This is a genomic window from Rhizobium sp. BK275, assembly GCF_014193555.1.
GTDB lineage: Bacteria > Pseudomonadota > Alphaproteobacteria > Rhizobiales > Rhizobiaceae > Rhizobium.
In genome coordinates, this window is record NZ_JACHZL010000007.1 from 337,344 (window position 1) to 449,205 (window position 111,862).

Annotated in this window: 116 protein-coding genes, 1 tRNA gene, 2 pseudogenes and 1 riboswitch (2 of these 120 only partly in view); of the genes and pseudogenes, 53 read left to right on the forward strand and 66 right to left on the reverse strand. The window is 61.0% G+C overall.

Annotated elements, in window-relative coordinates; translation table 11 throughout:
• The 5 genes from FHT82_RS22845 to FHT82_RS22865 all read right to left on the reverse strand — a co-directional run.
• Window positions 1–209, reverse strand: the 5' portion of a protein-coding gene (locus tag FHT82_RS22845; RefSeq protein ID WP_183734951.1) for a hypothetical protein. It extends 49 nt beyond the left edge of the window; 209 of the gene's 258 nt are visible here — the first part of the coding sequence; the start codon lies at window positions 207–209; the stop codon falls past the left edge of the window.
• Window positions 210–227: 18 nt separating this feature from the next.
• Window positions 228–470 carry a phosphoribosylformylglycinamidine synthase subunit PurS gene (purS, locus tag FHT82_RS22850; protein ID WP_183734952.1) on the reverse strand — a complete coding sequence of 81 codons (243 nt, stop codon included), beginning with the start codon at window positions 468–470 and terminating at the stop codon, window positions 228–230.
• Between the two features lie 16 nt (window positions 471–486).
• On the reverse strand, window positions 487–1,251 hold the full coding sequence (gene purC / locus FHT82_RS22855; RefSeq protein WP_183734953.1) for a phosphoribosylaminoimidazolesuccinocarboxamide synthase: 765 nt from the start codon (window positions 1,249–1,251) through the stop codon (window positions 487–489).
• Window positions 1,252–1,481: 230 nt separating this feature from the next.
• Window positions 1,482–3,737, reverse strand: coding sequence for an EAL domain-containing protein (locus FHT82_RS22860; RefSeq protein WP_348647654.1), 2,256 nt, complete (start codon window positions 3,735–3,737; stop codon window positions 1,482–1,484).
• Between the two features lie 128 nt (window positions 3,738–3,865).
• A complete protein-coding gene (locus tag FHT82_RS22865) occupies window positions 3,866–4,420 on the reverse strand; it encodes an alpha/beta hydrolase (RefSeq protein ID WP_183734955.1) in 555 nt (184 codons plus the stop codon).
• Between the two features lie 163 nt (window positions 4,421–4,583).
• On the opposite strand from FHT82_RS22865, the gene FHT82_RS22870 reads away from it, so the two are divergent.
• Both FHT82_RS22870 and FHT82_RS22875 read left to right on the forward strand, forming a co-directional pair.
• A complete protein-coding gene (locus tag FHT82_RS22870) occupies window positions 4,584–5,387 on the forward strand; it encodes a DUF2189 domain-containing protein (protein WP_183734956.1) in 804 nt (267 codons plus the stop codon).
• 115 nt (window positions 5,388–5,502) lie between these two features.
• The gene (locus FHT82_RS22875) at window positions 5,503–5,973 is read left to right on the forward strand and encodes a low affinity iron permease family protein (protein WP_183734957.1); all 471 of its coding nucleotides are present in this window, start codon (window positions 5,503–5,505) and stop codon (window positions 5,971–5,973) included.
• Window positions 5,974–6,018: 45 nt separating this feature from the next.
• On the opposite strand, the gene purB is transcribed toward FHT82_RS22875, so the two are convergent.
• The 5 genes from purB to FHT82_RS22900 form a co-directional block, all read right to left on the reverse strand.
• Window positions 6,019–7,326, reverse strand: a complete 1,308-nt coding sequence (purB, locus tag FHT82_RS22880; protein ID WP_183734958.1) for an adenylosuccinate lyase — start codon at window positions 7,324–7,326, stop codon at window positions 6,019–6,021.
• A 62-nt stretch (window positions 7,327–7,388) separates the two neighbouring features.
• The gene (locus FHT82_RS22885; protein WP_183734959.1) at window positions 7,389–7,874 is read right to left on the reverse strand and encodes a hypothetical protein; all 486 of its coding nucleotides are present in this window, start codon (window positions 7,872–7,874) and stop codon (window positions 7,389–7,391) included.
• A 2-nt stretch (window positions 7,875–7,876) separates the two neighbouring features.
• The gene (locus tag FHT82_RS22890) at window positions 7,877–8,605 is read right to left on the reverse strand and encodes a DUF2259 domain-containing protein (RefSeq protein ID WP_183734960.1); all 729 of its coding nucleotides are present in this window, start codon (window positions 8,603–8,605) and stop codon (window positions 7,877–7,879) included.
• A complete protein-coding gene (gene rpe / locus FHT82_RS22895) occupies window positions 8,605–9,282 on the reverse strand; it encodes a ribulose-phosphate 3-epimerase (RefSeq protein WP_183734961.1) in 678 nt (225 codons plus the stop codon). The genes FHT82_RS22890 and rpe overlap by 1 nt, the downstream gene beginning before the upstream one ends.
• A 57-nt stretch (window positions 9,283–9,339) precedes the next feature.
• Window positions 9,340–10,422, reverse strand: coding sequence for an ABC transporter substrate-binding protein (locus tag FHT82_RS22900; RefSeq protein WP_183734962.1), 1,083 nt, complete (start codon window positions 10,420–10,422; stop codon window positions 9,340–9,342).
• A 172-nt stretch (window positions 10,423–10,594) separates the two neighbouring features.
• Between FHT82_RS22900 and FHT82_RS22905 the strand changes: the two genes are divergently transcribed.
• Together FHT82_RS22905 and FHT82_RS22910 are read left to right on the forward strand one after the other, a co-directional pair.
• Window positions 10,595–11,089 carry a flavin reductase gene (locus tag FHT82_RS22905; protein WP_183734963.1) on the forward strand — a complete coding sequence of 165 codons (495 nt, stop codon included), beginning with the start codon at window positions 10,595–10,597 and terminating at the stop codon, window positions 11,087–11,089.
• A gap of 10 nt (window positions 11,090–11,099) precedes the next feature.
• Window positions 11,100–11,417 (forward strand): TfoX/Sxy family protein, encoded by a 318-nt coding sequence (locus FHT82_RS22910; protein WP_132651605.1) that lies wholly within the window; start codon window positions 11,100–11,102, stop codon window positions 11,415–11,417.
• Between the two features lie 2 nt (window positions 11,418–11,419).
• Here the strand turns inward: FHT82_RS22910 and FHT82_RS22915 are convergent, their stop codons facing one another.
• The 5 genes from FHT82_RS22915 to FHT82_RS22935 all read right to left on the reverse strand — a co-directional run bounded on the left by FHT82_RS22915 (window position 11,420) and on the right by FHT82_RS22935 (window position 16,214).
• Window positions 11,420–11,842 (reverse strand): NUDIX domain-containing protein, encoded by a 423-nt coding sequence (locus tag FHT82_RS22915; RefSeq protein WP_183734964.1) that lies wholly within the window; start codon window positions 11,840–11,842, stop codon window positions 11,420–11,422.
• Between the two features lie 8 nt (window positions 11,843–11,850).
• The gene (locus FHT82_RS22920; protein ID WP_183734965.1) at window positions 11,851–13,341 is read right to left on the reverse strand and encodes a DEAD/DEAH box helicase; all 1,491 of its coding nucleotides are present in this window, start codon (window positions 13,339–13,341) and stop codon (window positions 11,851–11,853) included.
• A 155-nt stretch (window positions 13,342–13,496) separates the two neighbouring features.
• Entirely contained in the window at window positions 13,497–14,819 is a 1,323-nt protein-coding gene (locus tag FHT82_RS22925) for a M23 family metallopeptidase (protein WP_183734966.1), read from the reverse strand.
• Window positions 14,820–14,925: 106 nt separating this feature from the next.
• Window positions 14,926–15,741, reverse strand: coding sequence for a ferritin-like domain-containing protein (locus FHT82_RS22930; RefSeq protein ID WP_183734967.1), 816 nt, complete (start codon window positions 15,739–15,741; stop codon window positions 14,926–14,928).
• The gene (locus FHT82_RS22935) at window positions 15,741–16,214 is read right to left on the reverse strand and encodes a peroxiredoxin (RefSeq protein ID WP_183734968.1); all 474 of its coding nucleotides are present in this window, start codon (window positions 16,212–16,214) and stop codon (window positions 15,741–15,743) included. The genes FHT82_RS22930 and FHT82_RS22935 overlap by 1 nt, the downstream gene beginning before the upstream one ends.
• Window positions 16,215–16,333: 119 nt before the next feature.
• On the opposite strand from FHT82_RS22935, the gene FHT82_RS22940 reads away from it, so the two are divergent.
• Complete coding sequence (locus FHT82_RS22940) at window positions 16,334–19,726, forward strand: AsmA-like C-terminal region-containing protein (protein ID WP_183734969.1); 3,393 nt, start codon at window positions 16,334–16,336, stop codon at window positions 19,724–19,726.
• 108 nt (window positions 19,727–19,834) lie between these two features.
• Here FHT82_RS22940 and tyrS read toward each other — a convergent pair whose 3' ends face one another.
• Complete coding sequence (gene tyrS, locus FHT82_RS22945; RefSeq protein WP_183734970.1) at window positions 19,835–21,091, reverse strand: tyrosine--tRNA ligase; 1,257 nt, start codon at window positions 21,089–21,091, stop codon at window positions 19,835–19,837.
• A gap of 121 nt (window positions 21,092–21,212) precedes the next feature.
• Here tyrS and FHT82_RS22950 point away from each other — a divergent pair, with 121 nt between their 5' ends.
• Both FHT82_RS22950 and FHT82_RS22955 read left to right on the forward strand, forming a co-directional pair.
• Window positions 21,213–22,337, forward strand: a complete 1,125-nt coding sequence (locus tag FHT82_RS22950) for an anhydro-N-acetylmuramic acid kinase (protein WP_183734971.1) — start codon at window positions 21,213–21,215, stop codon at window positions 22,335–22,337.
• Window positions 22,334–22,861 carry a GNAT family N-acetyltransferase gene (locus tag FHT82_RS22955; RefSeq protein ID WP_183734972.1) on the forward strand — a complete coding sequence of 176 codons (528 nt, stop codon included), beginning with the start codon at window positions 22,334–22,336 and terminating at the stop codon, window positions 22,859–22,861. Before FHT82_RS22950 ends, FHT82_RS22955 begins: the two co-directional genes overlap by 4 nt.
• Here the strand turns inward: FHT82_RS22955 and FHT82_RS22960 are convergent.
• Window positions 22,854–23,531: an alpha/beta hydrolase gene (locus FHT82_RS22960; protein WP_025668882.1), complete on the reverse strand. Its 678-nt coding sequence runs from the start codon at window positions 23,529–23,531 to the stop codon at window positions 22,854–22,856. The two genes, FHT82_RS22955 and FHT82_RS22960, sit on opposite strands and share 8 nt — an antisense overlap.
• Before the next feature lie 216 nt (window positions 23,532–23,747).
• Here FHT82_RS22960 and FHT82_RS22965 point away from each other — a divergent pair, with 216 nt between their 5' ends.
• The 9 genes from FHT82_RS22965 to FHT82_RS23005 all read left to right on the forward strand — a co-directional run bounded on the left by FHT82_RS22965 (window position 23,748) and on the right by FHT82_RS23005 (window position 31,757).
• Window positions 23,748–24,914, forward strand: coding sequence for a cysteine desulfurase family protein (locus FHT82_RS22965; protein ID WP_183734973.1), 1,167 nt, complete (start codon window positions 23,748–23,750; stop codon window positions 24,912–24,914).
• Window positions 24,915–25,058: 144 nt separating this feature from the next.
• Complete coding sequence (gene sufB / locus FHT82_RS22970; protein WP_183734974.1) at window positions 25,059–26,528, forward strand: Fe-S cluster assembly protein SufB; 1,470 nt, start codon at window positions 25,059–25,061, stop codon at window positions 26,526–26,528.
• 1 nt (window position 26,529) lies between these two features.
• Complete coding sequence (locus FHT82_RS22975; RefSeq protein ID WP_183734975.1) at window positions 26,530–26,772, forward strand: hypothetical protein; 243 nt, start codon at window positions 26,530–26,532, stop codon at window positions 26,770–26,772.
• 79 nt (window positions 26,773–26,851) lie between these two features.
• Window positions 26,852–27,607 (forward strand): Fe-S cluster assembly ATPase SufC, encoded by a 756-nt coding sequence (gene sufC / locus FHT82_RS22980; RefSeq protein ID WP_183734976.1) that lies wholly within the window; start codon window positions 26,852–26,854, stop codon window positions 27,605–27,607.
• Between the two features lie 23 nt (window positions 27,608–27,630).
• Window positions 27,631–28,905, forward strand: a complete 1,275-nt coding sequence (gene sufD, locus FHT82_RS22985; protein ID WP_183734977.1) for a Fe-S cluster assembly protein SufD — start codon at window positions 27,631–27,633, stop codon at window positions 28,903–28,905.
• 12 nt (window positions 28,906–28,917) lie between these two features.
• The gene (locus tag FHT82_RS22990; protein WP_183734978.1) at window positions 28,918–30,159 is read left to right on the forward strand and encodes a cysteine desulfurase; all 1,242 of its coding nucleotides are present in this window, start codon (window positions 28,918–28,920) and stop codon (window positions 30,157–30,159) included.
• Window positions 30,160–30,169: 10 nt separating this feature from the next.
• Window positions 30,170–30,544, forward strand: coding sequence for an SUF system Fe-S cluster assembly protein (locus FHT82_RS22995; RefSeq protein ID WP_183734979.1), 375 nt, complete (start codon window positions 30,170–30,172; stop codon window positions 30,542–30,544).
• Between the two features lie 91 nt (window positions 30,545–30,635).
• Complete coding sequence (sufA, locus tag FHT82_RS23000) at window positions 30,636–31,031, forward strand: Fe-S cluster assembly scaffold SufA (RefSeq protein WP_183734980.1); 396 nt, start codon at window positions 30,636–30,638, stop codon at window positions 31,029–31,031.
• A gap of 105 nt (window positions 31,032–31,136) precedes the next feature.
• Window positions 31,137–31,757, forward strand: a complete 621-nt coding sequence (locus FHT82_RS23005) for a LysE family transporter (RefSeq protein WP_183735104.1) — start codon at window positions 31,137–31,139, stop codon at window positions 31,755–31,757.
• Between the two features lie 33 nt (window positions 31,758–31,790).
• Here FHT82_RS23005 and FHT82_RS23010 read toward each other — a convergent pair whose 3' ends face one another.
• The 6 genes and pseudogenes from FHT82_RS23010 to gcvT all read right to left on the reverse strand — a co-directional run bounded on the left by FHT82_RS23010 (window position 31,791) and on the right by gcvT (window position 37,360).
• Complete coding sequence (locus FHT82_RS23010; protein WP_183734981.1) at window positions 31,791–32,096, reverse strand: flagellar basal body protein; 306 nt, start codon at window positions 32,094–32,096, stop codon at window positions 31,791–31,793.
• Window positions 32,097–32,220: 124 nt separating this feature from the next.
• Window positions 32,221–32,370: pseudogene (locus FHT82_RS30710) on the reverse strand (TetR family transcriptional regulator); the annotation flags it as partial.
• Window positions 32,371–32,585: 215 nt separating this feature from the next.
• Window positions 32,586–32,831, reverse strand: a complete 246-nt coding sequence (locus FHT82_RS23020; RefSeq protein ID WP_183735105.1) for a DUF982 domain-containing protein — start codon at window positions 32,829–32,831, stop codon at window positions 32,586–32,588.
• Window positions 32,832–32,972: 141 nt separating this feature from the next.
• The gene (gene gcvP, locus FHT82_RS23025; protein WP_183734982.1) at window positions 32,973–35,837 is read right to left on the reverse strand and encodes an aminomethyl-transferring glycine dehydrogenase; all 2,865 of its coding nucleotides are present in this window, start codon (window positions 35,835–35,837) and stop codon (window positions 32,973–32,975) included.
• Window positions 35,837–36,199 (reverse strand): glycine cleavage system protein GcvH, encoded by a 363-nt coding sequence (gene gcvH, locus FHT82_RS23030; protein WP_183734983.1) that lies wholly within the window; start codon window positions 36,197–36,199, stop codon window positions 35,837–35,839. The genes gcvP and gcvH overlap by 1 nt, the downstream gene beginning before the upstream one ends.
• Window positions 36,200–36,223: 24 nt before the next feature.
• A complete protein-coding gene (gene gcvT, locus FHT82_RS23035) occupies window positions 36,224–37,360 on the reverse strand; it encodes a glycine cleavage system aminomethyltransferase GcvT (protein WP_183734984.1) in 1,137 nt (378 codons plus the stop codon).
• A gap of 155 nt (window positions 37,361–37,515) precedes the next feature.
• Window positions 37,516–37,607: riboswitch (glycine riboswitch) on the reverse strand.
• A gap of 231 nt (window positions 37,608–37,838) precedes the next feature.
• On the opposite strand from gcvT, the pseudogene FHT82_RS23040 reads away from it, so the two are divergent.
• A pseudogene (locus FHT82_RS23040) lies at window positions 37,839–38,294 on the forward strand (copper chaperone PCu(A)C); the annotation flags it as partial.
• A 65-nt stretch (window positions 38,295–38,359) separates the two neighbouring features.
• Here FHT82_RS23040 and FHT82_RS23045 read toward each other — a convergent pair.
• Window positions 38,360–38,623, reverse strand: coding sequence for a hypothetical protein (locus FHT82_RS23045; RefSeq protein ID WP_183734986.1), 264 nt, complete (start codon window positions 38,621–38,623; stop codon window positions 38,360–38,362).
• A gap of 310 nt (window positions 38,624–38,933) precedes the next feature.
• On the opposite strand from FHT82_RS23045, the gene FHT82_RS23050 reads away from it, so the two are divergent.
• The 6 genes from FHT82_RS23050 (at window position 38,934) to FHT82_RS23075 (ending at window position 44,043) form a co-directional block, all read left to right on the forward strand.
• Window positions 38,934–39,926 (forward strand): RluA family pseudouridine synthase, encoded by a 993-nt coding sequence (locus FHT82_RS23050; protein ID WP_183734987.1) that lies wholly within the window; start codon window positions 38,934–38,936, stop codon window positions 39,924–39,926.
• Entirely contained in the window at window positions 39,923–40,576 is a 654-nt protein-coding gene (locus FHT82_RS23055; RefSeq protein ID WP_183734988.1) for an HAD-IA family hydrolase, read from the forward strand. The genes FHT82_RS23050 and FHT82_RS23055 overlap by 4 nt, the downstream gene beginning before the upstream one ends.
• A 9-nt stretch (window positions 40,577–40,585) precedes the next feature.
• Window positions 40,586–41,371: an ATP12 family chaperone protein gene (locus FHT82_RS23060; protein ID WP_183734989.1), complete on the forward strand. Its 786-nt coding sequence runs from the start codon at window positions 40,586–40,588 to the stop codon at window positions 41,369–41,371.
• A gap of 69 nt (window positions 41,372–41,440) precedes the next feature.
• Window positions 41,441–41,893 (forward strand): hypothetical protein, encoded by a 453-nt coding sequence (locus FHT82_RS23065; protein ID WP_183734990.1) that lies wholly within the window; start codon window positions 41,441–41,443, stop codon window positions 41,891–41,893.
• 93 nt (window positions 41,894–41,986) lie between these two features.
• Window positions 41,987–43,519 carry an acyl-CoA carboxylase subunit beta gene (locus FHT82_RS23070; RefSeq protein WP_183734991.1) on the forward strand — a complete coding sequence of 511 codons (1,533 nt, stop codon included), beginning with the start codon at window positions 41,987–41,989 and terminating at the stop codon, window positions 43,517–43,519.
• 128 nt (window positions 43,520–43,647) lie between these two features.
• Window positions 43,648–44,043 carry a DoxX family protein gene (locus tag FHT82_RS23075; RefSeq protein ID WP_183734992.1) on the forward strand — a complete coding sequence of 132 codons (396 nt, stop codon included), beginning with the start codon at window positions 43,648–43,650 and terminating at the stop codon, window positions 44,041–44,043.
• A 111-nt stretch (window positions 44,044–44,154) separates the two neighbouring features.
• On the opposite strand, the gene sugE is transcribed toward FHT82_RS23075, so the two are convergent.
• The 7 genes from sugE to FHT82_RS23110 form a co-directional block, all read right to left on the reverse strand.
• Window positions 44,155–44,469 (reverse strand): quaternary ammonium compound efflux SMR transporter SugE, encoded by a 315-nt coding sequence (gene sugE / locus FHT82_RS23080; protein WP_183735106.1) that lies wholly within the window; start codon window positions 44,467–44,469, stop codon window positions 44,155–44,157.
• A gap of 162 nt (window positions 44,470–44,631) precedes the next feature.
• Window positions 44,632–45,078 (reverse strand): YaiI/YqxD family protein, encoded by a 447-nt coding sequence (locus tag FHT82_RS23085; protein WP_183734993.1) that lies wholly within the window; start codon window positions 45,076–45,078, stop codon window positions 44,632–44,634.
• Window positions 45,079–45,088: 10 nt separating this feature from the next.
• Window positions 45,089–45,562: a GNAT family N-acetyltransferase gene (locus tag FHT82_RS23090; RefSeq protein ID WP_183734994.1), complete on the reverse strand. Its 474-nt coding sequence runs from the start codon at window positions 45,560–45,562 to the stop codon at window positions 45,089–45,091.
• Window positions 45,562–46,689, reverse strand: coding sequence for an S-(hydroxymethyl)glutathione dehydrogenase/class III alcohol dehydrogenase (locus FHT82_RS23095; RefSeq protein WP_183734995.1), 1,128 nt, complete (start codon window positions 46,687–46,689; stop codon window positions 45,562–45,564). Before FHT82_RS23095 ends, FHT82_RS23090 begins: the two co-directional genes overlap by 1 nt.
• A 128-nt stretch (window positions 46,690–46,817) precedes the next feature.
• On the reverse strand, window positions 46,818–48,827 hold the full coding sequence (locus FHT82_RS23100) for an acetyl/propionyl/methylcrotonyl-CoA carboxylase subunit alpha (RefSeq protein WP_183734996.1): 2,010 nt from the start codon (window positions 48,825–48,827) through the stop codon (window positions 46,818–46,820).
• 81 nt (window positions 48,828–48,908) lie between these two features.
• Entirely contained in the window at window positions 48,909–49,613 is a 705-nt protein-coding gene (locus tag FHT82_RS23105; RefSeq protein WP_183734997.1) for a hypothetical protein, read from the reverse strand.
• Window positions 49,614–49,710: 97 nt separating this feature from the next.
• Window positions 49,711–50,637 (reverse strand): DMT family transporter, encoded by a 927-nt coding sequence (locus tag FHT82_RS23110; protein ID WP_183734998.1) that lies wholly within the window; start codon window positions 50,635–50,637, stop codon window positions 49,711–49,713.
• Between the two features lie 150 nt (window positions 50,638–50,787).
• On the opposite strand from FHT82_RS23110, the gene FHT82_RS23115 reads away from it, so the two are divergent.
• Complete coding sequence (locus tag FHT82_RS23115; protein ID WP_183734999.1) at window positions 50,788–51,075, forward strand: transposase family protein; 288 nt, start codon at window positions 50,788–50,790, stop codon at window positions 51,073–51,075.
• Between the two features lie 21 nt (window positions 51,076–51,096).
• Entirely contained in the window at window positions 51,097–51,627 is a 531-nt protein-coding gene (locus tag FHT82_RS23120; RefSeq protein ID WP_183735000.1) for an ISAs1 family transposase, read from the forward strand.
• A 77-nt stretch (window positions 51,628–51,704) separates the two neighbouring features.
• On the opposite strand, the gene FHT82_RS23125 is transcribed toward FHT82_RS23120, so the two are convergent.
• The 3 genes from FHT82_RS23125 to FHT82_RS23135 all read right to left on the reverse strand — a co-directional run bounded on the left by FHT82_RS23125 (window position 51,705) and on the right by FHT82_RS23135 (window position 54,691).
• On the reverse strand, window positions 51,705–52,076 hold the full coding sequence (locus tag FHT82_RS23125; RefSeq protein WP_183735001.1) for a response regulator: 372 nt from the start codon (window positions 52,074–52,076) through the stop codon (window positions 51,705–51,707).
• 81 nt (window positions 52,077–52,157) lie between these two features.
• Complete coding sequence (locus tag FHT82_RS23130; protein ID WP_183735002.1) at window positions 52,158–52,802, reverse strand: response regulator transcription factor; 645 nt, start codon at window positions 52,800–52,802, stop codon at window positions 52,158–52,160.
• On the reverse strand, window positions 52,799–54,691 hold the full coding sequence (locus tag FHT82_RS23135; RefSeq protein WP_183735003.1) for a sensor histidine kinase: 1,893 nt from the start codon (window positions 54,689–54,691) through the stop codon (window positions 52,799–52,801). Before FHT82_RS23135 ends, FHT82_RS23130 begins: the two co-directional genes overlap by 4 nt.
• A 199-nt stretch (window positions 54,692–54,890) precedes the next feature.
• Between FHT82_RS23135 and FHT82_RS23140 the strand changes: the two genes are divergently transcribed.
• The 3 genes from FHT82_RS23140 to FHT82_RS23150 all read left to right on the forward strand — a co-directional run bounded on the left by FHT82_RS23140 (window position 54,891) and on the right by FHT82_RS23150 (window position 57,862).
• Window positions 54,891–55,901, forward strand: coding sequence for an HAD family hydrolase (locus FHT82_RS23140; RefSeq protein WP_183735004.1), 1,011 nt, complete (start codon window positions 54,891–54,893; stop codon window positions 55,899–55,901).
• 102 nt (window positions 55,902–56,003) lie between these two features.
• The gene (locus FHT82_RS23145; RefSeq protein WP_183735005.1) at window positions 56,004–56,846 is read left to right on the forward strand and encodes a hypothetical protein; all 843 of its coding nucleotides are present in this window, start codon (window positions 56,004–56,006) and stop codon (window positions 56,844–56,846) included.
• A gap of 227 nt (window positions 56,847–57,073) precedes the next feature.
• On the forward strand, window positions 57,074–57,862 hold the full coding sequence (locus FHT82_RS23150) for a hypothetical protein (RefSeq protein ID WP_183735006.1): 789 nt from the start codon (window positions 57,074–57,076) through the stop codon (window positions 57,860–57,862).
• A gap of 33 nt (window positions 57,863–57,895) precedes the next feature.
• On the opposite strand, the gene FHT82_RS23155 is transcribed toward FHT82_RS23150, so the two are convergent.
• From FHT82_RS23155 to FHT82_RS23190, 8 genes are all read right to left on the reverse strand, one after another.
• The gene (locus FHT82_RS23155; protein WP_183735007.1) at window positions 57,896–58,324 is read right to left on the reverse strand and encodes a DUF2721 domain-containing protein; all 429 of its coding nucleotides are present in this window, start codon (window positions 58,322–58,324) and stop codon (window positions 57,896–57,898) included.
• A 55-nt stretch (window positions 58,325–58,379) separates the two neighbouring features.
• The gene (locus tag FHT82_RS23160; RefSeq protein WP_183735008.1) at window positions 58,380–59,039 is read right to left on the reverse strand and encodes a hypothetical protein; all 660 of its coding nucleotides are present in this window, start codon (window positions 59,037–59,039) and stop codon (window positions 58,380–58,382) included.
• Window positions 59,040–59,139: 100 nt separating this feature from the next.
• Window positions 59,140–60,813, reverse strand: a complete 1,674-nt coding sequence (locus tag FHT82_RS23165) for an arylsulfatase (protein WP_183735107.1) — start codon at window positions 60,811–60,813, stop codon at window positions 59,140–59,142.
• 516 nt (window positions 60,814–61,329) lie between these two features.
• Window positions 61,330–62,067, reverse strand: a complete 738-nt coding sequence (gene lipB / locus FHT82_RS23170; protein ID WP_183735009.1) for a lipoyl(octanoyl) transferase LipB — start codon at window positions 62,065–62,067, stop codon at window positions 61,330–61,332.
• 263 nt (window positions 62,068–62,330) lie between these two features.
• Window positions 62,331–62,415 (reverse strand) — tRNA-Leu (locus tag FHT82_RS23175).
• Between the two features lie 173 nt (window positions 62,416–62,588).
• Window positions 62,589–62,960: a hypothetical protein gene (locus FHT82_RS23180; RefSeq protein WP_183735010.1), complete on the reverse strand. Its 372-nt coding sequence runs from the start codon at window positions 62,958–62,960 to the stop codon at window positions 62,589–62,591.
• A gap of 330 nt (window positions 62,961–63,290) precedes the next feature.
• Window positions 63,291–63,788 (reverse strand): BON domain-containing protein, encoded by a 498-nt coding sequence (locus FHT82_RS23185; RefSeq protein ID WP_183735011.1) that lies wholly within the window; start codon window positions 63,786–63,788, stop codon window positions 63,291–63,293.
• Window positions 63,789–63,867: 79 nt separating this feature from the next.
• Window positions 63,868–64,362, reverse strand: coding sequence for a peptide deformylase (locus FHT82_RS23190; RefSeq protein WP_183735012.1), 495 nt, complete (start codon window positions 64,360–64,362; stop codon window positions 63,868–63,870).
• 443 nt (window positions 64,363–64,805) lie between these two features.
• On the opposite strand from FHT82_RS23190, the gene mgtE reads away from it, so the two are divergent.
• On the forward strand, window positions 64,806–66,221 hold the full coding sequence (mgtE, locus tag FHT82_RS23195; protein WP_183735013.1) for a magnesium transporter: 1,416 nt from the start codon (window positions 64,806–64,808) through the stop codon (window positions 66,219–66,221).
• Between the two features lie 60 nt (window positions 66,222–66,281).
• Window positions 66,282–66,674, forward strand: coding sequence for a MerR family DNA-binding transcriptional regulator (locus FHT82_RS23200; protein WP_183735014.1), 393 nt, complete (start codon window positions 66,282–66,284; stop codon window positions 66,672–66,674).
• A gap of 22 nt (window positions 66,675–66,696) precedes the next feature.
• Here FHT82_RS23200 and FHT82_RS23205 read toward each other — a convergent pair whose 3' ends face one another.
• Complete coding sequence (locus FHT82_RS23205; RefSeq protein WP_183735015.1) at window positions 66,697–67,698, reverse strand: heparan-alpha-glucosaminide N-acetyltransferase; 1,002 nt, start codon at window positions 67,696–67,698, stop codon at window positions 66,697–66,699.
• Window positions 67,699–68,466, reverse strand: a complete 768-nt coding sequence (locus FHT82_RS23210) for a DUF599 domain-containing protein (RefSeq protein WP_183735108.1) — start codon at window positions 68,464–68,466, stop codon at window positions 67,699–67,701. It lies immediately after the preceding gene.
• Window positions 68,467–68,678: 212 nt separating this feature from the next.
• On the opposite strand from FHT82_RS23210, the gene FHT82_RS23215 reads away from it, so the two are divergent.
• A complete protein-coding gene (locus FHT82_RS23215; RefSeq protein WP_183735016.1) occupies window positions 68,679–70,085 on the forward strand; it encodes an L-serine ammonia-lyase in 1,407 nt (468 codons plus the stop codon).
• A 61-nt stretch (window positions 70,086–70,146) separates the two neighbouring features.
• The gene (locus tag FHT82_RS23220) at window positions 70,147–70,584 is read left to right on the forward strand and encodes a DUF1489 family protein (RefSeq protein ID WP_183735017.1); all 438 of its coding nucleotides are present in this window, start codon (window positions 70,147–70,149) and stop codon (window positions 70,582–70,584) included.
• Between the two features lie 6 nt (window positions 70,585–70,590).
• On the opposite strand, the gene FHT82_RS23225 is transcribed toward FHT82_RS23220, so the two are convergent.
• The 7 genes from FHT82_RS23225 to FHT82_RS23255 all read right to left on the reverse strand — a co-directional run bounded on the left by FHT82_RS23225 (window position 70,591) and on the right by FHT82_RS23255 (window position 77,073).
• A complete protein-coding gene (locus tag FHT82_RS23225; protein ID WP_183735109.1) occupies window positions 70,591–70,866 on the reverse strand; it encodes a hypothetical protein in 276 nt (91 codons plus the stop codon).
• Window positions 70,867–70,978: 112 nt separating this feature from the next.
• Window positions 70,979–72,559, reverse strand: coding sequence for a serine hydrolase (locus FHT82_RS23230; protein WP_183735018.1), 1,581 nt, complete (start codon window positions 72,557–72,559; stop codon window positions 70,979–70,981).
• A 119-nt stretch (window positions 72,560–72,678) separates the two neighbouring features.
• Entirely contained in the window at window positions 72,679–73,425 is a 747-nt protein-coding gene (locus tag FHT82_RS23235; protein WP_183735019.1) for a hypothetical protein, read from the reverse strand.
• 218 nt (window positions 73,426–73,643) lie between these two features.
• Window positions 73,644–74,249: a transglutaminase-like cysteine peptidase gene (locus FHT82_RS23240; RefSeq protein WP_183735020.1), complete on the reverse strand. Its 606-nt coding sequence runs from the start codon at window positions 74,247–74,249 to the stop codon at window positions 73,644–73,646.
• 382 nt (window positions 74,250–74,631) lie between these two features.
• On the reverse strand, window positions 74,632–75,591 hold the full coding sequence (pip, locus tag FHT82_RS23245; protein WP_183735021.1) for a prolyl aminopeptidase: 960 nt from the start codon (window positions 75,589–75,591) through the stop codon (window positions 74,632–74,634).
• A 130-nt stretch (window positions 75,592–75,721) separates the two neighbouring features.
• Window positions 75,722–76,333, reverse strand: coding sequence for a PilZ domain-containing protein (locus tag FHT82_RS23250; RefSeq protein ID WP_183735022.1), 612 nt, complete (start codon window positions 76,331–76,333; stop codon window positions 75,722–75,724).
• Between the two features lie 122 nt (window positions 76,334–76,455).
• Window positions 76,456–77,073: a PAS domain-containing protein gene (locus FHT82_RS23255; RefSeq protein WP_183735023.1), complete on the reverse strand. Its 618-nt coding sequence runs from the start codon at window positions 77,071–77,073 to the stop codon at window positions 76,456–76,458.
• Between the two features lie 392 nt (window positions 77,074–77,465).
• On the opposite strand from FHT82_RS23255, the gene FHT82_RS23260 reads away from it, so the two are divergent.
• Together FHT82_RS23260 and FHT82_RS23265 are read left to right on the forward strand one after the other, a co-directional pair.
• Complete coding sequence (locus tag FHT82_RS23260) at window positions 77,466–78,245, forward strand: rhomboid family intramembrane serine protease (protein ID WP_183735024.1); 780 nt, start codon at window positions 77,466–77,468, stop codon at window positions 78,243–78,245.
• Window positions 78,246–78,344: 99 nt separating this feature from the next.
• A complete protein-coding gene (locus FHT82_RS23265; protein ID WP_183735025.1) occupies window positions 78,345–78,779 on the forward strand; it encodes a CBS domain-containing protein in 435 nt (144 codons plus the stop codon).
• Window positions 78,780–78,794: 15 nt separating this feature from the next.
• On the opposite strand, the gene FHT82_RS23270 is transcribed toward FHT82_RS23265, so the two are convergent.
• From FHT82_RS23270 to folE, 3 genes are all read right to left on the reverse strand, one after another.
• Entirely contained in the window at window positions 78,795–79,763 is a 969-nt protein-coding gene (locus FHT82_RS23270) for a patatin-like phospholipase family protein (RefSeq protein ID WP_183735026.1), read from the reverse strand.
• Window positions 79,764–79,880: 117 nt separating this feature from the next.
• Entirely contained in the window at window positions 79,881–80,333 is a 453-nt protein-coding gene (hisI, locus tag FHT82_RS23275) for a phosphoribosyl-AMP cyclohydrolase (RefSeq protein ID WP_183735027.1), read from the reverse strand.
• Window positions 80,334–80,358: 25 nt separating this feature from the next.
• A complete protein-coding gene (gene folE / locus FHT82_RS23280) occupies window positions 80,359–80,973 on the reverse strand; it encodes a GTP cyclohydrolase I FolE (protein ID WP_183735028.1) in 615 nt (204 codons plus the stop codon).
• Window positions 80,974–81,280: 307 nt separating this feature from the next.
• Here folE and FHT82_RS23285 point away from each other — a divergent pair, with 307 nt between their 5' ends.
• The 5 genes from FHT82_RS23285 to FHT82_RS23305 all read left to right on the forward strand — a co-directional run bounded on the left by FHT82_RS23285 (window position 81,281) and on the right by FHT82_RS23305 (window position 85,752).
• Entirely contained in the window at window positions 81,281–81,727 is a 447-nt protein-coding gene (locus FHT82_RS23285; RefSeq protein ID WP_183735029.1) for an iron-sulfur cluster assembly scaffold protein, read from the forward strand.
• Between the two features lie 3 nt (window positions 81,728–81,730).
• Window positions 81,731–82,132 carry a membrane protein insertion efficiency factor YidD gene (yidD, locus tag FHT82_RS23290; RefSeq protein ID WP_183735030.1) on the forward strand — a complete coding sequence of 134 codons (402 nt, stop codon included), beginning with the start codon at window positions 81,731–81,733 and terminating at the stop codon, window positions 82,130–82,132.
• Window position 82,133: 1 nt separating this feature from the next.
• Window positions 82,134–82,661: a DUF1697 domain-containing protein gene (locus FHT82_RS23295; RefSeq protein ID WP_183735031.1), complete on the forward strand. Its 528-nt coding sequence runs from the start codon at window positions 82,134–82,136 to the stop codon at window positions 82,659–82,661.
• 121 nt (window positions 82,662–82,782) lie between these two features.
• Window positions 82,783–84,789, forward strand: a complete 2,007-nt coding sequence (gene thrS, locus FHT82_RS23300; RefSeq protein ID WP_183735032.1) for a threonine--tRNA ligase — start codon at window positions 82,783–82,785, stop codon at window positions 84,787–84,789.
• 123 nt (window positions 84,790–84,912) lie between these two features.
• Window positions 84,913–85,752, forward strand: coding sequence for a lysophospholipid acyltransferase family protein (locus FHT82_RS23305; protein ID WP_183735033.1), 840 nt, complete (start codon window positions 84,913–84,915; stop codon window positions 85,750–85,752).
• Between the two features lie 27 nt (window positions 85,753–85,779).
• On the opposite strand, the gene FHT82_RS23310 is transcribed toward FHT82_RS23305, so the two are convergent.
• Window positions 85,780–86,889 carry a hypothetical protein gene (locus FHT82_RS23310; RefSeq protein WP_183735034.1) on the reverse strand — a complete coding sequence of 370 codons (1,110 nt, stop codon included), beginning with the start codon at window positions 86,887–86,889 and terminating at the stop codon, window positions 85,780–85,782.
• Between the two features lie 113 nt (window positions 86,890–87,002).
• Here FHT82_RS23310 and FHT82_RS23315 point away from each other — a divergent pair, with 113 nt between their 5' ends.
• The 3 genes from FHT82_RS23315 (at window position 87,003) to FHT82_RS23325 (ending at window position 89,444) form a co-directional block, all read left to right on the forward strand.
• Window positions 87,003–87,587, forward strand: a complete 585-nt coding sequence (locus tag FHT82_RS23315; RefSeq protein ID WP_183735035.1) for a nitroreductase — start codon at window positions 87,003–87,005, stop codon at window positions 87,585–87,587.
• Entirely contained in the window at window positions 87,587–88,189 is a 603-nt protein-coding gene (locus tag FHT82_RS23320; protein ID WP_183735036.1) for a flavin reductase family protein, read from the forward strand. The genes FHT82_RS23315 and FHT82_RS23320 overlap by 1 nt, the downstream gene beginning before the upstream one ends.
• A 124-nt stretch (window positions 88,190–88,313) precedes the next feature.
• The gene (locus FHT82_RS23325; RefSeq protein ID WP_183735037.1) at window positions 88,314–89,444 is read left to right on the forward strand and encodes a DUF2336 domain-containing protein; all 1,131 of its coding nucleotides are present in this window, start codon (window positions 88,314–88,316) and stop codon (window positions 89,442–89,444) included.
• Here FHT82_RS23325 and FHT82_RS23330 read toward each other — a convergent pair.
• Window positions 89,441–89,845: a hypothetical protein gene (locus FHT82_RS23330; RefSeq protein ID WP_183735038.1), complete on the reverse strand. Its 405-nt coding sequence runs from the start codon at window positions 89,843–89,845 to the stop codon at window positions 89,441–89,443. The genes FHT82_RS23325 and FHT82_RS23330 overlap by 4 nt on opposite strands.
• A gap of 127 nt (window positions 89,846–89,972) precedes the next feature.
• Between FHT82_RS23330 and FHT82_RS23335 the strand changes: the two genes are divergently transcribed.
• Window positions 89,973–90,431 (forward strand): GNAT family N-acetyltransferase, encoded by a 459-nt coding sequence (locus tag FHT82_RS23335; protein ID WP_183735039.1) that lies wholly within the window; start codon window positions 89,973–89,975, stop codon window positions 90,429–90,431.
• A gap of 24 nt (window positions 90,432–90,455) precedes the next feature.
• On the opposite strand, the gene FHT82_RS23340 is transcribed toward FHT82_RS23335, so the two are convergent.
• From FHT82_RS23340 to parE, 3 genes are all read right to left on the reverse strand, one after another.
• Window positions 90,456–91,640, reverse strand: a complete 1,185-nt coding sequence (locus FHT82_RS23340; protein WP_183735040.1) for an AI-2E family transporter — start codon at window positions 91,638–91,640, stop codon at window positions 90,456–90,458.
• Between the two features lie 116 nt (window positions 91,641–91,756).
• Entirely contained in the window at window positions 91,757–92,893 is a 1,137-nt protein-coding gene (locus FHT82_RS23345; protein WP_183735041.1) for an esterase-like activity of phytase family protein, read from the reverse strand.
• Window positions 92,894–93,036: 143 nt separating this feature from the next.
• A complete protein-coding gene (parE, locus tag FHT82_RS23350; RefSeq protein WP_183735042.1) occupies window positions 93,037–95,124 on the reverse strand; it encodes a DNA topoisomerase IV subunit B in 2,088 nt (695 codons plus the stop codon).
• 204 nt (window positions 95,125–95,328) lie between these two features.
• On the opposite strand from parE, the gene FHT82_RS23355 reads away from it, so the two are divergent.
• From FHT82_RS23355 to FHT82_RS23370, 4 genes are all read left to right on the forward strand, one after another.
• Window positions 95,329–96,213 (forward strand): alpha/beta hydrolase, encoded by an 885-nt coding sequence (locus FHT82_RS23355; RefSeq protein WP_183735043.1) that lies wholly within the window; start codon window positions 95,329–95,331, stop codon window positions 96,211–96,213.
• Between the two features lie 116 nt (window positions 96,214–96,329).
• A complete protein-coding gene (gene tpiA / locus FHT82_RS23360) occupies window positions 96,330–97,100 on the forward strand; it encodes a triose-phosphate isomerase (RefSeq protein WP_183735044.1) in 771 nt (256 codons plus the stop codon).
• A gap of 108 nt (window positions 97,101–97,208) precedes the next feature.
• On the forward strand, window positions 97,209–97,751 hold the full coding sequence (gene secG / locus FHT82_RS23365) for a preprotein translocase subunit SecG (RefSeq protein WP_183735045.1): 543 nt from the start codon (window positions 97,209–97,211) through the stop codon (window positions 97,749–97,751).
• A gap of 143 nt (window positions 97,752–97,894) precedes the next feature.
• Window positions 97,895–99,523, forward strand: a complete 1,629-nt coding sequence (locus FHT82_RS23370) for a CTP synthase (protein ID WP_183735046.1) — start codon at window positions 97,895–97,897, stop codon at window positions 99,521–99,523.
• A gap of 46 nt (window positions 99,524–99,569) precedes the next feature.
• On the opposite strand, the gene FHT82_RS23375 is transcribed toward FHT82_RS23370, so the two are convergent.
• A complete protein-coding gene (locus FHT82_RS23375) occupies window positions 99,570–100,658 on the reverse strand; it encodes a citrate synthase/methylcitrate synthase (protein WP_183735047.1) in 1,089 nt (362 codons plus the stop codon).
• Window positions 100,659–100,742: 84 nt separating this feature from the next.
• On the opposite strand from FHT82_RS23375, the gene FHT82_RS23380 reads away from it, so the two are divergent.
• From FHT82_RS23380 to FHT82_RS23395, 4 genes are all read left to right on the forward strand, one after another.
• Entirely contained in the window at window positions 100,743–101,882 is a 1,140-nt protein-coding gene (locus FHT82_RS23380) for a citrate synthase (RefSeq protein ID WP_183735048.1), read from the forward strand.
• 126 nt (window positions 101,883–102,008) lie between these two features.
• On the forward strand, window positions 102,009–102,527 hold the full coding sequence (locus tag FHT82_RS23385; RefSeq protein ID WP_183735110.1) for a FecR domain-containing protein: 519 nt from the start codon (window positions 102,009–102,011) through the stop codon (window positions 102,525–102,527).
• Between the two features lie 8 nt (window positions 102,528–102,535).
• Window positions 102,536–104,392, forward strand: a complete 1,857-nt coding sequence (locus FHT82_RS23390) for an adenylate/guanylate cyclase domain-containing protein (RefSeq protein ID WP_183735049.1) — start codon at window positions 102,536–102,538, stop codon at window positions 104,390–104,392.
• A gap of 98 nt (window positions 104,393–104,490) precedes the next feature.
• A complete protein-coding gene (locus tag FHT82_RS23395) occupies window positions 104,491–106,368 on the forward strand; it encodes a DEAD/DEAH box helicase (protein ID WP_183735050.1) in 1,878 nt (625 codons plus the stop codon).
• Between the two features lie 53 nt (window positions 106,369–106,421).
• Here the strand turns inward: FHT82_RS23395 and FHT82_RS23400 are convergent, their stop codons facing one another.
• On the reverse strand, window positions 106,422–107,204 hold the full coding sequence (locus FHT82_RS23400) for an alpha/beta hydrolase (protein ID WP_183735051.1): 783 nt from the start codon (window positions 107,202–107,204) through the stop codon (window positions 106,422–106,424).
• 166 nt (window positions 107,205–107,370) lie between these two features.
• Between FHT82_RS23400 and FHT82_RS23405 the strand changes: the two genes are divergently transcribed.
• Both FHT82_RS23405 and FHT82_RS23410 read left to right on the forward strand, forming a co-directional pair.
• Window positions 107,371–108,033, forward strand: coding sequence for a 50S ribosomal protein L11 methyltransferase (locus FHT82_RS23405; RefSeq protein ID WP_183735052.1), 663 nt, complete (start codon window positions 107,371–107,373; stop codon window positions 108,031–108,033).
• A 6-nt stretch (window positions 108,034–108,039) separates the two neighbouring features.
• Window positions 108,040–108,189: a hypothetical protein gene (locus tag FHT82_RS23410; protein ID WP_183735053.1), complete on the forward strand. Its 150-nt coding sequence runs from the start codon at window positions 108,040–108,042 to the stop codon at window positions 108,187–108,189.
• On the opposite strand, the gene glp is transcribed toward FHT82_RS23410, so the two are convergent.
• The 5 genes in view from glp to FHT82_RS23435 are tightly spaced (at most 13 nt apart) and all read right to left on the reverse strand, a layout consistent with a single transcriptional unit that may run on beyond the window.
• Window positions 108,158–109,381: a gephyrin-like molybdotransferase Glp gene (gene glp / locus FHT82_RS23415; RefSeq protein WP_183735054.1), complete on the reverse strand. Its 1,224-nt coding sequence runs from the start codon at window positions 109,379–109,381 to the stop codon at window positions 108,158–108,160. The genes FHT82_RS23410 and glp overlap by 32 nt on opposite strands.
• Window positions 109,378–109,875 carry a cyclic pyranopterin monophosphate synthase MoaC gene (gene moaC / locus FHT82_RS23420; protein ID WP_183735055.1) on the reverse strand — a complete coding sequence of 166 codons (498 nt, stop codon included), beginning with the start codon at window positions 109,873–109,875 and terminating at the stop codon, window positions 109,378–109,380. Before moaC ends, glp begins: the two co-directional genes overlap by 4 nt.
• A 1-nt stretch (window position 109,876) precedes the next feature.
• The gene (gene trpC, locus FHT82_RS23425) at window positions 109,877–110,689 is read right to left on the reverse strand and encodes an indole-3-glycerol phosphate synthase TrpC (protein ID WP_183735056.1); all 813 of its coding nucleotides are present in this window, start codon (window positions 110,687–110,689) and stop codon (window positions 109,877–109,879) included.
• 9 nt (window positions 110,690–110,698) lie between these two features.
• Entirely contained in the window at window positions 110,699–111,715 is a 1,017-nt protein-coding gene (gene trpD, locus FHT82_RS23430; protein ID WP_183735057.1) for an anthranilate phosphoribosyltransferase, read from the reverse strand.
• Window positions 111,716–111,728: 13 nt separating this feature from the next.
• A protein-coding gene (locus FHT82_RS23435; protein WP_183735058.1) for a SurA N-terminal domain-containing protein crosses the window boundary here: on the reverse strand, window positions 111,729–111,862 show its 3' portion. It continues 1,759 nt past the right edge of the window; only the last 134 of its 1,893 coding nucleotides appear in the window; its start codon lies beyond the right edge, outside the window — the gene reads right to left on this strand; its stop codon occupies window positions 111,729–111,731.

Below are 111,862 nucleotides of genomic sequence, written 5' to 3' on the forward strand. Positions count from 1 at the left end.
TCGAGACGATTTTCAATACGATCGAGGCGTTGCTCATGACGTGCCAGGACAGCGTAGATATTTTGGATGTCTTGCTGCATCGAAATCATTGTGCCGCGCATTGCGTTGAGCTCGGATTTGATCTCGTTCTGACCGTCCTTAATGCCTGAAATATCCGGATGCATGCGCTTCAGCAGCGCATACATCAACTCCTGGGTTACTTCAGTCATCGACCTCCTCCACAACCTTTAGTCGAGAGAGATAGTATAGTTCTCAATCACCGTATTGGCGAGCAGCTTTTCGCACATGGCTTTGAGATCCGTCTCTGCCTTAGCCTTGTCCGTGCCTTCCAATTCCAGATCGAAGACCTTGCCCTGGCGGACATGGCCGACGCCGCCGAAGCCGAGGGCTCCGAGCGCGCCTTCGATGGCCTTGCCCTGAGGATCGAGAACGCCGTTTTTCAGCGTGACGGTGACGCGAGCCTTGATCACTTGTTCTTCCCTGCCTTTACTTGACCAAAACGGGGCCGGTGCCGCGCACGGGCTCGTTTTCATTGATGATGCCGAGACGGCGCGCAACTTCGGAATAGGCTTCCAGCAGCCCGCCCATATCGCGGCGGAACAGGTCCTTGTCCATCTTCTTGTGGGTCTCGATATCCCAGAGCCGGCAGCTGTCCGGCGAGATTTCATCGGCCAGAATGATGCGCATCATGTCGCCTTCGAAGAGGCGGCCGCACTCGATCTTGAAATCGACGAGCTGAATGCCGACACCGAGGAAAAGGCCGGTCATGAAGTCGTTGACGCGGATGGCGAGTGCCATGATGTCGTCGAGTTCAGCCGGATTGGCCCAGCCGAAGGCGGTAATGTGCTCTTCGGAGACCATCGGGTCCTCGAGCGCGTCGGACTTGTAATAGAATTCGATGATCGAGCGCGGCAGGACCACGCCTTCCTCGATGCCGAGGCGCTTGGCGAGCGAGCCGGCGGCGACGTTGCGCACGACGATCTCGAGCGGAATCATCTCCACTTCCCGGATCAGCTGCTCACGCATGTTGAGCCGACGGATGAAGTGGGTGGGAATGCCGATCTTGTTCAGATGGCTGAAGATATATTCAGAAATACGGTTGTTGAGGACGCCCTTGCCATCAATGACTTCGTGTTTCTTCTTGTTGAAAGCGGTAGCATCGTCCTTGAAGAACTGGATCAGTGTACCCGGTTCAGGCCCTTCGTACAGAATCTTTGCCTTGCCCTCGTAGATACGGCGGCGACGGTTCATTGTAGTTATTCTCTGCTGTTGGCGCTCTTGGGATAGCGCGCGTGGATCGATCTCGTGGCGTCCCCTTAAAGGAAAAGAGAGAGTTTCACAATCCGCCTGTCACTCCTTCCCCGGTTTCCGGCTGTAGCGGGAAAACCGCAAAGAGAATCGAATGTCTTAGCAAGAGGAGACTACCGCCTTTTTCTTTACGGTGAAATGAAGGCAAAATCTCGGAGGGGTTATACAGGTCTTTATCTGGAAGCCGTTTTGGAGATGGAACGGCGCAGATCCGCCTGCAGCGCGCGGGCCGCACCCTCCGGCTGCCGCCAGCTTTCGCTGCGGATGAAGGCGGGGATCTGCATGGCAGGCATCGGCCGGGCAAGCGCATAGCCCTGCAGCATGTCGCAGCCAAGCTCCTGCAGGATGCGGACGTGATCGGCGGTCTCCACACCTTCGGCAGTGACGAGAACGTTCAGCGAGCTGCCGATCTCGATGATCGAGCGCACCAGCTTGCGCTGCTCTGCCGATTGCGGCAGGTGGCTGATCAGCTCGCGGTCGATCTTCAGCGTCTTCGGGCTCAGCCGCAGCAAGCTGACGATCGAGGCGTGGCCGGTGCCGAAATCATCGACCTCGATGTCGATGCCGAGCTTCTTCAGCTTCTTGAGATTGGCGGTGACCGCCTCGTCGCAATCGTCGAGCGAGATCGATTCCAGCAGCTCGAAAGAGACTGTGCCGGGCTCGATCTTCAGCGACCGCAGCTTCTTGCCAAGCTGCGGATCGGACAGTCTTCGGCCGGAGACATTGACGGAAATGCGGGGAATGGCGAAGCCTTCGCGAACCCAGGCTTTCCGGTCGGCAATCGCCCGCTCCAGGATCAGGGCATCGATAGTCGAGACGACGTCGAGGTCTTCACCGATGTCGAGGAAGCGATCTGGGGAAAGCAGCCCGTGTTCCGGATGCTGCCAGCGGGCGAGCGTCTCGATGCCGGCGATATCGAGCGTGCGGGCATCGAATTGCGGCTGGTAGAAGGGCACGAACTCGTTGCGTTCCAGGCCGATCAGGATCTCATCGGCAAGGCGCTTGGCCGTCAGGATCGTGCGTCGTACGGCATTGGAGAAGAATTCGTGGCGGTTGCGGCCGGAGGCCTTGGCGCGGTAGAGCGCGATATCGGCATTGAGGAGAAGCTGCTTTTCGTCGAGATTCGGACCGCTGTCGATAGCGATGCCGATGCTGGCGCCGAAGCGGCAGTCGTGCCCCTCATATTTGATGGGCTTCCTCAGCTCGCGGATAATGCGCTCGGCGACGGTGGCGATCTTCTTCGAGGCGGTGTCGACGATGCAGAGGACGACGAATTCATCGCCGCCGATGCGCGCGACGAAATCAGTGCTGCGAATGGAGTCGCGCAACACTCGAGCGGCATGTTTCAGCATGTGGTCGCCGGCGCGGTGACCAAGCGTATCATTGATCTGCTTGAAGCGGTCGAGGTCGATATGAAGGATCGCGAGCGCCAGGCCTTCCTCACGGCAATGGGCGGAGCGCTCCTCCAGCGTCTTGTCGAGATAGCGGCGGTTCGGCAGGCCGGTCAGATAATCATGGAACGCCAGATGCTCGATGCTTTCCTTGGCGGCCTCGAGTTCGCGGTTACGGGCTTCGGCGAGATCCTTGGCGCGCTGCAGCTCGTTGCGCAGCGCCACGTCATTGGTCACGTCCCAGTTGGCTCCGATCAACCGCCGGCAGCCGTTACCATCGACGAAGAAAGCGGCGCGGGCGCGAATGATACGCTCGGCGCCGTCGCCCCGGATGATGCGAAATTCCTGGCTAAACCCCGTCTCCTCGCGGAGGTTGCGTTCGACAGTGCCGATTACGCGCTCGCGATCGTCAGGATGGATCGCATCCGGCCAGGCGGCGGCAGCCGTGCGGTGATCCAGGCCCTTCATACCGTATATGGCAATAAGGCGATCGTCCCATTCGACGGTCCCGTGGTCGATATCGGCTTCGAAAACGCCGATGTCGCTGATCTGCAAAGCAAGGTCGAGGCGGCGGGAGAGCTGCGCCAGCATCTCCTCGGCTTCCTTGCGCGCGGTGATGTCGGTATCCGTGCCGACGACGCGCTGGGCCGCGCCATTTTCATCCCATTCGACGGGCGCGCCGCGGCACTCGACCCATACCCAGTGGCCATCCTTGTGGCGCTCGCGATACTGGAAGACATGATAGTCAGGGTCGCCGGCATTCTGGCGTTCGATGGCGTTGACGACGAAATCGCGATCGTCGGGATGAACGAGCTGCAGCCAGGCCTCATAGTCGCCATCGGCTTCCTCATCGGGCGCCATGCCACGGATGGCCTTCCAAGTCTGCGAGTAGTATTTTTTGTTGAGGCGGTAATTGTGATCCCACACCCCAAGGCCGGAGCCGACGAGCGCGTAGTTCCAGCGGCTTTCGCGCTCGGCAATGTCGGAATCGTCGGTGTAGCTTGCAAAACCATCGGCCGCCGGTTCGTCGCGACTGATATCGGCGGCGGCTCTTGGCGGATAGCTTTGCTTCACGGGCGCGCTCTCGCTTTTCTGGCGTGAGCGCAGTCTGCGGTCTTTCCATTAAGAAATGCTTAGAAAGCGATTGCTTAATTCTCCGGACGTGCTCAGCCGGGCAGGCGGCTCAGGAACTGGGCAAAGACCATCGTGCCCTCGGGCCAGGGTCCGTGGCCGGATTCGGCATTGATGTGGCCGGACTCGCCGGCATCCACCAGGAAGGAACCCCAGCTGTTGGCGATATCGTCGGCATGCTCATAGGTGCCGAAGGGATCGTTGCGGCTGGCGACCGTAATCGACGGGAAGGGCAGCGGGTCGCGTGGGTAGGGGCCGAAGGTCATGAGGTGCTTCGGGCGGATACCCGGATTGGCGACGTCAGGCGGCGCCACGAAGAAGGCACCGGCAACCCGCTTCTGAAACAGCGGGATCGCATGGATGACCGAGGGCACCCCGAGGGAATGGGCGACGAGGACGATGGGGCGCGTCGAGGCATTCACCTCTTCGGCGATGCGGGCGATCCAGTCTTCGCGCACGGGCTTGGACCATTCCGCCTGTTCGACGCGCCGCGCGGTGCTGAGCTTTGCTTCCCAGCGGCTCTGCCAATGGTCGGGGCCGGAATTGGTGTAGCCGGGAATGATGAGGATATCTGCGTCTGAAGCTTTCATAGTTTCGCCGATGTGAGAAAGCTTGACCGCGATGTCAAGGGAAAGAGCGACTTAGCTCAAGAAATTTGCTATGGTGGCTGCATGCCGGTTGCGTTCTCGTGTCGGCCCGCTTTGTTGCCGCCACATTCGCCTCCGGCTCATCTTGGCTGAGGAGGAGAAAGCCATGGCGACATTTCATGTCATGACGGGTGCCAGCGAGAACTTCGAGCGGCCCGCGGTTAACAGCATCAGCATAGCCGACGTCTTCGACGCGCTCAGGCTCGGTTTCGAGGATTTCCGCGAGAAGCCTTCGCATTACGTTTTTCTGTGTCTCATGTATCCGATCGCCGGCATCTTCCTGACGATGCTGACCTCGGGCGCCAATCTCGCGCCGATGGCCTTTCCGCTGATGTCGGGTTTCGTGCTGATCGGCCCGCTTGCCGCAATCGGCCTCTATGAAATCAGCCGCCGGCGGGAAGCCGGGCTCGACACCTCTTGGAAACATGCGCTCGACGTGCGCCGTTCGCCGGCTCTGCCGTCGATCATCGCCGTCGGCCTCCTGTTGTTTGGGATCTTCACTGTCTGGCTGGTCACAGCGCAGACCATTTATACAAGCCTTCTCGGCGAAGTTTTCCCGCGCTCCATGTCGCTCTTCCTGCAGCAGGTATTCGGCACGCCCGAAGGCATGCAGCTCATCCTGTGGGGCAATCTGGTCGGCCTCGGCTTTGCGTTCGTCGTTCTGGCGATCACAGTCGTGACCTTTCCGATGCTGCTCGACAGGGACTGCGGAGCGGTGGCCGCGATGGTCGCCTCGATCCGGGCAACCTTCGCCAATCCGGTACCGGTACTGCTCTGGGGCCTGATCGTTGCCGCGCTGCTGGTCATCGGCACGATCCCGCTCTTTGCCGGCCTTGCACTCGTCATCCCGATCCTCGGCCATGCGACCTGGCATCTCTACCGGAAGCTGATTGCCCGCGAAGCCGCGTGAAGGCAATATTCCAGGGGTGTCGCGAATTTGCACGATACCCCGGAATTTCACCGTACTCGGGAACCTCGGAACCTTCCTTGGAGTTTGTCTTGCGCCGACTTCTGCGGAGGATAAGGTGACTTTACGCCATTTGTTTGCGCGTTTCGCGACCAAGATATCGGAGTTGGCGGGCAAGCCGGTGACCTTCATACTGGCGCTTGTCGCCGTCATTATCTGGGCCGCTCTCGGTCCTGTCTTCGACTACTCCGAAACCTGGCAGCTCGTGATCAATACCGGCACGACGATCATCACCTTCCTGATGGTTTTCCTGCTTCAGAACGCACAAACGCGCGATACACGGGCCATTCAGGCCAAGCTCAATGAGATCATCCTGACGAGCCATGCCGAAAACCGCTTCATCGGCATCGAAAATCTGGACGAAGAGGATCTCAAACATCTCGACCGGCTGGTAGCCAAGGCGGCTAAAGGGCGGGGAGAGACCGAGGCTTGCAGGATATCGGATGAGCAAGCCGATACATCACCTGCAAAAAGCGGGTCAAGAAAACGCAAGACGTCGGCGGCTGCCACGCCACGCAAGCGGAAATGAAAACGGCGCCTCGTGGGCGCCGTCCGATGACATATTTTGTGCCGATCAAGCTTCGCCGAAGACGCGGCGGAAGATCGTATCCACATGCTTCGTATGATAACCGAGATCGAACTTCTCGCGAAGATCCGCCTCGGAGAGCGCGGCGCGCACTTCGGCATCGGCCAGCAGTTCTTCGAGGAAGTCCTTGCCCTGTTCCCAGACCTTCATCGCATTGCGCTGGACGAGGCGATAGGCATCCTCGCGCGACGTGCCGGCCTGGGTAAGCGCCAGGAGAACGCGCTGCGAATGGACGAGTCCGCGGAACTTGTCGAGGTTCTTCATCATGTTCTCGGGATAGACCACGAGCTTTTCGATGACGCCGGCCAGGCGGTTCAGCGCGAAATCGAGGGTAATCGTCGTATCCGGGCCGATGGCACGCTCGACGCTCGAATGGCTGATGTCACGCTCATGCCAGAGCGCCACGTTTTCCATTGATGGTACGACCGACATGCGCACGAGGCGGGCAAGGCCGGTCAGGTTTTCGGTCAGAACCGGGTTGCGCTTGTGCGGCATGGCCGAGGAGCCCTTCTGGCCCGGCGAGAAGAATTCTTCCGCTTCCAGCACCTCGGTGCGCTGCATGTGGCGGATTTCGATCGCGACGTTTTCGATCGACGAGCCGATGACGCCGAGCGTGGCGAAGAACATGGCGTGACGGTCGCGCGGGATGACCTGCGTGGAGACGGGCTCCGGCACGAGGCCGAGGGCGGCGCAGACGTGCTCTTCGACAACGGGATCGATATTGGCGAAAGTGCCGACGGCACCGGAAATGGCACCCGTGGCGATTTCGGCGCGGGCGGCCACGAGGCGAGCGCGGTTGCGACTCATCTCCGCATAGAAACGGGCGAAGGTTAGACCCATCGTCGTCGGCTCGGCATGGATGCCGTGGCTGCGGCCGATGCGGATCGTATCCTTGTGCTCGAAGGCGCGCGTCTTCAGCGCTGTCAGAACGCGGTCCATGTCGGCGAGCAGGATATCGGCAGCGCGCACGAGCTGGATGTTGAACGTGGTGTCGAGCACGTCGGAGGAGGTCATGCCCTGATGGACGAAGCGGGCATCGGGGCCGACAATTTCTGCGAGATGCGTCAGGAAGGCGATGACGTCATGCTTGGTGACGGCCTCGATCTCATCGATGCGAGCAACGTCGAAGGTCGCCTTGCCGCCCTTTTCCCAGATGGTGGCGGCGGCCGACTTCGGGATCACGCCGAGGTCTGCGAGCGCGTCACAGGCATGGGCCTCAATCTCGAACCAGATGCGGAACTTGGTTTCGGGAGACCAGATGGCGACCATATCGGGTCGGGAATAACGAGGGATCATGGGCGAGCGCCTTCATTTCGTGACAGTAGCTGCCGCCCCTGTAGCAAAGACGGCCGGCAATCTCAACGCATGCGTTTGGCAAGAGCCAGGCTGGTGGCGAGCAGACAGACGAGTCCGATGGGCAAAAACAGCCCCAGACCGATAACGAGAAACTGATAAACGGCGCTCGCGCCGGTAAAGACCAACTGGAACATCCAGATGACCGATCCGAACGGCGCGTGCCAGCGGGAATAGAAAATCCGATAATCCATGGCGAAGAGAAAGGCCGTCATCAGAACCGTGCCCGCCGTCAGCGCCAGGAAGAAGGCGGCGAAACGCGTCTCGACCCGATGGCCGAGCGCAAGGTATCGTCCGGCAAGCAGGTTGAAGGGCCAGGAAAGCATCCCGCCGCCGAAATAGAGGAGGGCGAGATCGAGCACATGGCTCGTCTCCATGCCATTGCGCAGATAGAGCCCGGCCATCGCCGAGATCAGCATCTGGACGCCCCATAGCGGGGCGCCGATGAAAAGTTCTGGTAAGGACGGCCATGCCGCCCGCAGACGGTTCATTCTCAGGGATGAACCGGAACGGCGATCCAGCGGCCGTTGCGACCGTCAGGAGAAGCGCTCAGCGCAAGGACGAGGGCGATATGGACAGGCTTGCCCGATTCCGGCTGATAGACGAGGGCGCCGCCCATGCGATATTCCACCGGGCAGCCGCGGTCATCAGAAATTGCCTTGTCCTCATGGACGAGCTGGCGGTTCGGTGCGCCGTCCTTTTCGATGAGCTGCAGGGTGAAGCCGATGACGCGCTTGACGTCCTTGCAGCTTTCCGGCTTGGCAACCTCGGCATCGCCGAGCAGCAGCGAATAGGCGCCGCGCGGCGGGCCGTCGCTTGCAATCGTCGTGTAGCGGATCGTCTTCATCGGCGAGCCGAGTTCGGTCGGCGGGTTGAAGGCGGCGATCAGGCCCGGATTGGTCAAAAGGTCATATTTGTCCATCTGCTGGCGGGCTGCCGTCAGGTTCTGGCGGCGCGCCTTGGACAGATTGGCGTCCTTGTCCGTCAGTTCCAGGTGAAAGGGCGTGCCCTCGAGATCGGCCCCGGTATCCGTATCGATGAAATAAGTATCCGAATAGGGAACCTTGCCATCCTTCAGGCCGAATTCCTGGAAGGCGAAGACCTTGCCGTCGGCAGAAAAGCCGACAGGCTGCATATTGGCGATATCGCCGGCATAGGCCGTGGCGGCCATGCCGGTCAGCAGGGCGGCGAAAAATCCGCCCATGAACATGCGCTTGGTCATCAGCGAGCTCCCTCAGCCGCGTTGCGAAGGGCTGATATCGCCTGGCGATAGGCCTCGACCGAGCCGCCCTTGAAAATTGCCGATCCGGCGACGAGCACATTGCCGCCGGCCTTCGCTACGACGGGCGCGGTATCGACCGTCACGCCGCCGTCCACCTCAAGCTCGATCGGGCGGTCACCGATAAGTGACTTCGCCGCGGCGATCTTGTCTGCCATTGCCGGAATGAATTTCTGGCCGCCGAAACCGGGATTGACGGACATAATGAGAATGAGATCGACATCGTCAAGCACGTTCTCGACCACCGAGAGTGGCGTTGCCGGATTGAGCGTGACGCCGACCTTCTTGCCGAGATGGCGGATCGTCTGCAGCGAGCGGTGCAGGTGGGGTCCTGCCTCCGCATGCACGGTGATGCGGTCGCAGCCGGCCTTGGCGAAGGCCTCAAGATAGGGATCGGCCGGCGAGATCATCAGATGGCAGTCGAAGGTGGCATCCGTATAGGAACGCAACGACTTAATGACATCGGGACCGAAGGAGATGTTCGGCACGAAATGCCCATCCATGACGTCGAGATGGATCCAGTCGGCGCCGGCCGCAGTGACGTTGCGCACTTCCTCGCCGAGCTTTGCAAAATCTGCCGCCAGGATCGATGGAGCGATGCGGATGGGCAGTGTCGTCATGGTCTCGGTCTCCTCTCAACCGGTAGCGGCGGGCCGCCTTACAGCATCGTCAACAGGTCAGTCCGTCCCATCGGCTGGCGGGACGAAAGCATCGCCGTGCCATTCGAGAAGACGATAGGGATTTTGCGAAAGCTCATGGGCCGGCGTGAAGGTAACCGGGCCGATCGGCGTATCGAATTGCGTTCCGACCAGCTTTTCTGCGACTGGCTTACCTTCGCTCAACGCCGCCTGCACGGCCTGACTCGCGATGAGTGCTGCAGCTGCCGCAGGCAGGACGTAGCCTTGAGGCTCAACGCCTGCTGCCCGCATCGCGTGGACGGTTGAATCTGCCTCCGGCAGACGAGCGTATTCCGGAATCGCGACGGCGCGTACACCGTCCGCAAGCGCAAGCGGCTGGTTGGCAGCCCGCATCGCATCGCCGCTCAGGATATCCAACGGAATGTTTTCAGCCTTGGCGTCACGCGCGATAACGGCGACATCGTTCCTATCGCCGCCGATAAAGACCTTGGTGGCGCCCGCCCGTTTCAGGCGGCGCACGAGGCCGATCTGCTGTTCCTGTCCCGGCCTGTATGTGTCGGTAAAGACCGCCTTCAGGCCGTTTTCCTCCAGAGCGTTGCGCACGGCTTCCGTCAGTTCACGGCCGTGGATCGTGCCATCCTCGACAAGGGCGATCGGAGACGCCGCCCATTGCTGTAAGATGACCTGGATGATCTTGGCGGCTTCGTCGCCGTCCTGAGGGCCGAGGCGGAAGAAAGGCCAGCCGTTCTTCAGCGAATCCTCCATCAGGATACGCGAGCGCACCGACACGGTAATGGCAGGGATATTGGCATCCTTGAGCTTCGGCAGCGCGCCTTCCAGCGTTTCGCTGCAGAGGAAACCGATGGCGATCTGAACCTTGGCGGCAATCAGCGCATCGGCGATCGCCTGGCCGCTATTGTCCTGACAGGTCTCACTGATCGGAACGATCGTATCGCCAGCCTGCCCAATCTGGAAAACCGCGCCAGCGCGGACCTGGGCGCCGAGCGAGGCAAAGGTGCCGTCCTGCGGCGCCACGACGCCGATCGTCACGCCGGCCGCGCGGCTTTCGGCCGTCAACGCCAGAAGCGACAGAAGGGCGGCTATGACACGCAGGGTCATCATGAAAGGTGCAGGTCTCTCGTCTTGTCCATGCCCTTTTATCCGCACGGCGGCAATCGTCAAAGAAAAACAAGCGTGTTCTGCAGCTTTTAGCGGGTGCCATTGTAGAAAAGGTAACCGATGCCCGCCATATTGGTGAAATAACAAGAACAAGACACGGATTGTGGAGAAGCAAGTGTTGAACAGGCAGCATATCGATCCCGGCCTCTATCGCGATGCCATGAGCCGTTATGCCGGCCATGTACAGCTCGTGACGACGGCCATGGGTGAGGCGCGGCGTGGCGTCACCATCACGGCCGCCTGCTCGGTATCCGACAATCCGGCTTCCGTTCTTGTCTGCCTCAACAACACCAATGAGAAGAACGAGATCTTCTGGCGCAGCGGCATCTTTGCGCTGAACTCGCTCGGCGCGCACCATCAGGGTGTTGCCGATGCTTTTTCAGGCCGCACGCATCTGGAAAACGGGGATCGTTTCTTGAGCGCCCGCTTCGAAACGCTGGCAACGGGCGCGCCGGTCCTTGCCGATGCACTCGCCGTCTTCGACTGCCGGGTGACCGATATCAAGGAAATGCCGACCCATAACGTCATCTTCGGTGAGGTCGCTGCCGTTCGTTTCACCGAAATGCATCCGGCGCTTCTCTATTTTAACCGCGGCTACCATACGATATAGGCTCAGCAGCATGGACAATGCAGGCATCGAGGAAATGTTTCAGTCGCTTGGACCCGTCACCATCAAACGCATGTTCGGCGGTAAGGGCATCTATCATCTCGGCCGCATCCTGGCACTCGAAGTGCGCGACGAAATTCTGCTGAAGGCCGATGAAAAAAGCGCACCGGAATTTGCCGCGGCAGGTGCCAGCCAATGGTTCTATGAGGGCAAGAAGGGCGCTCCGGTGAAGATGCCTTACTGGAGCATCCCCGAAGAGGCCTATGACGACCCCGATATCATGGCGCGCTGGGTGCGGCTTGCCTATGAGGCAGCGTTGCGCGCGGAATGAGATCAGCGCAATTGCCCGGCCGGAAGAGCTGATATCGCGACCCTGGTGAAAGCCGACAGCGGCTCGGGCAGGTCGGCAAGGCCGAACCAGCCGAAATCCGAGAGCTTGTCCGGTTCCGTGAGTTGTGGCTCGCCCGTCACTTCACGGGCGATATAGAGAAGGGAAATCCAGTGCTGGCGGTCGGCTTCGATGATCTGTTCGGTAGAGCCGATCTGCTCGATGCGACCGATTGTCAGTCCCGTTTCTTCTTCGGCCTCGCGGCGCGCGGCTTGCTCAGCTGGCTCCATATGGTCGACCTTGCCGCCGACGATATTCCAGTAGCCGGCTTCAGGCGGGCGCATGCGCTTGTAGAGAAGGATTTTGCCGTCGCGTAAAATCACCAGGCCCACTCCGAGGCCTGGGAAATCAATGCCGGGCTTGCCCACCGAGGGTCTCAGATCTTGGCGTTTGCAGCGATCAGCATGAAGGCAGGGATGTCGTCGCCGAATCCGACCGGTGTCGGGCCATCGTCGTGATCACGGTGACGGCGACGTTCGCGATTGTCGTCGTTTGCCGGATAGGGCCGATTGCCGCGCGCATTGTTCTGCGGCTTCTGTTCTGCTTTGCGCTCGTTCTTCACGCTGTCGGCCTTTGCTGCTGCTTCCACGACTTCGCCGCCATTATCTTCGGCGTTGATATCAGATTTATGACTCGAAGACCGGCGGTCGCGGCCACGATCCTTGTCCCGCTCACGACCCTTGCCGCGGCGGGGAGAACGCTCGCTGTCGCGGCTTTCTTCGGCCGGCGGCAGGGCGGAGAGATCGCCGTTCAGCCATTCGACCTTCTCGCCGATCAGCTTTTCGATCGCGTCGGCATATTTCTGATCGTGACGGGTGACGATGGTGAAGGAAGCGCCGGAACGACCGGCACGGCCGGTGCGGCCGATGCGGTGGACATAGTCTTCCGAATGGATCGGCACGTCAAAATTGAAGACGTGGCTGACATCGGGAATATCGAGGCCGCGGGCAGCGACATCGGAGGCAACGAGCAGCTTGATGTTGCCGTCCTTGAAATTGGCAAGCATGGTCATGCGCGAACGCTGGTCCATGTCGCCGTGCAGGGCGCCGACGGAGAAACCGTGACGGTCCAGCGAACGGAAGAGTTCAGCGACGTCCTTCTTGCGGTTGCAGAAGATGATCGCGTTCTTGAGATCTTCCTGGGCGCGGATGAGGTCGCGCAGGACCGCGCGCTTCTCGTAATCCTTGCCATGCGAGGCGACGAAACGCTGCGTGATGGTCTTGGAAGCCGATGCGGGCTTGGCAACCTCGATGCGCTCCGGGTTCTGCAGGAAGCGATCCGCGAGCTTCTGGATTTCCGGCGGCATGGTGGCCGAGAAGAACAGCGTCTGGCGGGTGAAGGGGATCAACTTGGCAATGCGCTCGATATCGGGAATGAAGCCCATGTCGAGCATGCGGTCGGCTTCGTCGATAACGAGGATCTCGACACCGCTCATCAGGAGCTTGCCGCGCTCGAAATGGTCGAGAAGGCGGCCGGGGGTGCAGATCAGTACGTCCGCGCCGCGCTCCAGCTTGCGATCCTGATCTTCAAAGGAAACGCCGCCAATGAGGAGGGCGACGTTGAGCCGGTGGTTCTTGCCGTATTTTTCGAAATTTTCGGCAACCTGGGCGGCCAGTTCGCGGGTCGGCTCCAGGATCAGCGTGCGGGGCATGCGGGCGCGGGCGCGGCCCTTTTCCAGAAGCGACAGCATGGGAAGAACGAAGGATGCCGTCTTGCCGGTGCCGGTCTGCGCGATGCCGCAGATGTCACGGCGTTCAAGCGCGAAGGGGATTGCCCCGGCCTGAATGGGAGTGGGGATCGTGTAGCCCGCATCGGTCACAGCGGAGAGCACTTTGGGGCTCAAACCAAGTTCAGCAAATGTCGTCAAAGGGAAAACTGTTTCCGTTTCGTTCGGCCGGTCTCTGGCGAGTCGGCAGGATTGCATGCCGCAATGCTGGGCGACATAATCCGAAACGGCCGGCAAGTCAAGGAAGAGCGCCTCCACCTCAGGTAGCGGGGTGAAGCATTCGTTACCGCGACCGGCTATTTTATATAAGTGGCAAGTTTAAGGCCGGCATTCATAAAATAGATCGGGTCGACGGCATGTCCATCCTGACGCACCTCATAATGCAGGTGCGTGCCGGTAGAGCGGCCCGTGCTGCCGGCCAGGCCGATGACATCATTGCGGTCGACCGTGTCGCCGACCTTGACCAGAATTTCCGACATATGGCCGTAGCGCGTCGAAATCCCATTGCCGTGATCGACCTCGACCATGTTGCCGTAGCCGCCGGTCCAGCCGGCCGCGATCACCTTACCGGGCGCGGTGGGTCGGATCCTTTCGCCGGGCGAGAAGCGGAAATCGATGCCGGAATGAAGAGCAAGCCGGCCGAGGAAGGGATCGCGCCGGTTACCGAAGGGGCTGGTGACTTCCTTGCCGATGGCCGGATTGCGGAAGGGCAGGGCTTCGGCGGTGCTGCGCACGGCCTCCAGACGCGTCAGCGCGCCGTCGAGCTGGATCAGCGAATTGTTGAAGTCGTCGTTGCCTTCAGGCTCCACATAAGGACCGCCGACGGCGTCGTCCTCATCTTCCTTGGCGGCAACAGCCTCAGCCGGGACCGTAATATGGAAGCGGTCGAGTACGCCTTGGATCGTATCGGCGGCATTGCCGGCGTCGCTCGTCAGCAGCTCGATACGGCTCTTCTGATCCTGCTCGACGCTCTTCAGCGAAAGCGTGACCTTGGAAAAGATGCGGTCAGCGCGGTCGCCAACGGTTTCCTGTGATGGAACATAGGCGAGGGTGGAATTATCGGGCGTTTCGGCGTCGGCCGGCTTGCTATCGCCTGCCAGCATATTTTCAATCGCCTGCGCACCGCCGGTCAGCGAAGCGCGCTTGTCCTTGATGTCGGGCGCGTAGGATTGCGCCGAACCATTCGCGGCAGGCGCATCCTTGCCCGTCAGGCCAGAGCTTTGGGCGCGGTCGAGCAGGTTATCGAGCTTGCCGTGGCGCGAGGTCAACGCCATCTGCTGCTCCATCAGCTTGTCGACCTTGTCCTCGACGACCTGCTGATCGAGAAGCTGGCGGGAGGTGATGCGGTCAACCTGGGCGCGCAGTGCCGCGATGCGATCCTCATAGTCATGCTGCATACGGGCCTGGCGGGCCATGGTCGCACCGATCAGATCGTCGCGCAGCACGAGGTAAGAGGTGGCGAGCAGATAGCCGATGGAAAAGACGCCGACGAAGCAGAAGGCCAGCGCCGCCATCCAGGGCTTCACCGTCATGTGACGCACCTTGTCGCCACTGGCGAGGATGAGGACATGTTCCTGTACCCTCTTGCCGAATACCCGACTGTGATGTCCGTTCGTCACGGAGGGTCTCCCAAAGATTCGCCGTTTCAGCGCCGCCTCATTGGGAAATGATTACATACTTTTATGGTTAATAGTCGGTTTACGTCAGCAAGCCGGAGCTTACCAATCAGCTCTGGCTGGTCGAGGTCAGTGCCCTGTAGAAGGAGGGCGTCAGCCCGGCTTCGGCGCGGGCCACATCGTTGAACGGTGCCTTCAGCGGACCGCGGAAATTGGCCCGCACCAATTCCTGAAATGTCCTTGCAGGATCACGCTTTTCGCGTGCGCAGAGGAAGCGGAACCATTTAGCGCCGACGGCGACATGGCCCTTCTCGTCATTGTAGATGACGTCGAGAACCGCGGCACTTTCGAGGTCACCGGTCTCGCGCATCTTGGCCTGCAGCGCAGGTGTAACATCGAGACCGCGCGCTTCGAGAATGAGCGGCACGACGGCTAGGCGCGCCGTCAGGTCGTTGCGGGTCGAATGCGCCGCCTGCCAGAGGCCATCATGGGCGGGCAAATCACCATAGTCGGCGCCGAGATCGTTGAGCCGCTTGCGCACCATGCGGAAGTGCTTGGCCTCTTCGAAGGCAACCTGCATCCAGCCGTCGAAGAAGGAGTTCGGCACATGAGCGGAAGCGAATCGCGCCACGATATCGAGCGCCAGGTCGACGGCATTGAGCTCGATATGGGCAATAGCATGCAACAGGGCGATGCGGCCAGGCACGGTATGCAGTGAGCGCTTCTCAACCTGGGTCGGCGGCACCAGCAGCGGCTTTTCCGGCCGGCCGGGACGCTCCGGCAGGGGCGCGTCCAGCGGCGAGCGCAGCGAGATGCGCCGCGCAAACCATCTTGTGGCACTTTCCTGCGCGAGTTCCGTCTTGCGGTCGAGATCGGCGGAACGGATCGCATCGATCGCGCCGCCGCGCAGCGAGGTGATGCTCATCACGCAGCAAGGTTCCTGACGGCTGCCAGTACCGTTTCGGCATGGCCTGCGACCTTTACCTTCTGCCAGATGGTGGCAATGGTACCGTCCTGGCGGATCAGGAAGGTGGTGCGCTCGACGCCCATGAAGGTGCGGCCATACATCTTTTTTTCCTTCCACACGCCATAGGCCTGCAGCACCGTCTTCTCTTCGTCGGAGGCAAGCGCCACCGTCAGCTTGTGTTTCTTGATGAAACGATCGTGGCAGGTCGCCGAATCGGGCGACATGCCGACGACGGCGGCCCCGGCGGCTGCGAACTCACCAGCAAGTGCCGTGAAATCCAGCGATTCGGTCGTGCAGCCCGTCGTGTCATCCTTGGGATAGAAGAACAGAACCACTGGCTTTCCATGGAAATCCGAGAGTGAAATGCGCCCGCCGCCATCGCGCGGGAGGCTGAAATCGGGAGCAAGAGAGCCGATACCGGGTGCGGACATTCTCAAAACTTTCTTTTGCCGGGTTTAGGAGGGATACTATATCAGACGGGTTATATAGTGGATGAGACGGCGTCCCGCCCAGAGCCGTTCAAATCAGATTCAGGAGTTTCCCAAGGCGCATGTCAGCCATCCGCGGCGAAAAAGTCACGTTTCGCAAGAAGGATATCGTCGCGTTGCACAACCTGCCTTCCGCGCAAGTGGAAGATCCCCTCATTGTGCATTGCCCGCCACCACGCTCGCGCATGCGCGGCACCGCAAAGGCCACCGGCGGCTTCTGCGCGGTCATCCTGTTCATCCTGGCGGCGATCGTCTTCACCATCGAAAGCGGGATTATCGACGCACCGTTGTCGCAGCAGGCGCAATCGGCACTGAACAGTGCACTCGGACCACGCTACCGGGCCGAAGTCGGGTCCACCGTCATCCGTTTCACGTCCGGCCTGGGGCTGGCGCTCGAAGCGCGCGACGTCAACATGATCGACCAGCAGAGCGGCCAGCATCTTTCTACCACATCATCGATGCGCATGGCGCTCGATCCGCTGCAGCTCTTCCGCGGCCGCATTGCCGTGACGTCGGTCGAAGCTGACGATATCGCCCTCGACACGTCGCTGCTTCCGTCAGGCGCTCCCGTCAAGCTTGACGATCTACGCGTCGATGCCATTCCGGCGGCAATGGAGACGATCTTCTCGCATCTCGATCTGTTCGAAAACTTCGTCGAACGCGGCGCTACCGACTCCGTGCGCATCTCCGGTATCGACATCAAGCTTGCGGATACGGCAAACGGGCCGCTTTCGCTCGTCGTCGACAATCTCGCCTTCGAGCATGCCGGGCCGAACTCGCTGCAACTGAGCGGCCAGATTTCCATCAACGGCGAAGCGGCTGATCTCAATGTGATCACCGAGCAGACGGGCGGGCGGGCATCCCGGCTCGTCGCCACATTGTCGCACGCCGACCTGACGCCCTTTGCGCTGAAGCGCAACGAACAGGGGGAAATCCGCCAGGGCCTCAACACATTCGGCAATCTAACCCTATCTGCAGTCCGGGCTGCAGATGGCGTCAAGCCGGCGCTCAATGCAGCGCTCAATCTCGATCCCGGCATGATTTATGTCGATGGGGATTCGCAGGAGCTGACGGACGGGCAGCTCAATCTTGCCTATGATTTCGACAAGCAGACGCTGGAAATCGCCAAGTCGCAACTGCATCTCGGATCGACCGTGCTGCCGATCAGCGGCGCTGTGATCGACCTCGACAAGCTCGATCCGAATGCGGGCAAGGGGTTCGGCATCGACGCGCTGATCAGCGGCGGCACGGCGGCGCCCAATTCCGGCGAGCAGCCGCTGTCCTTCGATCTGCAGGCAACCGGGCGCTATCTCGTCGCCGGCCGCGAATTCCAGTTCACCAATATGGTGGCTTCCTCGCCGCTCGGCTCGCTCTACGGGGCTCTTCACATCCGACTGAATGAGGAATCACCGGAGATCAGTTTTGCCGGTCAGTCGCAGCAGATGCAGACGACGGCGGTCAAGCAGCTCTGGCCCTTCTGGATGGCCTCCAAGGCACGGGTCTGGGTGCTTGCAAACCTGTTCGGCGGCACGGTGAGCAATGCTTCCATTTCCGTCTTCATTCCGGCAGGCCGGCTGGACCAGGCGGCGGGAGGACGCGGCCTGCGGCTCGATGAGAACCAGCTCCGCATCGCCTTCGACATCGCCGGTACGCGCCTGAATGTCGCCGGCGAGATCCCACCGGTGCGCGATACCGCGGCGCATTTCGACCTGACGGGCGGAAAGGCGACGATCTCGCTCAAGAGCGGCACCTCCTATTTCCCATCCGGGCGTTCAGTGACGGTGCAGCCGGGCACCTTCGTGATGCCGGCAGTTTATGACAAACCGCTGATGGCAGATGCCGACATTTCCGTTTCGGGCGCAGCCGATGCGGTGGGCGAGCTTCTGACCTACAAGCCGATCAAGGTGCTGCAGCGCGCAGGCTTTGTGCCCGACGACCTCAAGGGCACTATCGACGCGCATGTGCAGGCGCATTTCGGACTTCTGTCCTCGCAGAACCCGCCGCCACCCGAATGGGAGGCGCAGATGAAGCTTACCGATGTCGCGCTTGCCAAGCCGTTCTCCGGGCGCGTCATCACCAATCTCGACGGCATGCTCGATGCCGATCCACAGCAGGTGAAGGTCAAGGGCAAGGCCGACATCGACGGCGTATCCGCCGATATCGATATGCTGGAACCCGTCGACAAATCTTCCGGCATCGAGCCGCAGCGCGTAATCACGGCAACACTGAACGGCGACCAGCGTGACAGGTTGCTGCCTGGCCTTTCCGGCATCCTCGGCGGGAGTATCAAGCTGGTACTGACACGCCTCGACGACGACCGGCAGGACGTGCAGCTCGATCTCGGCAAGGCGTCGCTCGATCTGCCCTGGATCGGCTGGTCGAAGGGCAGCGGCATTCCCGCCAATGCCGAATTCGAGGTTTCCGGCCCGCCTGACAATACGCAGGTCAGGAATTTCCGCCTGAAGGGCGATGGCTTTGGTGCGACGGGTGCGCTCGTCATCGGCAAAAGCGGCCTTATATCGGCTGATTTCGATAGCGTGAAACTGTCTTCGGCCGATGATTTCGGGTTGTCGCTGAAACGCAGCAAAGGCGGCTTCGATATTTCCGTATCCGGCGCCAGCGCCGACGCGCGACCGATCATCGCCCGGCTGAAATCGGATTCGGACAGCGATGGCGACGGCAGCGACAGCAGCAGCGTGACCGTGCGGGCGAAACTGCAGAACATCATCGGCTTCAATGACGAGAAGATCGGCAATTTCCAGGCACAGATCGCCATGAGCGGCAGCCGGCTGCAATCGCTGAATTTCTCCGGCATCACCGATAGCGGCGAGGCGGTCGTCAGCCAGATGCAGGGCGGCGGCGTCATCAATATCACCAGCGGCGATGCCGGCTCCGTCTCACGTTTCGCCGATCTTTACCAGCATATGCAGGGCGGGCTTCTCAACCTGTCGATCCGCCTCAATGCGGGCAACGGCTGGGACGGCTCGCTCGACGTGCGTCGCTTCTCGATCGTCAACGAGCAACGCCTGCGCTCGATCGTTTCCACACCTGTCGGTTCGGACCAGCGCACGCTGAACGAAGCCGTCAAACGCGATATCGATACCTCCTCGCAGCGCTTCCAGCGCGGCTTTGCCCGTATCGTTTCGCGCGGCGGGGCAATCTCCATCGAAAACGGCGTGCTGCGCGGCGACCAGATCGGCGCCACCTTTCAGGGCGTGGTGCGCAATGCGAAGGGCAACATGGACATGACCGGCACCTTCATGCCGGCCTATGGCCTCAACCGGCTGTTTGCCGAACTGCCGCTGATCGGCGTCATCCTCGGCAATGGTTCGGACCGGGGTTTGATCGGCATTACCTTCAAGCTCACCGGCAAGTTCGACCAGCCGAACCTGCAGATCAATCCGCTCTCGGTGATCGCGCCCGGCGTCTTCCGCCAGATCTTCGAGTTTCAGTGATCGCCAGATTCGAAGCGCTACTGGCTTCAATCCTGAGCTTCACTTTACCGCAGACAAACAAAAGCCGGCGCAAGGGCCGGCTTTTGTCTTGGTTATCTGCGGCGCTGCTTACGCTGCGCGGCGGATCAGGATGTGCTTCTTCTTGCCGAGCGACAGCTTGATGACGCCATCGGCGGTGATTTCGCCACTGCCGATCATCTTGCGCTCGTCGCTGACGGCCTGGTCATTGATGCGCACGGCGCCGCCTTGGACGTGACGGCGGGCTTCGCCATTCGAGGCGGCAAGACCGGCGCGGACGATCAGCGACAGGAGGCCGATGCCTGCGTCGAGTTCGGAGGCCGGGACCTCGACCGACGGCAGGTTCTCGGACAGGCCGCCTTCCTCGAAGGTCTTGCGCGCCGTCTCCGCTGCCTGTTCGGCGGGCTCGCGGCCGTGCAGGATCGCGGTGACTTCGGTTGCGAGGATCTTCTTGACTTCGTTGATCTCGGAACCGGCAAGTGCCGAAAGGCGGGCGATCTCGTCCATCGGCAGCGTCGTGTAGAGCTTCAGAAAGCGCGAGACATCGGCGTCTTCCGTATTGCGCCAGTACTGCCAGAAGTCATAGGCCGAGAGCATGTCGGCATTCAGCCACACCGCACCGGTCGCCGACTTGCCCATCTTGGCGCCGGAAGATGTGGTCAAGAGCGGCGAGGTCAGCGCGTAGAGCTGCTTCGTCCCCATGCGGTGACCGAGGTCGATGCCGTTGACGATATTGCCCCACTGGTCCGAACCACCCATCTGCAGGCGGCAGTCGTAGCGCTTGGCAAGCTCGACGAAATCGTAAGCCTGGAGGATCATGTAGTTGAATTCCAGGAAGGACAGCGACTGCTCGCGATCAAGGCGCGTCTTGACGCTGTCGAAGGACAGCATGCGGTTGACCGAGAAATGCTTGCCGACGTCGCGCAGGAACTCGAGATAGTTCAGCGAGCGCAGCCATTCGGCATTGTTGATCATCAGCGCGTCCTTCGGGCCGTCGCCGTAGTTCAGGTAGTTGGAGAAGACGCGCTTGATGGAGGCAATGTTGCCTTCGATCGTATCGACGGTCATCAGCTGGCGGGCCTCCTCCTTGAAGGAGGGGTCGCCGACCATGCCGGTGCCGCCGCCCATCAGCGAGATGGCGCGATGGCCGGTCTTCTGCATCCAGTGCAGCATCATGATCTGGATGAGCGATCCGGCGTGCAGGCTGGGTGCGGTCGGATCGAAGCCGATATAGGCCGTCACGGTTTCCTTGGCGAAGAGATCGTCGAGGCCGCTTTCATCGGAAATCTGATGAATGAAGCCGCGCTCTTGCAGCGTGCGGAGGAAATCGGACTTGAACTCAGGCATGGGCTTCGTCTCTTGAACGTCGAACGTGAATTGGGATTGACGCTTGTTGAACCGTCGCGGCGCGTTTAGCACTGTTTTTCCAAAAGTGCATCCGGGAATCGCATGAAAGGCTCGCGGCGCAATGGATATTGTCAGGACTGCGATCGGCTTGATGAGCGGCACCTCGATGGATGGCATCGATGTGGCGTTGCTGCGAACAGACGGGCGAGGCTTCATCGAACGCGGCCCGTTTCTGGGCGTTGCCTATGCCGGCGGTTTCCGCGAGCGGCTGAAGCGGGCGCTCGATCTGGCCCGGCCTCTGACCGATCGCAATGCACGACCGGACGAATTGCGCGAAATCGAGATTGAACTCACTGAACGTCATGCAGATGCCGTTACGGCATTTCTCGATAAATTCGGCCTGAGCAGGGACGAAATCGACGTGCTCGGCTTTCACGGCCAGACCGTGCTGCACCGACCGGACGATGCGTTGACGATCCAGATCGGTGACGGGCAGCTTCTGGCCGAACGCACAGGCATTCCCGTGGTCTATGATATGCGCGCCAACGACATGGTGCATGGCGGGCAGGGTGCGCCGCTGGTACCTGCATACCATGCTGCCCTTGCCAGCCGGTTCAAGACGGACGGGCAAAGTGTCTGCTTCGTCAATATCGGCGGCATTTCGAACCTCACCTATATCGGCGCGGAAGGCCGCATCACCGCCTTCGACAGCGGCCCCGGCAATACGCTGATCGACCAGTGGGTGGAAATGCAGACCGGCAAGACCTATGATCCGGGCGGCGAGATCGCCGGGCGCGGGCAGGTGGTGCCTGATATTGCCGCCCGCTACCTCGGCAGCCCGTTCTTCCAAGGCAATATCCGCCGCTCGCTCGACCGCGGCGATTTCAAGCCGCTGGCGAATGGTGAAGCGAGCCTTGAGGATGGCGCGCGCACGCTTGCGCATGTCGCTGCGGCCTCGATCATCAAATCGACCGGCTATCTGCCCGAGAGCCCCTCAGTCTACATCGTCTGCGGTGGCGGGCGGCTGAACGGGGCGATCATGGCGGAGTTTGCCGATATGGCCGGCAAGAGCGCTTCCAGCGTGATGAGTGCCGAACAGGCGGGCTTCGATGGCGATGCGATGGAGGCGGAGGCCTGGGCTTATCTCGCCGTACGTTCGCTGGAGGGACTGCCGCTCACCTATCCCGGCACGACGGGCGTCAGTCAGCCGGTAAGCGGTGGTGTACTGGCGGAGCCGGCCATATGAGCGGGGAAATCATTTTCGAAACGCCGCGCCTTGTCGCTCGGATGTGGGAAGACGGCGATGCCGACCTGATCCAGGACCTGCATTCGACGATCGAGACGACACGCTACATGTCTGGCGGAGCGCCCTGGCCACGCGAAAAGTGCGAGGAGCGGCTGCGAACATATCTTGCCGAGCAGGCGCGCGACGGCACGACGAAATACAAGATCGTTGGCCGCGAGGACGGCCGATTCATCGGACGTGCCGGAATCTCGATCTACCACACCGGCGAGTATGAGATGGGCTATGCTTTCTACGCCCGGGAATGGGGCAAAGGCTATGCAACGGAAATCGCGGCAAGCCTTGCCGACTGGTTCTTCGCGAGAAGCCTTGCGCCGCATTTCATCGCCTTCACGCACCCGGACAATCTTGCCTCTCAGCACATACTAAAAAAGATCGGCATGCAGGAGCGCGGGCCGATCTTTATCGAAAATGTTCAGGGTGTGGAATTCGAGATGACGGCCGCCATGCGGCGGGCCGTTACCTGATGCGCTTTGCCGCCGGTTCCGGCACGAGTTCGCCATTCAGGCGGCGGTCGAGATAATCCTCGCACTCGGCCATCAGTGTGTCGACCTGGCCGTTGAAGAAGTGGTTGGCGCCCGGCACCGTGCGATGGGTGATGAGGATGCCCTTCTGGGTCTTCAGCTTCTCGACGAGGCCGTTGACGTCCTTTTCAGGTGCCACCTTATCCGCCTCGCCATTGATGATCAGGCCGGAGGAGGGGCAGGGCGCCAGGAACGAGAAGTCATAGGTGTTCGGCTGCGGGGCAATCGACATGAAACCTTCTATTTCCGGGCGGCGCATCAGAAGCTGCATGCCGATCCAGGAGCCGAAGGAGTAACCGGCGACCCAACAGGTCTTCGAATCGGGATGCAGGCTCTGCACCCAGTCGAGCGCGGAGGCGGCATCCGAAAGCTCGCCCGCACCATGGTCGAATTCGCCCTGGCTGCGACCGATGCCCCGGAAATTGAAGCGCAGTGTCGTAAAACCGCGCTTCTGGAACATGTAGAAGAGCTGGTAGACGATCTGGTTGTTCATCGTGCCACCAAACTGCGGATGCGGGTGCAGAATGACAGCGATCGGTGCGCTTTTTTCCTTGGAGGGCTGGTAGCGGCCTTCAAGACGGCCGGCTGGGCCGTTGAAAATGACTTCGGGCATCGGTACTCCGGGTTTTATTTCGCGTTCACGCCACGTTTGGCGACAACATGACTTGACGACGGTTGTCAGCTTTTCTAAAACGCAGTTTAGAACAATTCGAAACTTGCATGGCAATCCACGCAGCGTGGAACGTGTCATAAGGCAAGCCCGGCGGAAATTTCAAGAAAAATGCGCCGCCACGCCAAAGCAAGCTCGTCAAGCGCAGGACCGAAGACAATGGCGCCGCCACGCCTTTATCTCGATTGGAACGCAACCTCGCCGATGCACCCTGCAGCGCGTGACGCGGTCATGCGCGCCGTGGATGTCTTCGGCAATCCCAATTCCGTGCACGGCGAGGGCCGTGCTGCCCGGGCCGCCATCGAGGGTGCGCGCCGCAAGGTCGCGTTGCTGACGGGTACCGACCCGGCCAATGTGATCTTTACGAGCGGTGCGACCGAAGCGGCCAATATGGTGCTGACGCCTGATTTCAGCATGGGCCGCACGCCGCTGAAACTCGGCCGTCTCTATCATTCCGCCGTCGAGCATCTGGCAGTTCGCGAGGGCGGCCGTTTCCTGAAGGACAAGACGACCGAAATCCCGGTGACCGAGGCCGGTATTGTCGACCTGACCGCGCTCGCAGCACTTCTCGACACCCATGACAAGTCGACGGGCCTGCCGATGGTGGCGATCATGTTCGTCAACAACGAGACCGGCATCGTCCAGCCGGTCGAAGAGGCGGGCAGGATCGTGCGTGCTCATGGCGGGCTCTTCGTGGTCGATGCCGTGCAGGCGGCCGGCCGGCTGCCGATCGAGATCGGGCGGATCGGTGCCGATTTCATGATCATTTCCTCCCACAAGATCGGTGGACCGAAAGGAGCGGGCGCGTTGATCGCCCGAGGTGAGGCTTTGATGCCGAAAGCGCTGATCCGCGGTGGCGGGCAGGAGAAGGGTCACCGCTCGGGGACGCAGAATTCGCTGGCGCTGATCGGCTTCGGGGCAGCTGCGGAAGCCGTGCTGCAGAACCTTGAGGAGCGCAATGCTGCGATTGCGGTCCTGCGCGACCGGCTGGAAGCCGGCATGCGCGCTGCGGCACCCGATGTCATCATCCACGGTGCCGACGGCCCGCGCGTCGCCAACACCATCTTCTTCACGCTTCCCTGCCTGAAGGCGGAGACCGGGCAGATCGCCTTCGATCTCGAAGGCGTGGCCCTTTCGGCGGGTTCGGCCTGCTCCTCCGGCAGGGTCGGCGAAAGCCATGTACTGACTGCGATGGGTCGCGATCCGAAGCTCGGGGCGCTACGCATGTCGATCGGCTTTTCGACGACGGAAGAAGACGTGGATCGGGCGATTGCCGCCTTTACGAAAATCGCCGCCCGGCGAAAGCCGGCGGGCGAGGCGGCCTGAACGCTTCACAAACTTGCGGAAACGCAAATTTCCACTTGCCATCAGGGCTGAAAAGTCCCTTTTGGCCACTTATATCAAGGGCAAAAGAAAATCGCCCGCACGACAAGCTGCCGGACCTTTTCTCCGGCGAGATTGGAGAACGACATGGCTGCAGTCCAGGAAACAGTCGATCGCGTCCGTCAGATCGACGTGGACCAGTATAAATACGGTTTCGAAACCGTCATCGAAATGGACAAGGCACCCAAAGGCCTTTCCGAAGACATCATCCGCCTGATCTCTGCCAAGAAGCAGGAGCCGGAATGGATGCTCGAATGGCGCCTGGAAGCCTACAAGCGCTGGCTGACGTTGGAAGAGCCCACATGGGCGCGCGTCGACTATCCGAAGATCGATTTCAACGCGATCCACTATTACGCGGCGCCGAAGAGCACGCCGGGTCCGAAGTCGCTTGATGAGGTCGACCCTGAAATCCTCAAGGTCTATGAGAAGCTCGGCATTCCGCTGAAAGAACAGGAAATCCTGGCCGGCGTCGAGAAGCCGAAGATCGCCGTCGATGCGGTGTTCGATTCGGTTTCCGTCGTGACGACCTTCAAGGAAGAGCTGAAGAGGGCCGGCGTGATTTTCATGTCGATCTCGGAAGCTATCCGCGAACATCCTGAACTGGTACGCAAGTACCTCGGCTCCGTCGTTCCGACGACCGACAACTATTATGCGACGCTGAACTCGGCCGTCTTCACCGACGGCTCCTTCGTCTTCGTGCCGAAGGGCGTGCGGTGCCCGATGGAGCTTTCCACCTATTTCCGCATCAACGAGAAGAATACCGGTCAGTTCGAGCGCACGCTGATCATCGCCGAGGAAGGCGCTTACGTCTCCTATCTCGAAGGCTGCACCGCGCCGCAGCGCGATGAAAACCAGCTGCACGCGGCCGTGGTCGAGCTGATCGCGCTCGACGATGCCGAGATCAAGTATTCGACGGTCCAGAACTGGTATCCGGGCGACAAGGACGGCAAGGGCGGCATCTACAACTTCGTCACCAAGCGTGGCGATTGCCGTGGTGATCGCTCGAAGATCTCCTGGACGCAGGTCGAGACCGGTTCGGCCATCACCTGGAAGTATCCGTCCTGCATCCTGCGCGGCGATGACTCCAGAGGCGAGTTCTACTCGATCGCTGTTTCCAACGGCCATCAGCAGATCGACAGCGGCACCAAGATGATCCATCTCGGCAAGAACACGTCGAGCCGCATCGTTTCCAAGGGTATTGCTGCCGGCGTTTCGCAGAATACCTATCGCGGCCAGGTTTCAGCCCACCGCAAGGCTTCGAACGCCCGCAACTTTACCCAGTGCGACTCGCTCTTGATCGGCGACAAGTGCGGCGCCCATACGGTGCCCTACATCGAGGCAAAGAACTCGACGGCGCAGTTCGAGCACGAGGCAACCACCTCGAAGATCTCCGAAGACCAGCTGTTCTACTGCCTGCAGCGCGGCATTCCGACCGAGGCAGCGATCGCGCTGATCGTCAACGGCTTCGTCAAGGAAGTTCTGCAGGAACTGCCGATGGAATTCGCCGTCGAGGCGCAGAAGCTGATCAGCATCTCGCTGGAAGGCTCGGTCGGCTGATATGAGCGAGGCGGACAAGAAGCGAATTCTTGAACGTCTGGCCGATATGCGCGGGGAGGTATTGGCGAAAATTCGCCCCCGCGAACAGGAATACAAGACAGAAAAGCCGCCGGAGCAGCCCTATGTGTTTCTCCGGCAGCGCGTGGAAAAACCGGGAGAGGCCGTTTTGGCAATCCCGGCATATGTCGAATGCCTTCGGCTCGCAGCGAGCGCGGTTTTCGCCGCAATCTGCTTCTGGCGATAGCGCCGAGCGCCACAGGTAACGCCCTTACGAATTACGCGAGGCTCTGAGTGAGCTGCGCAGACAAACGCAGGAACCAAAGATGCTTGAAATCAAAAACCTTCATGCCCGCATCGCCGAGGATGGCACCGAGATCATCCGTGGCCTGAACCTGACCGTCAAGGCCGGCGAAGTGGCCGCCATCATGGGTCCGAACGGCTCCGGCAAGTCGACGCTCTCCTATGTGCTGTCCGGTCGTGAAGACTATGAAGTGACCGAGGGCGACATCCTTTACAATGGCGAGAGCATTCTCGAGCTCGATCCGGCCGAGCGCGCCGCCAAGGGGGTCTTCCTCGCTTTCCAATATCCGGTCGAAATCCCGGGTGTCGCCACCATGCAGTTCCTGAAGGTGGCGATGAACGAGCAGCGCAAGGCGCGCGGCGAGGACGAGCTGACGACGCCGGATTTCATGCGCCGCGTCAAGGATGCTGCCGCCAAGCTGCAGATCAATACCGAGATGCTGAAGCGCCCGTTGAACGTCGGTTTCTCCGGTGGTGAGAAGAAGCGCGCCGAGATCCTGCAGATGGCGCTGCTCGAGCCGAAACTTTGCGTGCTCGACGAAACCGACTCCGGCCTCGACATCGATGCGCTGAAGGTCGTTGCCGACGGCGTCAACGCGCTGCGTTCGCCTGACCGTGCCGTCATCGTCATCACTCACTACCAGCGCCTGCTCGATTACATCGTGCCGGACACCGTCCACGTTCTCTACAAGGGTCAGGTGATCAAGTCCGGCGACAAGACGCTGGCCCATGAGCTGGAAGCCAACGGTTACGCCGACATTATCGGCGCCGCAGCCTGAGCGTGGCGGAAAGGACGACGTCCATGAACATGCAAACGACGAGCCGCCTGACTGCGGCCGAATCGGCGCTGATCGAAGCCTTCAACGAGAAGATCGGCGAACTGCCGGGCAATGGTGCGGTCACAGCGCTGCGCGACCGGCTGCTCGACGACCTGAAGAAGGAAGGCCTGCCGACGCGCCGCATCGAGGCCTGGCACTATACGGACCTCAAGAACCTGCTGCGCAGCGTTCCGGCTCAGGCAGGCGATGCCGGCTCTGAAGCGCTGGAGCCGCTGGTCGAGGATTCTCCGGTTCTGTCCGTGATCCAGGGCAAGGCCGCCGGTAAGTCTTCGGCCGGTGACCTCTCTGTTACTCTTTATTCCGAAAAGCTGACCGATGGTTCGGCTGTCGAAGGCCTCGACGCACTTGGCCGTGACGATGCAGTCGGCCGCATCAATGGCAGCTTCGTCAAGGACGGCTATGTGATCGACGTGCCGGATGGTACCGAGCTCGAAGAGCCGCTGGAAATCCAGTTCGTGCATGCCGGCGGCGACATTCATACCCGCCTGCCGGTCAGCTTCGGCGCAAACGTGAAGGGCGTCGTGATCGAGCGTCACCGCTCGGTGACCGGCGATGCCGCACTCGTGTCGCATGTCAGCGACATCACGGTCGGACAGGGCACGGAGCTGACCTGGATCATCGTGCAGCAGCAGGGCGCAGAGGATACGCATCTCGGCCAGATCCGCGTCGATCTTGGCGCTGACGCTAAACTGAAGCTCTTCGTCATCAATGCCGGCGGCAAGCTGGTGCGCCAGGAGCTGAATATCAAAGTGACGGGCGAGGGCGCCTATCTGACGCTGCGCGGCATCAATCTGCTCGGCGCCGACACGCACACCGACGTGACGATGGTACTCGGCCACGACGTACCGAGCACCGGCTCGACGGAAGTGATCCGCAATGTCGTCTTCGATCGCGCCAAGGGCGTCTTCCAGGGCATGATCCGGGTCGCGCCCGATGCCCAGAAGACCGATGCCAAGATGGCCTGCAACACGCTGCTGATGTCCGACGATGCCGAGTTCTCGGTGAAGCCCGAGCTCGAAATCTTTGCCGACGACGTACAGTGCGGCCATGGCGCGACGGTTGCCGATATCGACCACAACCATCTCTACTACATGATGGCTCGCGGTATTCCGGAGAACAAGGCACGCGCCATGCTCGTCAACGCCTTCGTTGCCGAGATCGTCGAGGAACTGGAAGACGAATCCCTGGTCGAGGCGCTGGAAGGCGTCATCTCGGCCTGGCTGGAAAAGCACGCCTGATCGGAAAGCGCCATGGACAAGATCGTACCGGCAACCGCCTATGATGTCGAAGCCATCCGCAGGGATTTCCCGATCCTTGCGGAGAAGGTGCATGGCAAGCCGCTGGTCTATCTGGACAACGGCGCTTCCGCCCAGAAGCCGCAGGCGGTGATCGACGCGATCTCGCATGCCTACAGCCATGAATATGCCAATGTGCATCGCGGCCTTCACTACCTCTCTAATGCGGCGACGGAAGCCTATGAGGCCTCGCGCGAAAAGGTGCGCCGCTTCCTGAATGCGCCTTCGGTAAACGACATCGTCTTCACCAAGAACTCGACCGAAGCGATCAACACCGTCGCCTACGGCTGGGGCATGCCGAACATCGGCGAGGGCGACGAGATCGTGCTGACGATCATGGAGCACCACTCCAACATCGTGCCATGGCATTTCATTCGGGAGAGGCAGGGCGCGAAGCTCGTCTGGGTGCCTGTCGATGACGAGGGCGCCTTCCATATCGAGGACTTCGAAAAGAGCCTGACCGACAAGACCAAGCTCGTCGCGATCACCCATATGTCGAATGCGCTCGGCACCATCGTTCCGGTCAAGGAAGTCTGCCGCATTGCCCATGAGCGTGGCATTCCGGTCCTGATCGACGGTTCGCAGGGTGCGGTGCATCTGCCGGTCGACGTGCAGGATATCGATTGCGACTGGTACGTGATGACCGGCCACAAGCTCTATGGCCCTTCGGGCATCGGCATACTCTACGGCAAGAAAGACCGGCTGAAGGAGATGCGGCCGTTCCAGGGCGGCGGCGAGATGATCTTCGAGGTGAGTGAGGACATCGTCACCTACAACGATCCGCCGCACCGTTTCGAGGCCGGTACGCCGCCGATCGTGCAGGCGATCGGGCTCGGCTATGCGCTCGACTATATGGAGAAGATCGGCCGCGAGAAAATCGCAGCCCATGAGGCCGATCTGACGGCCTATGCCGAAGAGCGGCTCAAGGCGGTCAATTCGCTGCGCGTGTTCGGCAATGCGCCGGGCAAGGGTGCCATCTTCTCCTTCGAGCTTGCGGGCATTCACGCCCACGACGTCTCGATGGTGATCGACCGCCAGGGTGTCGCCGTTCGCGCCGGCACGCATTGCGCCATGCCGCTCTTGAAACGCTTCGGCGTGACCTCCACATGCCGGGCATCCTTCGGCATGTATAATACCCGCGCCGAGGTGGATGCGCTGGCCGATGCGCTCGACTATGCGCGCAAGTTCTTTGCTTGAGGAAGAAGCCATGAGCCTGGATGAAGAGAAGATCGACGTGCGCGAGGGCATCGTGCATTCCAGCATTCCCGAAGCGGAGCTGGCGCGTCTCAGCGAAGACGTGATCGGCGCTCTCAAGACTGTCTACGACCCGGAAATTCCGGCTGATATCTTCGAGCTCGGTCTCGTTTACAAGATCGATATCGAAGACGACCGCATGGTCAAGATCGTCATGACGCTGACCGCGCCCGGCTGCCCGGTTGCCGGCGAGATGCCGGGCTGGGTGGAAAACGCCGTCGGCGCCGTCGAAGGCGTTTCGGGCGTCGAGGTTTCCATGACCTTCGATCCGCCGTGGACGCCGGACCGCATGTCGGAAGAGGCGCAGGTCGCGGTTGGTTGGTACTGACCGGCTGGTATTGATCCATTAAGGTGATCGCCTTACATTTGAATCACGAAGCACCGGATCTTGACCCCGGTTGCGGAAGGAGAAGAAGCCCATGGGCTTTGCTGTGATGAGCATGACGACAGCCGCCGCGGACCGCGTGAAGGCGATCGTCGAAAATGGCGGACCGGATGCCAAGGGCATTCGGGTCGGCATCAAGAAGGGCGGCTGCGCCGGGATGGAATATACCATCGACATGGTGACCGAACCCAATGCCAAGGACGACCTGATCGAGCGCGATGGCGCAAAGGTCTGGATCGAGCCGTCGGCCGTTCTCTATCTGCTCGGCACCGAACTCGGCTTTGAAACCACCAAGCTGCGTTCCGGCTTTACCTTCACCAATCCGAACCAGACATCGGCCTGCGGCTGCGGTGAGTCCGTCGAACTGAAGCCCGCTGATCTCGCAGTTCTTGCCGCACGCGGCGATGCAGTCGTTCCTGCACAGCATTAAGCATTTTTTCGTTGAATTTGCCTGATGGCCGCCATAATTGGCGGCCTTTTGATTTTGACGAGCCTGTCCGAGACCGACGGCGACCAAGAAGAAGAAAAGCGGACAATGCTCTTTCTGTTCCTGAAAGGCGCCCTGCTGGGCGTCATCATAACCGCGCCGCTCGGGCCGATCGGAACGCTCTGCATCAACCGCAGCCTTGAGAAAGGGTTCTGGTTCGGCTTTTCCGGCGGGCTCGGGACGGCACTCGGTGACGCGAGCTATGCGCTGGTCGCGGTCGCCGGGCTTGCTGTCTTCTCCGAGACCATGTCGATGGCCACCATTCCGCTGGCGCTCGGCGGCGGGCTGATGCTGCTCTGGCTTGGCTTTCGGGGACTGAAGAACAGAGGGAAAGTAAAGGCGGCGAAGATCGATGCGGCCGACTTTCTGCATACGACCATTTCGACCTTCCTGCTGACCATTTCCAATCCGGCGACGATCCTCTCCTTCGGAGCGCTGTTTGCCGGCCTGGGCCTGACCGAGGAGACACGTCGCTTCAGTTCGGCTGCCATCGTCTCGGGCGTCTTCCTGGGATCGCTATTGTGGTGGTTCTGCCTCAGCGGTGCCGTCAGCCTTGCAAGGGACCGGCTTTCGGCCGATTTCACGGCCAAGGTCGGCCGCGCGACGAGCTACATGCTGCTCGCCTTCGGTGCCGTAGCGCTGGGTTCGGTGGCTTATTCGATCGTTTAAAGAATTGTCTGCCTGAAAAGGGGCAAGTGCGCTTTAGTCGCGCTTGATGCTCATCAGCACGTCCCAGAGATCGGCACCGGTCTCGAAGACCGCAGCATTCGCCTTGTAGCTCTGTTCAGTCTCGATGAGGTCTGTGAGCTCGGTCGCAAAATCCACGTCCTGATCCGTCTCGGTAACGCTTGCCTGGACGCCCGAGGATTCGACTGACTGGAAGCTGGTGTTCAGCCGGCCATAGCCCGGTGTGCTCGCATTGGCGACGTTGTTGGCGATTGCGCCTGCGCGCGTCGTCTGCGCCAGCATTCCCGAAAGAGCCGTATGCGTGATTGCAGAAATGCTCATCGACCGTTTCCCTGTTTCCGGACAACAAGCGTTTTACCGGCAAGGGTTTAGGGAATGCTGAACGGCTTCGGTTAGCGAAAAGCAAGGGAATCTGAGACGGCTGTGCCGGAATGGCACGCAGGCCTCAGCGACCGGCTCTCATATCTGTAATCAGGATACCGATGAGCTGCCGTGCCGCAACCCGCCAGGCGGGGCCGCGGCTGATGCTCGCGCCGCCGGCAAGCGCCCGCAAAAGGTCGAGCGGGTCCATCGTCAGGCGGATCTCGCCGGCTACCGTGGTGATAGAGGAGAAGGGCGCCCGGTACAGGGGCAGGCAACCCTTCTCCCTGCTGGTTTTGCAATATCCAGCAACGATAATTACGCAGAAAACCGAAAATGGTTCATCGATCCCAATGAAAATCCAGAAAAAGTCTGCCGACGTTCTTTCGTCGTCAGGAATGCATAGCCGCGCATCATCCATCCATGCGGTTCTTTGCCGACAGCCGCCATTCAACTCTTGATATCGAGACCCGCTTCGACTGCGGCGGCGATGAATGCCTTGCGCGCGTCCTCACCGGTGCGCTTGCCTTTGATGACGTCGGCGCAGATCAGCAGCGCCTGGTCGAGTGCGGCGCCATCCTCCGTCGGCCAGTCCTCGATCATCGCCCAGGAGGCTGCCTGGGTATTATCGATGGTCACGTATTGGCCGGGCTCTTCGAGGGCGATGAGCACAGGCTTCGACCAGGGCGCCTGCATTCTGGCTTCGCTTTGATCCTGGGGCATTTGGTGTGACCTTTCTTCGCGTATTCTCTATCAGAATTAGGAAAGCCCCTCCCTGATGGAAGGGGCTTGGATTACTCAGCCTTTTGCTTGCGCTTCTGGCGTCTGGCCCGGCTGCTATTCCGCAGCTTCTGCGTAGGCCTCGACCGGCGGGCAGGTGCAGATCAGGTTGCGGTCGCCATAGACGTTGTCGACGCGGTTGACCGGCGACCAGTACTTGTCGACGCGGAAAGCGCCGGGCGGGAAGCAGGCCTGTTCGCGCGAATAGGGGCGGTCCCATTCGCCGACGAGGTCTTCGACCGTGTGCGGGGCGTTCTTCAGCGGGTTGTTCAGCTTGTCCGAACGGCCTTCCTCGATATCGCGGGCTTCCTGCCGGATCGCCAGCATCGCTTCGCAGAAGCGGTCGAGTTCGGCCTTGGTTTCGGACTCGGTCGGCTCGATCATCAGCGTGCCGGCAACCGGCCAGCTCATGGTCGGAGCATGGAAGCCGCAGTCGATGAGGCGTTTGGCAACATCGTCGACGGTGACGCCGGCGCTGTCGACCAGCGGACGGGTGTCGATGATGCATTCATGCGCCACACGGCCAGCCTGCGACTTGTAGAGCACGTCGTAAGCGCCCTTGAGGCGGGCAGCGATGTAGTTGGCGTTGAGGATTGCCACCTTCGTTGCCTGCGTCAGGCCTTCGCCGCCCATCATCAGGCAGTAGCTCCAGGAGATCGGCAGAATGGAGGCCGAACCGAAAGCTGCTGCCGAAACCGCGCCCGAACGACCGTCGGCTTCGGGATGGCCGGGCAGGTGCGGCGCCAGGTGCGCCTTGACGCCGATCGGACCCATGCCCGGACCGCCGCCGCCATGCGGGATGCAGAAGGTCTTGTGCAGGTTGAGATGCGAGACATCAGAGCCGATGTCACCGGGGCGAGACAGGCCGACCATGGCGTTCATGTTGGCGCCGTCGAGATAGACCTGGCCGCCATTGATATGCACGAGGTCGCAGATTTCCTTGACGGTTTCCTCAAAGACGCCGTGCGTCGACGGATAGGTGATCATGCAGCAGGAGAGGTTTGCCGCATGTTCTTCCGCCTTGGCGCGGAAATCGTCGAGGTCGATATCGCCGTTTTCACGGACCTTGACGACGACGACCTTCATGCCGGCCATCTGGGCGGATGCCGGGTTGGTGCCATGCGCCGAGGTCGGGATGAGGCAGACGTCGCGGTGACCCTGGCCATTGGCAATGTGATAGTTGCGGATGGTCAGGAGGCCTGCATATTCGCCCTGCGCGCCGGAATTCGGCTGCATGGAGAAAGCGTCATAGCCGGTGACGGCGCAGAGCTTTTCCGTGAGGTCATCGATCATTTCGCGGTAGCCAAGCGCCTGGTCTGCCGGCACGAAAGGATGGATGTCGGAAAATTCCGGCCAGGTGATCGGCAGCATTTCCGCCGTCGCGTTCAGCTTCATCGTGCAGGAGCCGAGCGGGATCATCGAGCGGTCCAGCGCCAGATCGCGGTCGGAGAGCCGGCGGATGTAGCGGGTCATTTCGCTTTCGGCGCGGTTCATGTGGAAGATCGGATGCGTCAGGTATTCGCTGGTGCGCAGCAGATCTTTCGGCAGGCGATAGGACGGTTCGAAATCGGCAACCTGGAAATTGCCCCCGAAGGCACGCCAGACGGCTTCGAGCGTCGCCGGACGCGTACGCTCGTCGAGCGACATGCCGATCTTCGTCTCGCCAACCTTGCGCAGGTTCACGCCTTCGGCGACGGCTGCGCGCAGGATCAGACCCTGCATGTGGCCGACGTCGACGGTGATCGTGTCGAAGAAAGTGTCCGGCTCGACCTTGTAGCCGAGCTTTTCCAAGCCCTTGGCCATCAGCACTGCCTTCTGGTGGACCTGCTGGGCGATCGCCTTGATGCCCTTGGGACCATGGAAGACGGCGTACATGGAGGCCATGACGGCGAGCAGAACCTGCGCGGTACAGATGTTCGACGTCGCCTTTTCGCGGCGGATATGCTGTTCACGCGTCTGCAGCGCCAGGCGGTAGGCGCGGTTGCCGCGGGCATCGACGGAAACGCCGACGAGACGGCCGGGCATTGAGCGCTTGATGGCATCCTTGACCGACATGTAGGCCGCATGCGGACCACCGTAACCGACAGGAACGCCAAAACGCTGCGAGGAACCGATGGCGATATCGGCACCCATTTCACCCGGCGACTTCAGAAGCGTGAGCGACAGGATATCGGCGGCGACGACGGCGATGGCGCCCGTCTGGTGCAGGCGGGAAATCAGTCCGGTATAGTCATGTACATGGCCGTGCGTACCCGGATACTGGAAGATCGCGCCGAAGACATCAACCGGATCGAGATCGCTGAAGGGGTTGCCGACGATAACAGTCCAGCCGAGCGGTTCGGCGCGGGTGCGGATGAGAGCGATGGTCTGCGGATGGCAATCGGCATCGACGAAGAAGGACTTGGCCTTCGACTTGGCGACGCGATCGGCCATGGCCATGGCTTCGGCAGCAGCCGTCGCCTCATCGAGCAGCGACGCGTTGGCGACATCGAGGCCGGTCAGGTCGCAGATCATCGTCTGATAATTCAGCAGCGCTTCGAGGCGGCCCTGCGAAATTTCCGGCTGGTAGGGCGTATAGGCCGTGTACCAGGCAGGGTTTTCCAGGATGTTGCGCTGGATGACCGGCGGCGTGATCGTGCCGTAATAGCCCTGGCCGATCAGCGAGGTCAGAACCTTGTTCTTGTTGGCGGTTTCGCGCAGCTTGTCGAGCGCTTCGCGCTCCGTCATCGGCGCACCCCAGAGGAGCGGCGCCTTCTGGCGGATGGCGGGCGGCACGGTCGCGTCGATCAGCGCATCCAGGCTCTTGTAGCCGATAACACCGAGCATATCCGACATTTCAGACGGCGAGGGGCCAATATGACGACGATTGGCGAAGTCATAGGGCTGATAGTCGGTGAACTGGAATTCGGTAGGCGTCGTCATTACGCAGTCAGCTCCTTATAGGCCGCTTCATCGAGCAGGCCGTCGACATCGGAGAGGCTCTTCAGCTTGAGCTTGAAGAACCAGCCGGCGCCTTGAGGATCCGAATTGACGAGCGAGGGATCGGCAACGATCGCCGGATTGACCTCGACGATTTCGCCATCGAGCGGGCAGTAGACTTCGGACGCTGCCTTGACGGATTCGACGGTCGCCGCATCGTCGTTCTTGGAGAAGGTGGCGCCGACTTCAGGCAGTTCCACGAAGACGAGGTCACCGAGCTGCTCGACAGCATAGGTGGTGATGCCGACGGTCGCGACATCGCCTTCGAGTTTCAGCCATTCATGTTCCTGGGTAAATTTCAGCATGGAAAAATCCTCTCGCAATAGGGGTCAGCGTTTGTAGGTCGGCTTAATGAAGGGAAGGGCAGAGACGGTCACCGGCAGGTACTTGCCGCGCACTTCGGCATAGACCTGTGTGCCTACTCCCGCATGGGAGACCGGCACGTAGCCCATGGCGACGGGGCCTTCGACGGAGGGGCCGAAACCACCCGAGGTGACTTCGCCGATCTCGGTCTTGCCTTCCGCATCGGCATAGAGCTTGGCATGGCCGCGCACCGGCGCCTTGCCTTCGGGCTTCAGGCCGACGCGCTTGCGGGAAACGCCGTTATCCAGTTCGCCAAGAATGCGCGCGGCACCCGGGAAACCGCCGGCGCGAGCGCCACCGGTGCGGCGGGCCTTCTGCATGCCCCATTCGATGGCGGCTTCGACCGGCGAGGTCGTCGTGTCGATATCGTTGCCATAGAGGCAGAGACCGGCTTCGAGACGCAGCGAGTCGCGGGCGCCGAGGCCGATCGGCTCGACATCGGGATGCTCGAGCAACCGGTTGGTGACGTCAACGGCCTTCTCGGCGGGAATGGAGATTTCGAAACCGTCTTCGCCGGAATAGCCCGAACGCGAGACGAGACAGGAAACATCGTGCAGGCGGCAGTGGCGCACGTCCATGAATTTCATTGCGGCGACATCGGCCCAGAGTTCGGCGAGCGCTTCCACGGCACGCGGGCCTTGAAGAGCGATCAAGGCGCGGTCGAGGAGGGTTATGTCGCAAGTATCGGAGAGATGCCTCTGCAAGTGCGCGAGATCTTGCTCCTTGCAAGCGGCGTTGACGACGACGAAAAGATGGTCGTCGAGATGGGTGATCATCAGGTCGTCGAGAATACCGCCATTCTCATCCGTGAAGAAGCCGTAGCGCTGGCGGCCCTCGGCAAGGCCGAGGATATCGACAGGTACGAGGCTTTCCAGCGCTAGAGCCACATCCTCATACTTGCCGGACTTCGCCTTAATGATGACCTGGCCCATATGGGAGACATCGAACAGGCCGGCGGCGGCACGGGTCTGAAGGTGCTCCTTCATGACGCCGGCCGGATATTGCACCGGCATGTCATAACCTGCGAAGGGCACCATGCGAGCGCCGAGCGACAGATGCAGCGCGTGAAGCGGGGTTTTCTTGAGGGCAGCAGTATCGTCCAAACGACGCCTCCGGGGTTTGCGCCGGATAGTCCGGGCGCGGGCTCAAAACTGAAGGCGCGGTTGCGCCTTGTCTCCTTGAGCCCCCTCTGTCCCTGTGCCTGAGATTGTTATCCCTTCGGCGGACGTTTCGAGAACGCCTCTCTCCAGAGTTCCGTCTGCCCCTTGTGGTCCTTTTGCCTGAGAGTTTCCGGGGCGGTTGCTCCTTCGGCACCGGTATCGCGTACCGGCTTCTCCCAACAAGGTTGCGGCAATTATCCGGGGGCGGCGGGCCTTGGCAAGCGAAATGTCGGTGACGCACAAATTTTTGTCGCGCCTCAAAGAAGCCGGTTGCGATGCGTGGCAAATGGGCTTTTGCATTTGCGGGCGAAATTGGCTAACGCGACGCAAAGCGAGGAGATAATCGATGAACATTGTCAGGACGTTTGGTTTTACAGCCCTCCTTTGTGCCTGCGGCTTTGCCGGATCAGCACTCGCCCAGGACCATCAGCACATGCAGGGCATGGACATGAGCGGCATGGGCTCCATGAACATGGCCGTCGGCGGTGAGGTGGTGAAGGCCGGCGATCTCGAAATTTCCGGCGGATTCGCCAAGGCGATGCTGCCCGGCCAGCCCGTGGGCAGCGGCTTCTTCACCGTCAGGAACACTGGTTCAGCCGACGACCGCTTGGTTTCGGTCACGTCGCCGACATCGGGCGAAGTGCAGATCCACGAAATGGCCATGCAGGGCAACGTCATGAAGATGCGTCAGCTCAAGGACGGGATCGCCATTCCCGCCGGCCAGACCGTCGAGCTTGCGCCCGGCAATCTGCATCTGATGTTCCAGAAGGTGAAGACGCCGTTCAAGCAGGGGGACAAGGTGCCGGTCACGCTGACCTTCGAAAAGGCCGGCAAGATCGATCTGGTGCTGAATGTTCTGTCGGCACAGGGCAAATAAGCGCTGAAAAACAAAAAGCCCGCGACAATGCGCGGGCTTTGCTCCTCCCAGCAAAAACCTGGATCTCAGACATCCTCGTAAGACTGCAGGGCCTGCTTCAAGCCGGCCTGCGGCTGGCGAAAGCCCTTGGTCATGAGATCAAGCGCGACTTCCGTATTCTGGATGATGTTGGTGGTTTCTTCCGGATCTTCGCCGCTCGGATTGAGCTGACGTTCCACAATCTTGCGGGCCTCGCGTATGGCCGTGCCGGTCGCCACGCGCTGAGGAATGCGCAGGGTGTCGAAGGCAAGAGCAGCGGTGTTCGCGGATATGGAAACAAGCTGAGTCATGCGCCCGTCATACCGGTACGACCTTCGCATTCGGCTTAAGAAAATCATTCGCATTTTACCGGATGGTAAGAATTCCACAGAGGCGATTGGCATCAGGCTGGAATCGCAACACACCGGACGCATGGTCCAGGTTGTCCTCGGCGCTGTCGGCGGCGCAATCGGTCCGCTTCCGGGATATTATGGCGGCCTCGGCCCGATGCGCGTGCTGCTCTGATTTCGATTCCGATTTCCGTTTTCTGAAAAATGCTCTAAAGGCAGCGGCAAGAGAGGCGCCGGCTTCGATCGCGCCCGTATTTTCCGAAAGAATTCCATGGCAGGCATAGAACACATCAAGGTGGAGCCCGATGAAGCGGGCATGCGGCTCGACCGCTGGTTCAAGATCCACTATCCGGGGCTCGGCTTCGGTCCGCTGCAGAAGCTGCTGCGATCCGGCCAGGTGCGTGTCGATGGCGGCCGCGTCAAGTCGGATGCTCGTATACAGCCCGGCCAGATGGTGCGTGTGCCGCCGCTCGACGTGGATGCCAAGGTGAAGTCCGGGCCGATCGCCGGCAAGGATCTCAAGCATTCGACCGATTTCGAGCTTCTCTCACGCATGGTGCTGCATCAGGACGAGAAGGTCATCGTCCTCAACAAGCCGCCCGGACTCGCGGTGCAGGGCGGCTCCGGCGTCGCCAGGCATATCGACCAGATGCTCGAAGCATGGACCAGCCCGAAGGGCGAGAAGCCGCGCCTCGTGCACCGCCTCGACCGCGATACGTCGGGCGTGCTCGTCATCGCCCGCACGCGTGGTGCCGCCCAGAAGCTGACGGCCGCCTTCCGCGAGCGCGACACCAAGAAGACCTATTGGGCGCTGGTCAAAGGCGTGCCGCGCAAGCATGAGGACAAGATCTCGACCTGGCTCGTCAAGGAGCCGACGGCCGATGGTGATCGCATGCGCATCGCCAAACACGGCGAGGATGGCGCCGATCATGCGATTTCCTACTATCGCGTGCTGGAGACGGCGGCGCAGAATCTCGCATGGCTGGAGATGGAGCCCTATACCGGGCGTACCCACCAGCTGCGCGTCCATGCGCTGCATATCGGCCACCCGATCATCGGCGATCCCAAATATTTCGACGAGGATCCGAATTGGGATTTTCCCGGCGGCATCCAGAAGCGGCTGCATCTGCACGCGCGCCATATCGATATCCCGCACCCCTCGGGCGGGCGCCTGCGCGTCAGCGCACCACTGCCGCCGCATATGGTGCAAACCTGGAACCTTCTCGGTCTCGACCTTGCCGGCGCTGAAAGGGACAGCGAATGAAACTCGCGCTTTTTGATTGCGACGGCACGCTGGTCGACAGCGCCGGGCTGATCCACGAAACGATGCGCCGCACCTTCGATAAGTTCGGCAAGCCGGAGCCTCGATTCGAAGACACCAAGGCCATCATCGGCCTGACCCTCGATATCGCCATCGCGCGCATGCAGGGCAAGCCGCATGTCGAGCAGGAAGATATCGACATGACTGCGCATTACAAATCGCTGTTTACGGTCGTGCGACAGGATCTCGATTACCGGGAGCCGCTGTTTGCCGGCATTCGTGAGATGATCGATGCGCTCAGCGGGCGCGAGGATCTGCTGATCGGCGCGGTGACGGGCAAATCCAGGCGCGGGCTGAAGCTCGTCATGGAGACGCACGGCTTCGACAAACATTTCGTCGTCGCACGTACCGCCGACGACTGCCCCTCCAAGCCGCATCCGGCTATGGTGAGCGAGTGCTGCGACGAAACCGGCATGAATGCGGCCGATGCCATTGTCATTGGTGATGCGATCTACGATATGCAGATGGCAAAGGCTGCCGGCGCCAAGGCGATCGGCGTTGCCTGGGGCTATGCCAGCGTGGATGAGCTGATCGCCAACGGCGCCGATGCGATCGCCTATCATCCGAACGAGATATTGCGCCATTTTTCCTGAGGTGAGCCCATGCGCGATCTGCTGAACGACCTTTCCGAAGGCCTGAGCCATCCCGATCCCATCCGCCGCGCGCAGATCCAGATGAAGAAGCCTCTGCCGAAGCGCTTCTACCAGACGGTTTCCGTCGAGCCGATTGAAGATGGCTTCGCCATTACGCTCGATGGCAAGGCCGTGCGGACGCCGGCCCGGCAAGTGCTGGCGCTGCCGAATGAGGTGCTGGCAAGGCTTGTCGCCGCCGAATGGGACGCGCAGACCGAGGTGATCGATCCGTCGCGGATGCCGGTGACGCGCCTCGTCAACACGGCGATCGACGGCGTCGCCACCGACACGCAGGCTGTCTTCGAAGACATCCTGCGGTTCTCCTCCAGCGACCTGCTGTGCTACCGCGCCGATGATCCGGAAAAGCTGGTCGAGCGACAGAGAGAGCGCTGGGACCCGGTACTCGACTGGGCGGCTGCCGATCTCGGCGCGCGCTTCATTCTCATCGAGGGCGTGATGCATCACGAACAGCCGCGCGAGGCGATCGCCGCCTTCGGTTCGGCGCTGCGCCGGCATGACAGTGCACTGGAGCTGGCAACTCTCCATACGGTGACGACGCTGACCGGTTCGGCGCTCCTGGCGCTTGCCATCGCCGAAGACCAGATCACGCCCGATGAAGCCTGGTCGCTCGCCCATCTCGACGAAGACTGGACCATCGAACACTGGGGGAGCGACGAGGAAGCCGAACAGCGCCGCGCCAAGCGTTTTGAGGATTTCAAGGCAGCGACCGATGTTTTTTTCGCGCTAAGGGCCTGAATCATATTGCCTTCATGGCCTTTATGACGAAATCTGCGACTCTGGACGGGGTTTTTGCGGGAATTTGGAATGAACTGGCTGAGGTCGAGATTTTGCCTGATAGCGCTTGTTTGCGTGGCGCTGACGGCCTGTGCCAGCCTCATGCCGAAGAAGCAGGAAAAGCCTGTCTATGACGTGCGCAGTGCCGTCGTGCTGTCAGGCACGACCATGTCGGGGGAACTGCTCTCCGGCATCAGTGATCGCGTCAACGCCGCCATTCGCGCGACGGTCCGCACAACGGAATTGCCGCGCGTGGTGCTGACGATCCGCATCGTTTCCGTCACGAAGGGTCTCGGCTTCCAGAAAGACCGCAACGTCGCAAAGGTCAGCGTCGATGCCGCCTCCGTGGAGGATGGATCGGTCATCGCCGTCACCTCCTTCGAAGTCACAAGCATGACCGCCGACCCGAAGCTCGCCGACGACATTCTGGCGGAAGATATCGCAGCGCGCGTACGCTCCGCCTTTGCACTCAGCGGGCGATAGTTCTGACGCAATTCCGAACGGAAAACCGTTTCACGGTTTTGCTGGAATTGTCCTAACTGCCATACAAACCGCGGCAAGCGGCGAGGGGAGATCATGAAGGATATTCTGGAAGAGCTCGAACGCCGCCGTGGCATCGCCCGTCTCGGCGGCGGACAGATGCGCATCGACGCGCAGCACCAGCGCGGCAAGCTGACGGCGCGCGAACGCATCGACCTCTTCCTCGACGAAGGCTCCTTCGAGGAGTTCGACATGTTCGTCGAGCACCGCTCCACCGATTTCGGCATGGACAAGAGCCGCATTGCCGGCGACGGCGTGGTGACCGGCTGGGGCACGGTCAACGGCCGTACCGTCTTCGTCTTCGCCAAGGATTTCACCGTCTTTGGCGGTTCGCTCTCGGAAGCTCATGCCGAGAAGATCATCAAGGTGCAGGATATGGCGCTGAAGAACCGCGCGCCTATTATCGGCATCTACGATGCGGGCGGCGCTCGTATTCAGGAGGGTGTTGCGGCACTCGGCGGTTATGCCGAGGTCTTCCAGCGCAATGTGCTGGCCTCAGGCGTCATTCCGCAGATCTCGGTCATCATGGGGCCATGCGCCGGCGGCGACGTCTATTCACCCGCCATGACCGATTTCATCTTCATGGTGCGCGATACGTCCTACATGTTCGTGACTGGTCCCGACGTCGTGAAGACCGTCACCAACGAGACCGTGACGGCGGAAGAGCTCGGCGGCGCGAGCGTGCATACGACGCGCTCGTCGATTGCCGACGGCGCCTATGACAATGATGTCGATACGCTCAGCCAAGTGCGCCGGCTCATCGATTTCCTGCCGCAGTCGAACACATCGCCGGTGCCTGAGATCGAATGTTACCAATCGGTGACCGATACCGACAATTCGCTGGACACGCTGATCCCAGCGAATGCCAACAAGCCCTACGACATCAAGGAATTGATCCAGAAGGTGGCGGACGAGGGGGATTTCTTCGAGATCCAGGCGAGCTTTGCCAAGAACATCGTCTGCGCATTCGGGCGCATCGAGGGCTCGACGGTGGGTTTCGTCGCCAACCAGCCGATGGTACTGGCCGGCGTGCTTGACAGCGATGCCTCACGCAAGGCGGCGCGTTTCGTGCGCTTCTGCGACTGCTTCAACATTCCGATCGTCACCTTCGTCGATGTGCCGGGTTTCCTGCCGGGCACGGCGCAGGAGTATGGCGGGCTCATCAAGCATGGCGCCAAGCTGCTCTTTGCCTATGCCGAGGCGACGGTGCCGAAGCTGACCGTCATTACCCGCAAGGCCTTCGGCGGCGCCTATGACGTGATGGCATCGAAACATCTGCGCGGCGATCTCAACTATGCCTGGCCGACGGCGCAGATCGCCGTCATGGGCGCCAAGGGGGCGGTGGAGATCATCTTCCGCAAGGACATCGCCGATCCCGAAAAGATTGCCGCGCATACGAAGATGTACGAGGACCGCTTCCTGTCGCCGTTCGTCGCAGCCGAGCGCGGCTATATTGATGAGGTGATCATGCCGCATTCGACGCGGCGGCGGCTGGCGCGAGGCCTGAGGATGCTGAAGAACAAGGATCTCAGCAATCCCTGGAAGAAGCACGACAACATCCCGCTGTGATCGAATAAAAGAGGCCCGTCAGGTGTTTATCCACTGTCGAAGTTGTGAACGCCCGTCAGCAATCCGTGTCTTCAATCCCTGTTAGAGACGCGGTAACGCTCGGCGGCACACCCTTAAGGAGAGTCTTTATGTCAACTTTCGAGCGTCTGTCTGCCTACCGCCCCTATGGTCTGGCCGCTCTCAGAATCATGACCGCGCTTCTGTTCATCGAGCACGGCACGATGAAGCTTTTCGGCTTCCCGGCCGCGCAGGGCGATGGCCCGCTTTCGACGCTGTCCCTGATTGCGGCACTGCTGGAAACCTTCGGCGGCATTCTCATCCTCATCGGCTTTGCGACGCGGCCGGTGGCCTTCCTGCTGGCGGGTGAAATGGCGATCGCCTATTTCATGGCGCATATGCCGCACAGCTTCTTCCCGGCTCTCAACCAGGGCGACGCCGCGATCCTGTTCTGCTTCATCTTCCTCTACCTGTTCTTTGCCGGTGCCGGCGCATGGTCCGTCGACAACAGAAACGCGACTGCGTAGATTCAGAGAGGTAGAGCGTCCTTTGTGCGTCCGAATGAACGCACGGCGCTCTAACAAAAAGGCTGCGGGTTTATCGCCCGCAGCCTCTTCTTCATTTGAGATATTTCTATTTCAGGCCGTCAGCTTGAGGCCGGCAATGCCGGCGACGATCAGCGTAATGCAGATCAGGCGCGAGGCGCTTGCCGCATCGCCCAGAAGCCAGACGCCGAGCAGCACAGTGCCGACCGTGCCGATACCGGTCCAGATCGCATAAGCCGTGCCGATCGGCAGGCTTTTGACGGCAAGACCGAGCAGGATGACACTCACCACCATGGAAATGACCGTAAGGATCGTCGGCATCGGGCGGGTGAAGCCATCGGTATATTTCAGACCAATTGCCCAGCCGCATTCAAAAAGGCCAGCGAGAAAAAGCAGAAACCAGGCCATCATACTCTCCTTGTCAAGAGCGAGGCCGTCCCCGCGACTTTTGCGACCGGGCAAACCCGAGCGCCGCAGTCGTCTGCGTCACATTCGATATGGACGAGGGAACGGCTGACTTCAAGTTAGGAATTGGCATAGCTGCCATGCCACCCGATTCCGGAGCGGCAATCAGGCGTTCTTCGCGCGGCGGCAGAGACGATCGAAGGTTTCGAGGAAACGCGAACGATCCTTGGGGCTGAAAGCCGCATTGTAGCCCTTGCTCTCGCCGGTCTCGCGCAGATGGGCGCCGAGATCGCGCATGGCGCTTGCCATGCCGATATTGGTTTCATCGAAGACGCGACCGGTCGGGCCAGTGACAAAGGAGCCCTTGGCGACGCAACGGACCGCAAGCGGCACGTCGGCAGTGACGACGACATCCGTTGGGCCGGTATTGTCGGCAATCCAATTGTCGGCAGCGTCGAAGGCGGCGTTGGAGACGATGACGTTGCGCACCATCGGATCGCGGGACGGGCGAAGGCCCGAATTGGCGACGAAGGTCACTTCCATGCCGAGGCGTTCGGCCACTTTCAGGATTTCAGGTTTGACGGGGCAGGCATCCGCATCGACATAGATCATGGCGATATCCTCACGCCGGCTGGGTGGCCGGCTGGCGGACCATGTCGATATGGGGAATGCCGTCTTCCAGATATTCCTCCGAGGTTTTCACGAAACCGAAGGATTCGTAGAAGCGGCGCAGATGCGCCTGCGCCGACAAGGCAATGGGATTTTCCGGATAAAGCCGCTCGCAGACGACGATCGATTCCGTCATCAGCGCATCGCCTAGCCGCTTGCCCCGGTGGGTGGGCGAGACGACGACGCGGCCGATCTTTACCGGATCCTGCGCGCTGTATGGCTTCAGGACCCGCGTCGAGCCGAGTAGTTCGCCGTCATCCAGCAGCCGCAGATGCAGGGCGTCGATGTCCTTGCCGTCCAGTTCAGGGTAGGGGCAGTTCTGCTCGACGACGAAGACGTCGACACGCATCCTCAGGAGATCGTAGAGCTCCCGCGCGGAGAGCTCGTCGAGACCCTTGAGGTCGACCTTGTAAGCAATTGCGCCCATCAATAGACCACGACGCCGCGGATGCTTTCACCCTTATGCATGAGATCGAAGCCCTTGTTGATGTCTTCGAGCGGCATGGTGTGGGTGATCATCGGGTCGATCTGGATCTTGCCCTCCATGTACCAGTCGACGATCTTCGGTACGTCGGTGCGGCCACGAGCGCCGCCGAAGGCCGTGCCCATCCAGTTACGGCCGGTGACCAGCTGGAAGGGACGCGTCGAAATCTCCTGGCCGGCGCCGGCAACGCCGATGATGATGGACTTGCCCCAGCCGCGGTGGCTGGATTCCAGCGCCTGGCGCATGACCTTGGTGTTGCCGGTGCAGTCGAAGGTGTAATCGGCGCCGCCGATCAGGTCGCCATGGCGCTTCGTCATGTTGACGAGGTAAGGCACGATGTCGTCGCCGACCTCCTTCGGATTGACGAAATGCGTCATGCCGAACTTCTCGCCCCATGCCTTGCGGTCGGTGTTGATATCGACACCGATGATCATGTCGGCACCGGCAAGGCGCAGGCCCTGCAGAACATTGAGACCGATGCCGCCGAGACCGAAGACGATGGCGGTCGAGCCGATCTCGACCTTGGCGGTATTGATGACGGCGCCGATGCCGGTCGTGACGCCGCAGCCGATGTAGCAGACCTTGTCGAAGGGGGCGTCGGGATTGATCTTGGCCAGCGCGATTTCCGGCAGAACGGTGAAGTTCGCGAAGGTCGAGCAGCCCATGTAATGGTGGATCTTGTCCTTGCCGATCGAGAAGCGCGAGGTGCCATCGGGCATCACGCCCTGGCCTTGGGTCGCGCGGATCGAGGTGCAGAGATTGGTCTTGCGCGAGGTGCAGGAATAGCACTCGCGGCATTCCGGCGTGTAGAGCGGAATGACGTGGTCACCCTTCTTCACCGAGGTGACGCCGGGGCCGACGTCGACGACGATGCCGGCGCCTTCATGGCCGAGGATCGCCGGGAAGAGGCCTTCCGGATCGGCACCGGAGAGGGTGAAGTCATCGGTGTGGCAGATGCCCGTCGCCTTGACCTCGATCAGCACTTCGCCGGCCTTGGGGCCTTCCAGCTGAACGGTCATGACCTCAAGGGGTTTTCCTGCCTGAACGGCAACGGCGGCGCGAACATCCATCTTCCATCTCCTCGTGATTTGCGAGCGCGACTCTTGCACGCCCGACAAGGGTGGCTCAAGCGGAAAAAGACCTTGAGCGCTTTCTGAAAATCGGCTTTGCCTAGCGCCTTCTGAACATCGGCTTCGCCTCAGGCGAATTCCATAATGACGGCATCGACCGCGAGGCTTTCGCCGGGAGCGGCCTTGATCTTGCCGACGACGAGGTCACGCTCGGCGCGCAGCACGTTTTCCATCTTCATGGCTTCGACGACGGCAAGCGTTTCGCCCGCCTTGACCTCCTGGCCCTCAGATACGGCAATCGAGACGACGAGACCGGGCATGGGGCAGAGCAGCAGCTTGGACGTATCAGGCGGCAGCTTGACGGGCATCAGGCGGTCAAGCTCGGCATGGCGGGGCGTAAAGACGCGCGCCTTGACCGACAGACCCTGCCAATCGATGCGCAGGCCATTCAGGATCGGGCGGATCTGCGCCGTCACCGGACGGCTGGCGATCCTGCCGCGCCAGACCGGATCGCCCGGTCTCCAATCGGTGACAATTGTTTCCGTTCGGCCGCCGACTTCCATTTCCATTTCAAAGGGAATGGTGACGAGGCCATCGATAAGTTTAACCGGCACATAGCTGCTACCGAGCTTGACGACCCATTCTTCGCGCAGCGGGCCGGTCGGATGGCGCAGGCGATCGGCGAAGCCTTCGCGCCTGATGGTATCGATCAGGGAAGCAGATAGGGCGATCGCGGCGAGGGCTGCCTCTTCCGAGGCGTCGGGTGCCATTGGTGCGAAACCGTCTGGATATTCCTCCGATATGAAGCCGGTGGAGAGACGGCCTTCGCGCCAGCGCGGATGTTTCATCAGCGCCGACAGGAAGGGAACATTATGCTCGATGCCATCGACGACGAAAGCGTCGAGCGCCTGTCCCATGGCCTCCACCGCCTGCAGCCGGCTCGGCGCCCAGGTGCAGAGCTTGGCGATCATCGGGTCGTAGTACATGGAGATTTCGGCACCTTCGAAGACGCCGGTATCATTGCGGATGATCACATCGCCGTTGCGGCCTTCCGCCGGCGGGCGGTAGCGCGTCAGGCGGCCGATCGAGGGCAGGAAGTTGCGGTAGGGATCTTCGGCATAGAGGCGGCTTTCGACCGCCCAGCCGTTCAGCTTGATGTCCTTCTGGGCGAAGGGCAGCTTTTCGCCGGCGGCGACACGGATCATCTGCTCGACGAGGTCGATGCCGGTCACGAGTTCCGTTACAGGATGCTCTACCTGCAGGCGGGTGTTCATTTCGAGGAAATAGAAATTGCGATCACGGTCGACGATGAACTCCACCGTGCCGGCGCTCTGATAGTCGACGGCCTTTGCCAACGCCACCGACTGTTCGCCCATGGCGGCCCGAGTCTTCTCGTCGAGGAAAGGCGAGGGTGCCTCTTCGGCAACCTTTTGGTTCCGGCGCTGGATCGAGCATTCGCGCTCGCCGAGATAGACGACATTGCCGTGGGCGTCCGCCAGCACCTGGATTTCGATATGACGCGGATCGACCACATATTTTTCGATAAACACGCGGTCGTCACCGAAGGAGCTTTTGGCTTCCGAGCGGGCGCGGTCGAAACCGTCGCGCACTTCCGCTTGCGTCCAGGCAATGCGCATGCCCTTGCCGCCACCGCCGGCCGATGCCTTGATCATCACGGGATAGCCGATCTCGGCTGCGATCTTTTCGGCATGTGCGGCATCTTCGATCACACCAAGATAGCCGGGTACCGTCGAAACCTTGGCAGCGTTGGCGAATTTCTTCGATTCGATCTTGTCGCCCATTGCCATGATGGCCTTGGGCTTCGGGCCGATGAAGATAATGCCTTGCTCTTCCAGCGCCTCGCAGAAGGAGGCGCGTTCCGACAGGAAGCCATAGCCGGGGTGCACGGCTTCAGCACCGGTCTCCTTGCAGGCAGCAATGATCTTCTCGGCGACGAGATAGCTTTCGGCTGCCGGAGCAGGGCCGACATGGACGGCCTCATCGGCCATTTCGACATGCAGGGCATCCCGATCGGCATCCGAATAGACCGCAACGGTGGAAATGCCCATACGGCGCGCGGTTTTGATCACGCGGCAGGCAATCTCGCCGCGATTCGCGATCAGGATTTTCTTGAACATCGAGACTCCACCCAGGAAATGCGTTCCTGAGTTTTACGCATAAAAAGCCGGAACGCACAATCGGGCTGAGGAATCGGCAGATCAGGCAACGGCAGCTTCGACGACCGGCTCTTCATCGATGATGCGCAGCCAACGGCTCCGTCTGGGTTCGGCAAAGTCCCTGAGTTCGACGGCAGCCATGATCTCGCCCCAGCGCTGGTGATTGGCGCCGGGCTGGGTTGCTGCCTCGATACGCTGCAGGACTCCGTATTCCACCGGAGAAACGCCGATGATACCGCCTTCGCTGACGCCTCTCAGAATCCGCATGACATAGTCGACGTCCTGGCGCGTGATGCTTCCACGGGCGGTGGCGCGGGTCAGCTTGTAGCCACCAATATCCTCTGACAGCGCCAGGCGGAGCTGGTCGAGCGCCAGAGCCCGCAGCTCATCGGGAACATAGGCGCTGAGTTCCATGACATGCAGGATGAGCTCGAGCTCGAGCGCGGAATTGACGACGCCGTCGGTCGTGAACATGCGCATGATCCAAGCGACATTGATCTCGTCCAGCGATGCCTGCGGATAGGTATAATCGACGATGAAGCCTGCCAGCTGTTCAACGAAGAACGTGTTCCATTCGGCGCATTTTTCGGGGCAGGAACTATTGAGCGCCAACATCACCACGACATGATCGGATGTCCGGATTCCCTCCGGAAAGGTATGTTTGCGCAGCAGGACAATGTCTTCGGCCGTCAGCCGATGCTTCCCGGCGACGACGCACGCCGGAAAAGCGAGACGGAACTCACTCATGTTTTATCTCCAGACTTCATCATGAAGTCGGAAATGGTTTTATCGATGCCGAATTGAAGATCCCTCAAGAAGGACGGTTAACCCCCGATGCGGCATTTCATGCGGATTTTAATGATCGCACCTGCAAGCGCTCGCGCCAGATGATGAAAAGCCCCGATGCGACGATGATGGCGATGCCGATCCATTTGGAAACATTCGGAAAATCGCCGAAGAGGGCATAGCCGAGCACGGTCGCCGAAATGATCTCGAAATATTGGAACGGCGCCAGCAGCGACAGCGGCGCCAGGCGAAAAGCCTTAACAACCAGCATGTGCGCATAGCCTGAGATCGTGCCGAGGATCAGCAGCAGGACGAGGCCAAGCCAGGAGGCGGGCAGGGAGGGCGTGAAGTCGGCACTGCCGAGGCTGCTTCCGACAAACATTGCGCCCGCCATGAAGATCGTGCCGCCGATGCCGGACATGGTCTGCATCGTCAGCGGCGAATCCGCCTCGCCGATGGCGCGATTAAGGAAAAGATAAAGTGAGAAGAGGAAGGCGCAGAAGACCGGCAGTAGCGCCTTCAGGCCGAAGATCTCGTAGCTCGGCTGAATGACGATCATGGCACCGCCAAAACCAACGACGATCGCCATCCAACGACGCCAGCCGACCTTGTCTCCCAGGAACAGCGCCGAAAGCGCCGTCAGCATGAAGGGCTCGACGAAATAGATGGCGAAGACGTCGGCGAGCGGCATGTATTTGACCGCGACGAAGAAGAGCAGGCTGGCCGCACCATGCAGCGCGCCGCGCAACAGGTTCATCCATGGGCGCTTGGCCGACAGCGCCTGTAAGCCGAACATGGCAAAGAGGATCGGCAGGGTGCAGACGAGCTGGAAGAAGAAGCGGTAGAATGTTACCTGTCCGGGCGACATGCTCTCGAAGGTCGCCATATATTTGGCGATCGCATCCATCGTCGGCAGGATGGCCATGGCACCGGCCATGATGGCCATGCCCTGGAGGGGATTCTGGGTGGAGGGAGATTCGGACATGACGGCTGCTTCTTGCGGATGACGTCATCAACCACAGGAAAGCCAGCGGATCAAGGACAGTGCCCAGGGCAATCGGGTGAGTTAACGGCAGACAATGGGTGAAAACTTTGAATCCGTGAGAGGCCTCTGATTCGTATAGGAGGTGTGGTGATGGATTTGCAGCCTACGATTTCGGAAGGGATAGTTTTTCTTTTGTATTTCTCTGAGCTTCCGGACAAGAGGCAAGCTCTGAAGGTGCGCTATCCTCTTGAAGAGGTTCTGCTTCTTTGCCTTGTCGGGATGATCTGCGACTGCAATTACATAAGCGAGATTGCCTGGTTTGGCGAAAAACGGCTGGCGTTTCTTCGCCGCTTCAGCCGCTTTGCCTATGGAACGCCGTGTGAGGATCAACTGGGTGTCATTCTCGCAAGCCTTGATGTGGCGGCGTTCCAGAGCTGATTTGCCCGATGAGTAGCGGAGGTGACCGGCCAGCCAGCCGAGGTCATCGCCATTGATGGCAAGACCTCGCGTCGCTCCGGCACGAAGGGCAACAAGGATGCGCTTCATACGCTCAGTGCGTTCTCGGCGCGGCAGAAACTGGTCCTGGGACGGGTGACGGTCTCGGAGAAATCCAATGAAATCACAGCCATCCCCAAACTGATCGACATGCTTTCGATCCAGGGCGCGGTGGTGACGATCGACGCCATGGGATGCCAGAGAGAGGTCGCCTGCAAAATCATCGACAAGCAAGCCGACTACATTTTGGCGCTGAAGGGCAATCAAGGCACGCTGCATGATGACGTCAAACTGTTTGGAGCCGAACAGATCGAGCGATGCTTCGCCGATTGCCTCCATGACATGCATCGAACCGTGGATGGCGATCACGATCGGATCGAGACGCGCAACGTCCATGTGCTGAGCGATATTGGCTCAGGCTCGCTCCCGGCAAAGATTCCATCAATCTCAAGCGCAAAACCGCAAACTGGGACGACAAATACATCGAGGCCGTAATCCGCGTAAATTAATGCTTCGCTCTCCTTTGGCGTCGAATTTACGAACAACGGGGTCCGTTTCTCTCGATGCGGAACTCACAATCCCACCGACTTTTTGACTGCTTCGATGAGGACGGATCCTGCGAAGGGCTTACGCAAGTATGCGATGCTGCCTGCCTGCTCTGCCTCGGTTTTCAGGCGGTCGTCTTCGAGGGCGGTGATGAAGATCACTGGCAACTTCAATCCAGCCTCTTTCAGCCTGCGCTGCAATTCGATGCCGGACATGCCGCCCAGATCGATATCCAGCACGAGACAGTCGATCGAGGCCTCTGGGTCGCGGCGGAGAAAGGCTTCCGCCGATGCATACTCGATGGCCGGAAAGCCGTAGGCGTTGAGAAGCCGCCTGACGCTTCGACGTAGGCTCGCATCATCATCGACCACGGCGACAGTGCGGCGCAGCTTTCCCACCTCATGCCCCCATGCGTGACAGTACGCGAGATCCGCAGTTGTCGGTTATCGTAGGCGTGTCAGCGGTTGTTTGATATTGCCCTAAGGGGAGGGTCGATCATCCGAGGCCATACCGCGTCCGAGGTCAAGACCGATGTAGGCGGCCATTGAGACAGCCTCCGCCAGCGATCCTACTCCGAGCTTCTCCATGACCTGATGGCGGTGCACCTTCACCGTCCGCTCCGATATGCCAAGGGCGTAGGCGATCTGCTTGTTGAGCTTGCCACGGATGATCAGCTCGAAGACTTCCGCTTCGCGCGCGCTCAAGCTCGCCACCAATGTCCTCAGTTCCTGAACACGCTCGTGCTCGGCCCGCCGCCTCTCATATTGAGCCAACGCGCGCTCGATCGTTTCCATCAGGACCGCCACCGAACTCGGCTTCTCCAAGAAGTCCTGTGCGCCCGCTTTCATTGCGTCGACGCCGGCTTTTATGTCTCCTTCGCCGGTGAGGAAAACGATTGGCAGTAGCGGCGCCAGTTCGCATAACTGGCGCTGTATTTGCAGACCAGATTGACCTGGCATCTGTAGGTCAAGAAGAACGCAGCCCGGCTCGCAGCTTGGAAGGGAGGCGAGAAACTGATCTCCGGATTCATAGGCCGCGACCTTCAGACCATATGCGCAGAGCAGCCGTGCAGTTGCCGTTCGGTAGGATTCGTCGTCGTCTACGAGATGAACGACTGGTTTCATGCGCCTCGCGCCTCCCGTCGGGCGAGAGGCAGGACGACCCGGAAGATGGCGCCGCCTTCAGGCCGGTTGTACGCAGAGATCGTGCCGCCATAGGTCTCGACGATGGCGCGCGATATGGAAAGACCCAACCCCGTCCCTGCGTTCTTGGTCGTATAGAACGGCTCGAAGATGCTGGACAGGCGCTCTTCAGGAATGCCGTTGCCTGTGTCGACAACACAGAGCTCGACCCTCTGCTTCTCAATTCCTGTCGCGAATGTCAGGATCCTTTTGGCGGAATCGGCGTCCATCATGGCGTCCATCGCATTGGTCGCCAGATTGAGGATGACCTGTTGCACATGGACCTTGTCTGCCCGCACCGGCAGCTCGCTCGCCGGCCGATTTGTATTGAGTGTAATGCCTCTGCGCTCGGCATCGCCATGAATGATTCGGATAGCGCTCGACGCGACGTCGTTCAGGTCGAACACCTGCCAATCGATCTCACGTCTCTTTTTGAGCAATCCTCGCATCCGGCCAATGATGTCGCCCGCACGCTGATCGTCGGCCTGGATGTCGAGAAGGATTTGCTGGATCAACTCCCGATCGGGGTTGCCACTTCGAAGGAGCTCGGACGCCGCCTCGGCATTGTTTCGAATTGCCGACAGAGGCTGGTTCAGTTCGTGGGCAATCGACGAAGACAAGGCACCGGCAGTCGCCGACTGGTTGAGGTGAACGGCTTCCAGCAGGTGAAGGCGAGACCGGCTCTCCGCATCCTGGCGACGACGTCGTTCGAGCAACAATGCTACGATGATGCCCGCCTGCATCAGAACGACCCCGAGCACTCCTGTTGCCGCCAGCCAGTGTTCTTCCCACAGGCTCTTCGCTCTGTACATCTTGACAGTCCCCGGAGGAAGATTCCCCTCCGCAAGCCCCCAACGCCGGAGCTGTCGAGCATCTACGATGTTTGTCTGGGGTGCCTGGACATCCGAGACCGGGCGGCCGGCTATGACATCGATGACAAGATTTCCGACGGTCTGCCCCAAAGTATCAAATGTGACGGTATTGCCACCGACGACGCCATGGTCGATGTAGGTCTGGTAGGGGCCATAGACAGGTGCGCTGGCCGTTGCCGCGATCTGCCTGATCGCTTCGCGCGGGATGAAATTCCGCCCCGCCCGATCCTTAAAGACCGTCAACGCCAGGATGATACTGTCGGAGGGGACATGTGCTGCACGTTCGATGAATTCCTCGATCGTCAGATTTTCCAGGTACGTCGTTTCGTATGACTTGGAGAACTCGTCGAGATCTGCGCGCGCCGTCGCCAACCACCCCCGGTCGAACTCCGACGATCCACCGATGATGTAAAGGTGACGGGCATTGGGCTGCAGTCCACGGGCCATTTCGGCTGTCTTCAGAATGTCGAATGTCGTGAACGCCCCGATCACGTCATCCGGAAGATCGATGTTCTCCGCGGTGGAGTTGCCGAAGCCTGCCGCGACTATCTTCGCATTGGGAGCGATCCTTCCGCGGTTTGTCGATATGAAGCTGGCAGACTCCTTCCCGAGGGCGACGATCACATCCGGGCGACGAGCGGCATACTTCTCTGTCAGGTATCGTCCCATGCGTGCGGCATGGTCGGCTTCCGGAAACCTCGCCAGATCAAGAAACTCTGAAAACAGATCGATCTTGCCGTCTGTCGCTTCCAGCAGGCGGCTGCGCAACGCTTCTCCGGCAGCCGTCGTTGCCGCGATCCTCTCATCATAAGGATAAAGTATGAGAACGCGCGGCGGCCGATTGAGGAGTGCGGGCGATGTATCGGGAGTGGTGGCATAGCAGTTCGAAGCCATCAGAAAGAGCGACACCAGCAAGGCGCCAGCGCATCGCAATCGTCCTGCCCCGCTGCCCAAGGCCATTGGTCCACCCCCCAAAGCTTTGCGACGATAACACCTTCTTGGTGTGGTGTCATCCGTTCCAAACACCACTGTTGATTGCCATGGGATCCCGACGATTCCCCAAAGTGCAATATCGGAGGGCGATCACATTCGCTAGAGTTGGGCGGCGCCGGGACGGAGTGCAATTCACCAGGCGCGCGCTCACGTGAGGGTACACTCGATGTTCGTTATCCGCCACCTCATCAAATCGGCACGCGATGTGATTCCGGTTATCATCGCAACACTTTTCCTTGCTGCGCCCGCCTACGCACAGAGCGAGCCCCTTCCGTCCTGGAACGATACCGCGCCCAAGGCGGCTATCGTCGCCTTTATCGAGAAGGTGACCAAGCAGGGCTCGCCCGACTTCGTCCCGGAACCCGAACGCATTGCGGTGTTTGACAATGACGGGACCCTTTGGGTCGAACATCCCATGTACACCCAGCTTGCTTTCGCCTTGGACCGGGTCAAGACGCTCGCTCCGCAACATCCGGAATGGAAGAACGTGCAACCGTTCAAGGCGGTACTCGAAGGTGATATGAAGACGCTTGCCGCTTCGGGTGAAAAAGGCCTCCTGGACCTCATCATGGTCACGCATGCGGGAATGACAAACGACGATTTCCAGAAGATTGTCACCGACTGGCTTTCGACGGCACGCGACCCAAAGTTCAATCGGCCCTACACCGAGCTCGTCTACCAGCCGATGGTCGAACTGCTGTCCTACCTGCGCGCTAACGGTTTCAAGACATTTATCGTGTCGGGTGGCGGCGTGGAGTTCATGCGGCCGTGGACGGAGAAGGTCTACGGCGTCCCGCCGGAGCAGGTCATCGGTTCCTCGATCAAGACCGAGTTCAAGATGCAGGACGACACGCCGACCTTGCACCGTCTGCCGGAAGTCAACTTCATCGATGACAAGGCGGGCAAGCCGGTCGGGATCAACGAGCAGATCGGCCGCCGGCCGATAGCAGCTTTCGGCAACTCCGACGGCGATCTCGAAATGCTGCAGTGGACGACGATGGCCGGCGCGCCGGCGCGGCTTGGGATGCTTGTTCATCACACCGATGCGGAGCGAGAATACGCCTACGATCGCAACACCGAATTCGGCCGCCTCGACAAGGCGCTCGACGCGGCGGCGATCACCGGCTGGACCGTGATCGACATGAAATCCGACTGGAAACAGATCTTCAGGGACTAGAACCGCGCGCCCCTCAGCCGGCGGCGCTTACGACATCAGACTTTAACAACGTTCACCAAAGGTGACGGGCTTTCTGCCCATCCCAACTGGGAGGATACCGCCATGAAAGTCGACCGTCTTACTATGCTCATCTTCGCCGGAAGTTTTGCGCTGGCCTCCGCCGTCTCTGCGCAGGACGCCCCGAAGAAGCCGCATGTACCGCTCGAAAAAGCAATTGGCCAAGTCACGCCAACAGGTCCGGTGCCGTCATTGGCCGTGATCAATTCGGCTGGCGCCAAAATCGAAAACGGAAAGCTCGTTCTGACCGGCGTTTCGGCCAACTCGATCGTTTTTGCCGACCGGCCGGTGCGGGCGGCTGGCCATGTGACGACCGAACAATTCATCATGCAATGGGACGACGGCAAGGACAACTTCGCTGTCGATCCTCCCAATGCGACTGTGTCGGTGCTGGGCGGCGATGGATCGGACGTCAGCGATGCCGTCGTCACGCTGAAGACTCCGAAACTTGACGGCACGACACTGACCTTCGACATCGCCGTTTTGGAGGGAAGCCTAAGCGGGGCGACCGGGCCGGCGGCCGTCTTCATCGATCACTTCGGTGGTAGTTTCGGCGGAGGTGGTTTCGGTGGCTTCCATGGAGGCGGTTTCGGCGGCGGCAGCTTCGCCGGAGGCGGTTTCCGTGGCGGAGACTTCGCGGGAGGTGATTTCCGCGGCGGCTACCGCGGAGACGACATCCATATCGGCGACACGAACATCAACCGTGTCGGCGGCACTTACTGGCATGCGCCCGTCTACCACGGGGCCTGGTATCGCGGCGCTCCCGTCGCGGCGGGCGTGGTGGCCGGCACAGCCATTGGAGCGGCAGCAGCCCGCCCCTATTACTACAATTCCTATTACAACAACAATCCGCAATGCGGCTACTACCCCTTCCCGCCTTGCTATTGATCATCCACCTGCCTCACGCCGCCCAGGCGGCGTGACCTTTCCCTCGACATCGGAGGAACACGTAGGACTGAGGCCGGCGGGCCACAGATCTCGGCCATTCCGCCTGATAATCAACCCAAAATAGCGATTTCAGCTTGCCAGGATCCACTTCCTCTTGCACGAATCCGTGCTCGGACGCTGCGGCGGCAGAAGCACCGCTGGGTGGCAAACGAGATCGGGGGATTCTCATGAAAGCCAATTACTTGCATGCGATTGTCTTGCTAGCCGGCGTCGCAGCCGCATCATTCGGCAATGCCGCCGATCTCACACCGCTCGCGCCGGAGGCGAAGACGGTCGAGACCCGGAGCGGCTGGGAATTCACGGTCGCGCCATACTTCTGGGCTGCCGGAATTTCCGGGGACTTACGGCAATTCGGGCTTCCCGAAGTCAACATCGACGCCGATTTCGGCGACATTCTCGACAATCTCGACTTCGCCTTCATGGCTACGGCCGAAGCAAGGTATGACCGCTACAGCGTCGTCGGCGACGTGATCTACGTCAAGCTGGGTGCCGATGCGCACACGCCCCGCGGCATCTTCGCCGACAGCGTCGGCGTGACGTCGGAGACCTTTGCCGGACTTCTCGGCGTGGGTTACGCCGTACTCGAGGATCAGAATGGCCACCTTGACGTGTTCGGCGGCATGAAAGTCTGGTCGGTCGAGACGGACATCTCCTTCAACGGCGGACTTCTGGCCGGTGTGGAGCGGGAAGACAGCGCAACGTGGGTGGACGCGGTCGTCGGCCTGCGCGGGAACTACTTCTTCACCCCGGAAATCTATGTCACGGGATGGGGGCTGGTGGGCGGCGGCGGCGCCGACGTCGACTGGGACGTGGGCCTCGGCCTCGGCTACAAGTTCAACGACACCATCTCGGCAGTGGCCGGATACCGCGCACTGGGCGTCAACTACGAGAACGACGGGTTTGTCTTCGATGTCGTCCAGCAGGGTCCGATCATCGGGGTTTCGTTCCACTTCTAATGACGGCGAGAGTCGCCTTGAACGGTTCGGCGATCATCGCAACTGACGGTCGTCGTGCTCACTTTGTGACAGCCGGATGTCCTGCAGGAGTCGGAAGAGCGACGCCGCCAGGAAGCAGAGTGACGCAATGAACAGTACGGCGGCGCCCGGTTCGTGACGGTATCCCAGAAACGCGACGACGAAGCCGAAGAGGAGCAGAAGCGTCACGCCGATTCCGGCCAGCACCGCCAGGTGTAATGCGCTGTTCAAGAGGCGTTCACGCCGCCTCAGCTCCCCGATTCCCTTCTTCAGCGGGGCTCGGACGTCACTCTCGTCGATCTCGCGGAGGTTTCTGATCCGCTCGGTGACGCCGGAAATCCGATTGACCAAAACCGCCACCATCGCCGCGACGCCATTGAGCATGAACGCCGGTGCGACCGCGTGATTGATCATCGTTGAAAGCTGATCGGCTTCCACTGACATACGGGCACCTTCGATCCCTTCGGCACGAATGGACGGCCGCGGCGCCGGCGAGGCGCTACGGAATGACGTTGACTGCACGCGCGGCCACGAGGACGAGTGTCAGGAGCGAGATGGTGCTTTCGAGCATCATCAGCCCCTTCGCACGTCGGGTGAGTGGCAGCACGTCCGTCGGACTGAAAGCGGTCGCTGTGTTGAATGCCAGTGATAGATAATCGACGTAGAGCGGCCGCCAGTCTGGCGACGCGACTTCGGGAGTCGACGCCTGCGGAAACAGCCAGTCGGGTCTTCCCGCCATCCCACGCGCGATGCGCGAGGGGCCGCCCGCGTCGATCTGCCAATAGAGCAGCGAGAAGGTGAGAACGTTGGTGATCCAGATGGTAAATGACGACGTCAACAGCGACACTGATCGCGTCTCGGGCGGGTGGATGGTAATGATCCCGACCATATCTCCGAGTTCCGCTGCCGTATTGCCTGCGTAGACACTGGCAAGCAGCATGATGGCGATGTGCTCGATTCGTAGCCACACAGCGTTGTCAGCGGACACCGTTACCATGATCATTGGAACGATAGCTGCCACTACGACCGCGTATGAAACCCATCGCGGCATGGCATAGATGTGGTGTGGCAGCACCTCCAATAGGGCGAACACCGCCAGGATCGCCACCACCGGAGGCCAGCGTGGTTCGTCACGACCTGCTTGGATGACATCGCTCATCGTTCCGCCCTCAGTCGGCACCAAGGATCATGTCAGGTGAAGCATTGTGGCGGACGCCGCGAAGGGCGTCCGCTCCGACGTCGTTACGCTACTGTGCGCGTCAATCGTGACCTGTCTTCATTTCCCGGACCTGCTGCATCACCTGCTCCAGATTGTAGCTTGCAGGGTCCTGAAGCGGCGGGAAGGGGATATAGGTCTCGAGATGCTTCAGCCACAACTGCTGGCCGATGGGCAGGATATTCCAGTCATAGACATAGGCGGTGGACGGCGAGGCGATCGCGCCGGCCGTCCCGAAGAGTGTCTTGAGCTGCTGACCGACCGAGGTCTCGAACGGATCGCGCTTGATGTTGACGACCTGCGTCCAAGCGTACGGCATCACCCCGGTAATGAAGCCCGTCGGATCGTCTGACACCATGGCGAAGTACATCTTCCAGTTCTTGTAGCGGACCGCCGACGGCTCCTTGCCGGAATAGTACAAGAACGAGTCGCGCGCGGATGGCGCCTTGCCTTCCAGGAAGTCGCGCTGATCGATCCCATCGAGCGTGGTCTTGACGACATTCGGATACTTGCCAGCCTCGATCTCTTTCTTCAGCCCGTCGCCCTTGGGGCCGCCGGCGATATTCACGAGTGTCGGCAGCCAATCGAGCGAAGAGAACATGTCGTTCTTGACCGTGCCGGGCTCGATGTGCCCCGGCCAGCGCACGACCAGCGGGGCACGCATGCCGCCTTCCCAGGTGCTGAGCTTGCCACCCTTGAAAGGTGTCACGCCACCGTCCGGAAAGGTGAGCGTCTCGGCGCCGTTGTCGGTGGTGAAGACGACGATGGTGTTGTCGAGTTCGCCCATCTCCTCGAGCTTCTTCAAGACGTAGCCGATGTTGTCGTCCATCTGCTTCATGCCGGCTTCGTTGACGCCCCAGTCCTTGCCGCCGGGCTCACCGACCATGTTCAGGTACTTGTCCGGTAGCACGGTGGTGATGTGCATACGGGCCGGGTTGTACCAGACGAAGAACGGCTTCTTGGTCTTTTCCGGATCGTTGCGGTCGAGGAAGTCGATGACCTTCCCGGAAATCTCCTCGTCGATCGTCTTGGAGCGCTCGATCGTCAGCGGACCCTCGTCCTTGCAGGATTGATTTGCCGGCGACCCGTCGGAGGACGTGCAGGCGAGCACCGGGCGCGGCGGCGTCAGGCAGGTCGTGGCCTTCGGGTCCACGGCCGCCGGGTTTTCCGTCAAACCGGGGATCGGCGTGTTTCTGCAAGGTGGCGCGATCCCCTGCTCGGTCGGGGTCTTGTTGATGTCGGGGAAACTCACTCCCTGCATGGCGTCGAGATGATAGAGATAGCCCCAGAACTCCTGGAAGCCATGTGCCGTCGGCAGGGATTCGGTGGTATCGCCGAGATGGTTCTTGCCGAACTCGCCCGTCGAGTAGCCGAGATCATTCAGGAATCTGGCGAGATGAGGCGTGCCGGCCCGCAGGTAGGACGGGCTTCCGGGAATTTCCGGCAGGACCATGCCGACACGCACCGGCTGCATGCCGGTGATAAAAGCAGTACGTCCCGCCGTGCAGCTCTGCTCGGCATAGTAGGTCATGAATTTCGCACCCTCATGGCCGATGCGATCGATGTTCGGCGTTTCGCCGACCATCAGGCCCTGATGGTAGATGCTGGGCTGCATCCAGCCGATGTCGTCACCCATGATGAACAGGATGTTGGGCTTCCCGGTCTCCTGCGCGTGGATTGTCGCCGTGCTCGCCAACAGGCTGCCGGCGACTGCCATTGCTGCTGTTATGAACTTTGTAGTCCGTCTCATTCGTAGTGCCTCCCTCAGGGGGTCGCCATATGGACGACCAAGGTTGGTTGAAAGACGAGTCAACGCAAAGGAGGGTTTGTCGGCGACGTCCAAGTTTACCGATTAGCAAAATTGGACAGATCATTTTGGTAGAGACACGGCTCCTCGGCCTGCACGGCGACCCTCGACTTGCGGAAGAGGGATTTCCACTCTTCCATCCATTTTTTACATTGTATTAGCATCACCAGATATTGCCCTTTGGGGAATCCGTCGTGACGAATCTGCGAGTTGCCTAGCGATCGGAGCCGTCCACGACGCCTTCCATGCAACCGGATCACGACTTCCCTAAAAGGACAACAGGCAGCAACCGCGACCGCATGTCATAAGATGCGCAGAGGCACACTCTCGCTGGGCTCGCTCCCGGCAAAGATTCCATCAATCTCAAGCGCAAAACCGCAAACTGGGACGACAAATACCTCGAGGCCGTAATCCGCGCAAATTAACTCACCCGATCGACCTGGGACAGTGCACCGTATCGTTGATGGTTTCTCCGAAGATCTCTTCGAACGCGGCGCGCAGGCGGATATCGGCATCGATCATCGTCACGAGCAGGCCAAGATCGACGAGGCTGGTGACGCCATAGGCCGAGATGCCACAGGGCACGATGCCGTTGAAATGATCGAGATCGGGATCGACGTTCAGCGACAGGCCGTGGAAGGTCACCCATTTGCGCAGGCGGATGCCGAGCGCGGCAATCTTGTCTTCCGCCATGGTGCCGTCAGGCAGCAGCGGCCTTTCCGGCCGGCGGACCCAGACGCCGACGCGATCCTCGCGGCGTTCGCCGCGCACATTCATCGAATCGAGCGTGCGGATGACGACTTCTTCGAGTGCCGCGACGAAGGCGCGCACATCCTGCCTGCGGCGCTTGAGATCGAGCATGACATAGGCGACGCGTTGGCCGGGGCCGTGATAGGTATATTCGCCGCCGCGGCCGGTCGCGAAGACCGGGAAACGATCCGGCTGGACGAGATCCTTCGCATCGGCGCTGGTACCGGCCGTATAAAGCGGCGGATGCTCCAGCAGCCAGACGAGCTCGTCGCCGCCTTCGGAAATTGCTGCCACTTCCCGCTCCATCGTCTCCACCGCTTCCGCGTAGGGAACGAGCGCATCGGAGATACGCCAGCGCACGGGGCGCGAACCAAGTTTCGGGAGCATCGAGAAATCGAGATCAGTGCGTAGCATGGCAGTCCTTGGCGCTATCCGCAAAAGGAGAGGGCGGGCGCGGGCTTCTATATGGACTTGGGCGAAGAGGGATTCAATCGCTCTTTGCGGCGGGCAGCCGTCTCGCAGACGCAATCAGCCGGGCCACAGGTTTTGCTGTGATATCACAAGTGGCGGTATCGGGGGGAAGGGGCTGCCGCACGCTACGTCTTGTGGCAATGAGATGCAAACCAAAGCACTAAACCCTTGGCCAAAAAGAAAAAACCCGCCGAAGCGGGTTTCTTTGGTGCGGTCGAGAAGACTCGAACTTCCACGGGTTGCCCCACAGCGACCTCAACGCTGCGCGTCTACCAATTCCGCCACGACCGCATCGTGGTAGGGCCGATTTGCGTCGGCGAGGCAGCATGTAGCAAAAGCCTCTGACGGACACAAGCGCGATGTGACAGTTTTTTTTAAAAGCTTGCCCGAGATGTGGAATACGCCGCGTGGGGCATTGAAATTGCAAAAGAAAAGGCCGGAAACCGGCCCTTTCTCGGATCAGGTCAGTGCATCGCGCGGCATGCTTCGGTGCGGCTTGCGCCGCTATCGGCACCTTTCTGGTGCGAACCCTTCGGGCCGATCATGCTGTGGCAATCCGGAAGCGGCTTGATACTGGCGGTTGCCGTGTTGTCGACTTTCGCGGGCTTGGCCATCGCGACGGGTGCGAAACCGTCGCTGTCATTCGTATAGTCGCTGGAATAGGCCGGGGGGGTCACATGCGTCGGGTAGTGGACGGGCTTCGCCGGCGCGACCGGCGTCTGATAGAGGCCATCACCATCGTTGGAATAGTCGTCCATATATTTCGGCTGTGCAAAAGCGGCACTTGCCATGCTGACCGCAAACAGGGTGGCGGCGACGGCGAACTTCATGCGCATGGGTCTATCTCCTCAATCTGTTGTTGAATTCAACAACGTAAAACCAACCCCCGGCAAGACCGAGTCCGCTCCCCAATTCGGGCAATTTTGTGAGAAAGATGACTGCCGTCCTGCGGCGTTTTGTCCAAATAAAATCACATATTTGTCAATGCTCTTGAGGGGTGCGTTACCTTAGCCGGCGCAGTTAATCGCCTGAGAAGTCCGCGCTTTCATCAAGATGACAATCCTGCAATCTTTAATTGATTAACTATTTGTAATTTTAGAGACCCAAAAACCGGAAAGCAGGGTGCTTTCCGATTTTCAAATATGGCGATTTCGTGTCTTTCGGCCTTAATCCTCGTTCGGAATGTGGGCATCTACGCCGATCATCCGCAAGTGGTTTCTCACCCGACGGACACCATCCACGGAGAGGGCACCGAGCTCGACCTTGCGGGCGATGCCGATGGTTTCAACTGAACCTTCCAGCGTCACGGTATGGCCGTCGGCGTGAACTTCGACACTGTCGACATCCACGTCGGGGATGTTCTCCAGATTCTCGGTGACGCGGGCTTCGAGCTCGTCGCTCTCGTCGCGGTCGATCGTATCCGGTTCGAGCGAATCCTTGATCCGGTTCTCGTCGCCGTCCTCGTTCGTGCCGTCGATGCGGAAGCCGCTGTTGCGGTCGCGGTCGAAATTGGCGGAGGTTTCGCCATAGGGGCGGTTTTGACTGCCAGCAGCCTTGGCGCCGTTGCCGTCGGCATAAGGCCAGCCATCGTCCAGATTACGTGCCTCGAAATCGCGGTAATCCTCTTCGCGGGAAAGCGAGGTCTTGTCATTCTTTCCAGGCATTGCCGTCTCCTTCCGGGTTTCCTTTCTGCAGGGCAAACGCCGGAAGGTTGCTATTGGTTCGGCCGACGCCGGCGAAGCCTTAGCTTTTCATCTTTTCCCATTTCCTGATCAGCCGGTCACGCTTCAGCCGCGACAGGCGCTGCAGCCAGAAAATGCCGTCGAGCTGATCGACCTCATGCTGAATGCAGACAGCGAGGAAGTTCGATGCCTCTTCTTCGTGCTGCTGGCCTTCGAGATCCTGATAGCGGAAGCGGATCGCATTTGGACGCAGGACCTCATCCGTGGCGCCGGGCATGGACACGCTGCCCTCCATGTGAACCATCGTCTCGTCCGAGAACCAGGTAATGTCGGGATTGACGTAGATGCGCACGCTATCCGCCTTGTCGAGCTCCAGCACGGTCACGCGCTGGAAGACGCCGATATGGGCTGCGGTAATGCCGACGCCGGGTGCTGCGCGCATCGTCTGCAGCAGATCGTCGGCAAGCTCGGACAGGGCCGAATCGAACGAGGTTACCGGTGTGCAGACCGTCTTCAGGCCGGGATGCGGGTAGCGGAGAATCGGGCGGATCGGCACAGCTAAGCTTCCTTTCGATAAACGGCAGCGGAAACAGGAGCATCTCCGCTTTTCTTCGAAGCGCGAAAATGCTCCGTTTTATCGTCACGCAATGCCGGCGCAAAACCGCTACACACTTTTGCTGGCATTGCATAAAGCCGATCACAGGCATTGTCATCAGAAAGCATGTGTTTGAGCTTTACGGCAGAAATGCTTTGGGCTAGAGCGCCGTGCGTCCGTTCGGACGCGCAAAGGACGCTCTACCTTTTTGAATCTACGCATCAGGCTTTCCGAAAATCGGTTCCGATTTTCGGGCCGATGCTGTAACAGGTCGATCAAGGATTCCGGCTGCGGCAAGGCAGGGCGGAATTCGCTTATCCGCTTGTTGACAATGCATTTTCAGCCGACATTTTCGAATGCGGCTCGATAGTCTTTGAAATCAGATAGAAATGCGAGGGCGGCATATGACGACGACCGATACCGAAGACCGCATTCGCAAGCGTCCGACCGACGAAGACGTCGATATCTATAACGAAGACGGCAGTGTGCGCAGCGATTTCCTGGCGCGGCTGGGTGCAGCTATCGCCGACCGCGACACGCTGTTTCTTCGCCAGAACGTCGCGCGCCTGCACGAATCGGAAATAGGCGACCTGCTCGAATCGATCCAGCCGGATCAGCGCCTGGCGCTGGTGCGCCTGCTCGGCGACGATTTCGACATGACGGCGCTGACCGAAGTGGACGAGACGATCCGCCGCGAGATCGTCGACCAGCTGCCGAACGAACAGATCGCCGCAGCCATCGGCGAACTGGATTCGGACGACGCCGTCTACATTCTCGAAGACCTCGACAAGGAAGACCGGGAAGAAATTCTCGCGCAGCTGCCGTTCACGGAGCGCGTTCGTCTTCGCCGCGCCCTCGATTATCCCGAAAGCTCGGCTGGCCGGCGCATGCAGACGGAATTCGTCGCCGTGCCGCCATTCTGGACAGTCGGGCAGACCATCGACTACATGCGCGACGAAGAAGACCTGCCTTACTCCTTCTCGCAGATCTTCGTCATCGACCCGACCTTCAAACTGCTCGGGGCCGTCGATCTCGACCAGATCCTCCGCACCAAGCGGCAGACGAAGATCGAAGCCATCATGCGGGAAACCAACCATCCGATCCCCGCAGAGATGGACCAGGAAGAGGCCGCCCAGCTCTTCGAACAATACGACCTTCTGTCCGCTGCCGTCGTCGACGAGAACGAGCGTCTCGTGGGTGTGCTGACCATCGACGACGTCGTCGACGTGATTCATGAAGAGGCGGACGAGGATATCAAGCGACTCGGCGGTGTCGGCGACGAAGAACTGTCCGACAACGTCATTTCGACCGTGCGCTCGCGCTTCCTCTGGCTCTTGATCAATCTGGGCACCGCCATGCTGTCTGCCAGCGTCATCGGCCTGTTCGACGGCTCTATCGAGAAGATGATCGCACTCGCGGTGCTGATGCCGATCGTCGCTTCCATGGGCGGCAATGCCGGCACGCAGACCATGACCGTGACGGTGCGTGCGCTCGCGACCCGCGACCTCGATATCTACAATGCCGGCCGCATCATCCGAAGGGAGGCCGGTGTCGGCATCCTGAACGGAATGCTCTTCGCCTTGCTGCTGGGCATGATCGCCGGCACCTGGTTCCACAATTACCAGCTTGGCGCCGTCATCGGCGCGGCCATGATCATCAATCTGATCGCGGCGGCCCTTGCCGGCATCCTGCTGCCGCTGCTGCTCGACAAGATGGGGGCGGACCCGGCGATTGCGTCGTCCGTGTTCGTCACGACCGTCACCGACTGTACCGGCTTCTTCGCCTTTCTCGGCCTAGCGACATGGTGGTTCGGCATCTGAGTGCCGAAATTGACTATTACGTAAAAGTCAATATTATGTCAGATCGATGACGGGGATGAGATGCTAGTGAACAAATACTATACCATAACGGAGCTGACGCGCGAATTCGGGGTGTCGACGCGTACGCTTCGCTTCTATGAAGATGAGGGCTTGATCCATCCGGAGCGCCGCGGCCGCACCCGTCTGTTCCGTCCTGCCGACCGGCGCCTCATTCAGGAAATCCTGCGTGGCCGGCGCATCGGCTTCACCATCGCGGAAATCCGGGAAATCATTCAGGTCTACAAGGAGCCGCCGGGCGAACTCGGCCAGCTCAAGCTGTTGATGAAGCGTGTAGACGAAAAGCGGGAAGAGCTGCGCCAGAAGCGCAAGGACATCGACGAAACGATCACCGAGCTCGACAATATCGAGGAGGCCTGCCTCGGCCGCCTCGCCGAGATCGGTGTTACCACCTGACTATTATATGATCACTGGCTGATCATTGCTGCGGCGCCGGTTCGATCTGGGCGCTGCACTGGCTGGCAAGCGCCATAATCCGCTCATCATCCGCTTTGACCTCGCCCGCATGGAATGGCGTGAAGAGCTGCTGCGCCTGCAGTTGATCGAGCGTGCACTGGCAGAAACTACGGCAAAGCGCTTCGCCTTGTTCGACCGTGCAGGACGTATTGCACTGGCGCAGATAGGTCGCGACGGAATCAGGCTTCGGCGGCGCGACGATGAACGTCAGGCCATAGGCGATGGCGATCAGCACCGGCTGGTGGATCAGATAGAAGGCAAGGCTATGGCGGCCGAGGCGCGCAAGCCATGTTCCGCCAGTGCCAAGAGCTGTAAGTCGCTGCGGCAGGTTTGTCCGGAAGGCGAGGCGCGCAAGGCTCATTCCCAGGAAGAAGGGCGTCGCCCAGGGGAAGAGCGGTACATAGTCGTTCGACCGGTCGGGCGTGGCCGCAAAGCCGAGCCAGGCAAGATATCTCGGGTCGAATAGGTGCGAACTCAACACACCGGGCATGACGAAAGTGTCGGTGATCCAGGCGACGAACAGTGCCAGCGTGACGAGCAGCGTCACCGGCAACGGCAGGCGCAGGAAGACCACGCCTATGAGGCTCAGGACCGCGATGGAATGCAAGATGCCGAAATAGATCCACCCGCCGGGCACCAGATACAGCGTGGCCGCTGAGATCACCGCGGCGGCAGCGGCAATCATCCCGAAACGCTTCCAGAAGGACGGCCAGCGGATCTCCGGCCGGCTTGATAGTACAAGGCTGACGCCGACGATGAAGAGGAACGTTGTGGCGATCGCCCGCGCATAGATCTTCAGCCAGCCGGTTTCGGCCGTTCCGGGCGTAAGATAGCCCATGAACTCCAGATCCCAGCTGAAGTGGTAGGAGGCCATGGCAAGCAGTGCTGCACCACGCGCCGTATCCACGAGGCCGATACGCGGTGGTTTTGCGTGAGCCGCCGCTTCCGTTGCCGACACTATCATTCACAATCCCCCGGACAGCTCATCACCGTCACTCGCTGACGGCCTGTCGCGCTGAACAGCAGAAAGGTGGAGATTTGGTGGCGGGTTCGCGTCCATGATGGCGAGGCGCGCTTCCGAGAAGAACTGCCGACGGGTCAGAACGAAGACGACGATCGCCGTCGTACCCATAAAAACATAGGGATTGATGAACCAGCCGAGATAACCGATCGACAGGAAGATCGCCCTGAGCCCCTCGTTGAAATGGCCGCCGGCGATGACGTTCATGCGGATGACCCGCTCTGCCGCTCGCTCGGCGGCGATCATGTCCTTCTCCGAGTCATGCACCATCGGAATGCCGCCGAAGAGAATGGTGCAATAGTTGAAGAGGCGATAAGCCCAGCCGAACTTGAAGAAGGCGTAGCCGAACAAAGCGGCAAGGCCGCCGACCTTCATCTCAAAGACCGCATGCCCGCTATGGAAGACAAAGGGCAGGTCGGCGAAAACCGCGTCCACCTTTTCCGTCGCCCCGAGCAGCGCAAAACAGCTGCCGACCGCGAAGATGGACGTCGAGGCGAAAAAGGCCGTGCCATTCTGCAGCCCGGCCATGATCTGGGTATCGATCATCTTCAAGTCGCGGCGCAGGGAATTATATATCCATTCACGCCGCCGCTCCACCATGGCATGGGTCAGGCTCGTGCGCCCGAAGAAGGTCTGGCCGCGCAGCAGCCAGGAATAGCCCATCCAAATAAAGATAAAGAAGGCAAGCGCGATGTAGTCCGCCGTCGTCATCATCAGCGAGTCAGTTCCCGTAGAAATGCGGCCACTCTACAGATGCATTCGAATGCTGCAATGACCGGCAAGATGAGAATCACTGGCAAGACGGGCAGCTTCGAATTAGTGTCCAGCCGGATGTCGCACCGGTTCAAGGCGATGTCGGTCCGCCACGCGGATGCCGAACCGGGTTCGCATAGTCTGCATCGTCAAGTTTAGAAGGCGCCTCCATGTTTCTTTCGGTATTCGATGTGTTCAAGATCGGTGTCGGGCCGTCGAGCTCGCATACGATGGGGCCGATGACGGCTGCCAACCGGTTCCTCGAGCTCATCCTGTCCAACGAATGGCCGCGTCCTTCCACCGGCGCGCAGGTGGCCGCCATCAAGGTCAGCCTGCACGGGTCGCTCGCGCATACCGGTATCGGGCACGGCACGGGCAGGGCGGTCATCCTCGGCCTGATGGGCGAAGCGCCTGACAAGGTCGATCCCGATCGCATGGATGCCATCATCGAGGGCGTTGAAAAGAGCGGCAGGATCACGCCGGAGGGACATCCGGCCTACCAGTTTCAACCGAAGACCGACCTGATCTTCGACAAGAAGCAGCCGCTGCCGGGCCACGCGAACGGCATGACCTTCTCCGCCTATGACAAGGACGGACGGCTGCTCGTCAAGCGCATCTATTATTCCGTCGGCGGCGGCTTCGTCGTCACCGATACGGAGCTGGAGCAGATGCGAGCGCGCAAGAAGGCGTCGCAAGGCACTTACAAGGTGCCTTATCCTTTCGCCAGCGCCAAGCAGATGCTGGAAATGGCCGAACGTTCCGGCCTGTCGATCGCGCAGATGAAGCGCGCCAACGAGGAAAGCCAGCGCAGCCGCGAGGAGCTTGATTCCGGTCTCGACCGCATCTGGGAAGCGATGCGCTCCTGTATCGAGCGCGGGCTGAAGGTCGAGGGCATTATGCCCGGCGGCCTAAACGTCAGGCGCCGCGCCAAGCATATTCACGACAAGCTGCAGGAGGAGTGGCGCAGCAACCGCGTCAACCCGCTGCTCGCCAATGACTGGCTGAGCGTCTACGCGATGGCAGTCAACGAGGAGAACGCCGCGGGCGGGCGCGTCGTCACCGCGCCGACCAATGGCGCGGCGGGCGTCATTCCCGCGACAATCCGCTACTACGAGCATTTCCACGAGGACTGGGACCGGAAGGGCATCCACGACTATCTGCTGACCGCAGCAGCAATCGGTGGCATCATCAAGCATAATGCGTCGATCTCTGGCGCGGAAGTCGGCTGTCAGGGCGAGGTCGGCTCGGCTGCCGCCATGGCAGCCGCCGGCCTCGCAGCGGTTATGGGCGCCACGCCGGCCCAGATCGAGAATGCCGCGGAAATCGCCCTCGAACATCATCTCGGTATGACCTGCGATCCGATCGCCGGCCTGGTGCAGGTTCCCTGCATCGAGCGCAATGCGCTTGGTGCCGTGAAGGCGGTCACGGCCGCATCCCTCGCCGTGAAGGGCGATGGCCAGCATTTCGTGCCGCTCGATGCCTGTATTGAGACGATGCGCCAGACCGGCTACGACATGAGCGAGAAATACAAGGAAACCTCGACCGGCGGCCTTGCCGTCAACGTCGTCGAATGCTGAGTTTGTGGACGTTTCCCGCTTGTTACTTGACGCTGCCGGTCAAAAGGATTTCAACGGCAGCATGGCACTGAATCTCATCAAACTCTGCGTCGGCTGCGACTCGATCGAAGATCTGCGTGAATGGGTGGCCGAGCGCTCGCTGCGCGCCATTGCCGCCGGTCAAGAGCCACATTCTGTCCATACGACCCGCATGGTGCCCAAACGCGTGGAAGAGCTGCTCGACGGCGGTTCTCTCTATTGGGTGATCAAGGGGCAGGTGCAGGCCCGGCAGAAGATTCTCGACATCCAGACGTTTACGGACGGAGAGGGGATCGGGCGCTGCCACCTGATGCTCGGCCCCGAGGTAATCGAAACTGCAGTTCAGCCGAAGCGCGCCTTCCAGGGCTGGCGTTATTATCCTCATGAGGATGTGCCGCGCGATCTTGACAGCCTCGGCGCCGGCATTGCGGAACTGCCCGCGGATCTCCGCCGCGAGCTTTCGGAACTCGGCCTACTCTAACGCACTTCAGCGCAGGCGCAGCACGACGGGCGACGTGCCATCGGGCGAAGTGATGTGCAGATGGATATACGCTTCCGGCTGTGAATAGCGCCAGGCGCGCGCGCCGTGGCAAAGCAACAGGTTGATGAGATCACGCGTCTTCGCCGATTTCGCCTTCGGGCGCTGCAGGCCGATTTCGGCGAGGCGGAGCGCTGCCTCGTGCAGCGGATGCAGGCCTGAGCGCCCCTTGTTGACCGCCCGGCGCCCTGCAGGCGCATTTGGAACATTCTCGTTGATCGACATCATCTTCCTCGTACGCAATACAAACCGAACTAGGATCGACTGCCGGTAGCGCGAACACCGCAGCCGGCAGGCAGGGGCGCCGCCAAATCAGTCATAGCCAGCGCCAGATATCTCATTGGGCAGCCGCCCAGCACTTGACACCAGCCTTCTTGAGAGCCTTGCAGGCGTTGACCGCATCACGCTGGCCGTCGAAGCCGCCGAAGCGGGCGCGATAGACCTGATCGCCGTCATTGGCATAGGCGACAGCGAAGGGCTTTGCAGAACTCAGCGCCTTGCCGCCCTTGGCCTTTGCGCTCTGCAGAAGATCCATCGCCGATTCACGGCTTGCGGAAACACCGATCTGGACAACCCAGCCCGATGGCTGCGGCACTTCCCTGGCGGCAACCTCCTTGGCAGGAGCAGGCTTTGTCGAGGCCGTCGTCAGTTCATCGACCGACGTATCACCCTGTTCCGGCGGCATATAGGCAGGCGCAGGTGTCGGCACGGCAACGGAAGCCTGTTCCTGCTGCTTGATCGCGACGGTCTTGACCTTGGTCGGAGACGGCATCTGCTGCGTTACCAGCGGATTGTCGGTCTTGCGTGTCGAGGTCTCTGCGTAGGCGACCTCTGTGCTTGCCGCCTGATAACGTGCGTCCGGCAGCGGACCCTTGTGCGGCAGGCCGAGATCGGCGACGGCTGCAGTGACCGGCTGCTGATCTGCGGTAATCGTCTTCTTTTTCGCGACCTGGGCAACCTTGGCAGGAGAAACCGGGGCAGGCGTTTCGATCATCTCAGGCATCGGCTTCGACTGGGCGACGAGCGTGCCGCCGCTGGTGGAAGCCTTCGGCATGTAGGTGGCGAGTAACCTGCGCATCTGCGCGTCGCGGGCGGGGGTGGACGCACCGCCGAGGACCACACCGACGATCGACTTGCCATCGACCTGCAGGGAACTGACCAGATTGAAGCCGGCAGCGCGGGTGTAACCGGTCTTGATGCCGTCGACACCGCGGACGGAGCCGACGAGGCGGTTATGGCTGCGGATCACGCGGTTGCCGAACTTGAAGGCGCGCGTATTGAAATAGCCGTAATATTGCGGGAAATGCTGGCGAAGGGCGATGCCGAGGCGGGCTTGGTCGCGGGCCGTCGTCATCTGCGCGGTGTTCGGCAGGCCGTTGGCGTTGCGATAGGTGGTGCGCGTCATGCCGAGCGCATGCGCTTTGGCGGTCATCATCTGGGCGAAGCGATCTTCCGAACCGCCGAGCATTTCGCCGAGCGCCGTCGCCGCATCATTCGCCGACAACGTCACGAGGCCGAGGATACCCTGTTCGACGGTGATCGTGCCGCCGGCGCGAACGCCGAGCTTGGTCGGCGCCTGGGCTGCGGCGTGGGCGGAGAAGGGGACAGGCGTATCAAGGCGAATGCGACCCTGCTCGAGGGCCTCGAATGTCATGTAGAGCGTCATCATCTTCGTGAGCGACGCCGGATATTGCAGACGGTCGGCATTCTCGCTGTAGAGAACATTTCCCGTCCGGGCATCGACGACGATACCGGCATATTTCGGATTTGCAGCTTCCGCTTCGGCATTGACCGAGTCGACCGCGACGATCGCGATAGCCATCGAAAGGATCGTCAGCACCTTTGCGAGGAAACCGGCAGACCGCGGCGATGATACGGAGGAAATTGACCTTGACACTATTCGACTCTTCGCTTGCATTTCTGATGTTCGGCGGGCCACGCACCCCCTGTTGCGCAACCGGCTGTCTTTGAAAACTACCGGTTCAGCGTTACCAATCCGTTTATGATGAATCGTTTCTTCAGACATCGGTGGGGATTTTAGCGAACTGTTGCAGACTGGCTCACCAGCCGGGTTTGCACAAAAGTCCTGATCGCGGCATCAATATGGCCCCAGTCGGCCAAATGACGGCTTGAGAACCGGTAGAGCACACTCAAGTCCTTGCCGACCTTGATATCGCGCTGGCAATCTCCGCTGGTCGCCGTTTCCACAGACGGGGGCAGAACGCAGCGCACGACATAATCGTCGGCACCTGCGCGCGGCGCAGCCAGCAGAACCTCGCCGCTGTAGCCGGCATCGGCACGCAAGCGGTGCAACGTCAGGCCATGCGCAAAGGCTTCCGGCGCACCGTCCATGAGATGCGAATAGATCGGCTCCAGCCGGCCCGACATGTCCCGCGACATCGTGCCTTGGGTGATTTGCAGGAAAATCAGGCCCGACGATTGGGCGGTATCGTCGAAACGCTGACGTGTGTCCTTGCTGTAACCCTGCATTTCCGGCCAAGTGAGGTAGAGATCGACCCGTTCAGCCGCCCCGTCATGACGTTCACTCGGGAAGCGAATCGTGTTGGCGGGCAGGCCGACCGTATCGCGGCCGATGGTGAGCGTGATCGTGGTGGTGCTTTCCGTATTGCCGGCAAGAGAAATGTGACGGCCGAACCATCGACCGGCAACGCTGATCGCAACCGTCAGCAGCGCCAGGACCGCAATCGTTGCAGTGACACGAACCAGGAAGCGGGTCGAAAGAAGGGGCTGCTCGGCAAGATGGCCCGCGGCGGAATGGCTCATCGTCGTCCTCGGATATCGGGCCGCCGCAGGAAAAACGCGAGTCGTCGGTGCCGGTGTAGAATCTCTGTTGAGGATGATGAGATGGCGGAGTTAATGGGCCGTTAACTCTGTTTTGTGGGAGCGCTACAAAAGAAGCGAGCCGTTCCCGGGACAGCGGGAACGGCTCTGGGCGCCGGTCGGGACGGGGATGCGGGGACTGACCGGGGCCGGTATGCCTGTTACTTCACGCTACCGACAGCGACGGCGCGACCGTCCTGCAGCTTCGTCCAGCGAGCCGGATCGTCAGCGGACTGGCGCTTGAGGTAGGTGTATTCGGTATCCGACCACAGCAGCACCTTGTTGCGCATGTTGTCGAGAACGAAGTCGCCATGGTCGGTGCGGACCGTCAGCACGGCGTGGCCTTCGCCGTTCGGCTGCAGCACGACAGTCATCAGGGTGTCTGATGGAGAAAAGCCAGCATCGATCAGCATCTTGCGCTTCAGCAACGCGAAATCCTCGCAGTCGCCGACGGTGCGCGGATAGGCCCAGCGCTCCTCGACACCGTAGATCTCTTTGTCCGTCATCGGCTGGATGGTGGAGTTGACCGTGTAGTTGACCTTGAGAATTTCCTTCCAGCGATCCTCGGTCAGGATCGCCGGGCCGGCATCGCCACCGGCATAGGCACATTCGCTCGGATTGGCCTGACAGAATTCATAATGTCCGATCGGCGGGCTCGCATTGCCTGCAAGCGTCATGCTGGCGGGTGATGCCTGTCCTGCGCCCGCCATTGCCGCTGTCATTGCAGCGGCCAGAAGGCCGCCTTTCAGAAGATTTCCAATTGCCATTATCGTCTCCCCGTTATGAGGATGACAATGACACGGACGTTTTTATCTCACGCAAAATTACGCAATAAAATTAAGAGCTTACTTTATTCAAACACGCAACGAACTTGATTCAAATCCATATCGAATACGCCTAAAATTAAGAGCGTATTCGTGTCGAATTCGATTAAAATTGAAGGATTGGGGAAAAGGTTTCCGAGCCGGAAATGGCAGGAAACCGGACAGGCCGTTAACGAATTTCGATATGCCGGGTAAATTTCTGCAATGGGCCTCGGCGGGGACGGCAGCCGGCGGATGCCTGATCGAAGCCCACAAACAGGCGGAATCGCCGCTCCAAAAGCCGATTTCGCCTCACGTCTTAAATTCCAGCCAAAAAATAATTTCGTCAGAGATCGCGAAATCTGTTCGTCGCAGCGACAATCGCGGCGGCGATATCGGCATTTGCTGTAGAATGCGCCGCCTTCGGCAGCACGATGAGTTCAGCGCCGGGCCATGCGCGGGCAAGTTCCCAGGCGGTGACAAGCGGCGCTTCGATATCGAAACGTCCGTGGATGAGGATTCCGGGAATGCCCGCAAGGCGACCGGCATTCTTCAAGAGGATGCCGTCTTCCAGCCATGCACCCTCGCGGAAGTAATGGGTGATGATGCGGGCGCGCGTCAGGAGATAACGCGGATCGGACCAGCGCCGGGGCAGGCCGGCGGGATCGGCGAGAAGAATGGTGGCCGCTTCCCATTCATGCCAGTCGCGCGCCGCCTTCAGCCGCACCTGCTCTTCGGGATCGTTGAGCAGTCGATGATAGGCGCTCACCCGGTCGAGGTCGCGGAGTTCGGGCGGCAGCGCCTCGCCGAAACGGTGCCATGCCTCGGGAAAGAGCGGCGCCATGCCGCGATAGAGCCAGTCGATCTCGGAACGCCGTGTCGTGGTGACGCCAGCAATCACGATGCCGCTGACATGGTCCGGATGGGATTGCGCATAGGCGAGCGCCAGCGTCGAGCCCCAGGAATTGCCGAAGATCGCCCACTTTTTCACGCCAAAGAGGGCGCGCAGCCTCTCCATATCCTCGATGAGATGCACGGTCGTGTTACGGGAGAGGTCGGTTGCGGCGTCTGCGGCATTCGGCAGGCTGCGCCCGCAATTGCGCTGATCGAAGAGGATGATGCGATAGGTGGACGGATCGAAATAGCGCCGCGCCGCCGTGGAGCAACCCGACCCCGGCCCGCCATGCAGCACGAGTGCCGGCTTGCCGACGGGATTGCCGCAGGTTTCCCAATAGACGAGGTTGCCATCGCCTGTATCGAGCAGGCCGTGTTGATTGGGTTCGATTTCGGGAAACAGGACTGACATCACCGCGCCATTCGTTCAGGCGCGCTGTATCCTTCAAGTCTATGACGGATAAAGACGGAAGCGGATTCTGTGGCATTTGCCGCATAGGCCCGAAAACCGAACGCAGAACGGCGGCGCACCTTTGCCAGAATTAGAGGAATTCGCGCAGCGTCTCGCGCGACTGGACCGACAGGAACTCGATCGCAACACCTTCCGAGAAGTGGCGAACGACGCGGCCGCGCATGTTGCCGAGACGAACAGGCGTGCCGAGCGGCGGACGCACTTCGCAATCGACGGCGGCGCCCGAGAGCGAAAGGTCCATGATGCGGCAGATATAGCGTGTGCCGTCCTCGAGTGTGAGTTCGGTCTTGGTCTCGCGCGGGGTCAGACGATCATGACGACGATCTTCCGGCAGGCCGAGCTCGTGTTTGTTGGCAAGCCAGGTGAGCTGGGCCGCGAGCTTCTCGCGCTTGCGATCGGTGGCGTTGATCGACATGGTGAAACCGCGCATATCAACCGTCTGCACATGGCCTTCGACGCGGCCGAGATGGTCGATGTAAGCGACGACACGTTCATTGGCGCGCGGGCGGCCGGCGCAGGTGACATACATGTCGCCGGGCGACATATCGATCACCACGCACTCGAATTCCTCGTAATTCGCAAGCATCAGGCGGCCCTGCATATTGATGGGCACGCGCTGGAATACTCCCTGTTCAGGGCGCGGCGCAGGTCTGTGCGTCTGAGCGGACTGGAACGAGTGCATCAAAGGGCTTCTTCATGAAATTGCTAGGCCCAATCCTTACCCCCAATCCATTAACAGAAGGTTGTGGGACCAGCCGCTCTATAACCCTAAAGTACTATGGGCGGCGATCCAAAATCGGACAGTCAGCGAGCAGTTGCCCCATGCAGGAAATGCGACATGACGCGCAGCACGGCCTGGCCGAACGTGGCGTGTTTTTCGGCCGCCACTTCGACGGGGCGACGGGGTTCGACCTGGGCCGCGCGACCGAACTTATCGTGCAGCAGGCGGCTGCGGTCGAGGGCAAGAAGCTCCAGCGGCACGATCTCCAGCCAGCTTGCGGCAACGGCAGGCGCAATGGCGCCCAGCAGGCGGTCGCAGCCACCTTCGGGCGAACGCAGCGGCATCATGATGATCTCGAAGGCCGCGTGATGGCCGGCGGTGCTATAGCCCGTTGCGTTGAAAAGCGTCGGGATGGCGTGATCCATGACGCCTTTGGCGGTTTTCTCGATATCTTCATTCTGACCGTTGGCCCAGAGAGCGGAAAAGCGTTCGCCGCGCAGGTCGTGGCCGAAGAGATCGCAGATCTTCGTGCCGGCAAGGCGGAAGCGGATCTGCCGGTCTGCCTCGGTCTCCAGAATGAAGAGGCTCGACAGGAGGTGAGGGATCGCGCCGGGCTCGATCTGCGATTTCAGCGGGGCATCCTGCTCACCGCGCAGAGCATTCCAGTAGTCGAAGATATCGGTCGTGATCTGAAGGCGCATGACGCTGTCTCATTTCGGTTCATTGGCGGGCGGTTTTCGCCCCTTCACCTTCTACCTTGCGGATTTCATGCCAAATCCGGGGAGTTAAGGTTAATAGATGGTTTCGCTTGAGTGCAGTGGGCTGTCGTGAGACCGTTTCTTCATCACTTCGAACAGTGAAGTTCTGCACAAGACTTGCCGGGGCAGGGGTCATCCACAGAGCGCCATTCGCCCATTCGGGCGAACAAAGGACGCTCTACTCTTTGAGTACGCATCAGGCTTTCCGACAATCGATTTCGATTTTCGCGCCGATGCTTGGGAATGCTCAGGCAAGCCGTCCGGCCATACCGGACGGCTTTTTTTTTGAAGCCGGCTCCTGTATGGCTGAGGCCTCAAAACGAGGCGACAAAAGCATGAATGAACAGACGTCCGGGCCTGACCAGGCATTCCAGCCTTCACAGCCCGAACCGCCGGCCCGCCCGCCGCGCCAGCCGGTTTTCAATCTTCCGCCGGCATTGCTCGCGACGCTGCTGCTTCTGATCCTGATCTATGCCGTGCAATCGCTGCTGCCGGTCTATTGGTCTAGGTGGTTCCTGTTCAGCTTCGGCTTCATTCCGCTGCGTTATGCCGTCTCGCTCGCGGAGCAGGGACCGCAGCTCTACTGGACGCCGGTCACCTATTCGCTGCTGCATGGAAGCGTCGAGCATATCGTCTTCAACGGGCTATGGCTGATGGCCTTCGGCGCGCCGGTCGTACGCCGCATCGGCACGGCCCGATACATCATCTTTTGGGTTCTTTCTTCTGTCGCCTCGGCTGCGCTGCACACGGCGCTGAACTGGGGCAGCGAAGCGATGCTCATCGGTGCATCCGGCGTTGTCTCGGGGCTGATGGGCGCGGCCTGCCGCTTTGCCTTCCCCCCCGGGCGGCAGATGTTCGGCCCGGCGCATCTCAATCCACGCCTGTCCGTCATGCAGGCGGTTCAGAGCCGCACCGTGATCATGTTCATGCTTTTCTGGCTGGTCGGCAACGCGCTGATCGCCGTCGGCATTCCGCTTGTCGGCGACGGCAGCCAGGAAATTGCATGGGACGCGCATATCGGCGGTTTCGTCTTCGGCTTTTTCCTCTTTGCGCTGTTCGACCGAAAACTACCGCCGGAACCCGTGCCGACCCCTGACGACGAGTTGCAATCCTGAGCCAAGCAGTGCACCATTGACCGATCCGCGATGGGGGGAGAGACCGCCGCGGAGCCTGTGTTCCCGACAAGTGTTTCGCTTTCGCCATAGGAGGTCCGAATGGCCAGTTCCGTCAAAGCAATACTCGATCTGAAGGGTCGTGACGTCGTCACAACCGGGCCGAACACCACGGTTTCGGAGGCGGCTGCTATCCTCAGCAAGAAGAAGATCGGCGCGATCGTCGTCGTCGGCATGGAGAACAAGATTTCCGGCATGTTCACCGAGCGCGATCTCGTGCATGTCGTCGCCAAGGCCGGCAAGAACGGGCTCGACCAGACGCTGTCTTCCGTCATGACCTCGAAGGTATTCCGCTGCAACGAGCAGACCTCGGTCAACGAGCTCATGGAGTTGATGACCAGCAAGCGCTTCCGCCACATTCCGGTCGAGGCTAACGGCAAGCTCGCCGGCATCATCTCGATCGGCGACGTCGTGAAGTCGCGCATCGCCGAGGTCGAGCGCGAGGCCGAAGAGATCAAGGCCTATATTGCGAGCTAATTGGAGATCGCTGAGTCAGGGATGCCTCGCGTAGAGTTCCTGCATGCGCTGCAGCTCGGGCAGCCTTGCCCGAGCTTCCTCATAGCCACGTTCGATGGCTTCCCCCGCACGATGGAATTCCGACAGGCCGATGTCCGACAGGCGCGGCTGCAATGAAATGTCGGGCGGGTCGCCGGCAAGGCGGGCGCGGGCGATACGATCCTGAATGATGTTGAAGGCCTGCACCATGACGCCGGTCATGCCGAGCCGCGCGGCATAGGGCGCGTTCTTCTGCTGCTGAACTTCGGCTGGCGAGAGACTGGCATTGTGGCGGACAACGGCGGAACGGCCATAGAGATCGTAGTTGAGGTTGACGGCGACGACGAGCGGCTGCTCATAGCTGCGGCAGACGGAAACCGGCACGGGATTGACGAGCGCGCCATCGACAAGTGTGCGGTTATTGCTGCGGATCGGTTCGAAAATGCCAGGCAGGGCATAGGATGCGCGGATGGCCGTGATCAGCGAGCCGTTGGCGATCCAGACCTCGTGCCCGGTATTGACTTCGGCCGCGACGGCGACGAAGGGCCGGTCGAGATCTTCTATCGTCAGGCCTTCCAGATGTTCCTGCATGCGCTTGGTCAGCCGCATGCCGCCAAAGAGGCCGGAACCGCCGATCGTCAGATCGAGAAGGCTTGCGATGCGGCGCATGGTGAGCGAGCGGGCAAAGTTTTCCAGCTCGTCCAGCTTGCCGGCCAGGTAGCAGCCGCCGACGAGCGCGCCGATCGAGGTGCCGGCGATCATGCCGATCTCGATGCCTGCCTCATCGAGCGCGCGCAGCACGCCGATATGCGCCCAGCCGCGAGCGGCTCCGCCGCCGAGCGCGAGAGCAAGCTTTGCTCTCTCTTCGGATGCGGGTTGAACGGGGGGAACTGCCATATCCTGAAGCGCTGCCGTGCCGGAACTGCTGCCCTCGGCGCTTTGACGATGCATATTCCAGCCCAGCATGGCGTCCCTCCCTCCCGGCAGAACACTTGGATTGCTAATTAGTCGCCCCGAACCCTTACCAAATTGTACATAGAGGCGATTTGCGTCGCAATAAGGGGCAGGCGACCGGGATCTGGGCTATTTCCCGTAAATGTCCTTCGGATCGAAGTGCAGATCGTCATCGACGATGGTCAGAACAGGCTTTCCATCTTCGAGAGTGACGGTACGGTAGAAGCAGGAGCGGCGGCCCGTGTGACAGGTGGCGTCGTGGCCGGCAACCTCGACCTTCAGCCAGATGGCGTCCTGATCGCAATCCGTGCGGATTTCCTTGACGGTCTGGAGATTGCCGGAGGTTTCGCCCTTCTTCCAGATCTTGCCGCGCGAGCGGCTGAAATAGTGGGCGATGCCGGTCTGGATGGTCAGCGCCAGGGCCTGCGCATTCATATGGGCGACCATCAGGAGTTCGCCGTCACCGGCATCGGTGACGATAGCCGTGATCAAGCCGCGATCGTCGAAGCGCGGCGTGAAATCGCCAGCATCCTCCAGCTCGGATTTATCGTCCGACGGCTGATTGAAAATCATCTCACGCATCGCGGCCCTCCTGAGGGAGCCGGTATCAGCGGCCCCTTACCATTGTCATGAATCGGACCTGATCGGCCGGTTCAGTCTTGAACGTTCCTGTAAAGGTTGTCGTCAATGTGGTCGAGCCCTGCTTCTGAACGCCGCGCATAGCCATGCACATGTGTTCGGCCTCGATCATGACGGCGACGCCGCGTGGACGCAGCGTTTCGTCGATGGCTTTGGCGATCTGCGAGGTCATCGTTTCCTGCGTCTGCAGGCGGCGACCGTAGATTTCAACGACGCGGGCAATCTTGGAGAGGCCGAGAACCCGTCCGTCCGGCATATAGGCGACATGCGCCTTGCCGATGATCGGCACCATGTGATGTTCGCAATGGGAGAAGAAGGGAATGTCCTTCACCAGCACCATGTCATCGTAGCCGGCAACCTCTTCGAAGGTCCGGCCGAGCACATCTTCGGGGCTCATCTCGTAACCGGCGAAGAGCTCGCGATAGGCCTTGGCGACGCGGGCAGGCGTATCCATCAGGCCTTCGCGCGACGGATCGTCGCCGGCCCAGCGCAACAGGACGCGGACGGCGTCTTCTGCCTCCTGCTGGGAGGGGCGGTCGGATTCACGGGCGGTCTGCGGAAAATTCTTGACGATGGCGTCCATATTCAATGGTCTCCTGGCCCGCAACGCGGACCGTATTCGGACTAGCCACTGGTACCCCAAGCGGGAATTCTTGCACCTTTGGCAGGCTCCGGGGCTTTCCAGGCTCGCTTTCTCGAACCCTTCCGGCACGGTTTCCCAATCAAACTTCTTCGAGGCCATTGCATTTCGATGGCCCTCGAACGACATACATATAGGAAGACGACCCGGCTATGTAAGTATTCTGTCGTGAGACTGTGTGTTTTTTGTTTACACGACAATCACATAGGAATTAGCGTCGGTTTCAGGCGTTTTGGGAGCCAAATCCGTCATGGATGACATCTATAACAGCAAAATCCTCGAATTTGCCGGCAATATTCCGCTGACTGGAACGCTTGAAGACGCGGATGCGAGCGCACAGGCACACTCCCGTCTCTGCGGCTCGAAAGTGCGCATCTGGCTGAAAATGGACGGCGATACGATCAGCGCCTTTTCACATGACGTGAAGGCCTGCGCGCTCGGACAGGCTTCATCCTCGATCATGGCCCGCCATGTCGTCGGCGCGACATCAGGCGAAGTGCGCAAGGCGCGCGAAGACATGCTCGCTATGCTGAAAGCAGATGGTGAGGGGCCGGATGGACGATTTGCCGACATGCGCTATCTACTTCCCGTCCGTGATTACAAGGCACGTCACGCCTCCACCATGCTGACCTTCGACGCCGTCGTCGACGCCATCAGCCAGATCGAGGCTCGCCGCGCCGAATTCGTCGAGGCGTGAACCATGTGCGAATTCTGCTTGCTGCGTGAAGAGGAAGATGAGGGTGGGGCGGCGGCCCCAAAGCCTCGTCCCACGCCGCCGCAGAAATTTTCCCGCAATTACCGCGGCCCCTTCCGCAAGACGCCGGACCGCCTTTTCGGCATGGGGCTGATCCGCCTCTATCAGCTGACGCTTTCCGGCTTCGTCGGCAATTCCTGCCGGCATATCCCAACCTGTTCCGAATATGGCTATGAGGCCATCGGCCGCCATGGGCTCTGGGCCGGCGGCTGGATGACGCTCTTCCGCGTCGGCCGCTGCGGGCCGGGCGGAACCAGCGGTCTCGACCCGGTGCCGGAATATCTCGAATCCCGTTTCCGCTGGTTTACGCCCTGGCGCTATTTCATGCTTGGGCGGAAGGAGGCTTGAGGTGTGTACCTTCATCGCACTTCTGCACAGCATCGTCCTGACCTCGGAGCGGCGCGTGATCATGGAGGATTTGCGCGCGCTTGCCAAAGAACTCGGCTATCGCGAACCGCGCACGCTGGTCTCCACTGGCAACCTCGTCTTCGAGGCGGACGATATGCGACCGCATGAAGTCGAAGAGCAATTGGAAGAGGCCTTCGAGGAAAAATTCGGCAAGCATGTCGATATCATCGTGCGCAGCGATTGCACCTGGATGGCGCTTTGCAGCGCCAATCCCTTCAAGGACGGCAAAGGCGATCAGGTAATCGTGCGCGTCAGCCGGCTGCCGATCGATCCGGATAAGGTCGAAGCGTTAAAGCCGCTGCTTTCCGAAGGGCAACGGATGGAACTGGTCGGCTGCGATCTCTGGATCGATTTCCACGGCAAGCCGAGCGAATCGAAACTGCTTTCGGCGCTGACGACCAAGCGCATGGGTGTGGGTACGCTGCGCAACTGGAACACCGTGCGCGGCCTTTTCAACATGGTCGTGTAGGCAGGCTTTTCCTTTACTCAGACAGCAAATATCAGTATCAGGCGGCAGCGCATCCCGAGTAGATGACGCTTCCGTTTCAACCACCCGCATTCGTTGGCGGGACTGGACAAGGAGAATTTCGATGTCCCAATCCGTTTCCCTGACATTTCCCGATGGTTCGGTGCGCAGCTTCCCGGCTGGCGCGACCGGCAAGGATGTTGCCGAATCCATTTCCAAGTCGCTCGCCAAGAGCGCCGTCGCCATTGCGATCGACGGTACCGTACAAGACCTTTCCGATGCCGTGACCGACGGCAAGATCGAGATCATCACGCGCAAGGATCAGCGCGCGCTGGAACTCATCCGGCATGACGCCGCACACGTAATGGCCGAAGCCGTGCAGGAACTGTGGCCCGGCACGCAGGTAACGATCGGCCCCGTCATCGAGAACGGCTTCTATTACGACTTCGCCAAGAACGAGCCTTTCACACCCGACGATCTGCCCAAGATCGAAAAGAAGATGAAGGAGATCATTGCCCGCAACGCGCCCTTCACCAAGCAGATCTGGTCGCGCGAGAAGGCCAAAGAAGTCTTTGCCGCCAAGGGCGAACAGTACAAGGTCGAGCTCGTCGATGCGATTCCTGAAGGACAGGATCTGAAGATCTACAATCAGGGCGAATGGTTCGACCTTTGCCGCGGCCCGCATATGGCTTCCACCGGCCAGATCGGCTCCGCCTTCAAGCTGATGAAGGTCGCCGGCGCCTATTGGCGGGGCGACAGCAACAACGCCATGCTGTCACGCATCTATGGCACGGCATGGGCTGAGCAGGCCGATCTCGACAATTACCTGCACATGCTGGCGGAAGCCGAAAAGCGCGACCACCGCAAGCTCGGCCGCGAAATGGACCTGTTCCATTTCCAGGAAGAAGGGCCGGGCGTCGTTTTCTGGCATGGCAAGGGCTGGCGCATCTTCCAGTCGCTCGTCTCCTACATGCGCCGGCGGCTTGAGATCGACTATCAGGAAGTCAACGCGCCGCAGGTGCTCGACACTGCGCTCTGGGAAACCTCGGGTCACTGGGGCTGGTACCAGGAGAACATGTTCGCCGTGAAATCGGCGCATGCGATGACGCATCCGGAAGACAAGGAAGCGGATAACCGCGTCTTTGCGCTGAAGCCGATGAACTGCCCCGGCCATGTGCAGATCTTCAAGCATGGGCTCAAGTCCTATCGCGAGCTGCCGATCCGTCTCGCCGAATTTGGCCTGGTGCATCGCTACGAGCCTTCGGGCGCGCTGCACGGGCTGATGCGCGTGCGCGGCTTCACGCAGGACGACGCGCACATCTTCTGCACCGACGAGCAGATGGCGGCCGAATGCCTGAAGATCAACGACCTGATCCTGTCGGTCTATGAAGACTTCGGCTTCAAGGAAATTGTCGTCAAGCTTTCCACCCGTCCGGACAAGCGCGTCGGCACCGATGCGCTCTGGGATCGGGCGGAAGCCGTCATGACCGATGTCTTGAAGACGATCGAGGCTCAGTCCGAGGGCCGCATCAAAACCGGCATCCTGCCGGGCGAGGGCGCTTTCTACGGGCCGAAGTTCGAATATACGCTGAAGGACGCGATCGGCCGCGAATGGCAGTGCGGCACGACGCAGGTCGACTTCAACCTGCCGGAACGCTTCGGCGCCTTCTATATCGACAGCAATTCGGAGAAGACGCAGCCCGTGATGATCCATCGCGCCATCTGCGGCTCGATGGAACGCTTCCTCGGCATCCTGATCGAAAACTTCGCCGGTCATCTGCCGCTGTGGGTTTCACCGCTGCAGGTCGTCGTCGCGACGATCACCTCGGAAGCCGACGGTTACGGCCAGGAAGTGGCGGACGCGCTGCGCGACGCCGGGCTGCATGTCGAGACCGACTTCCGTAACGAGAAGATCAATTACAAGATCCGCGAACATTCCGTTACGAAAGTTCCCGTCATCATCGTCTGTGGCAAGAAGGAAGCGGAAGAGCGCACGGTCAATATCCGCCGCCTCGGCAGCCAGGAGCAGACATCGATGTCGCTGGATTCGGCGATCGAAAGCCTTGCCCTGGAGGCGACTGCGCCCGATATCCGTCGCAAGCTCGAGGCAAAGAAGGCGAAAGCCGCCTGAAAATTGCTTTTGGATAAGGACAGCGCCCGGCATTGATCTGCTCGGCGCTGTCAGAAATCTGACATGCAGCAGTAATATAGCCGCCACAAACAGGGGACGGGTCTCATCCCGGCAGGCATTTCAGTGCGCTTCAAAGAGCTTTCCTACGCGAACGAAAGAGACCCGCGCTTCAAGCGCTGGCTCATCCGCTCCATCGAGGGGCTTTCGGGCCGCGACCGTTATGTGCGGCTCTATGACATCTGGCGCAGCGATATCGTTGGCAAGAGCGACCGCGTCTTCGGCAAGATGCTCGATCTCATCGATGTGGAGGTCGATGTGAAGGGCAACTGGCCGCTCGAACCGGTGCCGGACGAACCGATCGTCATCGTTGCCAACCATCCTTTCGGTATCGGCGACGGCATTGCGGTGCTGGCGCTTGCCGAACAGCTCGGCCGTCCGTTCCGGGTGCTGATCCACAACGATCTTCTCAAGGTGCCGGAAATGGCGCCCTATTCGCTGCCGATCTCCTTCGACGAGAACAAGGAAGCGATGGCGATGAACATGAAGAGCCGTCACGAGGCAGTTCGCCTGCTGAAGGAAGGCACGACGATCGTGGTTTTCCCGGCTGGCGGCGTGGCCACCGCCAAGAAGGGTTTCGGCCGCGCCGAGGACCTGCCGTGGAAGATGTTCCCGGCCAAGCTCATCCAGGCGGCGCGCGCCAGCGTGCTGCCGATTTATTTCGAGGGCCAGAACGGCCGGCTCTTCCATCTTGCCAGCCGGGTGTCGATGACGCTGCGGCTGTCGCTGCTCATCCGCGAGTTCCGCCGCCTTTCAGGCAGCACGATAACAGCGCATGTGGGCAGGGTCCTGTCCTTTGAAGAATTGAGCAGCGGCAGCAACCGCAAGGATCTGCTCGCTCGCCTCTTTGAGGCCGTCTTCTCGATGGCGCCGAAGAAGAAGGCCTTCCTCAAGCGCGCAAGCTGAAAATTTCCTGATATTCGGGATGCGGCGTCAGTCGAGGCTGGCGCCGTCGCCGCTTTGAAGATCTTCATAGGACGGCAAGGGCGGCTGTGGCGGGATCTCGCCGCCCGGCTGAGGCACCCCCTTTGGCCCGGCCGCGGCCTGGCCGCCCGGCGCTACGGCCGTGGCGGCCGGTGCGATCGGCTGCTGGGCCTGCTGGTCCTTCATCAGGACTTCGACATCGGTATTGACGCCCGCAGCGACGGTAAAGTCGCGCTGGAAGATCTTGTCCTTGTTACGGGCGACCGCGGTGTATTCACCTTCCGACAGAACCATGGTCGGGAAGGCGCTGACGCTTTCGCCGACACTGTCGCCGGCCGCCGTCAGGATCGACCAAGCGGTATCGGCTATCGCTTCGCCGCCGGTTTCCGACACGAGCTTGAAATTGATCTGTGCCGCTCTGTGCTGGATCGTCGCTTCGGTGAGCTTGCCGGCCTCGACCTGGATATCGGCGCGGATGCTGGCGTTGACGTTGCCGTATTCTGAAACGATGTGATAAGTGCCGGCATTGAGGCGCACGACCGTATTCGGCGGCACGTCGGCCATGACGAGGCCGCGTTCGCCGTCGTCGCGAACTTCCGCGGAATAGATCGAAAAGCTCAGCTGGTCGGGACGGATGCGGACATCGGAGCCGGAGACGGCATTGAGCAACAGGCCGCCGGCATCGAGCACCATGACCTGCTTGTCGACTTCGCCCTCATCCGGCACCGTCAGTTTCTTGGTGACGCCGGCGCGGCCGAAGGAGACGTTGACGAAATAATCGCCGGCAGCAAGCTGGAATGCCGCGGTGCCGCCCCGAGAACTTGCAATCAGCGGCAGCTTGCCGTCGGTTCCGGCAACCGGACTGAATACATACCAGGAAAGACCATCTTCCACCGGCGCCCCATCGGCCGTCAGCTTCGCTTCCAGCGAAACGTCACGCAGGTGCATGCCTTCCTGTGCCGTTCCCGGCGCAATGAACGCGTTGAGCTTTGGCATTTTCGGCGTCGATTCGAGCTGCTTGAATTCCTTGAAGGCATCCTGGGCAGCAGCGCCAAACGGCGTCAGCATGACAAGGGCAAGAGCAAGGCCGATCCGTGCAAAAGGCAAAATGCCAAACATCCTGTTCGTGAACCGATTGACTTCTGAAATCGCAGAGTCCACTTCAAGACCAATGCCATGGCAAATTCAAGACCTCTGGCCACCCTCTGCATACAAATGAGAGTTTCTCCCGTATGAAATCCGATATCAAGCTGATCGACTATCTCTCTGTGCGTCGTTCCATCCCGGCTTTCCAGATGTGCGAACCGGGGCCGGAGAAGGCCGAGATCGAGGAGATTCTGCGTCTCGCGTCGCGCGTTCCCGACCACGGCAAGATCGCGCCTTGGCGCTTCATCGTCTATCGCGGCGAGGAGCGCATGCGGCTTGGCGAAGAGCTGCTGAGGCTCGCGCTGGAAGCCAAGCCCGACCTTTCGGACGAGATGATCCAGGTCGAGCGCACCCGCTTTACCCGCGCACCCGTCGTCATCGGCGTGGTCAGCAAGGCCGCTCCGCATTTCAAAATCCCGGAATGGGAGCAGATCATGTCGGTGGGCGCGCTATGCTTCAATGTCATTTTGGCTGCCAATGCGCATGGCTATGTCGCCAACTGGCTGACGGAATGGTTCGCCTTCGACGAGCGTGCCTATCCGCTGCTTGGCGTCCAGCCGGGCGAGAAAATTGCCGGCTTTATCCATATCGGCTCGACCACGTTCCCGGCCGTCGAGCGTCCGCGCCCTGAACTCACCGAGACCGTCACCTGGGTCGGCGGGGAAGGCTGATGTTCTATACGACGGATACCAACCGGCACGGGCTGGCGCACGATCCCTTCAAGGCGATCGTCGCGCCGCGCCCGATCGGCTGGATCGGCAGCAAGGGCGGGGATGGGTCGATCAATCTCGCGCCCTATTCCTTCTTCAACGCGGTTGCCGACAAGCCGAAGCTGGTGATGTTTTCGTCGAGCGGGCACAAACACAGCCAGCGAAATGCCAGGGAGACCGGTGTCTTCACCTGCAATTTCGTCAGCCGCAATCTTGCGGAAAAGATGAACCTCACTTCGGCAGCGGTGCCTTACGGAACGAGCGAATTCGAATATGCAGGATTGACGCCGAAGCAGGCCGAGTTGATCGATGCGCCCTATGTGGCGGCGGCTCTCGCGGTACTGGAATGCAGGGTGACCGAGATCATCGAGCCGAAGACGCTGTCCGGCGAGCCGACCGAGAATGTCTTCGTCTTCGGAGAGGTCGTCGGCATCCATATCGATGAGGCCATCGTCAGCGACGGGCGGCTCGATATGGCGCTGGCGCGGCCGGTCGCGCGCATGGGCTATATGGATTATTGCGAGGGCAGTGAAGTCTTCGAAATGTTCAGGCCGAAGGTCTGACGGCTGCCGCCTAAGGCCGGACAAATCCTAACGAATATGGTGAACCAATCATAAACTTTTTCCGGCTACCGTCCCTGTATTGAATGAGGCGCGAGGGAATCGCGTTCAGTGCTGGGGCGTGCTCGTGATCATTGAGGCATTTCTTCGTTGGGCCGAAACGGCCAAGACGGCTGACAGGGCGGCCGCTGCAAGTGCCCTCGGACGTGTCTATCTGAAATCCGAAATGTCGGACGAACGGCGCGACGCTGCTGAAAAGGCGATGACCTATCTGCTCGACGATCCGTCGCCGCGCGTGCGTCTTGCACTCGCCGAAGCGATCGCCTGGGCGCCGCATGCGCCGCGCAACGTCATTCTTTCGCTCGCCGAGGACCAGCCGGAAATTGCCTGCCACGCGGTGACCTGCTCGCCGCTGTTGACGGATGCAGATCTCGTCGACCTCGCAGCGCGCGGCAGCGGCACAACGCGGATGCTGATTGCCGCGCGTGCCCATGTGACCCGCCCGGTTTCCGCAGCGCTCGCCGAAGTCGGCGACGAGGACGAAGTCCTCTGCCTGCTCGAAAACGATGGCGCCTCGATTTCCACCCATTCCCTGAAGCGGATTGCCGAACGGCTCGGCGATATCAGCGACATCAGAAATCTGCTTCTCGACCGCAGTGACCTGCCGGCCGATGCCCGCCAACTCCTGACACAGCATGTCAGCAATGCGCTGGTCGGCCTGCCGCTGGCGCTGGCGGCGATCGGCTTGCAGAGGCTGCAGCGTATCAGCCGCGAGGCGACGGAAGCGGCGATCGTTTCCATTGCCGGCGATATCGCGCCGATCGAAGTGCCTGACCTCGTCGAGCATCTTCGCCTGAACGACCGTCTGACGCCGTCCTTCCTTATGCATGCGCTCTGCTGCGGCAAGGTGGAATTCTTCGCCTGCGCCATCGTCAACCTGTCTGATTGCAGCGACCGGCGTGTGCGGGCAATCCTCGCCACGGGCCGTATGCATGCCGTGCGCGCGCTCTATGAATCGGCAGGCCTGCCGCGCGATATCAGCATCATTTTCGTGGAAGCGACGTTCCTGTGGCGTGAGGCTTCGCGCAAGACGTCGGCCTCGCTTCTCGGCAGCATCTGCGGACGCCTGCTTCAAAAGTTCCACAATCGGGTCGGGCAGCATGACGCCGTCGGCGAGTTGCTCGACATGGTGGAGAAGCTGCATGTGGCCGAACAGCGCCGCTCGGCTCGTGCCTATGCGTCGCTTGCGGCGGCTTAATCGCCAAAACGCGCCGCCGCCCAGGAATAGCTCGCGGAGACGAAATGCAACGGCTTTGCCAGGGTGTGTTTCACATCCTGGCCCGAGGGCAGGCTGGCGCGAACGCGCCCGGCAATATTATCCACAAAACCGCCAAGACCATCCCGCTGTTCGACCACCTCAGGTCTCGCTGGCTGAACAGGCGCCGGCTTGGCCGGTTCAGCAGCAAGCGATTTCGGCGCCTCGCAGACGGCAATGACCGTCGGATAGCTAGCATTGGCATAATTTTTCAGCCGCTGTTCAGCCTCGGCATCGCAGGCGACGACGGTTTCCCAGTGCTTGTCGACCGTAGCCACGTAATTGCATTGGCTGACCGAATCGTCGCAACCGAGGATCGTCATGGCGATGAGGACGGCTTGCATATTTTGCCTCCATGGCTATTGAGCGTGTCACCATCTTCGACAACACAATTCCAACGGAATGAAGGCAGCGATATTAACTCCCCGTCATCCGGGAAAATTCGCGCCGTTGGTCGCAATAGGAAAGAAAATGCCCGTCACCATCGCTCTGGAACCGCCGCGTCAGGATGGCGTGATCCGTCTTCTGGAACTCTCCGACGCCTATGCCCAGTCGCTCTATCCGCCGGAGAGCAACCACCTCGTCGATATTTCAACGCTGGAAAAGCCGGCGGTGAGCTTCCTCGTGGCGCGCAACGGCGGCGAGATCGTCGGCTGCTGCGCACTGGTCGAGGCGGGTGATGGCACGGCCGAGATCAAGCGCATGTTCGTCGATCCCGAGGCGAGGGGCCTGAAGGTCGCGAGCCGACTGATGGACAGGCTTGAAGAACTCGGCAGGGACAAGGGGCTCGTGGCGATCCGTCTGGAGACAGGCATCTACCAGCCGGAGGCGATCGGCCTTTACAGGAAATATGGATTCCTCGAAATCGAGCCTTTCGGCTCCTACCTGCCGGACCCACTCAGCCTTTTCATGGAAAAGCGCCTGGCCTGATTTAGGCAAAGCGTCTCGCCGGACTTAGCCCTCGGCAACACGCTGCACCGGCGGCGCCTGTTCATCGAGGATGATCTGTGGACTCGTATCGGCGCTACGGACTTCGTGTATCCATTCCCGCCAGATCGCGACCAGCAGCGCCATCAGCACCGGGCCGATGAAGAGGCCGAGGAAGCCCATCGTCTTCACGCCACCGACAAGGCCGAAAAAGGTCGGTAGGAAGGGCAGCTTGATCGGTCCGCCGACGAGTTTCGGACGCAGCGTCTTGTCGACGATGAAGAGTTCGACCGTGCCCCAGACGAAGAGGCCGATGCCGGCGACATGCGAGCCGCTGGCCAGCAGATAGACGGATACCAGCGTGAAGGAGAGCGGCGCTCCGCCGGGGACCAGCGCCATGACACCCGTCAGCACACCGAGGGTGACAGGCGATGGGACGCCGGCGATCCAATAGGCCACGCCGAGTACGATGCCTTCGCCGATCGCAATCAGCGTCATGCCCATGACGGTTGAGCTGATGGTGGCGGGCACGACGCGGGAAATGCGCTCCCAGCGGTTCGGCAGGATACGCTCGCCGAGCATGTCGATCTGCTTGGTGAAGGAAAAGCCGTCGCGATAGACGAAAAACAGCGCGATCAGCATGAAGAGCAGCGTCAGCAACAAATGGAAGACGCCGCCGCCGGCCGCCAGGACCGCGCGATAGATGTTGCCGATATTGGCGCCGCTGACGGCCTGGATGAGCTCACCCATGGCACCCGGGCTGCCGATATATTTCGTCCAGAGTTCGTCGAGATAGGGGCCGGCGAGCGGCAGGGCGACGATCCATTGCGGCGTCTCCGCGCCAAAGCGGTTGGCGTGGATTGCCCATGCGACCCATGTACGCACTTCACCGGTCGTATAGGCAACCGCAAGGCTGATCGGAATGACGAGGAACGTGACGATGAGGACGATCGCGATCGTCGCGGCGATCGTCGTATTGCCGCCGACGCGGGCAACCAGTTTGCGGTAAAGCGGCCAGCTCGCAAAGCCGATGACGAGGGCTGCGAGCACCGGCACCACGAAGCCGTAGAAGAAATAAACGCCGGCTGCGGCGACGAGTACGAGCAGCCAGCGCGCAGCCGAAATGGAGGGTATCAGCGGCGTACGTATCGTCGCCGACGGCCCCAGCCATCGCGGCTCCGTATTGGTTTTCTGACGATCAAACACACCCACGCGCGCCTCTTTTTATTGTTGCTCTAGTTTATGGGCCATGAACCGGGCGGTTTCAAGGTACGCCCGGATAAAGCGTATACAAAGCGTGGTTATTTGGTCGCTGAATCCTTGAGATATTATTGCGGGCGGCGGTTGACCTTAAAGGCGTAGAACTGCGTCTTCTGGCCGGTCGAGAAATTATTGTCCGAACCGAGGATCAGGACATCGGTGCCATCCTTCGCCTTGCCGATTGCCATGGCCTCGATATTGTCGGGCGTCAGGCCGATGGCACGCAGGTCGAGCACCTGGCTCTTGCGCACTGATACGACGTGCTGGTCATTCTTGGCGAGCGAAGCGATACCGGAAACATCGGTTGCGCCATCGAGATCCATCATGAAGAGCTTGACGTTGTTGCCGAAACCCTGCGCGTAGCTGCGCTCGACAGCGAGCAGGCGATGATCGTCAAGTGCGATCATTTCCGACACGCCGTTATCATTGCCGCCATCGGGTTTGGTGGCAGCCTGAGGGATCGGTGAAACGGGGTATACGTACTGAGCCTTCGGTTCGCCGCTCGCGCCGTCATACCGGATGATGCGCGACAAGCTGCCGGTCGTCAGATTGGGGTTCGGGCCGTCCTGATAGAGGGCTGCTTCGACGCCGATGGATACGTCACCGGACGGGGACATAGCCAAATCCTCGAAAGCGAGGTTGTCGCGAATACCGGTCGATTTGTCGGCGGTCGGGGCAAAACCGTCCGGTAGCTTGAACTCGCGAACGAAGGCGCCGTCCGGCGAGGTGACGCGGACGAAGGGGGCGATCAGCGCCTTGGCATCGCCCTCGCTGCCCCAGTAAATCCCGTCCTTGCCGAAGCGGATGGATTCTGGATCGACGGTGCGGATGGCAAAGGGCTGGCCGTTCTTGTCCTGGAAAGTGGTATGCTTGACGATGGTGACGCTCTTCAGGCCGCTCGCGCTGACATCGATATCGAGATCATAGAAGCGCGCCGAGGCCTTTTCGGAACGGTCGTCGCTGATGGCGATATAGCGGCCGGTGGCGGCATCGAAATCGAGGCCGGAAATGCCGCCGAATTCGACGCCATTTTCCATCTGGCCGGTTGGGATGACGAATTCACCGAGATAGGAAAGAGAGATCGCCGCCGCGCAATCGCCGAAGGGGCAGGCGGTCTCCACGGTCGCGCCGATATCGGTGGCATAGACGGAGGCGGTGCTGGACAGGAGAACGAAAGCGGCAGTCGCAAGAAAACGCTTGGTCATGGCAAGTATCCGGCAAAGGGTTGAGACAAAACGGCCGGCGCTGCAGTGCCCTCGCGGGAGGACAGAGCGCCGGCCGTTCTATTGCGCCGGTAATTTGACGGAAGCGTAACGGTTCCTCGTCAGTTCGATGAATTCGTTGCGGCTTAAATATCCAAATCTTCAGCGAAAGCGGCACGCTCCTGGATGAAGCGGAAGCGGGCTTCGGCCTTGGTTCCCATCAGGTCGTCAACGGCGTTGCGCGTTCCCTCGAAATCCACCTCGTCGATCAGCACCCGCAGCAGCGTGCGCTTGGACGGATCCATGGTGGTTTCCTTGAGCTGGGCGGGCAGCATTTCGCCGAGACCTTTGAAGCGGCTGATCTCGATCTTGGCCTTGCCCTTGAACTCCGTCTCCATCAGCTCGGCGCGGTGATCGTCGTCGCGGGCATAGGCGGATTTTGCCCCTTGGGTGATCTTGTAGAGCGGCGGCACGGCGAGGAAGAGGTGGCCGCCCCGGACCAGCTCCGGCATTTCCTGATAGAAGAAGGTGATGAGCAGCGAGGCAATGTGCGCACCGTCCACGTCGGCATCGGTCATGACGATGACGCGTTCGTAGCGCAGATCCTCTTCGCGGTATTTCGAGCGTGTGCCGCAGCCGAGCGCCTGAACGAGGTCGGAGATCTGCTGGTTGGCGCCGAGCTTTTCGCGGCCGGCGCTGGCGACGTTGAGGATCTTGCCGCGCAGCGGCAGGATCGCCTGGTTGGCGCGGTTGCGCGCCTGCTTGGCGGAGCCACCTGCCGAGTCACCCTCGACCAGGAAGAGTTCGGCGCCTTCGGCGGTGTTCTGTGAGCAGTCGGCGAGCTTGCCGGGCAGGCGCAGCTTGCGAACGGCCGTTTTGCGGTTGACTTCCTTCTCCTTGCGGCGGCGCAGCCGCTCCTCGGCGCGCTCGATCACCCAGTCGAGAAGCTTCTCGGCCTCATTGGGATTGTCGGCGAGATAGTGGTCGAAAGGATCGCGCAGCGCGTTTTCGACGAGGCGCTGGGCTTCGACGGTCGCCAGACGATCCTTGGTCTGGCCAACGAATTCCGGCTCGCGGATGAAGACCGAAAGCATGCCGACGGCAGAGATCATCACGTCGTCGGTGGTGATCTGCGCAGCGCGCTTGTTCTGCGTCAGTTCGGCGTAGCTTTTCAGGCCCTTGGTCAGCGCGATGCGCAGACCCGCCTCATGCGTGCCGCCTTCGGGCGTCGGGATGGTGTTACAATAGGAATGAACCTGCGGATCGCCGCCATACCAGGTGATGGCCCATTCCAGCGCTCCGTGACCTGCGGCCTTCTCGGTCTTGCCGGCGAAGATTTCGCGGGTAACGGTGAACTCCTTGCCCATCGTCGCCTGCAGGTAATCCTTAAGGCCGCCGGGGAAGTGGAAGACTGCCTTGTCGGGCACGTCGGAACCTTCAGGCAGCACGCCGGGATCGCAGCTCCAGCGGATTTCGACGCCGCCGAAGAGATAGGCCTTGGAGCGGGCCATGCGGAAAACACGCGCTGCATCGAACTTCGCATGATCCCCGAAAATCTGCGGGTCGGGGTGAAAGCGAACCTTGGTGCCGCGGCGGTTATGCACATCGCCGAGCTCTTCGAGCCCGCCCTGCGGCAGGCCGCGCGAGAAGCGCTGGCGATAGAGCTTGCGGTTGCGAGCAACCTCGACTTCGAGAACGTCTGACAGAGCGTTGACGACGGACACGCCGACACCGTGCAGACCGCCGGAGGTTTCGTAAGCCTTGCCGTCGAATTTACCGCCAGCATGCAGCTTGGTCATGATGACTTCAAGTGTCGACTTGCCGGGAACCTGCGGATGGTTCTCGACCGGAATACCGCGGCCGTTATCGGTAACGGTGAGATAGCCCTCAACATCGAGATGCACATCGATGAAATCGGCATGGCCGGCCACTGCTTCGTCCATCGAGTTGTCGATGACTTCGGCAAAGAGGTGGTGCAGGGCCTTCTCGTCGGTGCCGCCGATATACATGCCCGGGCGCATGCGCACCGGTTCCAGGCCTTCCAGAACGCGGATCGAGGATGCGCCGTAATCGTCGCCGTTCGACGTCGCCGGGGCAGGGCGGGAGGCGGCGGGTGCTGCAGTCGCAGCGGGCTTTGCAGCCGGCGCGGCAGACTTTGCAGCCTCCTCCTGCTTCTGCGGGTCCTGCTTTGACGACAGGGGCATTCCGGAAAAAAGGTCGTTGCTGTCTTCCATGGAACCGTTCAGATCTTATTCTCGTGACGGGCCGCCGCTGGCCCACAATAGTCGCGTTCGGCATCGCGTTTGCGAATCAGGGGAATTCTGACAGAAAGCGCCCCGATACGCGACGCGCTCCGGAATTGCGGAGCTTTTCAAGATGTGATTTGCGTTGCCGGGCGTCGAATGGCAAGTCGCGGCAGCTCTTTGGGAACCATCTGCATGCCGATGTCCACAAGTCATTGCACCATAATCACTGCAATTGCGGCCTTTTTCCTGTCCGCAGCGGTCGGGACCGCCGCAGCCGATGCCCTGCCGCCTTACAAGGACGACCTGTTTTCGAAGCAGATCGTGCTTCAGACAGGCGATGACGGCGCGTTCGAAGTGATCGAATACGACGAGATGCGCGACATCAACGGGCGTGACCAGATCCCTGAAAAGCGTGTGCAGCAGAAATATGTCTCGCTCGGCGTGAAGAAGCTGCAGGCGGATGAAACGCTGTCGCTCGACGGTATCAGGCTGGATGTCACCAGGGTGGGACCGGCACAGAATCCCGCCTTCGCGGTTATCTTCATCCACGGCCGCGATGGTGACCGGCGGCTCGGCGCCAACGACTATACGTTCGGCGGCAACTTCAACCGGCTGAAGAACCTCGCTGCCGGCAATGGCGGCGTCTATTATTCTCCGACAGTGCGGACGTTCGACGCCAATGGCGTGACGGCGATCGCCGGCCTGATCCGCTATGCGAGCGCACAGTCTCCCGGCCGACCAATCATCCTGAGCTGCGCCTCTATGGGCAGCCAGATCTGCTGGGGGATCGCGCGCGATGCCGAAAGTGTCAAACGGCTGAAGGGAATGCTGATCATGAGCGGCGTCTCGGACCCGGATTTTGCAAAGAGCCCTTTCTACAAGGCGAAGCTGCCGCTCTGGTTTGCCCATGGCAGCCGCGATCCCGTCTATGCTGCAGCCGACCAGCAAGCGCTGTTCGAAGAGCTCGACAAGGCAAAATACCCGACGCATTTCACATTGTTTGAGAGCGGCAATCACGGCACGCCGATCCGCATGATCGACTGGCGCAGGGTGCTGAACTGGATACTGGCGTCCTGAAAAGGCGGATTTCACCCCACGTAAGACCGATATTGCCCCAACGTCACCTGGAGCGCTTTCCTTTGCTGCCGGCTTTTGCTAAGGCCGCCGAATAGGCGGATTTTGGGAGGAGCAACATGACACCTGACGTACGCCCGCTCGTGGCGGGGAACTGGAAGATGAACGGCACGCGTGCCTCATTGGACCAGATCAAGGCGATTGCTCAAGGCGTCAGTACTCCCTTGTCGGAGAAAGTCGAAGCCCTGATCTGCCCGCCGGCAACGCTGCTCTACGTGGCGACGGCGCTCGCCACCGACAGCCCGCTTGCGATCGGCGCACAGGATTGCCACCAGACGCAGAGCGGCGCCCATACCGGCGATGTATCTGCGGAAATGATTGCCGATTGCTACGGCACCTATGTGATCGTCGGCCATTCGGAACGACGCATCAACCATGCCGAAACCGATCATCTGGTGCGCGCCAAGGCCCAGGCTGCCTATCAGGCCGATATCATCGCGATCATTTGTGTCGGAGAAACCGCCGATGAGCGCGACGCCTACCAGACGCTCGATATCCTCAAGCGCCAGCTTTCGGGATCGCTGCCGGACGAGGCGACGGCCGAAAATACCGTTATCGCCTATGAGCCGGTCTGGGCGATCGGTACCGGGCTGACGCCGACCGCACAGGATGTGGAAATCGTCCATGCCTTCATCCGCGACGAACTTGTCTTGCGGTTCGGCAAAGAGGGCAGGGGCATGCGCATCCTCTATGGCGGTTCGGTCAAGCCCTCGAATGCCAGCGAGCTGCTCGCCGTCGACAATGTGGACGGCGCGCTGATCGGCGGTGCGAGCTTGAAAGCCACTGACTTCCTCGCCATCTACGGCGCATATGAAACGCTGCTTGCCTGAGGCGATTGCATATTCCTGGCCGAAGGGCTTGGAATAGCAGATGACCTCATGTAAAGAGCCGCCAGATTTTTACTTTATGTCCGTCCTCAGACGGGCAGGACTGGACCCATGCAGACAGTATTGATTGTCATCCATCTCATGATCGTGCTCGCGCTCGTCGGCGTCGTGCTCATCCAGCGCTCCGAAGGCGGCGGCCTCGGCATCGGCGGCGGATCGGGCTTCATGTCGGCCCGCGGTACGGCCAATGCGCTGACGCGCACGACGGCGATCCTGGCGACGCTGTTTTTCCTGACCTCGCTCGGCCTCGGAATCCTGACCCGTTACGAAGGCCGACCGACCGACATTCTCAACCGTATTCCGGCAACGAGCGGCCAGGGCAACGGCATTCTCGATTCGCTCGGCGGCAATGCCCCGGCTCCGGCTCAACCTGCCGACAACAGCGGCATTCCGAACAGCGGCGCTGCCGCTCCGGCACCGGCTGCCCCGGCAATGCCGGCTCCTGCAGCGCAAGCACCCGCAAATCCGGCTCCGGCTGCAAGCGCCCCTGCGGCGACCGCTCCGGCAGCTCCGACGACAACGGCTCCGGCCCAGCCTGAGGCTCCGGCCGCTACCGCGCCGGCACAGCCTTCCGGCGTCCCCACGGGACAATAAGCCGGTCCTGAAAATAAACCGCCGGCAGGCCCTCGGGTCTGCCGGTTTTCTTTTGTTCAGATTCCTGCGCCACGCACCAAAAGTTCCGGAAAAGAATTTTTGGGCTGGTGGAATCGTTTTTGAAAAGGTATCCGGTGACTCCCATGGCGCGATACGTATTCATCACTGGCGGCGTGGTTTCTTCCCTCGGAAAAGGAATTGCGGCCGCGGCTCTCGGAGCGTTGCTGCAGGCCCGTGGTTATCGGGTGCGGCTTCGCAAACTCGACCCCTATCTGAACGTGGATCCGGGCACTATGAGCCCGACCCAGCACGGCGAAGTCTTCGTCACTGACGACGGCGCGGAAACCGACCTCGATCTCGGCCACTATGAACGTTTCACGGGACGTTCGGCGACCAAGACCGACAACATCACCACTGGCCGCATCTACAAGAACATCATCGACAAGGAACGCCGCGGCGACTATCTCGGCGCGACCGTTCAGGTCATTCCCCACGTCACCAACGAGATCAAGGATTTCGTCGTCGAGGGCAATGACGACTACGATTTCGTCATCTGCGAAATCGGCGGCACGGTCGGCGATATCGAGGCGATGCCCTTCATGGAAGCGATCCGCCAGCTCGGCAATGATCTGCCGCGCGGCACCGCTGTTTACGTCCACCTGACGCTGATGCCGTACATTCCTGCAGCGGGCGAACTGAAGACCAAACCGACGCAGCATTCGGTCAAGGAACTGCAGGCGCTCGGCATCCATCCCGACATCCTTCTGGTGCGCGCCGACCGGGAAATCCCGGAAGCCGAACGCCGCAAGCTGTCGCTGTTCTGCAACGTGCGTCCGTCCGCCGTCATCCAGGCGCTCGACGTTGCCAATATCTACGACGTGCCGATGGCCTATCACAAGGAAGGCCTCGACGACGAAGTGCTCGCCGCCTTCGGCATCGAGCCGGCTCCGAAGCCGCGTCTCGACCAGTGGGAAGAGGTCTGCAACCGTATCCGCACGCCGGAAGGCGAGGTCACGATTGCGATCGTCGGCAAGTATACCGGTCTCAAGGATGCCTATAAGTCGCTGATCGAAGCGCTGCATCACGGAGGGATCGCCAACCGCGTCAAGGTCAAGCTCGAGTGGATCGAGTCCGAAGTCTTCGAAAAGGAAGATCCAGCTCCGTATCTGGAGAAGGTCCACGGTATTCTGGTACCGGGCGGCTTCGGCGAGCGTGGTTCGGAAGGCAAGATCCATGCGGCACGTTTTGCCCGCGAGCGCAAGGTGCCTTATTTCGGCATCTGCTTCGGCATGCAGATGGCCGTTATCGAAGCTGCCCGCAATCTCGCCGATGTTCCAAACGCCTCATCGACCGAATTCGGCCCGACGCCGGAGCCGGTCGTCGGCCTGATGACCGAATGGGTGAAGGGCAACGAGTTGCAGAAGCGCACGGCCGCCGGCGATCTCGGCGGCACGATGCGTCTCGGCGCCTACAAGGCAGCGCTGAAGAAGGGTACGAAGATTTCGGATATCTACGGCTCGACCGACATTTCCGAGCGTCATCGCCACCGCTACGAAGTCAATATCGACTACAAGGATCGGCTGGAGAATTGCGGCCTGGTCTTCTCGGGCATGTCGCCGGACGGCGTGTTGCCGGAGACGATCGAATACCCTGATCATCCTTGGTTCATCGGCGTTCAGTACCACCCGGAACTGAAGTCCCGCCCGCTTGACCCGCATCCGCTTTTTGCAAGCTTCATCGAAGCGGCAACCGAGCAGAGCCGATTGGTCTAAAACTCCGCCGCTCCCTCCAAGACGAGGGAGCGGCTTTTTCTTGATGTCACGCCGCTTCCGGCAGAGGTCCGACATAGACCGAGCGCGGGCGGATGAGACGGCCTTCCAGCGCCTGTTCGCGAGCATGGGCGATCCAGCCGACGGTGCGGCCGATGGCGAAGACGCCAGTGAAGGCTTCGCGGGGGAAGCCGAGGCTTTCCAAAAGCAGCGCGGTATAGAATTCCACATTCACATCCAGCGACCGGCCCGGCTTGCGTTCCCTAAGGATCGCGAGGGCTGCCTGTTCCACTGCTTCAGCAAGCGCAATTCTGCTGTTATTGACCTGGCCGCTGGCAACGAGCGGCTTCAACGCATTTTTCAGGGCATCGGCACGCGGATCGCGCACCCGGTAGACACGGTGGCCAAAGCCCATCAGCCGCTCACCGCGATCGAGTGCGGAGCGAAGCCAAGGGCCGGCACTGGCCTCGTTTCCGATCCCATCGAGCATATCGAGCACCGGTCCGGGCGCGCCGCCATGCAGTGGTCCCTTCAGCGCGCTGATCGCCGCCAGCACCGAGGAGGTAAGGCCCGCGCGGGTTGAGGCGATGACACGCGACGCGAAAGTCGAGGCGTTCAAGCCATGATCCGAGATCGTCACGAGATAGGTGTCGAGGGCTGCGGTTTTCTCGGCGCTCGGCACCGTGCCCGAGAGCATGCGCAGGGTATCGGCTGATTGCGATAGACCCGCATCGGGCTTTACCGGCTTTTCGCCTCGCTGCAGACTCAGAACCGCCGGTAGGAAGACGGCGGGTGCGGCAAGCAGACGAAGTGCGGTATCTATATCCTCGCCATCAGGTAGGCGGGCAACAAGAGCACGCATAGCATCGACCGGTGGCAGCGCCAGTAGGCGAGTATCGACAGTTTCGACTTCGGCGAAAACTTTCGTTCGCGCCTGGCCGAGCCGGCGGCGCAATTCGCTCGCGTCGAGGTGCGGCTCGATCAGGCCGTCCAGCAGCAGGGCGGCCACATCCTCATAGGTGCTGCTTCCTGCCAGATGATCCAGCGATACGCCGCGGATGATCAGCCGGCCGGCTTCGCCGTCGACATCCGAGAGCTGGGTTTCAGCAGCGATGACATTTTCCAAACCATCTTTCATAGGTCTTTCTCCTTTACCGGATGAAAGATCGGATCTACTTTAGTTGACGTCAATCTTGATGCAATTGATCAATGTGAGGCTGACATGAGCTGGCTGACAGCGGAGGAAGCGCTAGCCGAACTCGGCACCAAGCCGCAGACGCTTTATGCCAATGTCAGCCGTGGGCGGATCCGCGCCAAGGCCGACCCCACCGATCCACGCCGCAGCCTCTATCAGGAAAGCGATGTCAAGCGGCTTGCCGAGCGCCACGCCGGCAGGCGCAAGAGCGAGACGGTCGCCGCCGAAGCGATCCGCTGGGGCGATCCGGTACTGACATCGTCAATCTCGACCATCGCCGCAGGACGATTGCTCTATCGGGGGCAGGATGCGGCGGAGCTTTCAGCCCATGCGACGTTGGAGGAGGCGGCGCTGCTACTGTGGAATGCGGAGAGTTTCGCTTGCGTACCGGCCTCTGCCTCCGGGCCGGCATCGCCTTCCATTCAAGCCGCGCTGCTGGCGCTGGCGGGGCGGGTGAGCGCCGATCTACCGTCTCTCGGACGTGCACGCCCGGCCTTGCAGATGGAAGCATGCAGCGTGCTTTCAACCGTCGCCGATGCGCTAACGCCGGGATCGGCGGATCATCCCCTGCATCGCCGTCTCGCCGCATGCTGGCGCAGGCCGGAAGCTGCCGATTGCCTGCGGCGGGCGCTTGTCATGCTTGCCGATCACGAGCTCAACGCCTCCACCTTCGCCGTCCGCGTCACGGTTTCGACGGGGGCAGCACTTTCTGCCGCCGTGCTCTCGGGCCTGGCGACTCTGACCGGGCCGCTGCATGGTTCGGCGTGGCGAAGCGTCGATGCTCTTGCCGAGGCCGCATCCACCGCCGGCGCGGAGCAGGCGATCCGCCGGCTTCTGCTGCGGGGCAGCATGCCGACGGCGTTCGGGCATCAGCTTTACCCCGACGGCGATATACGGGCGAGCGTGCTGCTCTCCTCTTTCGACGTGCCGCCGGTCTTTCGCGATGTGCAGCGGGCCGGCGAAGAGATGGTGGGCGAGAAGGTCAATGTCGATTTCGCGCTTGCCGCCATGACGGCAGCCTTCGATCTGCCGCAGGAGGCACCGATCATCATATTCGCGCTGGCTCGGACGGCGGGGTGGCTGGCGCATGCAATGGAGCAGATCGAAAGCGGCCATCTGATCCGCCCGCGTGCCCGCTATGTAGGGCCTTCGCCGGGCGAACGCTGAGTGTTTCCGAATGGCTTGCGCAGGTTCACGTTTTTGCATAGGGAAACCGACGAATTCAGCTAGTATGGGCGGACCCGCGCAATCGAAGACGCGCCGGCGGCTCACGAGGGGCGGATCATGAAAGCCATGTCAGCAATCTCCCGCAGCCTGTTTTCCGCTATGCTGATCATCGGCCTCCTGCCTGATGGTGCAGCTTATGCCCAGTCTGCCGGCTGCGCGATTTCGCGTGCGGCAAACGGCAACCAGATTTTCCGTTGTCCGGGCGGCGTCAACATCACCACCGAACGTGGAGCATCCTTCAGACTTACCGACCGCAATCGCGACGGCAGCCCGGATTCGCTGTCGCTGCGCAGCAAGGCCGCCCTTGTCGACGTGGACAGCAGCCAGCACCGCGGCGGTTTCCAGGTCGTGACGCCACAGGCGATCGCGGCCGTCCGCGGTACGCAATGGGCCGTCGATGTCAAAGGCGGCACGACCTCCGTGCTGGTCACACGCGGCCGCGTCGGTGTGCGCCGTCCAGCCGGGCCGGCGGTCACACTTGGACCGGGCGAGGGTGTGGATGTCACGCGCGGAACCGCTGCGCTCACCGTTCGCACGTGGCCGGCGCCGCGCGTCGCTGCCCTTCTTTCACGCCTCGGTCAATAAGTCGTCTCATGAACCATCGCCTCCAGACCGTGATCGCGCTGCTGCTCGCCGGTCTGTGGGGCGCGGTACTCGGCTATTTTCATCTGCAGTCGGACTCCAGCCTCATGGAGCGGATGGAGGCCACGCTTGCCGATCTGCGCAGCACGATCGTCGGCGTCCGGCCTCCGCCCGGTCTCGTTTCCATTATCGCGATCGATGACCGTACCGCCGCAGCACATGGCTATCCGCTCAAGCGGGAGATGCTTGCGCAGCTCGTCACGTCCATCGGAGCGTTGAACCCGAGAGCACTGGCGCTCGATATCCTGCTTGTCGATCCCGGTACGGAGGAGGGCGATGCCGCACTTGAAACGGCGCTCAAAGCGACGCCCAGTATCATCGCCGGTGCTGCAACCTTTCCGCAAAGTCTCCAGGCGGTGACGGAAGATGCAGAGGATCCGCTGGCGGCGGTTCCCGAAGCACAGCAGCTTCTGCTGCCGCAGCCACGCTTCGCAGAGGCTGCAACACTCGGCATCGTCAATGTGGCGACGGACCAGAGTGGCGTGCCGCGATTCATTCCGCTGTTTTCTCGCGCCGCCGACCGTCTGGATGCGGCCTTTCCACTCCGGGTCGCCTCGATTGCGCTCAGTGCGGAACCATTGATCGAAAAGGATGGTATCCGGCTCGGCGCCCAGCGCATTCCAACGGATACGGGCCAGCGCCTGCCGCTGACTTTCTATGGTCCTGCAGGCAGTATCCGCACCTTCAGCGCTGCCGATGCGCTCGATGGCAAGCTGCCGGCGGATGCCATCACCGACAAGGTGGTGGTAATCGGCGCGACGGTCACCGGCGGCGGCGATGTCTTTCCCACACCGTTCGATCCCATCCTGCCGGGTGTCGAAGTGATGTCGACGGCGATCACGCATCTGATCGCGGGCGACGGCATGGTGCGCGACAGCAGGACACGGCAGGCGGATGCCGGCATTGCGATAGCCTTGCCTGTTCTTCTCGTCGCACTGGTCGCATGGCGCCGCAGTGCCCTCGGCTTCGTCATCATCAGCCTAGCGGTCATTGTCTGGGCGATGCTCAACCTTGCAGCCTTTGCGAACGGCTACTGGCTGAGTGCTGCATTGCCGATTGCGGCCGCCCTCCCACCCGCAGTTATTTTCGGTGCCGCAGAACTCTGGCGCGACCGCGGCCGTGCGCGGCACTTCGCCGATCAGTCCGAGCGGCTGCAACGCATCGAAGCGCCGGGCCTGGGCGAGTGGTTGGCGCGCGACCCGGCGTTCCTGGCCGAGCCGGTGCGGCAGAATGCTTCCGTCGTCTTCATCGACCTTTCGGGTTTCACCGGCCTCAGCGAAGCCGTCGGACCGGCCGCAGTGCGGGAAATCCTCAGCAGCTTCTTCGAACTCATCGACGAGGAAGTGCGGCTGCTTGGCGGGGCGATCACCAGCTTCATGGGCGACGGCGCCATGATTCTCTTCGGGCTGCCGGAACCGGCAGCCGACGATGCGGCGCGGGCGGCGGCCTGCGCCGTGCGCCTTGCCGGTCGCACCCGCAGCTTCCTTGCAGGCCATCAGGAGCTTCGCCGCAGAAAGATGGGCTTCAAGGTCGGTGCCCATTGCGGCCCGATCGTCGCATCTCGTCTCGGCAGCGGCGACCGTCAGCAGATCACCGCAACGGGCGATACCGTCAATGTCGCCCAGCGGCTCATGGAAGTGGCCGCAAGCCGTGGGGCAGAGCTTGCACTCAGCGCCAGCCTGCTCGACGCCGCTGGTCCGGATGCCGTTCCGTCTCAGGCGGGGCAGTTGACCGGACCGTTCGAGACGAAGCTGCGCGGGCGCTCCGGCAGTATCGCCATCTACACATGGCGTGGCGAGACACTTTGACATTCGCAGCCGGAGCGAGTAGGAACGGCCCAACTCTTCGGCCGGACGATTCCGGCTACGGCGCGTTACGCGCCTGACAGCTCCGAAAGATCGAACACATGACTGACTATAACGGCGTCTCTCCGGCGATCGCCAAGGCGTTGCAGAAGCGCGGCTATACCGAGCTCACCCCCGTCCAGAAGGCGATGCTCGATCCGGCGCTCGCCGCATCGGACGCGCTCGTTTCCGCGCAGACCGGCTCGGGCAAGACCGTGGCCTTCGGGCTGGCGCTTGCGCCGACGCTTCTTGAAGGCTCCGAGCGCTTCGCGCCGGCAGCCGCACCCCTTGCCCTCGTGATTGCGCCGACGCGCGAACTGGCATTGCAGGTCAAGCGTGAGCTGGAATGGCTTTACGAAATGACAGGCGCCGTGATCGCGAGCTGTGTCGGCGGCATGGATATCCGCAGCGAGCGCCGTGCGTTGGAGCGTGGCGCACATATCGTCGTCGGCACACCGGGACGTCTCTGCGACCACATCCGCCGCAACGCTCTGGATATGAGCGAACTCAAGGCGGCGGTGCTGGATGAGGCGGACGAGATGCTCGATCTAGGCTTCCGCGAAGATCTGGAATTCATCCTTGAATCGGCACCGGACGAGCGCCGCACGCTGATGTTCTCCGCGACCGTGCCCGCTGCCATCGCCAAGCTCGCGAAGAGCTATCAGCGCGACGCAGTGCGCATCAGCACGCAGGCGGAAGAAAAGCAGCATATCGATATCGAATATCGCGCGCTCGTCGTTTCGCCTGCTGACCGCGAAAACGCTATCATCAACGTGCTGCGGTACTACGAGGCGCGCAATGCGATCGTCTTCTGTTCGACGCGTGCGGCCGTCAATCACCTGACGGCCCGGTTTCACAACCGCAATTTCAATGTCGTGGCGCTCTCGGGCGAACTGACGCAGAACGAGCGCAGCCATGCGCTGCAGGCGATGCGCGACGGACGCGCACGCGTCTGCATCGCGACCGACGTCGCAGCCCGCGGCATCGACTTGCCGGGCCTCGACCTCGTCGTGCATGCCGATCTGCCGACCAACCCGGAAACGCTTCTTCACCGCAGCGGCCGTACGGGCCGCGCGGGACGCAAGGGCGTCAGCGCGCTCATCGTGCCGCTCAACGTGCGCCGCAAGGCCGAACGGTTGCTCGACAATGCCGGTATCGCCGCCACCTGGGCACGGCCGCCCTCCGTCGAGGAAGTAACGGAGCGTGACGACGAGCGGCTGCTCGCCGATCCGATCTTCGCCGACAAGCCGCAGGACGAAGAGCAGGGACTGGTGCAGAAACTCATCGAAAGCCATGGCGCCGAGGCACTTGCCGCCGCTTTCGTGCGTCTCTATCGCGCCAACCAGTCGGCACCGGAAGACCTGATCGAGGTTTCGGTACAGGACGACCGCGCCCGCAAGCGCCGCGACAATGGCGAGGTGCGCGAATTCGCGCCGGCGCAGAAGGGACCGCGTGACGATTTCGGCCCAAGCGTCTGGTTCTCCGTCTCCGTCGGCCGCAAGCAGAATGCCGAGCCGCGCTGGCTGATCCCGATGCTCTGCCGCAACGGCAATCTCACCAAGCGCGAGATCGGCGCGATCAAGATGCAGCCGGACGAGACCTTCGTGGAAATCGCCGCCGACAGCGCCGACAGTTTCCTCGGCACCCTCGGCCCGAACAAGACGATGGAGCGCGGCATTCGCGTCGTCAGGCTGAACGGCACGCCCGACTTCAGCAAGCCGGCCAAGCCCGCCTATGCGAAGAAGTCTTTCGAAGAGCGTGGCGACGATCGGTTCCGTGGCGACAAGCCGAAGGGCAAGTTCGGCAAGGACAGACCCGCCGGTACGGAACGTCAGGACGACAAGCTCTGGACGAAGAAACCGGGTAAGCCGAAATTCGAAGGCGGCAAGAACAAGTTCGAAGGCGGCAGGGGCAAGTTCGCCAAGAAGAAAGACCGCTGAGGCGGTCGCCGACCGCACCGGTAAGTCGATGCGGCCGGTAGGCAGCGAAAGTCTCAGCTATGTTCGCTGGAACCGGCTGCTGCGAGGATGAGATTGGCGACGGCGTGCGGCTGGGAAATCAGCGAAACGTGGCTGGCGTCGAGTTCGATCGTCGTCGCGTTCATGCGCTTTGCCATGAAGCGTTCGAGATCGGGATTGATGGTGCGGTCATTCTTCGAAACCGCGTACCAGGATGGCTTGGAGCGCCAGGCAGCGACCGTTGTCTTGGCAGTGAACAGCGTATCGGAAATGCGGCCCTGCACGGCATAGAGCGCCTTGGCGCGGGCAACCGGCAGATCGCCGGCGAAGTCTCTGACGAAAGCTTCTTCACTCAACTGGGCGTAACCGCCGCTGTGAACGAGCCCCGCACTGGCAGGCGGCGTCGGATACTGCTTGGCGAGAGCCGTATAATCCTCGCCGGCGTCAGGCGCGCGGGCAGCGATATAGACGAGTGCCGTCACCTTCGGGTCGACACCGGCTTCGGTGACGAGCATGCCGGAATAGGAGTGGCCGACAAGCACGGTCGGGCCATCCATCAGCGCCAGGATACGCTTGGTGGCTTCGACATCGTCAGCAAAGGAAGTGAGGGGGTTCTGCACGGCCATCACATTCAGGTCGGCGGCCTGGAGATGAGGGATGACATCCAGCCAGCAGGATGCATCGGCATAGGCGCCATGGACGAGAACGACGTTCTTTGCCTTGGCGATGGTGGCAGCCCGGCCGGCGGCCGGGAACATGCTGAGTGCGGCCCCTGCAACGAGAGCGGCCGAGAATGAACGTCTGGTGATCGGTTGCATAACGAGTCCTCCGGCTTGTGGGAAATCTGGGGCGATACCCTCAAGGGATCGCTGCAGAAACGTTACGCCGAGACGCAGAGCTCCATAACTATACAAAGGTCCAGCGAGGTATTATGCCCTGCCTCAAGGCCAGGTGGCCTGTCGCAACGAGGACAATCGATACCAGATGAGACCGGCTTCCCCAGATGATCGTCCTGAGCTGACGGCCTTCATCGAAGCTAACCTGCCGCTTGCGGGCGTGCCTTCGATACCTGACGTAAGGCTGCATATGGCGACACCGAGGAGCGGCCTCTATCGCCTTGCAATGGCTGACGATTCCGATATGGCGCCGCCTTATTGGGCCTACCCTTGGGCGGGTGGGGCGGTGCTCGCACGCTATCTTTTCGACCATCCCGAAGAGATGGCGGGCAAACATGTCGTCGATCTCGGCACCGGCTCCGGCCTTGTTGCCATCGTGGCCATGAAATGCGGTGCCGCCCATGTGCTGGCAATCGATATCGATGCAAAGGCGATCGCTGCGGCGCGGCTGAATGCCGAGGCGAACGATGTCGAGATCGAGACGCGGCTCGGCGACATTATCAGCGACGCACCACCTTACGCCGACATGATTCTGGCCGGTGATGTCTTCTATGACGAGGTCCTGGCGGAGCGTATGCTGCCTTTCCTTGAACGTTGCAGCGCTGCCGGCATCGACGTGCTCATCGGCGATCCGGGGAGGGCGCCTCTGCCCGCAGGTTCTCTGGAAAAAATTGCAGAATATCCGGTGCCGGATTTCGGCGGGGGTGCGCAAGGTACGGCCGCCGATAGCGCGGTTTTCCGCTTGAGATAAGCGCGATTGCGTGGCTCGCGCTCGGGCATCGGCGGCGATCCAGGCCTTGCGGCGGCGACCGTCATTCTCGGAGCGAGCGTGCTGGCGCAGCTCTGCTTCTGGATTGCCGTCGCTTCCGGAAGTGTCACGCGAGAAGATCTGGCCGCAGAAGCATGACCGGGCAGGTGGCCCCTGCCGGCAGTTCCGGCGCATGCGGCGGGCGGATGATGAGACAATCCGAACGGGCAAAGGTTTTCATCATCGATGAATCCTGCTTGTCGAAGGGTTCGACCAGCCAATTGCCGGCAGCGGATTTCGAAAGCCTGGCGCGGACATAGTCCTGCCGTTGGTCATTGGCACGCAGGGTAACCGCTGCTTCCACCGTTGCCTCGCGCTGCACCGGCGGCAGGGAGGCGAGCTTGCGGATCAACGGCTCAAGGAAGAGCAGCGAGCAGACGAGGCTCGATACCGGATTGCCGGGCAGGCCGAGCACGTGGGTCTCGCCGAAACTGCCGACCATCAGCGGCTTGCCGGGGCGCATGGCGATGCGCCAGAAATCGAGCTGCATGCCGGCCTCGATCAACGTGGCCTGCACCAGATCGTGGTCGCCGACCGAAGCTCCGCCGAGCGTGACGATGACGTCGACCTTCGCGCCCCGCGCCCTGTCGATCGCCGCGGTAATTTCAGCCTTGTCATCGGGCACGATGCCGAGATCGAGCACGTCGGCGCCGGCCCTGCGGGCAAGGGCTGCAACACCGAACGTGTTGGACGCAATGATCTGCGAAGGGCCGGGCGCGCTTCCCGGCGGCAGAAGCTCGTCGCCGGTTGCGAGGATTGCGATCAGCGGGCGGCGCAGCACCTCGACAGTTGGCCGGTTCATGCCGGCAGCAACCGTCAGCCGCGAGAAATCGAGCACGGTGCCGGCGGGAAGCACGGCTTCGCCTTCGGCAAAATCCTGGCCGCGGGGGCGCACATGCTGGCCCTGCCGTACGGGGAAATTGGTTCTGATGCCGCCCTCGATCTTCTCCGCATCCTCCTGCAGCAGCACGCTGTCGGCGCCAGATGGGAGGGGCGCACCGGTGAAGATCCTGATAGCCTCTCCCTGACCGACGCTTCCCTCGAAGCCGTGGCCGGCGGAGGACATGCCGATGACTTTCAGCACGGCGCCTGGCTCCGGCGCATCTTCGCGGCGCAGTGCATAGCCATCCATGGCGGATGCGTTGAAGGGCGGCTGTGTCAGGTCAGCTGTCAGATCAATGGCCAGGACGCGGCCTTCGGCCTCGGCGAGCGGCAACGTTTCGCACGCCGTAACGGGCTTGGCGCCGGAGAGTAGGCGGCTCTGGGCCTCGGCGACGGGTAGAAGGTTCATCTTGCCTCCGGATGGCGAAAATCGCCGGATTTGCCGCCGGATTTTTCGAGCAGCCTGACGCCTCCGATTTCCATTGCCTTGTCGGCCGCCTTGGCCATGTCGTAGATCGTGAGACAAGCGACCGAGACGGCGGTCAGCGCTTCCATCTCCACACCGGTCCTGCCGGTGAGTTTGGCGGTTGCGGTGACGCGCAGGCCGGGCAGGGCGGTATCTTCCTCTATCTCGACTGTAACCTTCGTCAGCATCAGCGGATGGCAGAGCGGGATGAGATCGGCGGTGCGTTTGGCGGCCATGATGCCGGCAAGGCGGGCGGTGCCGATGACGTCACCCTTCTTGGCATTGCCTTCGCGAATGAGCGCAAGCGTTTCCGGCGCCATCTTCACATGGCCCTCGGCAGTGGCGATGCGCACGGTCTCGGCCTTGTCGGAGACATCGACCATATGCGCCTCGCCGGAGGCGCCGATATGCGTGAGGCCGAGCTTTTCGCCGCTCATATCATTCAGCCGCGATGGCGGCTTCACCAAACAGCAGGGCGCGGGTGGCTGCCGTCACGTCCTCCTTGCGCATCAGGCTTTCGCCGACGAGGAAGGTATTGATGTCAACGGCCTGCAGGCGCTTGCAATCCTTATTGGTGAAGATGCCGCTTTCGCCGACCAGAAGCCGGTCATCAGGAACCATTGATGCCAGCGTCTCGCTGACCGTGAGACTGACTTCGAACGTGCGGAGATTGCGGTTGTTGATACCGACGAGCGGCGAAGACAGCTTCAAAGCGCGTTCCATTTCGGGCGCGTCGTGAACTTCGACCAGCACATCCATGCCGAGCAAGAAGGCCTCATCCTGCAGGCGCTCTGCATCGTCGTCCGTCAGCGACGCCATGATGAGCAGAATGCAATCAGCACCCCAGGCGCGGGCCTCATGCACCTGATAGGTCTCGAACATGAAATCCTTGCGCAGCGCGGGCAGGGCGCAGGCGGCACGCGCTGCCGTCAGGAATTCCGGTGCGCCCTGAAAACTCGGCGTATCCGTCAGCACCGACAGGCAGGCAGCGCCACCGGCTTCGTAAGCCTTTGCCAGCACCGGCGGATCGAAGTCCGGACGGATAAGGCCCTTGGACGGGCTAGCCTTCTTGATCTCGGCAATCAGGCCGATCTGGCCGGCATCGCGCTTGGCGACAAGCGCCTTGTGGAAACCACGCGGCGCGGACTGCCCGGCCTGCATAGCCTTCAGATCAGCAAGCGAGGTTTTCGCCTTGGCGGCAGAGATTTCCTCGCGCTTGTAGGCTTCGATCTTCTTCAGGATATCAGTCATGAGACGATCCTAGTCGATATCGTTGGAAACGGCGATCAGTTTGTCGAGCGCAGATGCCGTTGCGCCGCTATCGAGCGATTCCGTTGCGAGCTTCATACCGTCACGGATCGTCTCTGCCTTACCCGCGATGACGAGCGAGGCGGCGGCATTGGCGAGCGCGATATCGCGGTAAGCGTTCTTGGTGCCGCCGAGCACCTCGCGCAGCGCTGCGGCATTGACGGTGCCGTCGCCGCCCTTGATATCGGCGAGCACGCAGGGCGCCACACCGAAATCGGCCGGCGACAGCTCGAAAGTACGGATCTGGCCATTCTCAAGCGCGGCAACGCTGGTCTTGCCGGTGGTGGTGATTTCATCGAGGCCGTCGCCATGGACGACCCACACACTTTCGGAGCCAAGATCGCGCATGACCTCGGCAAGCGGCACGACCCATTGCGGGGCGAAGACGCCGAGAAGCTGACGCTTGACGCCAGCCGGATTGGAGAGGGGACCAAGCAGGTTGAAGATCGTGCGCGTGCCGAGTTCGACGCGCGTCGGGCCGACGTGTCGCATGGCGGAATGATGCTGCTGCGCGAACATGAAGCCGACACCGGCTTCGGCGATGCAGCGGGAGATCATCTCCGGGGTGACCTCGAGATTGACGCCAAGCGCCGCAAGACTGTCGGCGGCACCAGATTTCGAGCTCAACGCCCTATTACCATGCTTGGCGACCGGAACGCCGGCGCCGGCGACGATGAGCGCCGCCAGCGTCGAGATGTTGTAGGTACCGCTGGCATCGCCGCCGGTGCCGACGATATCGATCGCGTCGGCGGGTGCTTTCACCCGCAGCATCTTGGAGCGCATCGTGGTGACGGCGCCGACGATCTCGTCGACCGTCTCGCCGCGGACGCGGAGCGCCATCAGGAAGCCGCCGATCTGCGAAGGCGTTGCCTGACCGGACATCAGGATATCGAAGGCCTGACGGGCCTCGTCACGGGTCAGGGGCTCGCGGCTTGCTGCCTTGGCCAGAAGCGGCTTCAGATCGGTCATGCGTCGCTTCTCCCTAGCGGACGGTTGCCTGTTCGGCGAGGGGCCGGTTGACCTCTGTACCATACTGGCTCTGCAACAGGTTGACCATCTGATCGAGAATGTCGTCACCAGCCTGATTTGCGATGGTGGCGATCTGCTGGTCGCGGT

Bases quoted from the DNA above. Each gene is read 5' to 3' on its own strand.
- secG (WP_183735045.1), top strand. From the start codon at position 97,209: ATGCAGACAGTATTGATTGTCATCCATCTCATGATCGTGCTCGCGCTC.
- sufD (WP_183734977.1), top strand. From the start codon at position 27,631: ATGAACATGCAAACGACGAGCCGCCTGACTGCGGCCGAATCGGCGCTG.
- FHT82_RS23265 (WP_183735025.1), top strand. From the start codon at position 78,345: ATGGCCAGTTCCGTCAAAGCAATACTCGATCTGAAGGGTCGTGACGTC.
- folE (WP_183735028.1), bottom strand. From the start codon at position 80,973: ATGGACGCCATCGTCAAGAATTTTCCGCAGACCGCCCGTGAATCCGAC.
- glp (WP_183735054.1), bottom strand. From the start codon at position 109,381: ATGAACCTTCTACCCGTCGCCGAGGCCCAGAGCCGCCTACTCTCCGGC.
- FHT82_RS23270 (WP_183735026.1), bottom strand. From the start codon at position 79,763: ATGCTGGGCTGGAATATGCATCGTCAAAGCGCCGAGGGCAGCAGTTCC.
- gcvH (WP_183734983.1), bottom strand. From the start codon at position 36,199: ATGCTGAAATTTACCCAGGAACATGAATGGCTGAAACTCGAAGGCGAT.
- FHT82_RS23165 (WP_183735107.1), bottom strand. From the start codon at position 60,813: ATGGCAGTCGCCGGCAGCCTGTTGGCGAGCACGGCGACAATCCACGCG.
- FHT82_RS23105 (WP_183734997.1), bottom strand. From the start codon at position 49,613: ATGAGTGAGTTCCGTCTCGCTTTTCCGGCGTGCGTCGTCGCCGGGAAG.
- FHT82_RS23060 (WP_183734989.1), top strand. From the start codon at position 40,586: ATGCGCGATCTGCTGAACGACCTTTCCGAAGGCCTGAGCCATCCCGAT.
- FHT82_RS23205 (WP_183735015.1), bottom strand. From the start codon at position 67,698: ATGATAGTGTCGGCAACGGAAGCGGCGGCTCACGCAAAACCACCGCGT.
- FHT82_RS23130 (WP_183735002.1), bottom strand. From the start codon at position 52,802: ATGAAACCAGTCGTTCATCTCGTAGACGACGACGAATCCTACCGAACG.
- FHT82_RS23215 (WP_183735016.1), top strand. From the start codon at position 68,679: ATGTTTCTTTCGGTATTCGATGTGTTCAAGATCGGTGTCGGGCCGTCG.
- FHT82_RS23065 (WP_183734990.1), top strand. From the start codon at position 41,441: ATGAACTGGCTGAGGTCGAGATTTTGCCTGATAGCGCTTGTTTGCGTG.
- FHT82_RS22940 (WP_183734969.1), top strand. From the start codon at position 16,334: ATGTCAGCCATCCGCGGCGAAAAAGTCACGTTTCGCAAGAAGGATATC.
- FHT82_RS23320 (WP_183735036.1), top strand. From the start codon at position 87,587: ATGTTCTATACGACGGATACCAACCGGCACGGGCTGGCGCACGATCCC.
- FHT82_RS23010 (WP_183734981.1), bottom strand. From the start codon at position 32,096: ATGAGCATTTCTGCAATCACGCATACGGCTCTTTCGGGAATGCTGGCG.
- FHT82_RS23210 (WP_183735108.1), bottom strand. From the start codon at position 68,466: ATGACGACGGCGGACTACATCGCGCTTGCCTTCTTTATCTTTATTTGG.
- FHT82_RS22990 (WP_183734978.1), top strand. From the start codon at position 28,918: ATGGACAAGATCGTACCGGCAACCGCCTATGATGTCGAAGCCATCCGC.
- FHT82_RS23200 (WP_183735014.1), top strand. From the start codon at position 66,282: ATGCTAGTGAACAAATACTATACCATAACGGAGCTGACGCGCGAATTC.
- FHT82_RS23155 (WP_183735007.1), bottom strand. From the start codon at position 58,324: ATGTCAGTGGAAGCCGATCAGCTTTCAACGATGATCAATCACGCGGTC.
- FHT82_RS23370 (WP_183735046.1), top strand. From the start codon at position 97,895: ATGGCGCGATACGTATTCATCACTGGCGGCGTGGTTTCTTCCCTCGGA.
- FHT82_RS23185 (WP_183735011.1), bottom strand. From the start codon at position 63,788: ATGCCTGGAAAGAATGACAAGACCTCGCTTTCCCGCGAAGAGGATTAC.
- FHT82_RS22965 (WP_183734973.1), top strand. From the start codon at position 23,748: ATGGCGCCGCCACGCCTTTATCTCGATTGGAACGCAACCTCGCCGATG.
- FHT82_RS23310 (WP_183735034.1), bottom strand. From the start codon at position 86,889: ATGTTTGGCATTTTGCCTTTTGCACGGATCGGCCTTGCTCTTGCCCTT.
- thrS (WP_183735032.1), top strand. From the start codon at position 82,783: ATGTCCCAATCCGTTTCCCTGACATTTCCCGATGGTTCGGTGCGCAGC.
- FHT82_RS22995 (WP_183734979.1), top strand. From the start codon at position 30,170: ATGAGCCTGGATGAAGAGAAGATCGACGTGCGCGAGGGCATCGTGCAT.
- FHT82_RS23390 (WP_183735049.1), top strand. From the start codon at position 102,536: ATGAACCATCGCCTCCAGACCGTGATCGCGCTGCTGCTCGCCGGTCTG.
- FHT82_RS23095 (WP_183734995.1), bottom strand. From the start codon at position 46,689: ATGGATGTTCGCGCCGCCGTTGCCGTTCAGGCAGGAAAACCCCTTGAG.
- FHT82_RS23335 (WP_183735039.1), top strand. From the start codon at position 89,973: ATGCCCGTCACCATCGCTCTGGAACCGCCGCGTCAGGATGGCGTGATC.
- FHT82_RS23135 (WP_183735003.1), bottom strand. From the start codon at position 54,691: ATGGCCTTGGGCAGCGGGGCAGGACGATTGCGATGCGCTGGCGCCTTG.
- FHT82_RS23110 (WP_183734998.1), bottom strand. From the start codon at position 50,637: ATGTCCGAATCTCCCTCCACCCAGAATCCCCTCCAGGGCATGGCCATC.
- FHT82_RS23250 (WP_183735022.1), bottom strand. From the start codon at position 76,333: ATGCACTCGTTCCAGTCCGCTCAGACGCACAGACCTGCGCCGCGCCCT.
- FHT82_RS23405 (WP_183735052.1), top strand. From the start codon at position 107,371: ATGAGACCGGCTTCCCCAGATGATCGTCCTGAGCTGACGGCCTTCATC.
- FHT82_RS23330 (WP_183735038.1), bottom strand. From the start codon at position 89,845: ATGCAAGCCGTCCTCATCGCCATGACGATCCTCGGTTGCGACGATTCG.
- sufC (WP_183734976.1), top strand. From the start codon at position 26,852: ATGCTTGAAATCAAAAACCTTCATGCCCGCATCGCCGAGGATGGCACC.
- tyrS (WP_183734970.1), bottom strand. From the start codon at position 21,091: ATGCCTGAGTTCAAGTCCGATTTCCTCCGCACGCTGCAAGAGCGCGGC.
- FHT82_RS23375 (WP_183735047.1), bottom strand. From the start codon at position 100,658: ATGAAAGATGGTTTGGAAAATGTCATCGCTGCTGAAACCCAGCTCTCG.
- sugE (WP_183735106.1), bottom strand. From the start codon at position 44,469: ATGGCCTGGTTTCTGCTTTTTCTCGCTGGCCTTTTTGAATGCGGCTGG.
- tpiA (WP_183735044.1), top strand. From the start codon at position 96,330: ATGACACCTGACGTACGCCCGCTCGTGGCGGGGAACTGGAAGATGAAC.
- FHT82_RS23180 (WP_183735010.1), bottom strand. From the start codon at position 62,960: ATGCGCATGAAGTTCGCCGTCGCCGCCACCCTGTTTGCGGTCAGCATG.
- FHT82_RS23400 (WP_183735051.1), bottom strand. From the start codon at position 107,204: ATGCAACCGATCACCAGACGTTCATTCTCGGCCGCTCTCGTTGCAGGG.
- FHT82_RS23260 (WP_183735024.1), top strand. From the start codon at position 77,466: ATGAATGAACAGACGTCCGGGCCTGACCAGGCATTCCAGCCTTCACAG.
- sufA (WP_183734980.1), top strand. From the start codon at position 30,636: ATGGGCTTTGCTGTGATGAGCATGACGACAGCCGCCGCGGACCGCGTG.
- gcvP (WP_183734982.1), bottom strand. From the start codon at position 35,837: ATGACGACGCCTACCGAATTCCAGTTCACCGACTATCAGCCCTATGAC.
- rpe (WP_183734961.1), bottom strand. From the start codon at position 9,282: ATGACGACACTGCCCATCCGCATCGCTCCATCGATCCTGGCGGCAGAT.
- FHT82_RS23115 (WP_183734999.1), top strand. From the start codon at position 50,788: ATGGATTTGCAGCCTACGATTTCGGAAGGGATAGTTTTTCTTTTGTAT.
- FHT82_RS23140 (WP_183735004.1), top strand. From the start codon at position 54,891: ATGTTCGTTATCCGCCACCTCATCAAATCGGCACGCGATGTGATTCCG.
- FHT82_RS23050 (WP_183734987.1), top strand. From the start codon at position 38,934: ATGGCAGGCATAGAACACATCAAGGTGGAGCCCGATGAAGCGGGCATG.
- FHT82_RS23075 (WP_183734992.1), top strand. From the start codon at position 43,648: ATGTCAACTTTCGAGCGTCTGTCTGCCTACCGCCCCTATGGTCTGGCC.
- FHT82_RS23355 (WP_183735043.1), top strand. From the start codon at position 95,329: ATGCCGATGTCCACAAGTCATTGCACCATAATCACTGCAATTGCGGCC.
- trpC (WP_183735056.1), bottom strand. From the start codon at position 110,689: ATGACTGATATCCTGAAGAAGATCGAAGCCTACAAGCGCGAGGAAATC.
- hisI (WP_183735027.1), bottom strand. From the start codon at position 80,333: ATGCGTGAGATGATTTTCAATCAGCCGTCGGACGATAAATCCGAGCTG.
- FHT82_RS23090 (WP_183734994.1), bottom strand. From the start codon at position 45,562: ATGGGCGCAATTGCTTACAAGGTCGACCTCAAGGGTCTCGACGAGCTC.
- sufB (WP_183734974.1), top strand. From the start codon at position 25,059: ATGGCTGCAGTCCAGGAAACAGTCGATCGCGTCCGTCAGATCGACGTG.
- FHT82_RS22955 (WP_183734972.1), top strand. From the start codon at position 22,334: ATGAGCGGGGAAATCATTTTCGAAACGCCGCGCCTTGTCGCTCGGATG.
- parE (WP_183735042.1), bottom strand. From the start codon at position 95,124: ATGGAAGACAGCAACGACCTTTTTTCCGGAATGCCCCTGTCGTCAAAG.
- FHT82_RS22910 (WP_132651605.1), top strand. From the start codon at position 11,100: ATGGACAATGCAGGCATCGAGGAAATGTTTCAGTCGCTTGGACCCGTC.
- FHT82_RS22935 (WP_183734968.1), bottom strand. From the start codon at position 16,214: ATGTCCGCACCCGGTATCGGCTCTCTTGCTCCCGATTTCAGCCTCCCG.
- FHT82_RS23225 (WP_183735109.1), bottom strand. From the start codon at position 70,866: ATGTCGATCAACGAGAATGTTCCAAATGCGCCTGCAGGGCGCCGGGCG.
- FHT82_RS23315 (WP_183735035.1), top strand. From the start codon at position 87,003: ATGAAATCCGATATCAAGCTGATCGACTATCTCTCTGTGCGTCGTTCC.
- FHT82_RS22950 (WP_183734971.1), top strand. From the start codon at position 21,213: ATGGATATTGTCAGGACTGCGATCGGCTTGATGAGCGGCACCTCGATG.
- mgtE (WP_183735013.1), top strand. From the start codon at position 64,806: ATGACGACGACCGATACCGAAGACCGCATTCGCAAGCGTCCGACCGAC.
- moaC (WP_183735055.1), bottom strand. From the start codon at position 109,875: ATGAGCGGCGAAAAGCTCGGCCTCACGCATATCGGCGCCTCCGGCGAG.
- trpD (WP_183735057.1), bottom strand. From the start codon at position 111,715: ATGACCGATCTGAAGCCGCTTCTGGCCAAGGCAGCAAGCCGCGAGCCC.
- lipB (WP_183735009.1), bottom strand. From the start codon at position 62,067: ATGCTACGCACTGATCTCGATTTCTCGATGCTCCCGAAACTTGGTTCG.
- yidD (WP_183735030.1), top strand. From the start codon at position 81,731: ATGTGCGAATTCTGCTTGCTGCGTGAAGAGGAAGATGAGGGTGGGGCG.
- FHT82_RS23100 (WP_183734996.1), bottom strand. From the start codon at position 48,827: ATGTTCAAGAAAATCCTGATCGCGAATCGCGGCGAGATTGCCTGCCGC.
- FHT82_RS22960 (WP_025668882.1), bottom strand. From the start codon at position 23,531: ATGCCCGAAGTCATTTTCAACGGCCCAGCCGGCCGTCTTGAAGGCCGC.
- FHT82_RS22870 (WP_183734956.1), top strand. From the start codon at position 4,584: ATGGCGACATTTCATGTCATGACGGGTGCCAGCGAGAACTTCGAGCGG.
- FHT82_RS23395 (WP_183735050.1), top strand. From the start codon at position 104,491: ATGACTGACTATAACGGCGTCTCTCCGGCGATCGCCAAGGCGTTGCAG.
- FHT82_RS22890 (WP_183734960.1), bottom strand. From the start codon at position 8,605: ATGACCAAGCGCATGTTCATGGGCGGATTTTTCGCCGCCCTGCTGACC.
- purB (WP_183734958.1), bottom strand. From the start codon at position 7,326: ATGATCCCTCGTTATTCCCGACCCGATATGGTCGCCATCTGGTCTCCC.
- FHT82_RS23235 (WP_183735019.1), bottom strand. From the start codon at position 73,425: ATGAGCCATTCCGCCGCGGGCCATCTTGCCGAGCAGCCCCTTCTTTCG.
- FHT82_RS23345 (WP_183735041.1), bottom strand. From the start codon at position 92,893: ATGACCAAGCGTTTTCTTGCGACTGCCGCTTTCGTTCTCCTGTCCAGC.
- FHT82_RS23145 (WP_183735005.1), top strand. From the start codon at position 56,004: ATGAAAGTCGACCGTCTTACTATGCTCATCTTCGCCGGAAGTTTTGCG.
- FHT82_RS22930 (WP_183734967.1), bottom strand. From the start codon at position 15,741: ATGAGCATCACCTCGCTGCGCGGCGGCGCGATCGATGCGATCCGTTCC.
- FHT82_RS23150 (WP_183735006.1), top strand. From the start codon at position 57,074: ATGAAAGCCAATTACTTGCATGCGATTGTCTTGCTAGCCGGCGTCGCA.
- FHT82_RS23045 (WP_183734986.1), bottom strand. From the start codon at position 38,623: ATGACTCAGCTTGTTTCCATATCCGCGAACACCGCTGCTCTTGCCTTC.
- FHT82_RS23160 (WP_183735008.1), bottom strand. From the start codon at position 59,039: ATGAGCGATGTCATCCAAGCAGGTCGTGACGAACCACGCTGGCCTCCG.
- FHT82_RS23385 (WP_183735110.1), top strand. From the start codon at position 102,009: ATGTCAGCAATCTCCCGCAGCCTGTTTTCCGCTATGCTGATCATCGGC.
- FHT82_RS23020 (WP_183735105.1), bottom strand. From the start codon at position 32,831: ATGCAGGCGCCCTGGTCGAAGCCTGTGCTCATCGCCCTCGAAGAGCCC.
- FHT82_RS23070 (WP_183734991.1), top strand. From the start codon at position 41,987: ATGAAGGATATTCTGGAAGAGCTCGAACGCCGCCGTGGCATCGCCCGT.
- FHT82_RS22865 (WP_183734955.1), bottom strand. From the start codon at position 4,420: ATGAAAGCTTCAGACGCAGATATCCTCATCATTCCCGGCTACACCAAT.
- FHT82_RS23230 (WP_183735018.1), bottom strand. From the start codon at position 72,559: ATGCAAGCGAAGAGTCGAATAGTGTCAAGGTCAATTTCCTCCGTATCA.
- purC (WP_183734953.1), bottom strand. From the start codon at position 1,251: ATGAACCGTCGCCGCCGTATCTACGAGGGCAAGGCAAAGATTCTGTAC.
- FHT82_RS22900 (WP_183734962.1), bottom strand. From the start codon at position 10,422: ATGATGACCCTGCGTGTCATAGCCGCCCTTCTGTCGCTTCTGGCGTTG.
- FHT82_RS23380 (WP_183735048.1), top strand. From the start codon at position 100,743: ATGAGCTGGCTGACAGCGGAGGAAGCGCTAGCCGAACTCGGCACCAAG.
- FHT82_RS23055 (WP_183734988.1), top strand. From the start codon at position 39,923: ATGAAACTCGCGCTTTTTGATTGCGACGGCACGCTGGTCGACAGCGCC.
- FHT82_RS23085 (WP_183734993.1), bottom strand. From the start codon at position 45,078: ATGATCTATGTCGATGCGGATGCCTGCCCCGTCAAACCTGAAATCCTG.
- FHT82_RS23005 (WP_183735104.1), top strand. From the start codon at position 31,137: ATGCTCTTTCTGTTCCTGAAAGGCGCCCTGCTGGGCGTCATCATAACC.
- FHT82_RS22885 (WP_183734959.1), bottom strand. From the start codon at position 7,874: ATGAACCGTCTGCGGGCGGCATGGCCGTCCTTACCAGAACTTTTCATC.
- FHT82_RS23255 (WP_183735023.1), bottom strand. From the start codon at position 77,073: ATGCGCCTTCAGATCACGACCGATATCTTCGACTACTGGAATGCTCTG.
- FHT82_RS23285 (WP_183735029.1), top strand. From the start codon at position 81,281: ATGGATGACATCTATAACAGCAAAATCCTCGAATTTGCCGGCAATATT.
- pip (WP_183735021.1), bottom strand. From the start codon at position 75,591: ATGTCAGTCCTGTTTCCCGAAATCGAACCCAATCAACACGGCCTGCTC.
- FHT82_RS23240 (WP_183735020.1), bottom strand. From the start codon at position 74,249: ATGGCAATTGGAAATCTTCTGAAAGGCGGCCTTCTGGCCGCTGCAATG.
- FHT82_RS22975 (WP_183734975.1), top strand. From the start codon at position 26,530: ATGAGCGAGGCGGACAAGAAGCGAATTCTTGAACGTCTGGCCGATATG.
- FHT82_RS23220 (WP_183735017.1), top strand. From the start codon at position 70,147: ATGGCACTGAATCTCATCAAACTCTGCGTCGGCTGCGACTCGATCGAA.